A 115,343-nucleotide genomic window follows, 5' to 3' on the forward strand; every position below is an offset into this window, starting at 1 on the left:
GGCCTCCTCGACCGTCAGTTCCTCGCGCTCGCCGGTGCGGCGGTCCTTCAGTTCCACCACGCCGTCGGCCGCGCGCCGCCCGGCCACGAGGATCTGCGGCACGCCGATCAGCTCGGAGTCCGTGAACTTGACGCCCGGGGAGACGCCGGGGCGGTCGTCGACCAGGACGCGGACGCCGGCCGCGGCCAGCTTCTGGGAGATGTCCAGGGCCAGTTCGGTCTGCAGGGCCTTGCCGGCGGCGACCACGTGGACGTCGGCCGGGGCGACCTCGGCGGGCCAGCACAGGCCCTTGTCGTCGGCGCTCTGCTCGGCCAGGGCGGCCACCGCACGGGAGACGCCGATGCCGTACGAGCCCATGGTCACGCGGACCGGCTTGCCGTTCTGGCCGAGGACGTCGAGCTTGAGGGCGTCGGCGTACTTACGGCCCAGCTGGAAGATGTGGCCGATCTCGATGGCGCGGTCGAGGACGAGGCCCGTGCCGCACTTGGGGCAGGGGTCGCCCTCCTGCACGACGACGACGTCGACGTACTCCCCGACCTCGAAGTCACGGCCCGCTACGACGTTCTTGGTGTGGGTGCCGGCCTTGTTGGCGCCGGTGATCCAGGCCGTGCCGGGGGCGACGCGCGGGTCGGCGATGTAGGTGACCTTATCCAGGCCCCGCGGTCCGACGTAGCCGCGGACCAGGTCGGGGCGGGCCGCGAAGTCCGTCTCGGTGACCAGCTCGACGGCGGCCGGGGCGAAGTGCGCCTCGACCTTGTCCATGTCGACCTCGCGGTCCCCGGGGACGCCCACGGCGACGATCTCGCCGTCGACCTTCACGAGGAGGTTCTTCAGCGTGGCCGAGGCCGGGACGCCGAGGGAGGCCGCGAGGGTCTCGATGGTCGGGGTGTCGGGGGTCGGGATGTCCTCGGCGGCCGGCACGTCCGAGCCGTCGACGGGCTTCAGCTCGTACGAGATCGCCTCGGTGTTCGCGGCGAAGTCGCAGTTGGGGCAGTCCGCGAAGGTGTCCTCGCCCGCCTCGGCCGGGGCCAGGAACTCCTCGGACTTGGAGCCGCCCATCGCACCGGCCGTCGCGGCGCAGATGCGGTAGTCGAGGCCCAGGCGCGCGAAGATCTTCTGGTAGGCCTCGCGGTGCAGGGCGTAGGACTTGGCGAGGCCCTCGTCCTCGGTGTCGAAGGAGTAGGAGTCCTTCATCAGGAACTCGCGGCCGCGCAGGATACCGGCGCGGGGGCGGGCCTCGTCGCGGTACTTGTTCTGGATCTGGTAGAGGATGACCGGCAGGTCCTTGTAGGAGGACGCCTGGTCCTTCACCAGGAGGGTGAAGATCTCCTCGTGGGTGGGGCCGAGGAGGTAGTCGCCGCCCTTGCGGTCCTGGAGGCGGAACAGCTCGGGGCCGTACTCCTCCCAGCGGCCGGTGGCCTCGTAGGGCTCGCGCGGCAGGATCGCGGGGAGCAGGACCTCCTGGGCGCCGACGGCGTCCATCTCCTCACGGACGATGCGCTCGACGTTGGCCAGCACCTTCTTGCCGAGGGGCAGCCAGCTCCAGACGCCGGCGGCGGTGCGGCGCACGTAGCCGGCCCGGACGAGGAGCTTGTGGCTGAGGACCTCGGCGTCCGCCGGGTCGTCGCGCAACGTCTTCGCCAACAACTGGGACATGCGCTGGACCGGTGCGTTTGCCATGGTTCCTCTGCTCCTGCTGCTGGGGGTCCCCCGCTCGAGCGGAGCCGAGAGCGGGGGAAGGTGATGGCAGGAGGTTATCCGGGGGGTGCGGGGCGGTGGAAATCGGTTAAGGGCGGAGGAGCGGGAGCGGGGCTCCCATCACCGCGTACGGCTTCGGGGCGCTGGGGAAGAGGACCTGACGGGCCAGGTCCTGGTAGCCGAGGGAGCGGTAGAGGGCGCGGGCCGGGCTGTCGGTGTCGATCGCGGAGAGGATCGAGCGGGGTTCGTCGGCGCCGTCGGTGATCGTGGTGATCAGGGAGCGTCCGAGGCCGCGGTTCTGGTACGCCGGGTGGACGTGCAGTTCGGTGATCACGAAGGAGTCGTCGAGCCAGTGGTCGTTGCGCTGGGCGCGGAGGTAGGGCTCGACGACGGTGGACCACCAGTGGGTGCGGTCGTTGGGCATGCCGTAGACGAAGCCGACGAGGTTGCCGTCGGCTGTGGCGCCGAGGGCCCTCGCCCCCGGGTACGTCATGTGGCGGAGGACGATCTGGCGGCGGACGGCCACCTCGTCCGGGCCTAGGCCGAAGGCCACGGCCTGGACGGCCAGCGCCTCGTCTACGTGGGCGGAGAGGTCGAGTGGGCCGATCACCAGGTCCATGCGGGGAGCCTACAGGGGGGTTTCGGTTGTCACCCGGGTCCCGGTTGTCTTCGGCTGAGCGCCCACGCGGCGGAGCCGCACATGGACAAGCCCCCGCGCCCCCGAGGGGCACTTCAGAACAGGACGCTCATGAAAGCTCCCACTTCCTGGAAGCCCACCCTCTGGTAGGCCCTCCTGGCCGCGGTGTTGAAGTCGTTGACGTAGAGGCTGACCACGGGGGCGACGTCGGCCAGGGCGTAGCGCAGTACGGCCGCCATGCCGGGGGCCGCAAGGCCGGTGCCCCGGTACTCGGGGGCCACCCACACGCCCTGGATCTGGCAGGCGCGGTCCGTCGCGGCGCCGATCTCGGCCTTGAAGACGACCTTGCCGTCCGCGTCGAAGCGGGCGAAGGCGCGGCCGGAGCCGACGAGTTCGGCGACGCGGGCCTGGTAGAGCAGACCGCCGTCGCCGGCCAGCGGGGAGACGCCGACCTCTTCGGTGAACATGGCCACGCACGCCGGCATGATCGTCTCCATCTCGTCCTTGCGGACGCGACGGACGTAGGGGTCCGGGGTGATGTCGGCCGGGAGGCGGTCGGTGACCATGAGCGGCTGGTGGCGGCGGACGTCGCGGGCCGGGCCCCACTGGGGTTCCAGGAGCCGCCACAGGTCGGAGGTGGCGCCGGAGGGGCCGACGATAGAGGAGCAGCGGCGGCCGGCCCGGCGGGCGCGGTCCGCGAAGGCGCGGACGGCGCGCGGGCCCGCGCAGATCGGGACCAGGTTGGCACCGGCGTAGCAGAGGGAGGTGAGTATGCCGTCCTCGTACCAGCCCCACATCTCGCCGCCGAGCCGCCACGGGTCGAGTCCGGCGACCTGCACGCGGGACGTCACGAAGGCGTTCGCGACCGGCTCGCGGTCGAGGACGGCGAGCGCCGCGTCCAGGTCGCTCGGTTCGAGGACCCGTGAGGTGGTCTGCGTCAACACGTGCGGGCCTCACGAACTGGGGTTGCTGGTCTCCGCACTATAGCTGCGCTGCTTGGGCGGGGCGCCTGGGAGCCCGGGGCTTCCGGTTGCCGGGCGGGTGCGGGACGTCTGTGGCTTGTCGCGCAGTTCCCCGCGCCCCCGGAAAAGCGGGGCGCGGGTCCCATCGTCGTCGGGTGGTCAGCCCGCGACCGCCACCGACGGCTCGCCCGAGGTCACGCCGTCCTTCTCCATCTGCTCGGCCAGCTTCATGGCCTCTTCGATGAGGGTTTCCACGATCTTGGACTCGGGGACGGTCTTGATGACCTCGCCCTTGACGAAGATCTGGCCCTTGCCGTTGCCGGAGGCGACTCCGAGGTCGGCCTCGCGGGCCTCGCCGGGGCCGTTGACGACGCAGCCCATGACGGCGACGCGGAGCGGGACCTCCATGCCGGTGAGGCCGGCGGTGACCTCTTCGGCCAGCTTGTAGACGTCGACCTGGGCGCGGCCGCAGGAGGGGCAGGAGACGATCTCCAGGCCGCGCTCCTTGAGGTTCAGCGACTCCAGGATCTGGATGCCGACCTTGACCTCCTCGGCGGGGGGCGCCGAGAGCGAGACGCGGATCGTGTCGCCGATGCCCTGGGAGAGGAGCGCGCCGAAGGCGACGGCCGACTTGATGGTGCCCTGGAAGGCCGGGCCCGCTTCCGTGACGCCGAGGTGCAGCGGGTAGTCGCACTGGGCGGCGAGCTGCTTGTACGCCTCGATCATGACGACCGGGTCGTTGTGCTTGACGGAGATCTTGATGTCCCGGAAGTCGTGCTCCTCGAAGAGGGACGCCTCCCACAGGGCCGACTCGACGAGGGCCTCGGGGGTCGCCTTGCCGTACTTCTGCAGCAGGCGGCGGTCGAGGGAGCCCGCGTTGACGCCGATGCGGATCGGGGTGCCGTGGTCGCGGGCCGCCTTGGCGATCTCCTTGACCTTGTCGTCGAACTGCTTGATGTTGCCGGGGTTGACGCGGACCGCCGCGCAGCCGGCCTCGATGGCGGCGAAGACGTACTTCGGCTGGAAGTGGATGTCGGCGATGACCGGGATCTGCGACTTGCGGGCGATGGTCGCGAGGGCGTCGGCGTCGTCCTGGGTGGGGCAGGCGACGCGGACGATCTGGCAGCCGGAGGCGGTCAGTTCGGCGATCTGCTGGAGGGTGGCGCCGATGTCGGAGGTGCGGGTCGTGGTCATCGACTGCACCGAGACGGGGGCGTCTCCGCCGACGGCCACGGATCCGACCTGGATCTGGCGGCTCTTCCGGCGCTCGGCGAGCTTGGTCGGAACGGACGGCATGCCGAGAGAAATCGCAGTCATCTGCTGTGCAACCCCAAGTCGTGGATCAAGGTCCGGTCCCGTGAGCAGCGGGCTCCGAGCTTCGAGATTACGGCACATGCCTCGGGGCGGGCACATCCCACCCGCGTTGCCACCCGATGGGCGGCGGCCCGGCGGAAAGCATGCCGGGCCGCCGCGAACGCCGTATGATTAGGAGATTCTCACCGGGTTAACCACGTCGGCGATCAGGACCAGGATCGTGAAGCAGATGAAGATCCCGGCGACGACGTAGGCGACCGGCATGAGCTTCGCCACGTCGAAGGGGCCCGGGTCCGGCCGGCGCAGCAGTTTGGCCGTGTTGCGGCGCAGCGACTCCCACAGCGCGCCCGCGATGTGGCCGCCGTCGAGCGGCAGCAGCGGGAGCATGTTGAACAGGAACAGGGAGAGGTTGAAGCCGGCGACCAGCATGAGGGCCATGGCCAGCTGCTGGGTGGGCGGGATGTCGAGGGTGAAGATCTCGCCGCCGACGCGGGCCGCGCCGACCACGCCCATCGGGGAGTCGGCCTCGCGCTCGGCGCCGTCGAAGGCCGCGTTCCACAGGGCGGGGACCTTGCCCGGCAGGGCGGCGAGGGAGTCGACGGCCTCGCCGATGCGGTCGCCCATCCAGGTCACGGAGTCGCCGAAGTCCTGCTTGACCACGCCCGTGGCGGCGCTGAAGCCGAGGAAGCCGGCCTGGACGTACTGGCCCTCGACGATCTGGCCGGAGGCGTCCTTCTTGGCGACCTGGTTGGTGGCGATCTTCGCGTGCAGGGTGATGTCCTTGCCGTCCCGCTCGACGACGATCGGCACCTCCTTGCCGGGGGTGGCGCGGATGAGGTCGGACAGCTTGTTCCAGTCGTCGGTCTTCACCCCGTTGAAGGAGACGATCTTGTCGCCCGCCTTGAGGCCCGCCGCGGCGGCGGGGGCGGCCGGGTCGCCCTTCTCGCACTTGTCGCGGTTCTCGTTCTGCGCGATGACGCACTGGGAGACCGAGCTGACCGTGGTGGTCTGCTGGGTGATGCCGAAGCCCATCAGCACGGTGAGGAACAGCGCCACCGCCAGGACCAGGTTCATGAAGGGGCCCGCGAACATCACGATCACGCGCTTCCAGGGGGCGCGCGTGTAGAACATGCGGTTCTCGTCGCCCGGCTTGAGCTCCTCGTAGGCGGCGGTGCGGGCGTCCTCGATCATGCCGCGCCAGGGGGAGGTGGAGCGGGCTTCCATCCGGCCGTCGGGGCCGGGCGGGAACATGCCGATCATGCGGATGTAGCCGCCGAACGGGATGGCCTTGATGCCGTACTCCGTCTCGCCCTTGTTGCGCGAGAAGAGGGTGGGGCCGAAGCCGACCATGTACTGCGGCACGCGGATGCCGAAGAGCTTGGCGGTGGACAGGTGCCCCAGCTCGTGCCACGCGATCGAGAACAGCAGTCCGACCGCGAAGAGGAGTATGCCGAGGATGAACATCAGGGTCGTCATGCACGGGCCTCCGCCGTCTGTGCCGCCAGTTGCCGGGCCCGGGTCCGCGCCCAGGTCTCCGCTTCGAGGACGTCCGACACGGTGAGTGAGGTTCCCGTACGCGGGGTGCCGTGCTCCTCGACCACCCGGGTGACGGTGTCCATGATCCCGTCGAAGGGCAGCGCGCCCTGACGGAACGCCTCCACGCACTCCTCGTTGGCCGCGTTGAACACCGCCGGGGCGGTGCCCGCGAGCTCGCCGACGTGCCGGGCGAGGTTCACCGAGGGGAAGGCCTCGTTGTCGAGCGGGAAGAACTCCCAGGTCGAGGCCTTGCTCCAGTCGAAGGTGGGCGCCGCGTCGGGGACGCGCTCGGGCCAGCCGAGGCCGATGGCGATGGGCCCGCGCATGTCGGGCGGGGTCGCCTGGGCCAGTGTCGATCCATCCGTGAACTCAACCATCGAGTGGACATACGACTGGGGATGCACGACCACCTCAATGCGGTCGAAGGGAATGTCGTAGAGGAGGTGCGCCTCGATGACCTCCAGGCCCTTGTTGACGAGGGTCGCGGAGTTGATCGTGATGACCGGGCCCATGGCCCAGGTGGGGTGCGCGAGGGCGTCCTCGACGGTGACGCTCGCGAGCTCGGCCTTCGTACGGCCGCGGAACGGGCCGCCGGAGGCGGTGACGACCAGCTTGCGGACGTCGGCGCGGGTGCCCGCGGCCAGGGCCTGGAAGAGGGCGGCGTGCTCGGAGTCGACCGGGATGATCTGCCCGGGCTTGGCGAGGGCCTTGACCAGCGGGCCGCCGACGATGAGCGACTCCTTGTTGGCGAGCGCGAGGGTGCGGCCCGCCTCCAGGGCGGCGAGGGTCGGGGCGAGTCCGATGGAGCCGGTGATGCCGTTCAGGACGGTGTGGCAGTCGGAGGCCGCGACCTGGGACGCCGCGTCCGGGCCGGCGAGGATCTCCGGGAGCGGCTCGCTCGTGCCGTACTGCGCGGTGAGCGCCTCGCGCAGGGCCGGTACGACGTCCTCACGGGCCACGGCGACCGTCCGCACCCGCAGCCGGTAGGCCTGCTCGGCGAGGAGGGCGACCCGGCCGCCGTTGGCCGAGAGGCCGGTGACCCGGAACCGGCCGGGGTTGCGCAGCACGAGGTCGATGGCCTGGGTGCCGATGGACCCGGTGGAGCCGAGGATCACCACGTCCTTGGGGCCGTCTCCCGCTACGGGGTCGTAGACCAGGTGCGGATCGGCGAGGGGGGCTGGACTGTCGCTCATTGCTCCATTGTTGCCGTAAGGCCGGTGTGTGAGGACAGCGCATCCCCCTCACGGGGGCGCGCGCCATGGCTGAGCACGCCCCCATGAGGGCCGGGGCTACCTGATCGGCCGGTGGACGTTCTCCCGCTGCGACGGTCCCGGTGTCGCGTCCGCGATCCAGGGGCCCTCGCCCGACGGGTCGACGATGCCCTGCTCCAGCCATTCGTACGTGCCCGACAGGACACCCTTGACGACCTTGCGGTCGAGGTCGTCGGTGTTGGTCCACAGGCGGGTGAAGAGCTCTTCGATCCGGATGCGGGCCTGGCGGCAGAAGACGTCGGCCAGCTGGTAGGCCTCGCGGCCGTGGTCACCCTGGCTGCGCAGGAGCTCCGCCCGCACGCAGGACGCGCTCATGGCGAACAGTTCGGCGCCGATGTCGACGATCCGGCCGAGGAAGCCCTGCTTGGACTCCATCCGGCCCTGCCAGCGGGACATGGCGTAGAAGGTGGAGCGGGCGAGCTTGCGGGCGGTGCGCTCGACATAGCGCAGGTGCCCGGAGAGGTCCACCTCGCGCTTGAACTCCCCGTAGGAGGCCGGGAGCTGGCCGGGGCCTGCGACCAGTTTCGGCAGCCACTTGGCGTAGAAGACGCCCGCGTTCGCGCCGGCCCTGGCCTTGTCGCCCAGGGACTTCTCGGGGTCGATGAGGTCACCGGCGACCGAGAGGTGGGCGTCGACGGCCTCACGCGCGATCAGCAGGTGCATGATCTCGGTGGAGCCCTCGAAGATGCGGTTGATGCGCAGGTCGCGCAGCAGCTGCTCGGCCGGGACGCCGCGCTCGCCGCGGGCCCGCAGGGAGTCGGCCGTCTCGAAGCCGCGGCCGCCGCGGATCTGGACCAGCTCGTCGGCCATCGTCCAGGCCATCTCGGAGGCGTACAGCTTGGCGAGGGCGCCTTCGATGCGGATGTCGTTGCGGTCCTCGTCGGCCATCTGGGAGGCCAGGTCGGTCACGGCCTCCAGGGCGAAGGTGGTGGCCGCGATGAAGGAGATCTTGGAGCCGACCGCCTCGTGGTGCGCGACGGGTTTGCCCCACTGCTCGCGGGCCGCCGACCACTCCCGGGCGATCTTCAGGCACCACTTGCCGGCCGCGACACAGGAGGCCGGCAGCGACAGCCGCCCGGTGTTGAGCGTGGTCAGGGCGATCTTCAGGCCCTGGCCCTCCTCGCCGACGCGGTTGGCGGCGGGGACGCGGACCTGGTGGAAGCGGGTGACGCCGTTCTCGATGCCGCGCAGCCCCATGAAGGCGTTGCGGTTCTCGACGGTGACACCGGGCGAGTTCGTCTCGACGACGAAGGCCGTGATGCCGCCGCGGTGGCCCTCGGATTTCGGGACCCGGGCCATGACGACCAGCAGGTCGGCGACGACGCCGTTGGTGGTCCACAGTTTCACCCCGTCGAGGACGTAGTCGTCGCCGTCAGGGATCGCGGTGGTGGCGAGGCGGGCCGGGTCGGAGCCGACGTCGGGCTCGGTGAGCAGGAAGGCGCTGATGTCCGTGCGGGCACAGCGCGGCAGGAAGCGCTCCCGCTGCTCCTGGGTGCCGAACAGCTTCAGGGGCTGGGGCACGCCGATCGACTGGTGCGCGGAGAGCAGCACGCCGATCGCGGGGCTGGCGGAGCCGGCCAGGGAGAGCGCCTTGTTGTAGTACACCTGCCCGAGGCCGAGGCCGCCGTACTTGGTGTCGATCTTCATACCGAAGGCGCCGAGCTCTTTCAGCCCGTCGATCACCTCGTCGGGGATCTTGGCCTCGCGCTCGATGAGGCCCCCGTCGACCTTCGTCTCGACGAAGTCGCGGAGCTTGGCGAGGAACTCCTCGCCGCGCTGGGCCAGCTCTTCGTCCGGGAGGGGGTGGGGGTGGATGAGGTCGAGCCGGAAGCGGCCGAGGAACAGCTCCTTGGCGAAGCTGGGCTTGCGCCAGTGCTGTTCCCGGGCGGCCTCCGCCACCTCACGGGCCTCCCGCTCGGTGACGGCGGGACGGGAAGAAGGGGTGATGGAAGCGGACATGAGGGGCACCTCGCCGCAACTAGAAGATGGAGGACCGTTTCGTTACCGACCAGTGCTACTGGATCGTTGGTACCCGAATCCGGACGCTCCCACCAGTCTTCGCGCGTCCGTTCAGCCGAAGGGGGCGGAGCGTCCCCGGCACTTGTCGCGCGCCTGACGGCGGTGTTGCATCGCAGTGCCGTCCCGGTGGCGGCTCCGAGTCCGAGAGCGCTCCGGGGAAATCCGTATCGAAGCGCTTCGACAACCTATGGACACCCACCCCTGCTGGGGCTACTGTCGAACCACCCTCACCCACCCGTATCAGCTACGCGCATTGTCGAAGCGCTTCACAAGAGCTTGGAGAGCTGGATGGTCACCCTCGCCGAGGTCGCCCAGCACGCCGGAGTCTCGGCGAGCACGGTGAGCTATGTCCTCAGCGGCAAGCGGTCCATCTCCGCGAACACCCGGCAGCGGGTCGAGCGGAGCATCCGCGAGCTCGGGTACCACCCGAACGCCGGGGCCCGCGCCCTGGCCAGCAGCAAGTCGAACATCATCGCGCTCATGGTCCCGCTGCGCACGGACATGTACGTGCCCGTGATGATGGAGATCGCCATCGCCGTGGCGACCTCCGCCCGCGCCCACGGGTACGACGTGCTGCTGCTCACGGGCGAGGAGGGCCCCGACGCGGTGCGCCGCGTGGCCGGCAGCGGGCTCGCCGACGGGATGATCCTGATGGACGTCGAACTCGACGACGAGCGGCTGCCGTTGCTGCGGGAGACGGACCAGCCGTCCGTGCTGATCGGGCTGCCCTCCGACACCTCGGGCCTGACCTGCGTCGATCTGGACTTCCGGGCGACGGGCGCGCTGTGCGTGGAGCACCTGGCCAAGCAGGGGCACCAGGACATCGCCGTCATCGGGGAGGCCCCGGCCGTCTACGAGCGGCACACGGGCTTCGCCGAGCGCACGCTCGACGGGCTCAGGTCCCGTTCCCGCGAGCTGGGCGTCAGGCTGCTGCACCGGCCGTGCGAGGGCGGGTACGACGCGATGGCGGTCACCCTCGCCCGGATCCTCGACGAACGCCCCGACACCTCGGGACTGATCGTGCAGAACGAGTCGGCGGTCGAGCCGCTGCTCGCGCTGCTGCGGCAGCAGGGCCGGGCCGTGCCGGAGGACGTGTCGGTGGTCGCGATCTGCCCCGACCAGGTCGCGATGCAGGCCTCGGTGCGGCTCACGTCGGTGGCCATCCCCGCGCAGGAGATGGGCCGGCACGCCGTGGACCACCTGGTCGCCAAGCTGGACGGGCGCGGCAGCGACGAGGTCGTGCTGATCGCGCCCGAACTGACGGTACGGGGGAGCACGGGTCCGGCACCGAGCCGGTCGAGGCACCGTTAAGCACGACCGGGCACCACGGGCACCCTCGGCACGACGGTCGTGGGCACGACCGTCGTGAGCGCCCTTCCCTCCCACCCCCCGCGAACACCGCCCTCCTCTCAGGGCACCCCCATGTCCGCACTCCTCCAGGAGCACAGGAGCACGCGTGAATCAGCCTGCTGAAACCCAGCCCCAGGTGAGTCTGGCGCAGTCCTCCCCCACCGTCGGCACGTTCCGTGAGCGGGGCGGTGCGCTGGAGTGGAGCGGCCGCCAGGAGACCCTCCGGATCGAACCATGGGGTCCGGACGCGGTCCGGGTGCGTGCCCGGCTCGGCGGACCGGTCCTGGAAGGACTCCCGGGCGCCCTGCTCGACGAGGCTCCGGCCACGCCGGCCACGGTGAAGATCGAGGACGGCACCGGGCTGCTGACCGTCGGCGCGCTCACCGTCGAGGTGAGCGCCGAGGGCCTGATCCGCTTCCTGCGGACGGAGGACTCCGCCGAGATCCTCGCCGAGGACCGCGCCCACTTCTGGTGGCCGGGCTCGCGCCTCTACACGGCCGTCGGCAACGGCCACCACCGCCTGGAGCAGCGCTTCGCCGCCTACGACGACGAGCAGCTGTACGGCCTCGGCCAGCACCAGCACGGGCGCTTCGACCAGAAGGGCCTGGTGCTGGACCTGGTCCAGCGCAACGCCGAAGTCGGCATCCCGGTGCTGACCTCCAGCCGTGGCTACACCCTGCTGTGGAACAACCCGGCGATCGGCCGCGTGGAACTGGCGCACAACGGCACCCGGTGGGTCGCCGACTCGGCCCGGCAGATCGACTACTGGATCACCGCGGGCGACCCGGCCGCCGGTCAGCGCCGCTACAGCGCGGTGACCGGCCGCAGCCCGATGCTGCCGGAGTGGGCGGCGGGCTTCTGGCAGTGCAAGCTGCGCTACCGCACCCAGGACGAACTGATGGCGGTGGCCCGGGAGTACAAGCGGCGGGGGCTGCCCATCTCGGCGATCGTCTGCGACTTCTTCCACTGGACGCACCTCGGCGACTGGAAGTTCGACCCGAAGGAGTGGCCGGACCCGGCGGCGATGGTGCGCGAGCTGGAGGAACTCGGCATCAAGCTGGTGGTCAGCGTTTGGCCGTCGGTGTCGCCGCTGAGCGAGAACCACCCGGTCCTGGAGCAGCGCGGCTGGTTCATCGGCACCCAGTACGGGCCGATGGCGCACGCCGACTGGCCCGACAAGGAGGTCGCCTCCACGGTCCAGGTGGCCTTCTACGACGCCACCAACCCGGAGGCCCGGGAGTTCGTGTGGTCGAAGGTGAAGGAGAACTACCTCGACCCGTACGGCATCACGGCGTTCTGGCTGGACGCCTGCGAGCCGGAGCTGAAGCCCGGCTTCCAGGAGAACCTGCGCTACTGGGCGGGCCCGGGCCTGGAGGTCGGCAACGCCTACCCGGCCGAGAACGCCCGGACCTTCTACGAGGGCCTGCTCGCCACCGGCGAGGAGGAGATCGTCACCCTCAACCGCTCGGCGTGGGCGGGCAGTCAGCGCTACGGCGCCGCCCTGTGGTCCGGTGACATCGGCACGGACTTCCCGACCCTGCGCCGCCAGATCGCGGCCGGCCTCAACACGGCCCTGTCGGGCATCCCGTGGTGGAACACCGACATCGGCGGCTTCCACGGCGGCGACCCGGACGACCCGGCGTACCGGGAGGTGATGGTCCGCTGGTTCCAGTTCGGCGCGCTGTCCCCGCTGATGCGGCTGCACGGCTTCCGCGACCCGGGCATGCCGCTGGGCCCGGAGATGACGGGCGGGCCCAACGAGGTGTGGTCCTACGGCGAGGAGGCCGGGGCGATCCTGGAGCGGTACCTGCGGCTGCGCGAGCGGCTGAAGCCGTATGTGCTGGACGTCATGCGCGCCGCCCACGAGGAGGGGCTGCCGGTGATGCGGCCGCTGTTCCTGGAGTTCCCGGACGACCCGGCGGCCTGGTCGGTCGACGACGCCTATCTCTTCGGGGCGGATCTGCTGGTCGCGCCGGTTCTCACGGCGGGGGCGACGGTCCGGACGACGTATCTTCCCGCTGGGGCGAGCTGGACGGACGCGTGGACCGGTGAGTCGTACGCGGGCGGCACGACGGTGACCGTCGACGCCCCACTGGAGCGTATTCCGCTGTTCCTGCGGGACGGGGCGGAGTTGCCGATCGCGGAATGATCTCAGCTGTGCGGCCGGTCCCCGAGGGGGGAACCGGCCGCATTCTCACGAGCTCAACGGCAGACGGAGACCAGCGCGCGGACCAGGGCCCGGCTGTGCAGGGCGTCGAGGTGGTCCTCGTGGTGGACCTGGAGGCCGGCGAGTGCCAGTTCGGGGCGGCAGGTGAAGGCGCCGCGGTCCGCGGAGGTGTCGGCGAGGGCTTCGACGAGCGCACTGGTGACCTGGTTGATCTTCTGCCGTACGACGTTCAGGTCCGGCTTGGTCGTCGGTGCCTGGTCGGGGTGGTCGGTCCAGCGCTGGAACAGGCCGCGCTGGACGACCTTGTTCGCCTCGATCTGGTCGCGGAAGATCGCCCGGATCTCGCCCGGGTCGGCGCCGAGCTGCTGGGCCTGGGCGGCCACGTTGTCGAGGACCTGCTGTTCGCGGGCGGGGTCGTCGATGGGGCTGCCGGTGCCCCATTTGGCGGCGGCGACCAGGTCGGCGGTGGCCAGGCGTTCGGCGGCGAGCTCGACGACGGAGTGCAGGGGGGACAGGGAGAGGGCGGCGGCGCGGGGGGCCGTCGCGGTACCGGAGACCGGAACCGCGACCGCGGATCCCGTCGCCGTGAGGACGACGGCCGCGGTCGCGGTCACGGTGATCAGGGCACGTCGGAGGGGGGTGGCGGTACGCATGTCCCCATCAAACCCGACGTTTCCCCAAGATCAGGTCAACTGCTGCTCACGGTCAGGTTGTTGGTGGTGAAGTTCAGCCCGCCGGACGACGAGGTGACCTCGTAGCCGAACTGCACGTCACCGATGGTCTCGTTGCCCATCCACTTCTTGGTGTCCTTGATCCACTTCAGGATCGGCAGGATGTTCACCGTGCCGTAGCTGGAGTTGGAGGTGCGGATGAACGAGAACACCTCGTTGGAGCCGTTGGTGCCCTTGAAGACGTTCCAGGAGTGGCCGCCGAGGCTGACGGTGCCCTGCGAGGTGCCGAGCGGGCCGACGGGCCCGGTCTTGTTGACCCAGAGCATGATCTCGTAGTCGTGGTCGGTGTCCCAGATGTCGTACGACGTGTTGTACGCGCCGGACGACGGGACGCTGACGTTGTAGCTGCTGGAGAGCGAGCCCAGCGAGGTGATCGACTTGTTGATCGCCTTCGTCTGGTTCGGGTAGGACTTGATGCCGCCGGTGTTGGGGTGGTTGGCCCAGATTCCCCAGTTGGTGCCGGAGTTGGCCCAGATGCACTGGCTGCCGGCGCCGCCGCCCCAGATGTTGTTGTAGAGCGTGTAGCCGTTCAGATTGGTCTGGCCCCACTGGTCGCAGGTGTTCCAGACGGCGGCCGAGGCGGGGGCGGAGGCGAGGCCGATCGTGGCGCCGAGCGCCAGGGCGGGAGCCAGCAGGGCCTTGGTGACCCTGGTCAGCGTGCTTGATGCCATGGTGTCCCTTCCATGGGTGGGGGGGTGGGGGGAACTACCACGTCCTCAGGGTGAGGACGTGGTCTTCTCCGGCGACCAGGTGGAGGGATGCTGCGCCGGAGGAAGTCCGCAGTTCGACGCGGTGGGTACGGCCCGGTCTGATGACGGCGGTGGCGCCGTCCCGCGTCCAGGTGAGGTCGAGCTCGGCGCCGAAGCGGGTGCGCACCCCGCGCAGGGCGCCCTCGGGGTACGCCGCCGGCAGCGCGGGCAGCAGGACCAGCCGGTCGGGGGTCGACTGGACGAGCATCTCGATCAGCACGGCGGGCAGGGTGTGCGCGGCGTCGGCGTTGTAGACGTCGCGCTTCGGGTAGTGGGCGCTCATCAGGGAGGCGTGGAAGAAGTCGCCGTCCAGGACCTGGCCGAGGGCGTGGGCGACACGGCCCGCGTCCCTGAGCCGGGCCGCGATCAGGGCGTGGTGCAGATGGCCGTGCGCGGAGTCGTTCTCGGCGCCGCGCAGTTCGAGGGCGCGGTGGGCCGCGGCGGCGAGTTCGGGGCTGTCGTAGGGGGTGATCTCGTCGAGCGGCCACACGCCGTAGAGGTGGCTGAGGTGGCGGTGGTCGTAGGAGTCCGTGAGCCCGGGCCACGCCCATTCGGCCAGGGCTCCGTCCTCGTTGATCCGGTGCGGCGGGAGCCGGTCGGCGAGGGCGTGCCAGCGGGCGGCGTCCGGAGTGCCCGGGTGGTAGGCCGCCGCCGTGCGCAGGGCGTGGCGGGCCGCGGAGAGGTCCATGGCTGCGTTGACCGTGCCCCAGCTCGCGTTGGACGGGCGGTTCTCGGGTGAATAGGAGGGCACGACGACGAGGTGGCCGTTCTCGTCGGTCCTGGTGAGGAAGTCCTCGTAGAACAGGGCTACTTCGGCGAGGGCGGCGGCGGTGCGGGGGTCGCGGGTGCCGTGGGTCTCGTCGTGGTCGACGAGCGGCTTGAGCAGCCAGTCGGCGCCGGCGGTCCACAGGTGGAGCGGGTACTCGCGGCTGTAGTGGTAGGAGTGGCCGGACTCGCCGTCGGTGTGGGCGGGGGCGACGACGCCCCGGGTGCCGAAGACGGCGCGGGCGTTGTCGCGCCAGTCGGGGAGCAGGCGTTGGATCAGATGCGCGTGGGCCTCGGTGACCTCGGGGAGGGCTGCGGCGGCGGACGAGGCGGTCTGGAGGTTGAGGTTGGCGTCGTTGGTGAACGCGCCCGACCATGCGGTGTTCCAGTCGCCGGTCCACAGTCCGGTCAGGCGAGGCGGGAAGAGGCCGCTCGCCGAGAGCAGGTGGTAGCGCCCGGCGGCGAAGAGGCGCTCCGGCAGGGCGGCGCTGTGTGGCCGCTCGAGCAGCTCCGAGCCCGGCAGGGCGCGGTCGGCGGGGTCGGCTGCGAGGTCGAGGGTGACGCGCTCGTAGGCGGTGCGGTGCAGGGCGGCGTGGCGGTCGAGGAGCTCGTCGTGGTCGGCGGGCAGGTCGCGCAGGGCACGGCCCTCGGCGATCACGTCGAGTTCGCCGGTGTGCCGGTGCACCCGGGTGAGGAGCAGCACGGACCGGGCGCCCTCGATGTGCACGCCCGGGGGCACGAGGGTGGTCGTGCCCCCGGTGACGACGATCTGGGTGACGCCGGTGCAGGCCCGGTCGCTGTCCGGGTAGCGGGTGCGCAGGCTGAGCAGGGCACCCTCGGGGGTGAGGACCGCTCCGTGGCCGATGCCCAGTCGAGCGGGGGCGCCGGGCAGCCGGGGGTCGAGGTCGATGTCGAGGGTGAGACCGGGTCCGGCGACGTGCTGGACGACGACGTCGTCGGCGCGGGAGACGAAGACGCGGCTCGCCCGGCCGGCACAGGTCGTGCTGACCACTCCGGTGGTGAAGTCGACGTCCCGGCGGTAGTCGTGGCCGGCGTCCCGGGGGACGGCCAGCCGGACCTGGAAGGCCGGGTGGAAGGGCTGGACCCACTGGAGCGGGCGGCCGTCCGTGAAGTCCTCGGCAGCGGTCGTGTCGCCCGCCAGGAGGCGGTCCTGGAGCCCGGGCAGGTCCTCGGCGAGCTGCGGGGGCCGGGGGTCCCGGCCGCCCGGCCGCACCAGGGTGTGGTGCGTGACGACGACCCGCTCGGCGTGCGGAGGGCCGAACACCAGGGCGCCGTGCCGGCCGTTGCCGCTGAGGAAGCCGTCCTCCCAGCGGGCGGCCGGTTGCGGCTCCCAGGTGCCGTGGACGGGCGCGGAGGTGGTCATGACCGCAGCACCGCCGCCCCGTGGCGGCCGAGGGTGACCCGATCGGTGACGTCCGTACCGGTCAGCAGGTCGTGGTGGGTACCGGGCACCTCGACGGTCACCGGCTCGCGCCCGTGGTTGAGCACGAACAGCACCTCGCCCCGGCGTACGGCCTCGACCTGCTCGGGCAGGCCGTCGAGCACCGGCCGGACGCCCGCGCCGGCGGCGATCGAGGCCAGCAGGTCGCGCAGCGCCTCGGGCTCCGGGAGCGTGGAGACGTACCAGGCACGGCCCTTGCGCAGGACGGCGGGCATGCCGTCCAGTTCGCCGCCCTTGTAGCAGGTCGTGTCATCGGGGTCCGCGGGCTCGATCTCCTCGGACCACAGCGTGCCCCGGAAGCCCTCGCAGGCCACCGTCTCCCCCGCGTCCAGCGGCCACCACTCGTGCAGCGTGCGGATGCCGAACAGGGCGCGCAGCCGGGCGTCCATGCCGCCGGGGCGGACCCGGTCGTCCTCGTCGGCGACGCCGGTCTGGAACCCGCAGACGAGGGTGCCGCCCTGCCGTACGTAGGCGAGGAGGTTGTCGATCGCGGCGTCCGTGAGGGCGTACAACTGCGGTACGACGACGAGCGGATACCGCCTCAGGTCGTGCTCGGGGTGGGCGAAGTCGGTGGTGAGGTGCGCCTGCCACAGGGCCCGGTGCCAGGCGCGCAGCACGTCCGGGTGGTCCACCTGGCTGGAGGGGCGGCCGTCCTGGGCGCCGGCCCACCAGGAGTGCCAGTCGTGCAGGACGGCGACGCTCGCGGTGAGGTGCCGGCCGGTCACCTCGGGGGCGATGCGTCGCAGGTCGGCGCCGAGCCGTTTGACCTCCTGGTACGTCCGGCCCTCCTCCCCCGCGTGGCTGACCATGCCGGAGTGGAACTTCTCCGCGCCCTGCCGGGACTGCCGCCACTGGAAGTAGCAGACGGCGTCGGCGCCCCGGGCCACGGCCTGGAGGGACCACAGCCGGTTGAGGCCGCGTGGCTTGGGGTGGTTCACGCCCCGCCAGTTGACCGGCCCGGCCGCCTGCTCCATCAGCATCCAGGGCCCGCGGGCCTGGGAGCGGGTCATGTCCTGGACCAGGGCTCCGTGCTGAGCGCCGAGCGGATCACGCGGGTCGGGGTAGAGATCGACGGAGACGACGTCCTCCTCCTCGGCCCAGCGCCAGGCGTCCTGCCCGATCCACAGCGGCATGAAGTTGCTGGTGACCGGCAGGTGCGGGGTGTGCCGCCGGACGATGTCCCGCTCGGCGGTGTAACACTCCAGGAGCATGTCGGAGGTGAACCGGCGGAAGTCCAGGACCTGGCCGGGGTTGCGCATGTAGTGGGGCAGGCGGGGCGGCAGGATGCCGTCCCAGGTGTCGTAGCCCTGGCTCCAGAAGGCGGTGCCCCAGGCCTCGTTGAGGGCGTCGAGCGTGCGGTACTTCTCGCGCAGCCATCGTCGGAAGGCGGCAGCTGCCTCGCCGCCGTAGTCGAAGGTGCAGTACTCGTTGTTGATGTGCCACATGGTGAGGGCCGGGTGACGGCCGTAGCGGGCGGCCAGGTCCTCGGTGATGGCGGCGGCGTAGCGCCGGTAGGTGGCGCTGGAGTGCGAGAAGTGCTGCCGGCCGCCCCACCATTCGGTGCGGCCGTCCTCGGTGACGGGCAGGGTGTCGGGGTGCAGCCGGCCCATCCAGGGCGGGGGCGAGGAGGTGGGCGTGGCGAGGACGACGCCGATGCCGTTGTCGTGCATCAGGTCCATCAACGTGTCCAGCCGGCCGAACTCCCGTGCTCCCGGTTCCGGTTCGAGCGCCGACCAGGAGAACACCCCGAGGGTGACGGAGTTGACGCCGGCGTCCTTCATCAGCCGGACGTCCTCGTGCCAGGTCTCCTCGGGCCACTGCTCCGGGTTGTAGTCGCCGCCGAAGAGGAGCCGGCCCCGGGTGGCGTCGCTCAGCCCGGGCCGTTTCCCCTCGCTCATCGGACGGGTTCCCCGTACTGCACGCCCCGCCCGTTGGTGGCGATGTACACGCGGCCGTACACGCGCGGGTCACCGGTGACCGCGGCTCCGATCCAGCCCCACTGGTGCCGGTCGTCGTTGATCCGTGTCCAGGTCTTCGCCTCGTCGTCGGAGCGGTACACGGCGGTGACGCTCTCGGTGGAGCCGACCATGTAGAGCGCCGGGTAGGAGGCCCCCTCGGCGGCCTTGCCGAAACCGAGGGTGTACGACGCCCAGCAGCTGCTCACCTTGGTGAAGGTCGCGCCTCCGTCGGTCGAGCGGTACAGCCCGTTCCACTTGAGGCTCAGCCACAGGTCACCGGAGCGCCCCGGCGCCGCGACCAGCTGGAACTCGCTGTCGCCGGAGCTCAGGCCGGTGGCCCGCGCGGTGAAGGTCCGGCCGCTGTCGGTGCCGGCGAAGAGCGTGCCGGTCGTGGTGTCGAAGGCGTAGATGCGGGCCGGGTCGACGGGGTCCGCGACGGGCACCGCGCCCTTCGGGAAGGAGCCGACCTCGGACCAGGAGGCGCCGTTGTCCGCGGAGCGGTAACCCGGGTTGGCCGTGCCGAAGGACCACAGCAGCACGCTGCCGTCGGCGTTGGTGGCGATCGGGCCGGGCGCGGACCTGGCGACAGCGGGCTGGGCCGTGAAGGGAGCCCAGGTCCTGCCGCCGTCGTTCGAGAAGGCGCCGTTGCCGTTGTCCCCCCAGCCGGACCGGACCACGTACGACGGTCTGGCCGCGGCCATCGACAGGCCCGTCGCCGTGCCGAACACCGGGTTCGACGCCATGCCGCGCGAGGGCGAGGCCGTGAGCCGCTCGTGGTACATCACGCCGACGTCCCCGCACCCGCTGAGCAGGTGCGCCTTGCCCGCCGGGGGTGAGATCAGATGCCGTGCGGACGCCTCCTCCACTCCGCGGATCTGCGGGGCCCAGTGCCTGAGGTCACGGGTGCCGTAGAGGGTGGCGCCGGTGCCGTACACGACGTGCCGGGAATCGTACGGGTCGAGCCCGACGGCCTGGATCCACCAGCCGAACTTGGGCTTGTCGGCGCCGAAGGTGAGGTACGGCGTCTCGGAGACGTCGAGGACGGCCTTGTCCTTGAGGGACGTCCAGGTGCGGCCGCCGTCGGTGGTCCGGTACACGGTGTCCACCAGCGACCAGCGGTTGTTGGTGGAGACGACGACGGTGCCCGGGCGGCGGGCGTCCACGGCGACACCGCCGTAGGCGAAGGTGTCGGTCCCGCCGTCGCCCGTGGGCCCGCCGGGCTTCACCGGTGTGACCTCGGTCCATTTCCCGGTCGTCGTCCGCACCTTGTGCACGCTGCCGTCGGACTGGCCGTTGGGGCCGGGGGCGTCGCCGTAGGCCACGTACAGCTCGCGGGTGTGCCGGTCGTACGCGGCCCGGACCGGCACCTTGGCGGCGGTGCCGGCGGGCTGCCCGGGGACGGCCTGCCAGGTGGTGCCGTCGGACGTGCGGTACAGGTTGGGCTTCCCGGCGGTTCCGTCGGAATCGCCCCAGCCGGCGTAGACGCTGCGGCCGGCGGCGACCAGGAGGGTGATGCCCTGGCCGGTGGCGCTCGGGGCGGCCGGGAAGCTCACAGCCTGCCAACTGGCGCCCCGGTCGGTCGACTTGAGCAGTCCGTCATGGCGGGTACCCAGCCACAGGGTGTCGCTGTCCCGGGGATCGACGAGCAGCCGCTCCCCGCATCCACGCCCGTCCTCGTTGGCTCCGAGCTTCACGGTGAGGTCGGTGCGCTGCCAGGTCGCCCCCCGGTCCTCGGACCGCAGCACGGCTCCGTTGCCGGCCCAGGACTGCGTGTACGTGCCGAGGGCGAGGTAGACCCGGTTCGGGTGCACCGGGTCGACGGCCATGGCCTCCACGCCGAGCAGGTTCCAGTCGTCCCAGCCGATGTGGTCGGTTAGCGGGATCCACCGGTCGGCCCGGTCGTCCCAGCGGTAGGCGCCTCCGATGTCGGTGCGGAGGTAGGCGAGCCCCTCGACGGAGGGGTGGAACAGCACGCCCGTGATGAACCCCGTGCCGCCCTGGACGACGTTGCGCCAGCGGTATCCGCTCTGCGCGGGGGTGGCGGCGGCTTGGGCCCGCCCCTGGGTCAGCGGCAGGGAGACGGCAGCGGCAGCGACCGCGGTCCCGGCGAGGACGGCACGTCTGGAGAGGCTGGACGCATGCATGACACATACCTCGGCGTTCTGAAAGGGAGGGGGGAAGCGCCCCGGAAGGGCGCGGGGAACTACGCGACCGGCCACACGCTGCCCGCAGTCGCCGGACAACCGGAGCACCCCACCGGGTGGGCGACGATCAGCCCTTGACGGCCCCGGTGAGCATGCCCTTCTTGAAGTGCTTCTGGACGAAGGGGGAAAGCACGGCAACGGGCAGCAGAGCCATCACCATCACGGCCATCTGCACCGCCAGCCCCGACAGCTGCCCCGTCTTGATGGCCTGCCCCAGGCCCACCGGGGCCTCCTGCTTCTGCACGAGCTGGATCATGACGTTCTGCAGCGGCATCATGTCCTGATCGTTCAGGTACAGCGACGCGTTGAACCAGGCACTCCAGTACCCGACGGCGTAGAAGAGCGTGATCACCGCGATCACGGCCCGGGACAACGGCACGACGATCTGCCACAGGATCCTGAAGTCACCGGCGCCGTCGATCCGTGCGCTGTCCACGAGTTCCTGCGATATCCCCATGAAGAACCCGCGCAGCACGAGGATGTTGAACACGCTCACCGCACTGGGCAGGATGAGCGCCAGATAGGTGTCCGTCAGTCCGAGGGTCTGCACCAGCAGATACGTGGGGATGAGTCCGGCGCTGAAGAACATCGTCGCCAGCAGCGTCATCAGGATCCAGCGGTGCCCCAGGGACCCCGTCCGGGACAGTCCGTACGCGCACAGGACGGACACGGTCATCGAGAACAGGGTGCCGATCAGGGTCACGAGAAGGCTGATGATCGTGGCCCGGGTGACCTGGCCGCCGCTCAGCAGTTCCTGGTACGCGATGAAGGTGATCCCCTTGGGCACCATCACCAGCCCGCCGGCCTCGTCGATGGTCTTGCGCGACGACAGGCTCGTCACGACGACGATCCACAGCGGGAAGAGGATCGCGAGGCAGGCCAGCGCCAGTGCGAGGCCCTTGCCCGCGAGGCCGGCCCTGGACGGCTGCTCCTCCCAGGCCGGCCGGGGCGGGGCCTGCCACCGGCGCGGCTTGCTCACGGGTTTGTCGATGACGGCGGTCACTTCTTGTACACCCCCTGCTCGCCCATGAGATGGGCCACCTTGTTCGCGACGAGGACCAGTCCGAGGCTCACGACACCCTTGATCAGACCGGCCGCGGCCGCGTAGCTGAAGTCCTGGTTGCGTACGCCGTTCCACCACACGAAGGTGTCGAGCACCTCCCCCGCCCCGGGCCCGACGGCGTCGCGCTGCAGCAGGATCTGTTCGAAGCCGACGGTGAGGGCGTCACCGACGCGCAGCACCAGCAGCAGGGCGATCACCGGGCGCAGCGCGGGGAGGGTGACGTGCCACATCCGGCGCCAGCGGCTCGCGCCGTCCATGGCCGCGGCCTCGTAGAGGTCGGGGCTCACCGAGGCGAGCGCGGCGAGGAACACGATGATCCCCCAGCCGACGTCCTTCCAGATGCTCTCCGCGGTGATCAGCAGGGGGAAGGTGCCCGGGTTGGTCATGATGTCGAGACCGTCGTACCCGTTCTGCCGCAGCAGCTGGGAGAGGATTCCGGCGCCGCCGAAGAGCTGCTGGAAGACGGCTATGACCAGCACCCAGGAGAAGAAGTGCGGCAGGTAGAGCACGGCTTGCGCGACCGCCCGCACCCGGGGCCGGATGACGCTGTTGATGAGCAGCGCGAGCAGGATCGGGATCGGGAAGAACAGCACGATCTGGAGGAAGAACAGCACCAGGGTGTTCTCGACGGCGTTCCAGAAGGCCGAGTCCTCGAAGATCCGCTGGAAGTTCTCCAGGCCCACGAAGGGACTGTTCAGCATGGAGATGACGCCGTTGTCACTGATGTACGGGTCGTACTCCTGGAACGCGACGACGTTGCCGAGGATCGGTATGTAGTTGAAGAGCAGGATCAGAGCCAGGGCCGGAAGGGTCATCAGGAGCAGCAGCCGGTCGCGTCTGAACCTGACCCTGAGGCTCTGCTTGCCCGTCGGGCGCTTGCCCGTGGAGCCGGTGGCATCGTCGGAGGCCACCGGAGTCCCGGGGCGCGGAATCTTCGTGGTCGCCTCGGCACTGCTGCGAGGCACCGTGCTGTGGGACACGGCCTTCTCCTTGCCTCGAACCCCGGATCAGTTGGCCGCGCCGCCGTTCTCGTCGAGGATCTTCCGGTACCAGTCGCGCAGCTTGTCGCCGCCCTTGCTCTTCCAGTCGGAGACGAACTGCTGCATGTCGCTGATCTTCTTGCGGCCGCGGACGATGTCGTCCTCCAGCTGCTCCACGTCGTTGGTGAGGTTGGTGTAGCGGGCCGGCTCGGTGATCTGCATGCCCCAGAAGGAGGACTTCTTGGCGAAGGCGCCCATCCGCTGCTGCCACTCCACCTGGCCCTTGGCGACGTCGGGGAAGTCGGGGTGCGCGATGGTCGCGGCGGGGCCCGTGACCATGACGTAGGCGTTCATCACGTCGATGTTGCCCTGGTCGGTCTTGGTGGGCACGCCGTCTTTGACGGTGTAGTGGGTGCCTTCGACGCCGTAGTTGGTCATCATGTACTCCTTGGTGCCGTACGGCGCCGCGGTGACGTTGGCGACGGCCAGCACGTCGCGGATGACCGACTCGGAGGCCTTCTTGCTGACGAAGGCGAAGATGCCGGCGGGCTGGTCGGCCCACAGGGTGGGGTCGCCGCCGTCGTGGCCCCAGATGTCCATGCCCCAGATCTTGAAGTCCGGGTTCTGGGTGGCCTGTTCGGCGGTGCGGCCCCACCACTGGGAGATGTTGTTGGGGTAGATCAGGAACTCGCCCGCCGCGAACTTGGGGCCCGGGTCGGGGGCGTTCTTGCCCATCCTGGAGTCGGGGTGGACGACCCCGGCGGCGAAGAGCTTGCGGGACCACTCCAGCGCCTCGAGGAACTCCTCGGTCTCGATGCGGTTGACGAGCTTGCCGTCGACGAGATTCCAGCCGAGCGGCTTCTCGCTGCCCGAGAGCACGCCGAACGCCTGGAAGGCGGTCCACTTCATGTCCAGGCAGGCCCACCGCTTGGCCTTGGCGTTCGTGATCTCCTTGGCCAGGGACATGAACTCGTCGCAGGACTTGGGGACTTCGTAGCCCTCCTTCTCGAAGATGTCCTGCCGGTACAGAGGCACCATGGAGGGGGCGGACGGCGCCGGCATCGGCAGGCCGCGCAGCTTGCCGCCGAAGATGGAGCGCCGCCACGCGTCCGTCGGGATCGCGGCGAGGTTCGGGTACTCCTTGACCTTGTCGCCGGAGAGGTGGGGGCCGAGGTCGGCGAACTTGCTGATGATGGCGCTGGGTATCTTGCCGCCCATGTTCCAGCCGGGGACCACCACGACGTCCGGGACGTCGCTGGAGGCGAGGACCGCGCCGAGCTTCTGGTCGTAGGTGTTGCCGTCCTGGTTCTGCCAGACGACGTCGACACCGATCAGGTCGTTCATCGCCTTGTAGTAGGCGTTGTTCTGCTTCGGCGGCGAGCCCCAGAACGGCGCCATGATGGTGACCTTGCCGCCCTTGCCGAGCTTCTTCGACACCGACGTCTTCAGACCGGCGAGGTCGAGCTTGCCGGTGAAGCCGAGCGCGGAGCCGTTCTTGGACGGGATGTCCGGCGTCACCACGTTGCTGGCCACGTACGCCGGAAGGATCTTCTTGGCGTCCTTGCCCGACGTGGTGCCGTCCCGCGACCCGCCCTCCGACCCGCCGCACGCGGCGAGCAGCGGCATCCCGCCCGCCACGGCCGCGGTGGCGACCGCTGTGGAGGCGAGGAAACTTCTCCGGCTCGGTCCGGAGGAGGCGGAGGCGGCGTTCGGCGTCATTGCGTCAACCCTTCATGGCGCACCAGGACACCCGGCGGAAGGCCGTCGGCTGTGGTGTCTCGAGTGGAACTGGCTGAGCAGAAGCGGAACTTCGATCAGAGAAGCCTCTGTAGTCGAAGCGCTTCGATGTTGCTGTGAGGTTAAGTGAACACCCATAGGTGCACAAGGGTCGTCCCGAAACTTCCTCGCAGGTATCAGAAGGGACCATTCCTCATGCCCGGCTTGAAGTGACAGCACTCGTCTCTTGACACCCGACCGGTGGCCGACCAGCATCGAAGCGCTTCGAAAGCGCCTCGCCGATCCAGCGCAAGGGGATCCTCACGTGACCGCACACACGCCACTCACCGCACCGTTTCGCGATCCCCGGCTGCCGTTCGCGAAGCGCGTCGACGATCTGCTGGGGCGGCTCACCCTCGACGAGAAGATCTCCTTCCTGCACCAGTTCGCCCCCGCCGTCGACCGGCTCGGAGTCGCCGCCTTCCGCACCGGCCAGGAGGCCCTGCACGGCGTGGCGTGGATGGGCCCGGCGACGGTGTTCCCGCAGGCTGTCGGCCTGGGGGCGACCTGGAACCCGGAGCTGGTGCGGCGCGTCGGCGACGCGGTGTCCAAGGAGGTCCGCGCGATGCGCGCCAAGGACGACCGGGTCGGCCTGAACGTCTGGGCCCCGACGGTCAACCTGCTGCGCCACCCCCTGTGGGGCCGCAACGAGGAGGGCTACTCGGAGGACCCGAAACTCACCTCGGCGATCGCCACGGCCTACACGCACGGCCTGCGCGGCGACCATCCCACTCACTGGCGCACCGCGCCCGTGCTGAAGCACTGGCTGGCACACAACAACGAGACGGACCGCGCCACCACATCGAGCTCGGTGCGCCCGCGCGTGCTGCACGAGTACGACATGCGGGCCTTCCGCGAGACCGTCGAGGCGGGCGCCGTGGCCGGCGTGATGCCGGCGTACAACCTGGTCAACGGCCGCCCCAACCACGTGTCGCCGTACCTGCGCGAGCACTTGCGCGCCTGGACCGGCGAGGAGCTGCTGGTCTGCTCGGACGCGGGCGCGCCGACCAACCTCGTCGACGCCGAGCACTACTTCGACACCCACGAGGAGGCCACCGCCGCCTCCCTCGTCGCGGGTGTCGACAGCTTCACCGACCACGGCACGGACTCCTCGCAGATGACCGGGCGGCTGCGCGGCGCCCTGGAGCGCGGCCTGCTGACCGAGGCCGATCTGGACACGGCCGTCCGCCGTCAGCTCTCGGTGCGTTTCCGGCTCGGCGAGTTCGACCCGGAGCACGACCCGCACGGCGCCACCGGCGAGTTCGACACCCCGTCGCACCGGGCCCTCGCCCGGGAGGCGGCCGAGCAGGCGATCGTGCTGCTCAAGAACGACGGGATGCTGCCGCTCGCCCCGGACACCCGGATCGCGGTGGTCGGGCTGCTCGCCGACGAGTGCAAGCTCGACTGGTACAGCGGCACGCTCATCCACCGCTCGACCCCGCTGGAGGGCCTGTACGAGCGGTTCGGCGCACAGCGGGTGGAGTTCGCCGAGGGAGTGGACCGGGTCCGGCTGAAGACCTCCGCGGGCGCGTTCCTGCACGTGCCGGTGGCCGAGGGGGCCGCCGACGAGGTGCGCGGCGCCGAGGGCGCGCTCGACCCGGCGCTGCTCGCGGGCCGCACCGACCTGCCCTCGCTCACCACCGACGCGGCCGGCACCGAGCTGGCGCTGGTCGACTGGGGCGAGGGTGTACTGACCCTGCGCGCCCCCGACGGCCGCTATCTCTCGGTCGCCGAGGACGGCTACCTCCGCGCCTCCGCCGACCAGCCGGGCGGCTGGGTCGTGCAGGAGACGTTCCGCCTGGAACCGCACGGGGAGGGGCACCTCCTGAAGCACCTGGGGACGGGTCGCCACGTGTGTGTCTCCGCCGACGGCGTGAAGGTTGCCGACGAGGATCCCGAGGTCTTCGAGCTGGTCGTCGCCGAGCGCGGCGAGGAGGCGGTGGCGCGGGCCGCCGCGGCGGCCGACGTGGTCGTGGTGGTCGCGGGCAACGACCCGCACATCAACGGCCGCGAGACCGAGGACCGTACGACCCTGCGTCTGCCGGAACAGCAGGAGCGGCTGCTGCGGGCGGCCCGGGCCGCGAACCCGGCCACCGTGCTGGCGCTGGTCTCCGCCTACCCGTACGCCGTCGACCCGGCCGAGCTGCCGGCCGTGCTGTGGACCGCGCACGGCGGCCAGGCCGCGGGCACCGCCCTGGCCCGCGTCCTGGCCGGTGACGTCTCCCCCGCCGGGCGTCTGCCGCAGACCTGGTACGCCGACGACGCCGACCTGCCGGGCCTGCTCGACTACGACGTGATCGGCGCCCGCCAGACGTACCTGTACTTCGAGGGGACGCCCCTGTTCCCCTTCGGGCACGGCCTGTCGTACACGTCGTTCGCGTACGGCGGCCTGACGGCCCGGGCCGGGGACGGGGCGGTGCACGTCTCCTTCTCGGTCACCAACACCGGTGACGTCACCGCCGACGAGGTGGCCCAGCTCTACGGCCGGGCCGTCGACCCGTCGGTGCCGCGTCCGCGCCGCGAGCTGCTGGACCACCGCCGCGTCACCCTCGCGCCGGGGGCGACGGCCGAGCTGGGCTTCGACGTCCCGCTGAGCGCCTTCGCGTTCTGGGACGTCGCCCAGGACCGGTGGCGCGTGGAGCCGGGCGCGTACGAGCTGCTGGCCGGGGCGTCCAGCGAGGACGTCAGGCTGCGGACGACCGTCACGCTCGACGGTGAACCGACCCTGCCGCGCGCGGTCCTGGCGAAGGGCCTGGCCGCGGCCGGGTTCGACGAGCAGAGCGGCATCGAGATCGTCGACCGGACGAAGGTGGCGGGCGACGCCGCGACACCGGCTGGCACCGGGGTGGGCGAACTGCTCTACCGCGCCTGCGACTTCGGGCGGGGTGTCTCCGAGGTGACGGTGGAGGTGGCCGGCGGGGGCACGGTGGAGGTCTCCCTCGACGGCGGCCCTGTCCTCGCGGCGCTGTCGCCTCCCGCACCGACCTCGGGACCGTACGAGTACGTCTCCCTCAGCGCGTCCGTCGCCGCCGCGGGCGTCCACGACGTGCACCTCAGGCTGCGCGGCCCGCTGCGGCTCGCGCACGTCGGCTTCTCCGGTTGAGGGTCCGGAGCAGGCCGGCACGGAGAAGGGGCCCGGCACCGGAAGGCATCGGTGCCGGGCCTCTTCACAGAGACTATATGGAAATGGTTTCCATAAACCAGAGGGGTGTCAGAGATCGATGCCGGTGAGGACCAGCACCCGCTCGTACGTGTAGTCCTCCATGGCGAACCGCACGCCCTCGCGGCCCACGCCGGACTGCTTCACACCGCCGTACGGCATCTGGTCGGCCCGGTAGGACGGCACGTCGCCGATGACCACGCCGCCGACCTCCAGGGCCCGGTGGGCGCGGAAGGCTGTCTGCAGGTCGTGGGTGAACACGCCCGCCTGGAGACCGTACTTGGAGTCGTTGACGGCGGCGAAGGCCGCGGCCTCGCCGTCCGCCTTCTGCACGGTGAGGACCGGCCCGAAGACCTCCTCGCAGGAGATCGTCACGTCGGAGGGGACATCGGCCAGGACGGTCGGCGCGTAGGAGGCGCCGTCGCGCTTGCCACCGGTGAGCAGCTGCGCCCCGGCGTCCACGGCCTCCTGGACCCACGTCTCGACGCGCCGGGCGGCGTCCTCGCTGACCAGCGGGCCGACGTCCGTGGCGTCGTCGCCCGGGTCGCCGGTGACCTGGGCCTCGACGGCGGCGACGATGCGCGGCAGCAGCCGGTCGTAGACCGAGGCGTCGGCGATGACGCGCTGCACGGAGATGCAGGACTGGCCGCCCTGGTAGTTGGAGAAGGTGGCGATGCGGTTCGCCGCCCGGTCCAGGTCCTCGTCGCTCGCCCAGTCGGCGAGGACGACGGCCGCGCCGTTGCCGCCCAGCTCCAGGGTGCAGTGCTTGCGCGGCACCGAGTCCATGATCGCGTAGCCGACCTTCTCGGAACCGGTGAAGGAGATGACGGGCAGCCGCTCGTCCTGCACCAGGGCCGGCATCTTGTCGTTGGCGACCGGCAGGATGCTCCAGGAGCCGGCCGGCAGCTCGGTCTCGGCCAGCAGGTCGCCGATGATCAGACCGGACAGCGGGGTCGCCGGGGCCGGCTTCAGGATGATCGGGGCGCCGGCGGCGATGGCCGGGGCGATCTTGTGGGCGCAGAGGTTCAGCGGGAAGTTGAAGGGCGCGATGCCGAGCACGACGCCCTTGGGGAAGCGGCGGGTGAGGGCGAGCCGGCCCTGGCCGCCGAGGTCGGTGTCGAGCCGCTGGGCCTCGCCGCCGTTGAACCGACGGGCCTCCTCGGCAGCGAACCGGAACACGGACACGGCCCGGCCGACCTCGCCGCGCGCCCACTTCATCGGCTTGCCGTTCTCCGCGGAGATCAGCCGCGCGATCTCCTCGGTGCGCTCGGCCAGGCGCTTGCTGACGTGGTCGAGGGCGGCGGCCCGGACGTGGGCGGGGGTGGCGGCGAACTCGTCCAGCGCTGCGTGCGCGGCGGCCACGGCCTCCTCGACCTGCGCGTCCGTCGGCACGCTCACCTCGCCGACGAGGCGCCCGTCCCAGGGGGAGGTGACGTCGAAGGTTTCCTCGCCGGTGGCCTGGCGGCCGGCGAGCCAGAAGGCGTGGGTGGAGGTCATGTGGGTTCCGGCCCTTCGGCGTTGGGGGTGATCCTGTGCTGCGGGACCAACGGTAGGGGTGAGGGGGCCGAACGGCGTTTGTCCGAGCCGTAGCAGTGGAGGACGCGGATACTCCGGTTTGGCTACTCGGTGGAGGCCGCCTTGAGGGCGAGCCACAGCTCCATCCGGACGTCCGGGTCGTCCAGGGACCGGCCGAGGATCTCCTCGACACGGCGCATGCGGTAGCGCAGGGTGTGCCGGTGGACGCCGAGGTCCGCCGCCGCCGCGTCCCACTGGCCGTGCCTGGACAGCCAGGCGCGCAGGGAGGCCACGAGGTCGCCGCGGCCGGTGGCGTCGTGCTCGTACAGCGGCCGCAGCATGCCGTCGGCGAAGGCCCGTACGGCGTCGTCCGCCAGCAGCGGCAGCACCGATCCGGCCGCCATCCGCTCGTGCTCCACGAGGACCCGCCCGCGCCGCCTCGCCACCGACAGCGCCTGCTCGGCCTGCTTGTACGCGGCGGACGCGGCGATGGGCCCGGCCGGTGCCGACAGGCCGACGACGAGCTCGTCGTCCTCGCCGCCCGGCACCTTCTCGCGTATGCCGGCCCGGGCCACCTCCAGGGCGGCCGCGTACTCCCCGCAGGCCGCCGCGGCGGCGCCGCCGTCCGCGGCCAGCACCACCAGCCGCTCCCCCTCCGGCACCACGAGCACGGCCTCGCCGGCCCGGGCCGCGGCGGACTCCATCACGTCGGCGAGAACCGCGAGGGGATCGCCGCCGGTGTCGGCCGCGGCGAGCGCGGCGGCCGAGGACCGCTCGGCGGCCGGAGCCCCCTTGCGCGCCTCGGCGCGGGCCAGCGCGGCCGACGCCGACACCGGCACCCGCTCGGCGACCAGCATCCGGAACGGCGCGTCCAGCAGTTCGCCGTACAGGTCCCCGGCGACCGCGCGGGCGTGGTCCGGCTCACCGGCCAGCAGCATGCGCAGCACCGCCGCTCCGACGCGCTGCTCGGCCGCCTGGAGGGACCGGGAGCGTTCCGTGGTCAGGGTCAGCAGCGCGATGGCCGAGTGCACGGCGTAGCGCTCGGCGGTTCCCGGGGCGGCGGCCGTGCCCACGGCGAGAGCCGCGCGAGGGCGACGGCCGGTGCCTATGGTGTGCAGCTCGACCCGGTCCTCATTCTCCGGCCCCCCGGCCACGGAGGAGGCGGGTGCGGGGCGGTCCCGCAGCTTCTGCACGTCCCCGGTGAGCCGTGCGGCACGGCGCCCCGCCCACTCCGGTGCCGTGGCGACGACGGCGCCCGAGGCGTCGTACAGCGCGGCCCATCCGTCGACCTGCGCGGCCAGCGCGGCCAGCAGCCCCTCCGGCCCGCCGGTCTGGGCCTGCCGGGTCAGTTCGCGCTGGGCGGCGAACCCGGCGGTGACGGCCCGGTACTGGTCGGCGGCGATCGCGGCGGAGACGGCCTTGCTGATGGCGAGGAACGGCGTGCGGCGCGGCACCTCCAGGAGTGGCAGGCCCTCCTTCCCGGCCGCGTCGACGAGCGCTTGGGGGATCTCCTCGTAGTTGACGCCGACGGCGAAGCCCAGCCCGACCACTCCGGCCCCGGCCAGCCGCCGGACATAGCGGCGCATGGCCTCCGGGTCCTCGGCGTCCAGCTTCAGCGCGGTGATCAGCAGCAGTTCCCCGCCCTCCATGTAGGGCACGGGGTCGGCGAGCTCGCTGACGTGCGCCCAGCGGACCGGCACGTCGAGGCGGTCTTCGCCCGCCCGCACGGTCAGCTTCAGCGCGGAGTGGTGGACGAGCGAGGCGAGCGTCGGGGGCATGAGGCCTTCTGCGTCAGGACTGTGTGGTCTCTGTGGTCTTTTGGCCGCCACGTATGAACGACCTGTGACGATTCTGCCTCACCGTACGGTCCCCGCGTACCCGCGCAGGTGGGAAGGGGGGTCAGCCCCGCAGATCCACCAGCAGCGGAGGCGCGTGCTCGCCTTTGACGTCGGTCAGCGACAGCACCGCGTGCCCCGCCGGCACGGCGTGCGCCAGCTCGGAGGCGGACCAGCGCTCCCGCTCGACCTGCCGCACGGTCACCGCCCGCGCGGTCGGGGCCTTGCCGGTGATCACCCGGCGCAGCATGTGCACGGCCTTGCCCGCCGGGGTCTCCGCGATGATCTGCCGGTCGGTGACGTCCCGGGCCTCGGTCCACTCCTTGCCCCACACCTCGGCGAAGTCCTGCCCGTCCCAGGGCGTGAGCCCCGACAGGGCCATCCGGCATCCGGTGGCGCCGAGCAGCGGCCCGCGCAGCGGCCGGGCCACGTCGTCGAGCGTCCGCAGGGTGAGCACGACCCCGGCGTTGCCGGACCGCAGCCGCTGGATGCCGCGCACGGCCTCGGGCGTCACCACGCCGGTCGCGTCGTCCAGCAGCAGGCAGGAGAACAGCGACCGGTCCTCGCGTACGGCGACGCTCGCCGTGAACTGCGCGAGCACGAGGCGGGCCAGCATCTTGGAGGCGTCGGCGTGGCCGCGCTGGGGCAGGTCGATGCGGACCCGCACCGGGTGGTCGAGGGCCTTGAGCGTGAAGGGCCGGGACTGCCCGGAGGTGTCGAAGAACCCGGCGAAGGCGGGCCGGTCGAGCAGGGCGACGCGATCGCCCAGCACCCCGCCGACGTCACCGGGCTGCCCCATCTGCCGCTCCCGGGCGTCGAGCTCCCGCAGCAGCGACTCCTGCCCGGCCTCCTGGAGCCCCTGCCGCAGCGCGGCGAACGGCCCCGGTGCCCCGTCCAGCAGCTGCCGCAGCTCCGGTACGGAGGGGAAACGCCCGTGCACGGCCCGGAACGGCCCGAGCAGCTGAGCGAGGACGGTGGTGGACCGGCGGCTGTCACTGCCGGGGTGCGGATCGGCCAGGTCCCCGACGAGCGCCTCGGCGAGCACGGCCGCGGCCTCGTCCGGGTCGGTGCTGCCGCCGTAGAGATCGAGGTCGTACTCGGAATCCTGGTTCCCGATCCGCACGACCACGTCGTACGCGTCGGCCGGTCCGAGCCCCGCGCCGGCCGCCCCGACGACGACCACGGCGGCACGCCCGGCGAGGGCGTGCAGGCAGAGCGACTCGGCGAGGGGGCGGACGACGGTGCCGGTCTTGCCGGATCCGGCGGGGCCGACGGCGACGAGCGAGGTGCCGAGCAGGTCGGGGCCGAGGGCCAGACCCGTGCCGCGGTAGGCGTACGGGTTGCGGGCGTCGTCGACGGTGGTGCCGAGCCGCACCTGCCCGGTGACGAGGTCGTGCCGGGCGAGCCGGGCGGGCAGGTCACGCTCCCCGGAGGGGTGCAGGCACGCGGCGGCACCGTCCTTGAGCACGGCACCGCTGAACGTGGCGAGGCTGTGCCGTCCGGTGCGCACGCCCTGCCAGGCCCGGAGGATCCGGGCGTGGTCGACGTCCCGCATCAGCCCGGAGCGGGCCTCGGCGGCGAGCCGCTCGGCGGCGTCGGGGGCCCCGGCGGCACGCAGCTCGTTCCACTGGGCCGGGTCGTCCTCGGGCGTCGTACGGACCTCCTGGGCCTCCGGCCGGCGGAAGCGGGGGGTGACGAAGCGGCGCCACAGCTCGCCCCAGCGGCCGAGCCGGGCCGCCCCGACCATGATCGCCAGGGCGACGAGCAACTCGTAGCCCTGGTAGACGATGAACGTCCCGGTCTCGCCGAGATCGCTGTCGCCGCCGCGCCAGGCGTCGGGGACGATCAGGTCGAACGGCACCCACCACCAGGTGCCGAGGTAGCCGTTCTGCAGCAGCGACCAGATCAGCCATCCGACGAGGAAGGCGATCAGCGCCCCGCTCAGCAGCTGCCGGGTGGGGATCTCCTCGGGTTCCTCCGCGGGCCGCGGCCGGTGGCCGAACCGCCACACGCCCGGCGCGGCGTCGGGGCGCGGCGCGCGCAGCCAGGTGAGGAACGCCGACCCGTCCGGCGGTGGCGGAGTCCCCGGCGCCCGGGGTGGCAGGGGAGGCATCGCGGGCACCTCCGGAGGCCCCGCCGGGCGCGGCACGGGGCTCGCATGCGTACCCCGCGCGTCCTGCGTCCCGTCGCTGTCCATCGCCCTTGCCCCCTGACCAGCCGCTCCGTCCACCATCAGCGAGCCAATCTAACGCCCTCTCCTGGGGAGTTCACCGCTTACACGGCCGGGTCGTGGGCACCGGGTCCACGAGACTGCCATGTCCACCCCGGACAAGGCGCTCCCCCGACAACGCCCACATGGAGCATGCCCACCCCCCTTCCCCCGCCCTAGCCTGCGAGAAAAGAAGCCAAGCGTCCACTGAGACCATCCGCACCACCCCAGGAGCCCCGCATGACCGCACTTCCGCAGGAGCGCCGCGTCGTCACCGCCATTCCCGGTCCGAAGTCGCAGGAGCTGCAGGCCCGCCGTACCGCCGCGGTCGCGCAGGGCGTGGGGTCCGTGCTGCCCGTGTTCACGGCGCGCGCGGGCGGCGGGATCATCGAGGACGTCGACGGCAACCGGCTCATCGACTTCGGGTCGGGCATCGCCGTGACCTCCGTGGGCGCCTCCGCCGAGGCCGTCGTGCGGCGGGCGTCGGCGCAGCTGGCCGACTTCACCCACACCTGTTTCATGGTCACGCCCTACGAGGGGTACGTCGAGGTCGCCGAGGCGCTGGCCGAGCTGACCCCCGGTGACCACGCCAAGAAGAGCGCCCTGTTCAACTCCGGCGCCGAGGCCGTCGAGAACGCGGTCAAGATCGCGCGGGCGTACACCAAGCGCCAGGCCGTCGTGGTGTTCGACCACGGCTATCACGGCCGCACCAACCTCACCATGGCGCTGACCGCGAAGAACATGCCGTACAAGCACGGCTTCGGGCCGTTCGCGCCCGAGGTGTACCGGGTGCCGGTGGCGTACGGCTACCGCTGGCCGACCGGGCCCGAGAACGCCGGCCCCGAGGCCGCGGCGCAGGCCATCGACCAGATCAGCAAGCAGGTCGGCGCCGAGAACGTCGCCGCGGTCATCATCGAGCCGGTGCTCGGCGAGGGCGGCTTCATCGAGCCGGCCAAGGGCTTCCTGCCGGCGATCCGCAAGTTCACCGAGGACAACGGCATCGTCTTCGTCGCCGACGAGATCCAGTCCGGCTTCTGCCGCACGGGCCAGTGGTTCGCCTGCGAGGACGAGGGCATCGTCCCGGACCTCATCACGACGGCGAAGGGCATCGCCGGCGGTCTGCCGCTCGCGGCCGTCACCGGTCGGGCCGAGATCATGGACGCCGCGCACGCCGGCGGCCTGGGCGGCACCTACGGCGGCAACCCGGTCGCCTGCGCGGGCGCGCTCGGCTCGATCGAGACGATGAAGGAGCTCGACCTCAACGCCAAGGCGAAGAACATCGAGGCGATCATGAAGGCCCGCCTCGGCGCCATGGCCGAGAAGTTCGACATCATCGGCGACGTGCGCGGCCGCGGCGCGATGATCGCCATCGAGCTGGTCAAGGACCGCGCCACCAAGGAGCCGAACCCGGAGGCGACCGGCGCGCTCGCCAAGGCCTGCCACGCCGAGGGCCTGCTGGTCCTGACCTGTGGCACCTACGGCAACGTGCTCCGCTTCCTGCCTCCGCTGGTGATCGGCGAGGATCTGCTGAACGAGGGCCTCGACATCATCGAGCAGGCGTTCTCCCGTATCTGAACCGCCGACGCGCGCATCTGAGCCCCCGTCGGGGCAGGTGAGCCGCCCCGGTTCCGCTACCGGGGCGGCAGGGGGCTTCTGATGGATCTCCGTGGAAGAAGGAGCGGCGTTCGGTGCGTGCGATCGGCGTGCGCCGTGAACGGTCATGTGGCGGAGCCACCTGTCCGATCACGGCGTGCGGCGTGGGGGTCCCCCCGCTCGAGCGAAGCCGAGAGTGGGGGAGTGCGTGCCGGGCGTCGTGACGCCGCGGAGATCCATCAGAAGCCCCCTAGCGGCAGAGCGTGTGAAGAAGGTGTGCGAGGTGGATGACAGGGGGCCCTACGGCCTGTCCTGCGCCCCGGCCCTGTCGTAGGTTCTACCCAGATGAGAGATACACCCCGCCCACAGGGGACTGTGGGTGACATCAGGCCGGGGCCTCCCCAGCTTCGACCTGGTCGTGCCCTCGCGCACACAACCGGAGCCTGAGGCTCTGGATCTCCTCACCGATCGGACGGTCGCCCGCCCCAAACCCCCCGGGGCGCGCGACGTTCCGGTCCGGAACGGCCGCCCCGGAACTCCCCCCCTGTTCCGGGGCGGCCGACCTCTTTTCCTGTCCCTTGTGCGACACCGTGAGTCGCGGTCAGCCCTGTGTGAGGGGCGCGGGCTCCGGGCGGTGGATTCCCCGCGGGCGGTAGCCGAGCATGTCGGCCACGCCGAGCACGTCCGCGAGCAGCCAGGTGATCGCCAGCCACATCTCCGTGCCCTGGAGGCCCGGTTCACGGCCCGGCCCGGAGCCGTCGGAGGCGGGGCCGAAACCGAAACCCTGGCCTGTGTGCCATCGGCGCAGGGCGGCGGTGAGCTGGTTCGCCGCCCAGGAGCGGGTCTCCTCCGACCGGTGGGCGGTCTGCCGGGCGCAGAGCCACAGGGGGTGGATCACGTCCAGGACGTTGCAGGCGTTCTCCCGGCCGGGTGCGAAGTGGCGGGGGTCGCGGGCGTGGTCGAGGACGGTGTCGATCACCCGCTCCGGATACGGCACGGGCAGCCCGAACTGGGCGAAGGAACCGCGGGTGAGCCGGTAGTAGCCGTTGACCATCTGCAGGCGTCCGGCCTCCCGGGTGGGTGAACCCCACATGCCGGTCCACGGTTCGGCGTGGGTGTGCAGCCAGCCGAACAGCGCCTCCAGCGCGCCGGGTGCGGCCGCTTCGCCCCCTGCGCGGCGGTTCCAGTGCGCGGCGGTGGCCCAGGAGTCGACCCAGGCGCCGGCGTGCCAGGCACGGTCGGGCCAGGGCAGTGCGCCGAGGTGGCGTACCAGCCGGTCGGCCGTCGTGGTCCGCACCGCGTGGACCGGGTGGGCGAAGGAACTGCCGAGCAGGTCCAGCGCGTAGCCGACGCACAGCACGTGGTAGGCCGCGACGCCGTCGTTCTCCGGCAGCCCGGCCGGGCCGGGCGGCGGGGACGCCGCGCCGTACTCGGGGACCAGACCGGTGGCGGGGTCCTGCAACGCCCGGAGCCGCTCCACGTGTTCGGTGGCGGGCAGCTGCGGCGGTACGTCCCCGATCAGCAGGTCGGCGATCTCGATGGCGTCGCAGTGGGCCCGTATGGTCGGCGCGGCGCCTGGCCGGTCGACGTAGCGGCCGGTGTCCGGACGCCAGGACCGCTCCAGCAGGCCGGCCGCCTGAGCCCGGGCGGACTCGGCGAAGGCCGAGAGCGCTTCGGCGAGGGCGTCGGGCTCGGCGGACCGCCCCCCTCCCGCCGAAGCACCGACTCCGGCGGACCACCCCGCCCTTTCCGGAGCACCGACTCCGGCGGGCCACCCCGCCCTTGCCGGAGCACCGACTCCGGCGGGCCACCCCGTTACCGCATCGGCGCCGCCCGCCCGCCGCGTCCGGGCGGCTTCGCCGCCGGGCGACCGCTTCGCCCCGCGCGGCTCGCGCCGGTCCCTGATCCGGCGGGCCGGGTTGCCCGCGGCGACCGTCCACGCGGGCAGGTCCTTCGTCACGACCGCTCCCGCGCCGATGACGCAGTGGTCGCCGATCGTGACACCGTCCACCACGATGACGTGCGAGCCGATCCACACGTCGTCGCCCACCGTGATCCCCCGGCTGATGACCGGCTGCTGATGGACCGGCAGATCCGGCGCGGAGCCGTGGTTGAAGCCGAGCAGTGAGCTGTGGGCGCCGACGCGCACCCCGTCCCCGAGGGTCACGGTGCCGCGCACCACCGTGAAGGGGTTGATCGTGCAGTCGGCGCCCGTGCGTATGGCGTCGGTGACGTAGGCGTGGGCGGCGATGTACGAGCGGTCTCCCAGGTGCAGGACGTCCGGGTGCACGGCCGCCGTCCGGGCCACGAAACAGCCCTCGCCCAGACGCACCTCCCCGGGCCCCGCCAGCAGCCGCCGCTGCCGCTCCTCCTGTGCCGCTCGCTGCCCGTCGGAGGCCCGCTCGGCGAAGAGCCAGGGGCAGTGGTCGAAGAGGCTGTCGTCGTGGGACGGCTGGTTCACGTGATCCTCCGAAGGTGCCGCGAGGGGGCGTCTGCGCTCGTGCCAAGCTGTGCCCCATGCCGATCTCCGCGAACCAGGACCGTGCCGCTCCCCCGGGCTCCCTCACCCTCCTGCTCGCCCTTCCGGCCGTCCTCTTCGCGCTGATCACCTGGCAGGTCGTCGCGGACGGCCCGCTCGTCCGGCTCGACGAACGCCTCAGCCACGTCCTCGTGAACCCGGACCGCTGCTCCGAACTCCTCGCCGACCTGGGCAACGTCCCGGTCGCGGTCCCGGTCCTCGCCGTCGCGCTCGGGTACGCCGCCGTACGTCACCGGCGCACCGGCGCGGACCGCTGGTGGCTGCCCGTCGCCGCCGCGGCCCTGCTCATGGCCCTGGTCCCGGCGCTGGTCGTCCCGCTCAAGGAGCTCACCGACCGCCCGGGCACCCCGGCCGTCCCACCCGGAACCGGCTACTACCCCTCGGGCCACACCGCCACCGCCGCCGTCGCCTACGGCTGCGCGACCCTGCTCCTGCTCCCCTGGCTCCGCACCACCCTGGCCCGCCGCGCCCTGGTCGCCCTCTGCGTCGCCCTGGTCCTCGGCGCGAGCTACGGCCTGGTCCGCCGCGGCTACCACTGGCCTCTCGACGTGCTGGCCAGCTGGTGTCTGTGCACGGCGCTGCTGGCGGCGCTGTGGCTGTTCGTCCGGACCGCGGCGATGCCCGGGCGGTCTCAACCACCGGCGCCCTGACCGTCGTTCTCCGTCGCCAGGGCCGCCGCGGCCTCGTGCATCGCCAGTTCGAGCAGTGCCGGGTCCGTCAGCATGCCCGAGCCGTCCGGCGGGACCAGCCAGCGGACGCCGCCGGACGAGGAGCGCCCCGGGTACGGCACGACGATCCAGGTGCCGGCGCCCGCCGTGCGGATGCCCGTGCCGAGCCAGCGGGCCGCGGTGCCCGGGGGCACGAAGAAACCCATGCGCGCGTCACCGAAGTCGACGAGCACGGGCCCCTGCCGGTCGAGAACACGGCTCAGCACGTCGAGCGTGGCGTAGCCGAGTTCGCCGGGCAGGATGAGCACGTCCCAGGCGCTGCCGGCCGGCAGCAGCGCCACGCCGAGCGGGTTGCGCTCCCATTCCCAGCGGCACGCCTCGGGATCGGGTGCGACGGATGCGAGCCACTCGACCGCCGTCTTCGCACCGGTCATCGGAAAGACCCCCTTCTCTCTCGCGAACCTCACGGACGCTGGGCGTCCGGGGCATCACGAGGGAGAAGGGGGTGTCCCCCCGGCCATTACGCGGGTTCCGGTACCTCGTTGGAGTGAACCGGATCACACCCGGTCGATCAGCTGTCGAATCCCAGCCCCAACCGGTCCATCGTGCGCAGCCACAGGTTGCGGCGGCCGCCCTGGGCGTCCGCGCGGGCCAGTGACCACTTGGTGAGGGCGATACCGGTCCAGGCGAACGGCTCGGGCGGGAACGGCAGGGGCTTCTTGCGGACCATCTCCAGTTCCGTGCGTTCGGTGCGCTCCCCGCTCAGCAGGTCCAGCATCACATCGGCGCCGAAGCGGGTGGCGCCGACCCCGAGGCCGGTGTACCCGGCCGCGTAGGCCACTTTGCCCTGGTGGGCGGTGCCGAAGAACGCGGAGAAGCGGGAGCAGGTGTCGATCGCGCCGCCCCAGGCGTGGCTGAAGCGAACGCCCTCCAGCTGCGGGAAGCAGGTGAAGAAGTGCCCGGCGAGCTTGGCGTAGGTCTCGGGGCGGTCGTCGTACTCGGCACGCACCCGGCCGCCGTAGGGGTAGATCGCGTCGTAGCCGCCCCAGAGGATCCGGTTGTCGGCGGACAGCCGGAAGTAGTGGAACTGGTTGGCGCTGTCGCCGAGGCCCTGGCGGTTCTTCCAGCCGATCGAGTCGAGCTGCCCGGGCGTGAGCGGCTCGGTCATCAGGGCGTAGTCGTAGACCGGGACGGTGTACGAACGGACGCGTCTGACCAGGTTCGGGAAGATGTTCGTGCCGAGGGCGACCCGGCGGGCGCGGATCCGGCCGTAGGGGGTGCGGACGGCCATGCCGGGGCCGTACGGCTTCAGGGTCAGGGCGGGGGTGTTCTCGTAGACGCGCACGCCCAGCTCCCGGCAGGCCCGCTTCAGGCCCCAGGCGAGCTTCGCGGGGTTCAGCATGGCGACGCCCCTGCGGTCCCACAGGCCCGCCTGGAAAGTGGGTGAGTTCACCTGCTCCCGTACGGCGTCGGCGTCCAGGAACTCGACGCCCTCGGCCAGCCCCCGGCGGGCCGTCTCCTCGTGCCATGCGCGCAGTTCGCGTGCCTGGTACGGCTCGGTGGCGACGTCGATCTCGCCGGTGCGCTCGAAGTCGCAGTCGAGGGAGTGCCGGGCGACGGCGGCCTCGATCGCGTCGAGGTTGCGGGCGCCCAGCTCCTGGAGCTTGTGGATCTCGTCGGGCCAGCGGGCGAGGCCGTTGGGCAGGCCGTGGGTGAGGGAGGCGGCGCAGAATCCGCCGTTGCGGCCGGAGGCGGCCCAGCCCACCTCGCGGCCCTCCACCAGCACCACGTCCCGCTGCGGGTCGCGCTCCTTGGCGATCAGCGCCGTCCACAGTCCGCTGTACCCGCCGCCGACGACCAGCAGGTCGCAGGTCTCGGAGGTGGTGAGGGCGGGTTCGGGACGGGGCCGGCCGGGATCGTCCAGCCAGTACGGGACCGGCTGGGCGTCGGAAAGCGAACGGGTCCACTGGTTCATGGCACCAGGGGCCATGATGTCAACTCCCTACGGTTATGCCTTTTGCCTGTTGCGACGGTTTCCGGCGACCATGGAAACCAGGACGAACAGTACGGCGACGACGAACATGGTCGTGCCGATGACATTGATCTGAACGGGCGTTCCGCGCTGCGCCGAGCCCCAGACGAACATGGGGAACGTGACGGTCGAGCCGGCGTTGAAATTCGTGATGATGAAGTCGTCGAAGGAGAGCGCGAAAGCGAGCAGTGCGCCCGCCGCGATTCCCGGTGCCGCGATCGGCAGCGTGACCCGGACGAAGGTCTGGAACGGGCCCGCGTACAGGTCCCGTGCCGCCTCCTCCAGTTTCGGGTCCATCGACATCACACGCGCCTTGACGGCGGTGACCACGAAACTCAGGCAGAACATGATGTGGGCGATGAGAATCGTCCAGAAGCCCAGCTGGGCGCCCATGTTGAGGAACAGGGTGAGCAGCGAGGCGGCCATGACGACCTCGGGCATCGCCATCGGCAGGAAGATCAGCGAGTTCACGGCACCGCGGGCGCGGAACCGGTAGCGGACCAGGGCGAAGGCGATCAGGGTGCCCAGCAGCGTGGCGCCGAGGGTCGCCCAGAACGCTATCTGGAGGCTGAGGGACAGCGACCCGCACAGCCCGGAGACCCCGCACGGGTCCTTCCAGGCGTCCAGGGAGAACTGCTGCCATTCGTAATTGAAGCGCCCCTTCGGTTTGTTGAAGGAGAACACCGTCACGACGACGTTCGGCAGGAGCAGATAGCCGAGGGTCAGCAGTCCCGCGAGGACGACGAGATTTCTCTTGAGCCAGTTGACGAAGGACATTTAGACCAGATCCTCCGTCCCGGACCTGCGGATGTAGAGCGTGACCATGAGCAGGATGGCCGCCATGAGGATGAAGGAGAGCGCCGCGGCCGTCGGATAGTCGAGCACTCTCAGGAACTGTGTCTGGATGACGTTTCCGACCATGCGGGTGTCGGTGGAACCGAGCAGATCGGCGTTCACGTAGTCACCGGCCGCCGGAATGAAGGTCAGCAGCGTGCCGGAGACGACGCCCGGCATCGACAGCGGGAAGGTGACCTTGCGGAAGGTGGTCCAGGGGCGGGCGTACAGGTCTCCCGCCGCCTCGTGGAGCCGTCCGTCGATGCGCTCCAGCGAGGTGTACAGCGGCAGGATCATGAACGGCAGGAAGTTGTACGTCAGACCGCACACCACCGCGAGCGGTGTTGCCAGGACGCGGTCGCCGGCGGTCATGCCGAGCCAGTTGGTGACGTCCAGGACGTGCAGCGTGTTCAGCGCGCCGACGACCGGGCCGCCGTCCGCGAGGATCGTCTTCCAGGCGAGGGTGCGGATCAGGAAGCTGGTGAAGAACGGCGCGATCACCAGGATCATGATCAGGTTCTTCCAGCGGCCCGCGCGGAAGGCGATCAGATACGCCAGCGGGTAGCCGAGCAGCAGGCACAGGATCGTCGCCGTGCCCGCGTAGAGCACGGAGCGGACGAACTGCGGCCAGTACGCGGACAGGGCGTCCCAGTACGTGGCGAAGTGCCAGGTGACCTTGTAGCCCTGCTCCAGGGAACCCGTCTGCACGGACGTGGAGGCCTGGTAGATCATCGGCAGCGCGAAGAACACCAGCAGCCAGAGGATGCCGGGCAGCAGCAGCCAGTACGGCGTGAAGCGGCCTCTGCGTTTCGGCGGTTTCGGTTCGGGCGCCTCGGGCGCGAGGGGCGGTGGCGCCTCGGTGAGTGTGCTCATCAGGCCGCCTCTTCCACTCCGGCGTCGGCGTCCTGGGCCGCGTCCAGGCCGAAGGTGTGGGCCGGGTTCCAGTGCAGGACGACCTCGGCACCGGGCACCAGGCGGGGGTCGCGGTCGATGTTCTGGGCGTAGACCTCGAAGTCGGAGCAGACCGGGCTGTCGACGACGTACTGCGTGGAGACGCCGATGAAACTGGAGTCGGCGATCCGGCCGGTGATGCGGTTGCGGCCCTCGGGGATCTCGCCGGCGTCGTCCGCGTGGCTGAGGGAGATCTTCTCCGGGCGGACGCCGACCAGCACCTTGCCGCCGGTGGACGTGGGTGCCGAACATCGCGCCCCAGGCAGAACCAGCTTGCCGCCGCCCGCCTTCAGCACGATCTCGTCGCCGCTCTTGGAGTCGACCTCGGCCTCGATGAAGTTGGAGGTGCCGAGGAAGTTCGCGACGAACGTGGTGCGCGGGTTCTCGTAGAGGTCGGTGGGCGCGCCGAGTTGCTCGACGCGGCCGCCGTTCATCACGGCGACCGTGTCGGCCATGGTCATGGCCTCCTCCTGGTCGTGCGTGACGTGGATGAAGGTGATGCCGACCTCGGTCTGGATGCGCTTGAGCTCCAGCTGCATCTGGCGGCGCAGCTTCAGGTCGAGTGCGCCGAGCGGCTCGTCGAGCAGGAGCACCTTGGGGTGGTTGATCAGCGCGCGGGCCACGGCGACGCGCTGCTGCTGGCCTCCGGAGAGCTGGTGCGGCTTCTTGCGTGCCTGCTCGCCGAGCTGGACGAGGTCGAGCATCTCCTCGACCTGCTTCTTCACCGACTTCAGCCCGCGCCGGCGCAGGCCGAAGGCGACGTTCTCGAAGATGTCGAGGTGCGGGAAGAGGGCGTAGGACTGGAAGACCGTGTTCACCGGCCGCTTGTACGGCGGCAGCGCGGTCACGTCCTGGTCGCCCAGGAAGACGGTGCCGGCGGAAGGTTCCTCCAGGCCGGCGATCATGCGCAGGGTGGTGGTCTTGCCGCAGCCGGAGGCGCCGAGCAGGGCGAAGAAGGAGCCCTGCGGCACGGTCAGGTCGAGCGGGTGGACGGCGGTGAAGGCGCCGTAGGTCTTGGCTATGCCCGTGAGGCGGACGTCGCCGCTGGGGCCGGTCTTGTTCGTCATGGTGGTCACGCCCCCGTCAGCTTCGCGAACTTCGCTTCGAACTCGGTCTCTTCCTTCGAGCTCAGCGAGCGGAAGGCGTGCGACTTGGCGGCCATGGCCTTGTCGGGAATGATCAGCGGGTTGTTCGCCGCGTCCTTGTCGATCTTCTCCAGCTCGGCCTTCACGCCGTCGACCGGGCACACGTAGTTGATGTACGCGGCGAGTTCGGCGGCCGCCTTCGGCTCGTAGTAGAAGTCGATGAGCCGCTCGGCGTTGGTCTTGTGCCGGGCCTTGTTGGGGATCAGCAGGTTGTCGGTCGACGTCACGTAGCCGCTGTCCGGGATGAGGAAGTCGATGTCGGGGCTGTCCGCCTTGAGCTGGACGACGTCACCGGCCCAGGCGACACAGGCCGCGAAGTCGCCGCTGGTCAGGTCCGAGGTGTAGTCGTTGCCGGTGAAGCGGCGGATCTGGCCCTTGTCGACGGCCTTCTGCAGGCGGGCGATGGCCGCGTCGTAGTCGTCGGCGGTGAAGTCCGCCGGGTCCTTGCCCATGTCGAGCAGCGTCATGCCGATGCTGTCGCGCATCTCCGACAGGAAGCCCACCCGGCCCTTGAGCTTGGGGTTGTCGAGCAGGTCGGATATCGACGTCACCTCGACGCCGTCGAGGGCCTTCTTGTTGTACGCGATGACGGTGGAGATGCCCTGCCAGACGTACGAGTAGGCGCGGCCCGGGTCCCAGTCGGGGCTGCGGAACTGGGCCGACAGGTTGGCGTAGGCGTGCGGCAGGTTGCTCGGGTCGAGTTTCTGCGCCCAGCCGAGGCGGATGAGGCGGGCGGCCAGCCAGTCGGTGAGGACGATCAGGTCGCGGCCGGTGTCCTGGCCCGCCGCGAGCTGCGGCTTGATCTTGCCGAAGAACTCGTTGTTGTCGTTGATGTCCTCGGTGTACTTGACCTTGATGCCGGTGCGCCGGGCGAACTGGTCCAGCGTGGGGTGGTGCTTGCCGCTGGCGTCGACGTCCATGTACTCGGTCCAGTTGGAGAAGTTCACCGTCTTCTCCTTGGCCGAGTGGTCCTCGGCCGAGACGCCGCCCTGCGACTTGCCGGCCGCCGGGATGCCGCAGGCGCTCAGCGTCCCCAGTCCGCCGACCGCGAGCGCCCCGCCCGCGGAGGCGCGCAGCAGGGACCGCCGGGTGAGGGCGGCCCTGCCGTTGGTGAGACTGCGCCTCATGGCGGCCCTTTGGGCCGCGGACAGGCGGTCGGGCTCGTACTGCTCCATGCGCGTGGTGCCCTTTCGGAGGGTGGACGGCCGTTGGTCAGGCGGCCTGCATACGGCTATCGATCCCCGAACAGGGTGCGGTGCCAGTCCTTGGCGGCCACCGCGGTGTTGTCGAACATGACGTGCTTGATCTGGGTGTACTCCTCGAACGAGTACGCGGACATGTCCTTGCCGTAGCCGGAGGACTTGTAGCCGCCGTGCGGCATCTCGCTGATGATCGGGATGTGGTCGTTGATCCAGACGCAGCCGGCCTTGATCTCGCGGGTGGCCCGGTTGGCCCGGTACACGTCCCGGCTCCAGGCGGAGGCGGCGAGCCCGTACGGGGTGTCGTTGGCGAGCGCGAGGCCCTCGTCGTCCGTGTCGAACGGCAGCACGACCAGGACCGGCCCGAAGATCTCCGACTGGACGACCTCGCTGTCCTGGGCCGCGTCGGCGATCAGGGTGGGCCGGTAGTAGGCGCCCTTGACGAGCTCCCCCTCGGGTGCCTCGCCGCCCGTCACCACGCGCGCGTAGGCCCGCGCCCGGTCCACGAATCCGGCGACCCGGTCACGCTGCACGTGGGAGATCAGCGGGCCGAGGTCGGTGCCGGCGGCGAAGGGGTCGCCGAGCCGGACCGTTTCCATGAGCGCCGCGGTCCGCTCCACGAAGGCCTCGTACAGCGGTCGCTGCACATACGCGCGCGTGGCGGCCGTGCAGTCCTGCCCGGTGTTGATGAGCGAGCCCGCGACCGCGCCGTGAGCGGCGGCCTCCAGGTCGGCGTCGTCGAAGACCACGAAGGGCGCCTTGCCGCCGAGCTCCAGGTGGAGGCGCTTGACGGTGGCGGTGGCGACCTCGGCGACGCGCTTGCCGACGGCGGTGGAGCCGGTGAAGGAGGTCATGGCCACGTCGGGGTGGCCGACGAGGTGCTCCCCGGCCTCCCTGCCGGTGCCGGTGACGATGTTGATCACGCCGTCCGGGATCCCGGCGTCCGTGGCCGCCTGGGCGAAGAGCAGCGAGGTGAGCGGGGTGAGCTCGGCGGGCTTCAGAACGATGGTGTTGCCCGCCGCGATCGCCGGGAGGATCTTCCAGGCGGCCATCTGGAGGGGGTAGTTCCAGGGCGCGATCGACCCGACGACCCCGATGGGCTCGCGCCGGACGTACGAAGTGTGGTCGCCGGAGTACTCACCGGCGGACTGTCCCTGCAGCAGCCGTGCGGCACCGGCGAAGAAGGCGGCGTTGTCGATGGTCCCGGGGACGTCGAACTCGCGGGTCAGCTTCAACGGCTTGCCGCACTGGAGCGACTCGGCGCGGGCGAAGTCCTCCGCCCGGTCGGCGAGGACCACGGCGAACCGGTGCAGGGCGTCGGACCGCTCGCCGGGAGTGGTCCCCGCCCAGCCGGGGAAGGCCGCGCGGGCGGCGGCGACGGCCCGGTCGACGTCGGCCGTGCCCGCCAGCTCGTAGGTGAGGACCTCCTCGCCGGACGCCGGGTCGACGACCGCGTGCGTGCGGCCGGAGGTGCCCCTGGTCAGACGGCCCGCGATGTACTGCGCGCCCTCTGCGAAGCGCTCCTGTGCCGGGAATCGGTCCGGGGTGGCAGTGCCCGGGTTGTGCATGTCGCTCTCCTCCGTGTCCCCTGATGGGGCCGGCGTGGCTCAGGCTCGATTTGAGTGCCGATCCTGACAGAGGTATGGCATGCCAACAAGTGATTCCGTTGTTGAATTTTGGTTACGCGACGGAATCTGTCGACCAGGTGTCGAGTTCGCCGCGAAAAGGCAGGACGCTGTGTCAGTGGTGCGTGCCAGACTCGCGTGCATGGAGAAGATCACGGGGGCGGTCGGCTCGCAGGAGGCCCTGATCAGGGCGGTCCGTGCGGGGGCCAGGGTCAAGTACCTGCACTTCTGGGGGCACCGGCCGCGGCCGGACGGTCGGATCGGGGCGAGCTGTCTGAGCCAGTGGTGGCCGGCGCCGTTCACGGTGGACGGCGTGGTCCACGCGACGGCCGAGCACTGGATGATGGCGGAGAAGGCCCGGCTCTTCGAGGACGCTTCGGCGGAGCGTGCCGCGCTGGCCGCGGGGCATCCCGCCGAGGCGAAGAAGGCGGGGCGGCTGGTACGCGGCTTCGACGAGGCGGTCTGGGCGCGGGAGCGGTTCCGGATCGTCGTGGAGGGCAGCGTCCACAAGTTCGGCGCGCATCCCGAGCTCCAGGCGTATCTGCTGGGCACGGGCGACCGGGTGCTGGTGGAGGCGAGTCCCGTGGACCGGGTGTGGGGCATCGGGCTGGCCGCGGACGACGAGGCGGCGATGGATCCGGAGCGGTGGCGGGGGCCGAACCTGCTGGGCTTCGCGCTGATGGAGGCGCGGGAGCGGCTGCGGGCCGGGGCATGAGCAAGGGCCGGTCCCCGGGACCGGCCCCTCCTGAAGCTCCGTCGAGCCGCGTCAGGACGCGGCGCCGAGACCGCCCATGATGCTGGCGAACAACAGGAAGCCCAGCAGCGGCAGGATCACGGTGGCGATGATGCCGCAGACCAGGCCCGCGGTCGCCGCGCCCTTGTTCGTGGCCTCGCCGCGGGTGGCCCTGCCGCGGCCGATGGCGCCGAAGATGATCGCGAGAATGCCCAGGATCACGCCGAAGAACCACATGATGAACGTGACGCTGCACACCACGCCGATGATGCCCAGCACCAGTCCCGTGGTCCCCATGCCGTTGCTCGGCTGCGCGGGCATCCCGTAGCCGGGCGCCTGCGGGTAGCCCACCGGCGGCGCGGCCGGGTAGCCGGGACCGCCCTGGGGGTAGCCGTAGCCCGGGGCGGCGGGGGGCTGCTGCGGATAGCCGTAGCCGGGGGTGCCGGGGGACTGCTGCGGGGGCTGGGCCGGCGGGCCGAAACCACCGGGGGGTGGATTGGTGTTGGACATGGACGATCTCCCCTCCGTTGTCAGACCAGGGCATCGTAGTGGCCAACTCGGCCGCACAGAGCCTCTGTTTCAGCGGTGGGACGGGGCGGCGGCCACCGGGCCGAGGGTGCCGTAGTACGGGTCGTCGTCAGAGCTGTCGCTGTTGATCGCGGCCGTGATGCCGACGGCGATCAGGACGATCACGGTGATGCCGAGGATGATCCCTATGATGCCCATGATCAGACCGGCCTGGGCCTGACCGTGGTTGGTGGCCACCCCGGCCTCGGCGCGCTTGCGGCCCTTAATGCCGAAGACGACGGCGAGGATGCCGGTGACCAGGGACACCACGCCGTAGAGGCAGAAGAGGGCGCAGGAGACGATGCCGAGCACCATCGCGGCGATGCCCAGGCCGTTCTGCGGGGCCGGGGGCATTCCCGGCCAGCCGTAGCCGGACTGGGTGTATCCGGACTGCGGGTAGCCGGGGTAGCCGTAGCCGCCGGGCGCTCCGGGGCCGGTGGGAGCCACGGGCGGGGGCGGGACGGCACCGGCACCGGCACCGGCACCGGCACCGGACGGGTCGTACTGCGGCGTGCCGGCCGGCGGCGTGAATCCCGGCATGGAGGTGACCGTGGCCTGGTCGTGGACGGACGGCGGCTGCGGCGTCTGGTTCTTGTCGAGCGAGGGCGTGCTTTCCGGCGGCGCCCACGGGTCGTGGCTGCCTCCGTCGGGCTGCGTCGCGTCCGTCATCGTGCGGTCCCCCCTGGGTCGATCGTGTGGTCATGCTACGGGGCGGTTCGGTGCGTGCCACAGTGCGGGTGGGCGGGGATCGCTCGCGCCCACCCGGCACAGCCGCACACGGGCAGAGCCCCCCGCCCCTGAAAGTAGGGCGCTGGACCGCGGCATACGATGAAGCCGAGTCATCGATCAGCCGATCACCCGCGCCCGCCCGCCCCGCGCCGGCCGGAGCGCCGTTCCGGGGAGGAACCTTGACCCAGCATCTCGTCGACCCCCGCGCCCCGCGCGACCTCAGGGCGTTCATCGCCGAACTGCCCAAGGCCGAACTGCACGTGCACCACGTGGGATCCGCCTCCCCCCGGATCGTCTCCGAACTGGCCGCGCGCCACCCCGACTCGAAGGTGCCGACCGATCCCGAGGCCCTGGTCGACTACTTCACGTTCACCGACTTCGCGCACTTCATCGACGTGTACTTGTCGGTCGTCGACCTGATCCGCACCCCGGAGGACGTCCGGCTGCTGACGTACGAGGTGGCCCGGGACCTGGCGCGGCAGCGGGTGCGGTACGCCGAGCTGACCATCACCCCGTTCTCGTCCACCCGGCGCGGCATCGACGAGGGGGCCTTCATGGACGCGATCGAGGACGCCCGCAAGGCCGCCGAGTCCGAGTTCGGGACCGTGCTGCGCTGGTGCTTCGACATCCCGGGCGAGGCGGGCCTGGAGGCCGCCGAGGAGACGACCCGGCTCGCCACCGACGACCGGCTGCGCCCGGAGGGCCTGGTCTCCTTCGGTCTCGGCGGACCCGAGGTGGGCGTCGAACGGCCGCAGTTCAAGCCGTACTTCGACCGGGCGATCGCCGCCGGGCTGCACTCCGTACCGCACGCCGGTGAGACGACCGGCCCGCAGACGGTGTGGGACGCGCTGACCCACCTGCGGGCCGAGCGCATCGGGCACGGCACGAGTTCCGCGCAGGACCCGAAGCTGCTCGCCCACCTCGCCGAGCACCGGATCCCGCTGGAGGTGTGCCCGACCTCGAACATCGCCACGCGCGCGGTGCGCACCCTCGACGAGCACCCGATCAAGGAGTTCGTGCGCGCCGGGGTGGTCGTCACCGTCAACTCCGACGACCCGCCGATGTTCGGCACCGACCTCGACAACGAGTACGCGGTCGCCGCCCGGCTGCTGGAGCTCGACGAGCGGGGTCTGGCCGAGCTGGCGAAGAACGCCGTCGAGGCGTCCTTCCTGGACGCGGCGGGCAAGGCCCGGATCACCGGCGAGATCGACACGTACACCGCGCAGTGGCTCTCCCGGTGACGCCGGCCCCGGTCGCCGTGGCCCACCGGGGCGACCCCTACCGCGTCCGGGAGAACACCGTCGCCTCGCTGCGTTCCGCGCTGCGCCGGGGCGCGGACGCGGTGGAGATCGACGTACGGCTCACCCGGGACGGCGTGCCGGTGCTGCTGCACGACGCGACGCTGAAGCGGCTGTGGGAGCACGAACGGCCTCTGCGCGCGCTGTCGTCCGAGGAGGTGCGCGGGCTGACCGGCGGCGGGGTGCCCACCCTGGCCGAGGCCCTGCCCGCGACCGACGGGCACCGGGTGATGATCGACCTGCCCGGGTCGCCCGATGTGCGGGCGGTGCGCCGGATCATGGGCGTCGTGGCGGAGTCCGGTGCGACGGAGCGCGTCTACTACTGCGCGGGCGCCGACGCCATGCTCGCCGTGCGGGCGGCGGATCCGGACGCCGAGATCGCCCTCACGTGGACGACACTGGCCCCGCCCCGGCCCGTGCTGCTGGAGGCGATCCGCCCGCGCTGGCTCAACTACCGCTTCTCACTGGTGGACCGGCCCCTCGCCGAGCGCGTGCACCGCGACGGCTACCTGGTGTCCGTCTGGACCCCCGACACCCGCCGCTCCATGCGCCGGCTGCTGGAGGCGGGCGTGGACTCGATCACGACGAACCGCGTCGACGTGCTGTGCGCTACACGCGCGAACGCTGCGGCACCGTCGCCGGATCGGCCGGGGTCCCCCGCGTGACGTACTGCGGCACCGGCGCGCCGTCCGTGCCGGTGTCGCGGACGAGCCCGTAGCGGATGGCGCCCTGCGGCGGGCCCTGGTCGATGTCCTCGACCACGGCGTCCCGATTCGTCGGGAAGACGATGAGGCCGTAGTCGCAGCCCCGTTCGTTCTGGGTGAGGGTGACGGTGCCGTCGAGGTAGAAGTACTCGTTCTGCCACATCTGCTGGGTGCCGGGCGCAAGGACGGCGTAGCCGATGGCCGGGCCGCCCATACCGGTGGCGTAGCCGTTCGGGGCGCCGGGCAGCGGGTCGTCCATCCGCCGCGAGCCGCCGGACGCCACGTGGAACAGCCTGCCCTTCAGACCGGTCCAGGACGGCATGACCAGCGCGCCGGGCCGGGACCCGGGCGAGATCTGCCAGCGGACCAGGACGTAGCCCCGGCCGGTGAGGGTCACCCTGTCGCCGCGGTGCTGCATGACGGCCTTCAAACCGCCGGTGCTGGTGATGCCGGACTCGGGTCGGTGCGGCAGGGCGGCGGGCCGGGCGTTCGGGTCGGGGGCGCGGTCGACGGCGTCGACGACGGTGCCGTACGAGTCGGTCTTCTTCGTCGCCGACGGCGAGGGCTTGGAGGTGGGGGCAGGGGCGTGCGGTGCGGGGGTTCGCGGCGGTTCGGAGGTGGCCGTGGGGGCCGTGGGCGCGATGGCGGCCCGGGACGGAGGGGCGTCCGGCGGCTGGGTGACGACGTAGGCGCCGCCCGCGACGATCGTCGCGCCCGCCGTCACCGCGACGGCCGGCTTGGTGAGCGCGCCGAGCAGCTTGGCGGACCAGCCGGCGGAGGTGGCGGCCGCCGCGGTCTTGCCGCCGAAGGCGAGCGACAGGGTGAACCCGGCGGGCAGCGGGACGAGGGCGAGGCCGACCAGGAGGCGTTCGGCCGGGACGACGGCCTCGCGGGTGCCGCCGCAGTAGCCGCAGCCGCGGATGTGCCGGGCCAGCCGCTTGCGCCACACGGAGTCGGGCCGGCCGTCCCAGCGGCCGGTCATCTCACGCAGTTCGGGGCAGGCCCCGTCCAGGGCGCGGACGATGCCGCGCGAGGTCTCCAGGCGCTCCTTCATCCGCTGGACGCGCACGGCGGCGTGCTGCCGGGTGATGCCGACGGCGGCGGCCAGTTCGCGCCGGGTCAGTTCGCCCGCGACCTCCAGCCACCACAGCGACAGCAGCTGCCGGTCCTCGTCGTCGAGCCACCGCACCGCCTCGGCGACCTCGCGCCGCTGCCCTTCCAGCTGGAGCCGCAGCACGGTCAGGTCGGCGAAGTCGGAGGCCGGTGCCTCCTCGAGCCGGTCCGGGGTCTTCCGCCGGGCCCGGTCGCGGATCTGCCGCATGGCGATCGCCACCAGCCAGGACCGGAAACTGTCCGGGTCGCGCAGCGAACCCAGGTTGCCGACGGCGCGCAGCATGGTCTCCTGCACGACGTCGTCGACGTCGGCGTGGCCGTTCAGGGCCCGGCCCACGATGTTGTAGACCAGCGGCAGCCAGCCCGTGACCAGCTCGTCCAGCGCTCGCCGGTCACCGGCCTGGGCCGCCGTGATGACGGCACGCCAGTGCTGACTGTCCACGATGGCCTCTTCACGCCTGGTGTCACCGATGTTCCGCACGCACCCTCTCAGCCGGTCCCGGGGTCCTCGCCATGTCGGAGGTCACACACGGGGAGACGGCGTGAAGGTTCTCGGGATAACAGTTTTTCCTCAGACACCCGGCGCCGGGGCCGCCACCGGCGCGGTCAGCGCCTCCAGCCGCTTGATCCGCTGCCGTACGACGTACAGCGGGATCACCCCGAGCACTCCGAAGGCCATGTCGATCACCGACCACCAGAAGGGGATGCCGCGGATCGGCCCGCAGATCAGGGCGAGGGGGATGATGCCCGCGCAGGCGATCATCCCGAACTCGACGACCCAGATGTTGCGGACCGGGTCGCGGTAGGGCCCGTAGAAGGCGACCGCGATCACCAGATGCGCGAAGGCCAGCCAGTCCGTGCCATAGAGGAGGAAGGGGTGTTCGGCGTCGGCCTCGTCGAGCCCCGCCCGCACGCGCCCGATCCACTCCGTCAGCCCGGGCAGGTACTCACCCACGGACAGCCCGCGCAACAGGTCCTCGGTCCACCGCAGTTCGTGGACCAGGGGGAAGGCCGTCGCGCCGCTGAGCACCAGGCACACGACGAAGAAGACCAGCCACGCGCGAATGCCCTTGAGCAGGGCGGCTCTGTCACTCATGAGGCGCACTCTACGCCCACAATTGAACACGTTCAGAAACGAGGGCACTCCCTCTCCGGACACGCGAACGGCCCCGGACGGAGAGGAACCGTCCGGGGCCGTTCACGGCCTGCCCGGTCGACTAAGCGTCCAGCGACGTCATCACGTGCTTGATCCGCGTGTAGTCGTCGAAGCCGTAGCCCGAGAGGTCCTTGCCGTAGCCGGACTTCTTGAAGCCGCCGTGCGGCATCTCGGCGACCAGCGGGATGTGCGTGTTGATCCACACGCAGCCGAAGTCGAGCTTCTTGGACATCCGCATGGCACGGCCGTGGTCCTTGGTCCACACGGAGGAGGCCAGCGCGTACTCGACGCCGTTGGCCCACTCCACCGCCTGCTCCTCGTCCGTGAAGGACTGCACGGTGATGACCGGGCCGAAGACCTCCTTCTGGATGATCTCGTCGGTCTGCTTCAGGCCCGAGACGACGGTCGGCGCGTAGAAGTAGCCCTTGTCCCCGACCCGCTTGCCGCCGGCCTCCACCCGCGCGTGCGCGGGCAGCCGGTCGATGAAGCCCTCGACCTGCTTGAGCTGGTTGGGGTTGTTGAGCGGGCCGAACAGCACGTCCTCGTCGTCCGGCTGCCCGGTCTTCGTCTCGGACGCGGCCTTGGCCAGCGCGGAGACGAACTCGTCGTGGATGGACTCGTGGACGAGCACACGCGTGGCGGCGGTGCAGTCCTGGCCGGCGTTGAAGTAGCCCGCGACCGAGATGTCCTCGACGGCCTTGGCGATGTCGGTGTCCTCGAAGACCACGACCGGCGCCTTGCCGCCCAGCTCCAGGTGGACGCGCTTGACGTCCTTGGAGGCGGATTCGGCGACCTGGATGCCGGCGCGGACGGAGCCGGTGATGGAGGCCATCGCCGGGGTCTCGTGCTCGACCATCATGCGGCCGGTCTCGCGGTCGCCGCAGATGACGTTGAAGACGCCCTTGGGGACGATCGAGCCGATGATCTCGGCGATGAGGACCGTCGAGGCCGGGGTGGTGTCCGACGGCTTCAGCACGACGGTGTTGCCCGCCGCGATCGCCGGGGCGAACTTCCACACGGCCATCATCATCGGGTAGTTCCACGGCGCGACCTGCGCGCAGACCCCGACCGGCTCGCGGCGCACGATGGAGGTCAGGCCCTCCATGTACTCACCGGCCGAGCGGCCCTCCAGCATCCGCGCCGCGCCCGCGAAGAAGCGGATCTGGTCGACCATCGGAGGGATCTCCTCGGAGCGGGTCAGCCCGACCGGCTTGCCCGTGTTCTCCACCTCGGCCGCGATCAGTTCCTCGGCGCGCTCCTCGAAGGCGTCCGCGATCTTCAGCAGGGCCTTCTGGCGCTCGGCGGGCGTGGTGTCGCGCCAGCCGGGGAAGGCCTCGGCGGCCGCCGCCATCGCGGCGTCCACGTCCGCCTGCCCGGACAGCGGAGCGGTCGCGTACGCCTCGCCCGTCGCGGGATTGACCACCTCGGTGGTCCGTCCGTCGGCGGCGTCCTTGAACTCACCGCCGATGTAGTTGCGCAGACGACGCAGCTCGGTGCTCACTGCCGGCCCTCCAGTTCGGATGTCCAGTACTTGAGACACCCACCCTAGTCGGCCGACCCACGTTTTCAACACCCCCGCTCCCTTCGATCGTGCGGAATCCGCAGGAGTCGGGGACTCAAACAACGGATTTCATCGATCCAGGCTTGCGGAAGTGTCGAGACCTCGTGCACAGTGACCTCGTGGCCAGTCGAAGCGCAGAACAGAAGGGCTCGCGGGAGTCCCGCGAGCCCTCCCGCGAGTCCAGGAACGGCAGCTCGCCGCAGCTGGACGCCGTCTCCCTCGCCATCATCGAGCAGCTCCAGGAGGACGGCCGCCGGCCGTACGCCGCCATCGGCAAGGCCGTGGGCCTGTCGGAGGCGGCCGTGCGCCAGCGCGTCCAGAAGCTGCTCGACCAGGGCGTGATGCAGATCGTCGCCGTCACGGACCCGCTCACCGTGGGCTTCCGCAGACAGGCGATGGTCGGCGTCAACGTCGAGGGCGACGTGGAGGCGGTCGCGGACGCGCTGTCGGCGATGTCCGAGTGCGAGTACGTGGTGATGACCGCAGGCTCCTTCGACCTGATGGTGGAGATCGTCTGCGAGGACGACGACCACCTCTTGGAGGTCATCAACAAACGCATACGGGCGGTGCCCGGAGTGCGCTCCACCGAGAGCTTCGTCTACCTCAAGCTCAAGAAGCAGACCTACATGTGGGGAACCCGATAACCGTGAGGACCCGATAGCCGTGAGCAAGGACCTCTCCCAGTCCGCGTACGACCACCTGTGGATGCACTTCACGCGCATGTCGTCGTACGAGAAGGCCCCCGTCCCCACCATCGTCCGGGGCGAGGGCACGTACATCTACGACGACAAGGGCAAGCGCTACCTCGACGGCCTCGCCGGCCTCTTCGTGGTGCAGGCCGGGCACGGCCGGGTCGAGCTCGCCGAGACCGCCTTCAAGCAGGCGCAGAAGCTCGCGTTCTTCCCGGTGTGGTCCTACGCCCACCCCAAGGCCGTCGAGCTGGCCGAGCGCCTCGCCGGGCACGCCCCGGGCGACCTGAACAAGGTCTTCTTCACCACCGGCGGCGGTGAGGCGGTGGAGACCGCCTGGAAGCTCGCCAAGCAATACTTCAAGCTGACCGGCAAGCCCACCAAGCACAAGGTCATCTCCCGCGCGGTCGCCTACCACGGCACCCCGCAGGGCGCCCTGTCCATCACCGGCCTGCCGGCCCTGAAGGCCCCCTTCGAGCCCCTGGTCCCGGGCGCGCACAAGGTCCCGAACACCAACATCTACCGGGCCCCGATCCACGGCGACGACCCCGAGGCCTACGGCCGCTGGGCCGCCGACCAGATCGAGCAGCAGATCCTCTTCGAAGGCCCCGACACCGTCGCCGCGGTCTTCCTGGAGCCGGTGCAGAACGCGGGCGGCTGCTTCCCGCCCCCGCCCGGTTACTTCCAGCGCGTCCGCGAGATCTGCGACCAGTACGACGTGCTGCTCGTCTCCGACGAGGTCATCTGCGCCTTCGGCCGCCTGGGCACGTACTTCGCCTGCGACAAGTTCGACTACGTGCCGGACATGATCACCTGCGCCAAGGGCATGACCTCGGGCTACTCCCCGATCGGCGCGTGCATCATCTCCGACCGTCTGGCCGAGCCGTTCTACAAGGGCGACAACACCTTCCTGCACGGCTACACCTTCGGCGGCCACCCGGTCTCCGCGGCCGTGGGCCTGGCCAACCTCGACCTGTTCGAGCGCGAGAACCTCAACCAGCACGTCCTGGACAACGAGGGCAACTTCCGCGCCACCCTGGAGCGGCTCCACGACCTGCCGATCGTCGGCGACGTCCGCGGCAACGGCTTCTTCTACGGCATCGAGCTGGTGAAGGACAAGAACACCAAGGAGTCCTTCAACGACGAGGAGACCGAGCGCGTCCTGTACGGCTTCCTCTCCAAGGCGCTGTACGACAACGGCCTGTACTGCCGCGCCGACGACCGCGGCGACCCGGTCGTCCAGCTCGCCCCGCCGCTGATCTCCGACCAGTCGACGTTCGACGAGATCGAGCAGATCCTGCGCGCCACCCTCACAGAGGCGTGGACGAAGCTCTGACGCCCCGCGCTCCGATCGTCTGCCTGGATGATCAACACCGGCCCCGGTGCCGCCCGTTCGAGTGAGAAACGGCGGCCCGGGGCCGCGTGCTGTCCGGCGTCCCGCCGCCTTCTGCCTAGCGTGCCCAGTGACCGATCGGCCCTGCCTTCGTTCCCCCGCACGGGGGATGGCACGGGAACTACGGATCTGAACCGAGGTGTACGCGCATGGAGGCCCCGCCGGACAACGACGTGCTCTGGGCACGCGCCCTGCACTTCCAGCACGACGACGGCTCGCCCGCGCTCTGCGGCGTCTCGCTCGGTGTGCGTGAGGGCGAGATCCTCGCCGTGAGCGGCCCGCGCGGCAGCGGCAAGACGACCCTGCTGCGGTGTCTGTCCGGTCTGGTGCCCGTGCGGCGCGGCGAGGTCTGGTTCAACAGCGTGCCCGTGCACACCATGGGCCCCCTCACCCGCGAGCGGCTGCGCCGCGACCGCTTCGGCTGGATCGACCCGGCCCCCTCCCTCGTCCCGGAGCTCAACGCCTGGGAGAACACCGCCCTGCCGCTGATGCTGCGCGGCACCAGCCGGCGCCGCGCCAAGACCGCGGCCCTGGAGTGGCTGGAGCGCCTGGACATCGGCGACAGCGCCCGCAAGCGGCCGCACCAGCTGGTGCAGGCCGAGCGGCAGCGGGTCTGCATCGCCCGCGCCCTGGCCCCCGCGCCCTCGGTGCTGTTCGCCGACGAGCCCACGGCGCCCCTGCACCGCGCCGACCGCGTCCAGGTGCTGCGCACCCTCACCACCGCGGCCCGCTCCCACCGCATCACCGTCGTCCTGGCCACCCACGACGCGGACACCGCGGCCCTCGCCGACCGCACGGTGTCCCTGCTCGACGGCCGGCGCGTGCAGACGGTGCACCTCCCGCCGGTCGCCGAGACCAGCGAGCCGGAAGGCCGGGCCACGTGCTCGCTCTCCGTCTGACCCGCGGCGCCCACCCCGCCGTCCAGCTGCGCCGCCTCCTGGTGGCGGCCGCCTCGGCGGGCTCGGGCTTCCTGTTGCTCTGCGCCCTCGGCTACGCGCTGGGCCACCCCGGCTCCCCCGGTTCCGCCGCGCTGCGGCTGGCCTGGTGCGCGGCCCCGCTGGCCGCCACGGTGTACTTCGCCGTCGCGGTCGCCCGTACCGATCCCGGTACCAAGCCCCGCGCCGGTCTCTCGGCGATCGGCCTCGGCCCGGTGCGCATGATGGCCGTCTCGGCGACGACGACGGCGCTGTCCTGCACGCTCGGTTCGATGCTGGCCCTGCTCGTCTTCCTGCACCTGCGGGGCGACCTGACGGGCATGCCCTTCGACGGCGCCGCCGCCGAGTCCCTCGCCGCGGGCGTGCCCCTGCCGCTGCCGGCCGCCCTGACCCTGCTGTCGCTCGTGCCCGTCGGGGCGTCGGTGGCGGTGGCACTGGCCCTGCGGCCGCACGAGGCGGGGCCCACCGGGCCCCGGGCGGCCCGCGTGTACGGCCGCTTCGGCGCGTACCGGCGCACCCCCGCCCGCGAGACGTTCGGGGCGTACGGCCGGTTCGGCCGGCAGATCGTCCGGCCCACGGGCGGCCCTGCCGCCGGGCCCGCCGCGAAGAGCGGCCCGCCGGCAGCCCGGACGAGTGAGCCGGTCTCGGCGGCGGTCGCGGGCCCCGGCGGGACGGTGAACGCGGTCGCGGGCCCCGGCGGGACGGTGAACGCGGTCGTGGATCCCGGCGGGACGGTGAACGCGGTCGTGGACCCCGCCCTGCCGCAGGCGGTCCACCCGGGCGCCACGCACCCGGCCTCGTCACAAGACGCTGCCGCAGGTGCTGCCCCGGCCGGCTCGGCGCACCCGGGCGCCACCCACCCGGCCCCGCGGGAAGGCGCCGCGAGTACCACCCCGGCCGGCGATCCCGCCCAGTGGCTCAGCCCCCGCGCGGCGGAGCCGGACGCGGCAGGCGCCATCAGCCCCGCCGGGGCCCTGGCGCGGCACCAAGACCCGGCTGCCGCGGCCCCCGACACCCCCGGCGACTTCACCGCCCCGGACGCGGCCCTGCCGGACACCATCGCCGCCCCCTCCGGCCTCCCCTGGGGCATCACCGTGCTGGCCGCGGGCCTGGCCGTGGAGAGCTACACGAGCCGTACCGCCCCCACGCCCCCCGACCTGTCCTTCTCCGGTGCCTCCCCCGGCGTGATGGCGGGCTGGGCGCTGGCCGTCGTCGGCCTGGCCCTGGCCGGTCCGGGTCTGACGCACCTGTGCGGACGGCTGCTCCAGTCGGCCCGCCCCGGCGCCCGCCGGCTCCTGGCCGGCCGCATCCTCATGGCGGAGTCCGTCCGGATCGGGCGCCCCCTTGGCGTCGTCTGCGCGGTCCTGTCCGCCGCATGGGCCATGGCGCTGCTGCACGCCCCGGACGGACTCGCACTCGGTCCGCTCACCACCCTCGGCGTGCTCCTCGTGACCGGCTGCACCACGGCGACGCTCCTGACGGCCGCCGTCGAGGCCCGTCAGGCCCGCGCCGGCACCACCGCCGCGCTGCAGCGGCTCGGCGCCCCCGCCACGATGCTGCGCAGCGCCGCCGCCCTGCGCGCGAGCGCCCTGCTCGCCCTGTTCGGTCCCCTCACCCTGACGGTCGCTGAACTGGCGGCGCTGCCCCTGGCACGCTGAGCCCGCGGCCTCGTCGGAAAACCCGTACGAAAAAAAGTCCCGCACGGCGATGAGTTCCGGACCGGCCCCGGGTCTATCCCGCGTAACGACACGGACGTGATGGGAGAGACCTCGCATGTACCAGCAGATGATCTTCGTGAACCTGTGCACCGGCGACCTCGGCGCCTCGAAGAAGTTCTTCACGGAGCTGGGCTTCACGATCAACGAGCAGTTCAGCGACGACACGACCGCCTCGGTCGTGATCAGCGACACCATTGTGGTCATGGTGCACACCAAGGAGAAGTACCTCCAGTTCACCAAGAAGGAGATCGCCGACTCGACGAAGACCAGCGAGGTGCTGATCGCGCTGAGCGCCGAGAGCCGCGAGAAGGTCGACGAGCTGGTCGAGAAGGCGGTCGCGGCGGGCGGTTCCGTCTCGGGAGAGACCCAGGACCACGGCTTCATGTACGGCCGCGCCTTCGACGACGTGGACGGCCACACCTTCGAGGTCGTGTGGATGGACCCGGCGGCCGTCCAGGGCTGACGGCGTGCGGCCTAGCATGGGCGCGTGCAGACGATGCCCGCCCATGCGGCCCACCACGACGACCGTGAGATAGAGAGCCTCGAGGAGTTCGACGCGACCGTCTCGGCACGCGGGACCCTCGCCGGATACCGGGTTCAGGCCGTCGATCTGACGGACCGTACGCGCGAACTGCTCACCCACGACACGGCGGGCGCGGTCTTCCTCGGCTGCGCGATGCGCGAGGACGCGGCTGCGAAGATCCGCGGCGAGGGCGCCCTGGTCTTCCCTCCGGTCCCGGGCCTGCCGTTCGACCCGTACCGCGGCCTGGTCTACTCGCCGGACGAGCTCTTCGCGTCGCTGGCCGACGGTTACGAGGCCACACCCGACGCCCTCGCCTACGCCTGGTTCCAGCGCACGAAGGCGGATCGCGACATCCACGCGTCCATGCTGCGCTCGATCCACGACGACTCCGTGTCGGACGCGCTCGACGAACTCCTGTCCGGCGCCCGGGTCGTGGGTGTCATGGGCGGTCACGCCATGGCCCGCGGCACCGAGGAGTACGCGGGCGCCGCACGGCTCGGCCGGGAGCTGGCCCGGGCCGGCATCACGATCGCGACCGGCGGCGGCCCGGGCGCCATGGAGGCGGCGAACCTCGGCGCCTACGCCGCCCCCTTCGACGACACGATGCTCACCGAGTCGCTGGAACTCCTCGGCAAGGCACCGCACTTCACCCCGTCGATCACCCAGTGGGCCGCGGCCGCCTTCGAGATACGCGCCCGCTGGCCCCAGGGCGGCCGTTCGGTCGGCATCCCGACCTGGTTCTACGGCCACGAGCCGCCGAACGCCTTCGCCTCCCACATCGCCAAGTACTTCGCCAACGCCACCCGTGAGGACGGCCTGCTGGCCCGCTCGAACGCGGGTGTGGTGTTCCTGCCGGGCGCCGCCGGGACCGTACAGGAGATCTTCGACAACGCGACGCCCAACTACTACGAATCGCGCGGCGAACCCACGCCGATGGTGCTGGTGAACCGCGTGCACTGGACGGAGAGGCTGCCCGCGTGGCCGCTGCTCCGGTCGCTGGCGGGAGGGCGCTCGATGGAGGCGCGGATCGCGCTGGTGGAGCGGATCGAGGACGCGCCCGAGGCGTTGAAACGTATCGCCGGTTAATAAGAAGGCAAAGCAAGTGCTTGCCGACTGCATATGCGTTGACACTACTTATGCGGCGCTTATAGACCTGAGAGCCTCACGGTAGTGCTGATGCCCAGTCAACACTGCCTCAGCCCCCCGCATCAGCAATCCTGTAAAGGACAAACGTGGCAGTTCTGTCCGTATCCCGCCGCGCACGCGCCGTGCGCGTCCTCGGTGTCGTCTCCGCCTCGGCCGCGCTCGCGCTCGGCACCGCCGGCAACGCGCTCGCCTGCGACATCAGCGAGTTCTCCGCTGAGGCGAAGTGCGATGGCGACAAGGGCGTCATCACGGTCACCGACGTGGACCCCGCCGGCATCCCGGCGACGGTCACCGTCTACCTGCAGAACAACGGCGCCGACGCGAAGAAGGTCGGCGAGCAGGTCGTCAAGGGCTCGCGCGAAGGCACCACCATCACCTTCGCCGACGACTGGAAGGCGAACGCCGAGTACCGCATCCACGTCAAGGCCGCCTCGTACGTCGACGAGGACATCAAGCCGAACCTCGTCACCCCGGCCACGGCCTGCAAGAAGGAGGAGGAGCCCCCGGCTTCGACTCCCCCGGCGACTCCGACCCCGTCGGCGTCCCCGTCGACGCCCGCCGAGGAGAGCGAGAGCCCGGCTCCGGAGCCGTCGGAGAGCCAGAGCAGCTCGCCGGCGGGCAACGCGCCCGCCCCGGCCGGTGACTCCAACCTCGCCGAGACCGGCGCCAACTCCAACACCGGCGTCATCGCCGGCATCGCGGCGGCCCTGGTCGTCGTCGGTGGCGGTGCGGTGTTCTTCGGCATGCGCCGCCGCGGAGCCAAGAGCGACAGCTGACGCCCGCGCAGACCGTGACGTGGCCCGTCCCCGACCCGGGGGGCGGGCCACGTCCCGTCTCACCCGAACGTCGCCCGCTCCAGCCAGAACTCCAGCAACTCCCGCTCGCCCAGCACCTCCAACTCCGGTGTCTCCAGCGGAAGCCGACGGTAGAACGCGAGCAGGACGGAGGTGAGCGGCCCGCGCAGGGCCACGTCCGCCTTCCGGTGACCCCGGCGCCAGGCGATGCCGTCCTCGGTGAGCTCCACGAGCCACTCGGCGTTCAGCTCCGGCCCCGTGTCGGTGGCGTGGAGGTGGATGCTGCGGCCGGCGCCGCGCAGTTCCCTCGCCACGTCGTGCGGCACCGTCCGCTGGACGTACTCCACGATCTGCAGCCACTCGTCGATCGCGTCGGCGGCCACCTCGGGCGCGACGTCGTAGGGCAGCCCGGCGGCGAGGGCGGCGTCGGCGCGGTGCACGGTGATCTCGTGTGTCACCCGTCGGGCCCAGAACCCTGCGTTGAGGATCCCGGCCCAACCCCACACCTTCGTGTCCGGCCCGGCCTCCCGCAGTGCGGCGACGACCTGCTTCCCCGCCTCCGCCAGCCAGGCGTCCAGCGCGATGGCGTCCCCCCGCGCCTCGGGCCCGGCCGCACCCGGTACCCGCTCTTCCGGCACCTCCTCCTCGGCCCGGGTGCGCACCATGAGCTCCACCCAGCGCAGAGCGCCTCCCGTGTGCCGTACGAGGTCCTCCAGCGACCACTCCGGGCAGGTCGGCACCGTGGCGGACAGGTCGGCACCGGAGGTGACCACAGACCTCAACAGGCTTACCTGGTGGGCTATCTCGTCGCAGTAACGGTCGTGTGTGAGTGGCGTCATGCCCCGCACCCTAGGCAGGTACGTTCAGCCGAGCACCACGATTTCCGCCGCGTCGAACTCCACGCCCACCTCGCCCCCGACCTCCGGTGCCGCCCGCAGCGCGCACGCCGCCTCCAGGCGCGGGGCGTCCTGAGGCTGGAGGTGGAGGGCGACATGGGTGCCCTTGAAGGTGCGCGCGGTGACCGTGCAGCGCAGGCCCGAGTCGGCGGGCACCAGGCGCACCCCGGCGGGCCGCACCAGCAGGGTGCGTGCGCCCTGCGGGGCCTTCTCCGGCACCGGTACCTTGCCCCAGGGCGTGTCCGCGGCCTCCGTCCCGACCGTCGCCTCGACCACGTTCTCGAAGCCGAGGAAGCGGGCGACGAAGGCGTCGGCGGGCCGCTGCCACACCTCGAGGGGCGTACCGGACTGGGCGATCCGCCCGTCCCGCATCACCACGACCCGGTCGGCCAGCGCGAAGGCCTCCCCCTGATCGTGCGTCACGGCGAGCACGGTCGTGCCCAACCGGCCGAACAGTCCCTTCAGTTCGACGACCAGGCGCTCCCGCAGCGACCGGTCGAGCTGTCCCAGCGGCTCGTCGAGCATCAGCAGCCGTGGGTTGGGCGCGAGGGCCCGGGCCAGTGCCACCCGCTGCTGCTCCCCGCCGGACAGCGCGGCGACGGCCCGGCGGCCCGCGCCCGGCAGCCCCACGAGGTCCAGCAACTCGTCGACCCGCTCGGCCTGTTGCCGCTTCGTCTCGCCGTGCATCCGCAGCCCGAACGCCACGTTGCCGGCCACGTCCCGCTGCGGGAACAGCTGGTGGTCCTGGAACATCAGCCCGACACCCCGCCGGTGCGCGGGCACGCCCGCCTGGTTCCGGCCGTCGAGCACCACCCGCCCGGAGTCGAGGGGTTGCAGCCCGGCCACCGCCCGCAGCAGGGTCGACTTGCCGCTGCCGCTGGGCCCGAGCACACACACGATCTCGTGCTCGACGACCTCCAGATCGACGGCGTCCAGCACGGCACGCCCGCCGAAGCGGACCGTCGCGCCCTGCAGGGCCAGCAGCATCAGAACTCCCCCGTCCGGTCCGTACGGAGCCTCTCCAGCACCAGCAGGGCCACCGCGCACACCACCATCAGCATCGTCGAAAGGGCCATCGCCTGCCCGTAGTTGAGGTCGCCGGGCCGCCCGAGCAGCCGGGCCACGGCCACCGGCAGCGTCGGCCGGTCGGGCCGTGCGATGAACACCGTCGCGCCGAACTCCCCGAGGGACACGGCGAAGGCGAACCCGGCCGCGATCAGCAGCGCCCGCCGCACCATCGGCAGGTCGACCTCCCGCCACACCCGCCAGGGCGAGGCCCCGAGTACCGAGGCCGCCTCCCGCAGCCGTACGTCCACCGCGCGCAGCACGGGCAGCATGGTCCGCACCACGAACGGCACCCCGACGAGCGCCTGCGCGAGCGGCACCAGGACCCAGGAGGACCTGAGATCCAGTGGCGGCTCGTCGAGGGAGATCAGGAACCCGAAGCCGACGGTCACCGCGGACACCCCGAGCGGCAGCATCAGCAGGGCGTCGAAGCCGCGCACGAACCGCCCGGCGTCCCGGCGGGTGAGCGCGCCCGCGGCGAGACCGCCGATCACCACCGCGATGAGCGTGGCGGCGACGGCGTACGACAGGGAGTTGCCGATCGCCTCGATCGGCGGGACCAGGAACACCCCGCCGTCCTCGCGGGTCAGCGCCCGGTAGTAACCGAAGCCGGGCGCGCCGAGGGACCGCTGCACCAGCACGGCCAGCGGCAGCACGAGCAGCACGGCGACGGTGACGAGCACTCCGCCCAGCAGCGCCCACTCCCCCGCGCCGCGCGGTCGGCGCGCCGTCACGGAGGCGTCGACCAGCCGCAGCGCGGTCTCCCGCCGCCGCACGGTCCAGGCGTGCAGGGCGAGGATCGCGCCCACCGCGACGAACTGGATGAGGGTCAGCACGGCCGCCGTGGACAGGTCGAAGATCTCGGAGGTCTGCCGGTAGATCTCCACCTCCAGGGTGGAGAAGGTGGGGCCGCCGAGGATCTGCACGACACCGAAGGAGGTGAAGGTGAACAGGAAGACCATCAGCGCGGCGGCGGCCACGGCCGGGGCGAGCGCGGGCAGCGTGACCTGGCGCCAGGCCCTCAGCGGCGACGCCCCGAGCATCCGCGCGGCCTCTGCCTGCCGCGGGTCGAGCTGCGCCCAGAGCCCGCCGACCGTCCGGACGACGACCGCGTAGTTGAAGAAGACGTGCGCGAGCAGGATCGCCCACACGGTGGTGTCCAGTCGTACGCCGCCCAGCTCGTCGAGCAGCCCGCCCCGCCCGACGAGCGCCAGGAACGCCGTACCGACGACGACCGTCGGCAGCACGAACGGGACGGTCACGACCGCCCGCAGGATCTGTTTGCCGGGGAAGTCGAAGCGGGCGAAGACGTACGCGCCGGGAAGTGCGACGAGCAGCGTGAGCACGGTGGAGACCACCGCCTGCCAGGTGGTGAACCACAGCACGTGCCGGACGTCGGGCTGTGCCAGCACCTCCCCGATCCGCCCGAGGTGCCAGGTCCCGCCGGTCTTGAGGCCGCGCGCCACGATCGCGGCGACGGGGTAGGCGAAGAAGACCGCGAAGAACGCGACGGGCACGGCCAGCAGACCGAACCGCGCCGCCGCGCCCCGCCGCCGGGCGGCTACTTCAGTACGAGTGAGGTCCACGACTTGACCCACTGGTCACGGTGGTCGGCGATCTTCGCCGGGTCCATGGTCTCCGGGTCCTTCGCCTGCGGCCCGTACTTCACGAACTCCGGCGGCACCTGGGCGCCCTCCGTCACGGGGTACACGAACATGTTGAGCGGCATGTCCTCCTGGAACTTCTTGCTGATGAGGAAGTCGAGGAGGGCCTTGCCGCCCTTGGTGTTCTCGGCGTTGGCGAGCAGTCCGGCGTACTCGACCTGCCGGAAGCAGGTGCCCTCGGCGACGCCGGTCGGCGCCGTGCTCGGCTTGGGGTCGGCGAAGACGACCTCGGCGGGCGGCGAGGAGGCGTACGACACGACGAGCGGCCGGTCGCCCTTGGCCTTCTTGCCGCCGGCGGAGCCGGAGAACTCCTCGTTGTAGGCCTGCTCCCAGCCGTCGACGACCTTGACGCCGTTGGCCTTGAGCTTCTTCCAGTAGCCCTCCCAGCCCCCGTCGCCGTACGCGGCGGCGGTGCCGAGCAGGAAGCCGAGGCCGGGCGAGGAGGCGGAGGCGTTCTCGGTCACGAGCAGGTTCTTGTACTGCGGCTTGACGAGGTCGTCGAAGCTCCGCGGCGGCCGCAGCTTGTGGTCGGCGAAGTACTTCTTGTCGTAGTTGACGCAGATGTCGCCGGTGTCGATGGGCGTGACCCGGTGCTTGTCCTGGTCGACCCGGTACTCGGCCTTGATCTGCTCGGACCCCTTCGCCTCGTACGACTGGAACAGGCCGTTGTCGAGGGCGCGGGACAGCAGGGTGTTGTCGACGCCGAAGAAGACGTCGCCCTGCGGGTTGTCCTTGGTCAGGATGGCCTTGTTCACGGCCTGCCCGGCGTCGCCGTCCTTCAGGACGTCTACCTTGTAGCCGGACTGCTTCTCGAAGGCCGCGATGACGTCCTTGGACGCGGCCCACGAGTCGTGGCTGACCAGCGTCACTGTCTTGGAGTCGCCGGACCCCTGACCGCCGTCGGACGACCCGCACGCGGCCAGCGTGCCGGCCATGCCGAGCCCGACGACGACGGCCGTCAGTCGCTTCTTGTTGTTGCTCACTGGATTCCTCCTGGGGTGACCAGGAGAAGACGCGGCCCTGCCCGGGACTTTCGGGGGTCCCGGGCAGGGCGCAACAGCTCGAGTGGTGACCGATCTCCCTACCCAGAATGACCTGGGCCAGGTTCGGAGGGTCTGCGGCCGTGTGCCGCACTCTCAGCGCTGTGGCGCTCCCCTGTCGGAATATGCAGGTGTGGATGTGAAGGTGCCGTTTATGAAGATGTACTGACGACGGTCAGACTACCGTTCGGTCGCGGCGAGCTGACCACACGCCCCGTCGATCTCCTGACCACGGGTGTCCCGGATCGTCACCGGCACACCATGGGCGGCGATGGCCTCCACGAAGGCCTTCTCGTCCTCGGGCCGCGAGGCGGTCCACTTCGACCCGGGCGTCGGGTTCAGCGGAATCAGGTTCACGTGCACGGGCTTGCCCTTGAGCAGCCGCCCGAGCCGGTCACCGCGCCAGGCCTGGTCGTTGATGTCCCGGATCAGCGCGTACTCGATGGACAGCCGGCGCCCGGACTTGGCGCTGTACTCGAAGCCCGCGTCGAGCACCTCGCGCACCTTCCAGCGCGTGTTCACGGGGACGAGGGTGTCGCGCAGCTCGTCGTCGGGCGCGTGCAGCGAGATGGCGAGGCGGCACTTGAAGCCCTCGTCGGCGAACCGGTGGATGGCGGGGACGAGGCCGACGGTGGAGACGGTGATGCCGCGCTGGGACAGGCCGAGACCGTCGGGCTCGGGGTCGGTGAGCCGCCGGATGGACCCGATGACCCGGTTGTAGTTGGCGAGCGGCTCGCCCATGCCCATGAAGACGATGTTGCTGAGCCGCGCGGGACCGCCGGGGACCTCGCCGTCCCGCAGCGCCCGCATGCCGTCGACGATCTGGTGCACGATCTCGGCGGTGGACAGATTCCGGTCGAGACCCGCCTGCCCGGTGGCACAGAACGGGCAGTTCATCCCGCACCCGGCCTGGGAGCTGATGCACATGGTCACCCGGTCGGGGTAGCGCATCAGCACGGACTCGACGAGCGTCCCGTCGAACAGCCGCCACAGGGTCTTGCGGGTGGTGCCCTGGTCGGTCGACAGATGCCGCACGACGGTCATCAGCTCGGGCAGCAGGGCTTCCTGCAGCCGGCCCCGGGAACCGGCCGGAATGTCCGTCCACTGCTCCGGATCATGCGCGTACCGCGCGAAGTAGTGCTGCGAGAGCTGCTTGGCACGAAACGGCTTCTCCCCGACCGCGGCAACGGCCTCCTTGCGCTCGGCAGGAGTGAGATCGGCAAGATGCCGCGGCGGCTTCTTGGCTCCGCGGGGGGCGACGAAAGTGAGTTCTCCGGGTGCAGGCATAACCCTCCCAGTGTCGCAGATCAACTCGGGGAGCCCAGGCCGGAGTGGGGTGGGGGTGGTCACCTGTGGGTGCCGACTGTCAGCGTTGGTCGGCCTCGGACGGCCCAGGGACGGCCCGAGGGCTGGGCTGCTACAAGCACTGCTTCGCGAACGGCCGTCCCACCTTGCGGTCCGAACCAGTGGGGTTACGCATCTCTGCTGGCCTACCGCCACTCCCTTGATCGGCATGCATGAATCTCGATTTTGTGCTGCCCTAGAAATAGGTAGGGCACACATACCGCCCCTAGGCGGAAGCTCCCGCTCACTACGGGAGAAGGGACAACCTGCACGGCACGGCCGCAGCGGGCCATCTCCCCTTGCTTGGGATGCGATTCCAGTGAATGTCCGAAATGCTTTGACCACATGCAGCCCATTGATGATGGCTGCAGCAATTGGACTGAGCACCGCCCCTGCAGGACCATCACAGGCAGCCACAGCAGCCAGCGCATTCCCCGAGGCTGGCGCATACGCAACCCAGGGCGACAGTAACATCATTTCAGATGATGGGGAGTTGCAAGTCTCCTGGATAGGCAGCCAAGTGCTTCCTTGGGAGGATGGCGTACCGACCCGCTGGCAAGTGAACGTCATTTACTACAACATGTCGGACCATATCCTCTATCTGTCATGCCAGGATTGGGGTGCCGAAAAGACGAAAGAAAACATATCTCGACAAGGGAGGGATATCGGTCAGGTGAAAGCCGAGTATAACCTCTGCAGCGAGCACCCAGAATGGGAAGCCAACCTCAGCCCGAATCACAGAATTCTTATGTCGTGGGCCGTGTTTCATAACGTTCCCAGAGTCGGCGATCGCGTTTCGCTGCAGTGGGGCGACTATGGAACCTCTAAGGCCCTTGACCCCTTCGGCCACTGAAGTCTAGTACGCGGCGTTGCCATGTGAGCTGCGCAGCGGCAAGTGGAGACGGCAATGACCAAGAATCATGACGAGCCTTGGAGAACGGGAGGGGAGCATCAGGCCCCTGCCAGACCTCGGCAATGGGAGCAGCAACCCGAACACCCTCACTCAACGCCGCCGGGACTTGAACCACGGTCAACGCCGTCAGTAACACCGGCGACATTGAAACCATTGGTCGAATGCCCCACTTGCGGCAAAGCCGCTGGCGACGAACTGTCCTGCCAGTTCTGCAACCAAGTACTGTTCCTGCCGCGAGGAATCACGCTCTCGACTGCTGGACTTCGCTTCGGTGGGTACATACTCGAGGGTGTACTCATTATTTGCACGTTGGTGATTGGCTGGGCCATCTGGGCGCTAATAGTCTTCCAGTATGGCCAAACGCCCGCCAAACAGCTACTTCACATGAGAGTCATCTACATTCCGCAGGCTCGAACCGCTAGATGGCTGAGAATGGCCTTCCGGGAAATAATCGCGAAGACGATTATCGGATTCCTTGCCGCCGTCACCTTTTTGATTCCATACTTCTGGCTCCTATGGGATCGAAATCGGCAGGAACTGTGGGACAAAATGTCCACTACCCTAGTTGTCAGCGACCGAGAAGATCAGCTTCAGCCGCAACCTTCGGACAGTCAAGCTGGAACACCGCAGGCGTAATTGGCCAGAAGCGACTCGGAGTCGCTCGGCCTCTTAGAGGCTCGCCCCGAAGTGGCTGCCTAACGCCGTGGAGCCGACCGCCCCAGCCACCGAGGGTGTACCCCCTTCATGCCCGCAGCCGCCGAGCGCGCCGCCGGGCGCGGCCAGCCGGGGCGAAGACAGGATGCAGGACGCGCCGTGGGCGGGCCTTGATGGACGTGGGGAAACTCTTACCCGCAATGCGGCCGAGGGTACTCAGCTCGCGCGGCTGCCTTGAGGCGCGGGTGGCGTAGGCCTGCCGGGCCCCCGCCCCAGGGGGCGTTGGATGACGTGCCGACCGCGCCCGCGGGCCTGGCTGCGCAGCCGTGTGCTGGAGAGCGACTGAAAGCAAGGGCTGCCTGACAGAATGGGGCGGACCATCACAAGAAGCGGGGGTCGAGCATGCTCGTGCTCATACTGTCCGTCGTCGTCCTGCTCGTCATCGGCGGCAGCGTCTGCGTGTTCTGGGCCGCCCGGGCGACGCCCCGCGGTGGGCACGGGGCGTGGCCAGGGCGACGCTGCTCGGCAGTGAACTGGCCCGCAGTGCGAGCCGCAGTTCCCGCTCGCGGCAGAGCGGCGGTGACGACTAGACGTCCCGCCCCGCCGACTCACACGGCCAGGGCGAGGGCCGGGCCCCGGCCGGCGGAATCACGAGTCCCCCGCAAGGGACAGGGCACTGCGGCAGAACGGCTGGAAGTTCCCCCGGCGGCGCTGAGCCGGGCCGCCGGAGGAAGGGCGCCCCTACTCGGCCGTGTGCTCCAACCGGTCCTTGAGGAGCTGCTCGTTGCGTGGGAGTTCCTTGCGGGCCTGGGGGCGTACGACGAGGGGGACCAGGACCTTGCCCATGCCGTGGCCCTCGAAGTCGATGTCGATCGTGACGTGGGAGCGCCGGCCCTCGTCGTACGGCTCGACCTCGCCATGCACCTGCGCCCGGACGGGCCCGTCCACGCCGCGCATGCCCCAGCTGTGCGGCGGGTCGTACTCGGTGACCTCCATGGTCATCGGCATGACGCGACGGCCGACGTGCCGGGTCACGCGGACCTTGGTGCCGATGCCGACGGGCCCCTCGTCCAGGCGCTCCGCGGAGACGGCGCTCAGCTGCCATTCCGGCATGCGCCCGGTGTCCATGACGTAGTCGTAGACCTCCTCGGGACGGCGCTCGACGTCGATGCTCTCTCGGATGATGGCCATGACGGCCTCCTTAGGGAGGTACATCTGAATCGTCTGGGAGGTACACCTGAATCGTCCCACTTCAGGCCCCCGGACGTCTCCCCGAGACGGCAGCGAGCCCCCGACCGGAAGGACGGGGGCTCGCTGACAGGAGTCGGCTCAGCCGGACCCGACGAACAGCACGAGCAGCAGCCACACCACCGGAGCCGTGGGCAGCAGCGAGTCGAGCCGGTCCATGATGCCGCCGTGCCCCGGCAACAGTGTGCCCATGTCCTTGATGCCGAGGTCCCGCTTGATCATGGACTCGCCGAGGTCGCCCAGCGTGGCGGTGACCGCGACCGCGAGGCCCAGCACCAGGCCCTGCCACCAGGCACCGTCGTCGATGAGGAACTGCATGCACAGCGCCCCCGCGACCATGGCGAAGGAGACCGCGCCGAGCAGGCCCTCGCGGGTCTTGCCGGGGCTGATGCGCGGGGCGAGCTTGTGCCGGCCGAACCGCCAGCCGACGGCGTAGGCCCCGGTGTCGCTGACGACCGTGAGCAGCAGGAAGGTGAGCACCCGCTGCGGCCCGTCGTCCGCGGTCAGCATCATCGCGACGAAGGTCGCCAGGAACGGCACGTAGAACGCCGCGAAGACGCCCGCGGTGACGTCCCGCAGATAGCCCTCGGGCGGTTCGGTCATGCGCCAGACCAGGACGGCCAGCGCCGTGAGCGCCATCGCCACCCACGCGCCCTCGGCACCCCGGACGTACCCGGCGACGACCATCGCGGCACCGCCGAGCGCGAGCGGTACGAGGGGCGCCCGGATGCCCTTGCGCTCCTCCAGCCGCTTGGTCAGCTCCCACAGGCCCACCACCACGGCCACCGCGACGACACCGACGAACACGGCCTTGACGACGAACAGCGAGGCGACGATCACCACACCGAGCCCGACGCCGACCCCTATCGCGGCACTCAGGTCGCGACCCGCGCTCTTCTTCGGCGGCTTGGGTGCCGGCTGCGAGGCGTCGGGCATGGGCTCCGGATTCGTGTCGTTTCGGACCGGGGCGCCGCTCAGCCGAGCAGCCCCCCGGTCGTCATCCTGGTTTCCGCCGAAGTCGGTCACGTCGGGCACGATGGGCATGGGGCGAGTCTGAGGCGCTTCATACGCATCGTATGCGGGACCCGCCGGAGCGGCCCCTTGGACGTGCCCGTGGCCCGGACCCTGGACGTGCCCGTGACCATGCCCTTGGTCGGTGGGCCCCCAGTACCCGGCCTGTGGCGGCGCCCCCCAGGAAGAGTCGTTCATCAGACCTCGAGCAGCTCCGCTTCCTTGTGCTTCAGGAGCTCGTCCACCTGCGCGACGTACTTCGCGGTGGTGTCGTCGAGCTCCTTCTCCGCACGGCGGCCCTCGTCCTCGCCGACCTCGCCGTCCTTGATCAGCTTGTCGATGGCTTCCTTGGCCTTGCGGCGCACGGAGCGGATCGAGATCTTCGCGTCCTCGCCCTTGCTCTTGGCGACCTTGATGTACTCGCGGCGGCGCTCCTCGGTCAGCTCGGGGAACACCACACGGATGATGTTGCCGTCGTTGCTCGGGTTGACGCCCAGGTCGGAGTCGCGGATCGCCTGCTCGATGTTGCGCAGCGCGCTCTTGTCGAACGGGGTCACCACGGCCATGCGCGGCTCGGGCACGGAGAACGAGGCCAGCTGGTTGATCGGCGTCGGTGCGCCGTAGTAGTCGGCCACGATCTTGTTGAACATCGCCGGGTGCGCACGGCCGGTGCGGATCGCGGCGAAGTCCTCCTTGGCGACCACGACGGCCTTCTCCATCTTCTCCTCGGCCTCGAGGAGGGTCTCTTCGATCACCACTTGCTCCTGCGTGTCTTGAGTAGGCCCGGCTGCGGTTCCATGTGGGGCGGCGGCCGGCTGCGTCGCGTCTTCTTCTGCACGGTTCCCGACCGGCGGGACATTGTCCATCCCCCGGCCCGGCTCCGTCCCGTCCGTCCCCCGGACGGGGTTGTACCCGGGGTGTCAGTCCCGGCTGCCGGGGTCCCCCACCAGCGTGCCGATCTTCTCACCCTTGACGGCACGTCCGATGTTGCCCTCCGCCAGCAGCTCGAAGACCACGATCGGAAGCTTGTTGTCGCGGCACAGCGTCACGGCCGTGGCGTCGGCGACCTTCAGATCGCGCGTGATGACCTCGCCGTAGCCGAGGTGATCGAACTTCACCGCGTCCGGGTTGGTCTTGGGGTCGGAGTCGTAGACCCCGTCCACGCCGTTCTTGCCCATCAGCAGCGCCTCGGCGTCGATCTCCAGGGCGCGCTGCGCGGCGGTGGTGTCGGTGGAGAAGTACGGCATGCCCATACCGGCGCCGAAGATGACCACACGGCCCTTCTCCAGGTGCCGTACGGCGCGCAGCGGGATGTACGGCTCGGCGACCTGCCCCATGGTGATGGCGGACTGCACCCGGCATTCCACGCCCACCTTCTCCAGGAAGTCCTGGAGGGCGAGGCAGTTCATGACCGTGCCGAGCATGCCCATGTAGTCGGAGCGGGCCCGGTCCATGCCGCGCTGCTGGAGTTCGGCACCGCGGAAGAAGTTGCCGCCGCCGATCACGACCGCGATCTGGGCGCCGTCGCGCACGACGGCCGCGATCTCGCGGGCGATCTTGTGCACCACGTCGGGGTCGACGCCCAGGCCGCCGCCACCGGAGAAGGCCTCTCCGGACAGCTTCAGCAGAAACCGGCCGCTCACTTTGCCGTCGTCGCTCTTCTGGGCCTTGGTGGTCATGGGGGATCCCGCCTCTTTCACGTGTTGCACATACCAAGAAGGCCATTGCCGGTGGGGCGTGTTTCGCATCCCATACGGCAATGGCCTCCTTGTCAGATCTGCTGTCGTCCGCCACTCATGTGACGGCGTACGCGGACGACTGCTGTCGACCCTATAGGGGCCGGGCGTCGAGCGCGGTACGGACTCAGATGCCGACCTTGATGCGCGTGAAGCGCTTCAGGGTGACACCGGCCTCGTCCAGAACCTTCTGGACCGACTTCTTGTTGTCGAGCGCGTACGGCTGGCCGAGCAGCGTGGCGTCCTTGAAGAAGCCGTTGAGGCGACCCTCGACGATCTTCGGCAGGGCGGCCTCGGGCTTGCCCTCGGCGCGGGTGGTCTCCTCGGCGACGCGGCGCTCGGACTCGACGACCTCGGCCGGGACGTCCTCCTTGGAGAGGTACTTCGGCGCGAAGGCGGCGATGTGCTGGGCGACGCCCTTGGCGATCTCCGCGTTCGGCTTGTCCAGCTCGACGAGGACACCGATCTGCGGGGGCAGGTCGGGCATCGTGCGGTGCATGTACGCCGTCACGTAGCCGTCGGCGAACTGCGCGAAGCGGTCCAGGACGATCTTCTCGCCCAGGTTGGCGTTGGCCTCGTCGACGAACGCCTGGACGGTCTTGCCGGCCTCGATCTCGGAGGCGAGCAGGGCCTCCAGGTCGGCCGGGGAGGTCTTGGCGACGTGCTCGGCGATGGTGTTGGCCACGGCCTGGAACTTGTCACCCTTGGCGACGAAGTCCGTCTCGCACTTCAGCTCGACGATGACACCGGAGGAGTTGTCGTCGGCGATGATCGAGACGACGGCACCGTTCTCGGCGGAACGGCCCTCGCGCTTGGCGACGCCCTTCTGGCCCTTGATGCGGAGCGCCTCGACGGCCTTCTCGACGTTGCCCTCGGCCTCGTCCAGCGCCTTCTTGCAGTCCATCATGCCGGCGCCCGTGAGCTCACGGAGCTTCTTGACGTCGGCGGCGGTGTAGTTCGCCATGAGTCTGTGAATCTCTCTCGAAGTCTGGAAGATCGAAGATCTGCGGAATCTGCGGTTGCGCCCCCATGGAGCAGCAGCGCGCTGTCCTTCCGCTGACCTACGGGTGAACGGCGGGAGCGGACTTCACCGCGCCGAGGGCGCTGGTGTCTGCAGTACCGCTCCCGCCGTCACCACGGGACTGACGGGGTCAGGCCTGCTCGGCCTCGGCCGGCTTGTCGCCCTCGGCCGGCTTCTCGGCCTCGGCGGCGGGGGCCTCATCGGCCGGAGCAGCCTCAGTGGCCTCGGCGGGGGCGGCCTCAGCGGCGGGGGCGGCCTCGTCGGCCTTCTTCTCGCCCTCGAGCAGGTCGCGCTCCCACTCGGCGAGCGGCTCGCCCGCGGCCTTCTCGCCCTTGCCCTCGGTGGCGACACCGCTGCGGGAGATGAGGCCCTCGGCGACGGCGTCGGCGATGACGCGGGTGAGCAGGGTGACGGAGCGGATCGCGTCGTCGTTGCCCGGGATCTTGTAGTCGACCTCGTCGGGGTCGCAGTTGGTGTCGAGGATCGCGACGACCGGGATGTTCAGCTTCCGGGCCTCACCAACGGCGATGTGCTCCTTCTTGGTGTCCACGATCCAGACGGCGCTGGGCACCTTCTGCATCTCGCGGATACCGCCGAGGGTCTTCTCCAGCTTGGCCTTCTCGCGCGAGAGCACGAGAAGCTCCTTCTTGGTCAGACCGGACGCGGCGACGTCCTCGAAGTCGATCTGCTCGAGCTCCTTGAGGCGCTGCAGACGCTTGTAGACGGTCGAGAAGTTGGTGAGCATGCCGCCCAGCCAGCGCTGGTTGACGTAGGGCATGCCGACGCGGGTGGCCTGCTCGGCGATGGCCTCCTGCGCCTGCTTCTTCGTGCCGACGAACATGACCGTGCCGCCGTGGGCGACGGTCTCCTTGACGAACTCGTAGGCGCGGTCGATGTACGACAGCGACTGGAGCAGGTCGATGATGTAGATGCCGTTGCGCTCCGTGAAGATGAAGCGCTTCATCTTCGGGTTCCAACGACGGGTCTGGTGACCGAAGTGGACGCCGCTCTCCAGCAGCTCCCGCATCGTGACGACGGCCATGGCCGTATCTCCTTGATTTTCTCGGTTGTGCCGCGGATGCCGGACGGCTTCCGCGCCTGACGCCCACTGCGCGCCGTTCCACGAGGGACCGAGGGGCGCTGACACGGGCCCGTTGCCGGGGTTCGTGTCGGGGCGTGCGAAGTCGACCCGATGGCTCGGGTCGCCACCAGAAGTGTACGGGACCCACGGGGTGCCGGGTGACGCCGTTGTCCACAACCGGCGCATGATCCACAGCCGCGGGCCGCCAGGCGGAAGGGTCCGGGACGCTTTGCCCATGCGAGTGAACCGGTGTGTCCGCGTGTGTACGCGTCTGATCCTGCTGCTGCTCCTCACGGCGTGGGCCCTGTTGGCCCCGCCGCCGCGGCTGCTCGCGGCGGGCTCTGTCCTCGGGGACCCCGCCGTGCCGGCGGTCGGCCGCGCATGGCCCGTGGGCCTGCGTCCTCCGGTCCTGCGCGGGTGGGAACCCCCGGCGACGGTCTACGGCCGGGGCCACCGGGGCGTGGACCTGGCGGCGGCCCCGGGAACGCCGGTGCGGGCGGTGGCGGCCGGCACCGTCTCGTTCGCGGGACGGGTGGCCGGAAAGGGAGTGGTCGCGGTGGAACTCACGGGCACCGGCGACCCACCCCTGCGCACCACCTACGAACCGGTGACTGCGTCGGTCGAGAAGGGCGACGAGGTGGCACCGGGCGAGGTGATCGGCACGGTGGACGCGACCGGCTCGCACTGCACGGCCGCGTGCGTGCACTGGGGTCTGCGCAGGGGCGAGACGTACCTGAACCCACTGGACCTGTTGCCGCCGTGGCTACTGCATCGAGGCCCGTCCCGGCTCCTGCCGGTGTGGCCGTAACGCACACCGGGCGGGGCGCGCCTGCGGGGCGACACGGGGAGCCGCCCCGGCGCGGACGCGGCTCAGCCCCGTACGCCCCGCAACGCCATGGACACCGCCGCGTCCGCGATGGTCGCCGGATCCTCCGCCGCCCCCAGCTCGATCCTCCGCACGGCCGCGTCCACGACGCCCTGCAGCAGCATCGCCGCCAGCCTGGGCTGCTCGTGCCCCAGCTCGCCCAGCGCCTCGACGATCATCGTGACCAGCCCGCCGTGCGCCGCCCGGATCTTCTCCCGCGCCCCCGCGTCGAGTTCGCTCGCGGAGATCGCGACGACGGCCCGGTGCCGCCGGTCCCCGACCAGCTCCAACTGCTGCCGTACATACGCCTCGACCTTGGCCTCGGCCGTCTGCGCCCGCTCCATCGCCGCCGACACGTCCGCCGCCCAGACCGGGAAGTCGACCTCGCACAGCTCCTCGACCACGGCCGCCCGTGACCGGAAGTACTCGTAGACGGACGAGCGCGCGAGGCCCGTCCGCTCGGCGAGGGCCGGGAAGGTCAGCGCCTCCGTACCGCCCTCGGACAACAAGGAACGAGCCGCGTCCAGCAGGGCGGCTCGCTGCATCGACCGGTGCTCGGCCACGGAGGCCGCTCGAATCCTTGGCACGTCAACACTCTACGGACGCGCCCCGCCGCACGGGAGTGGTTGACGCGGATCGGAGAGCATCAGGCCAGGTCAGCGGCCGAAGCTCGCCAGCTTCGCTCTCAGCTGCAGCACCGACTTGGTGTGGATCTGACTGACCCGGCTCTCGGTCACACCCAGCACGTTCCCGATCTCGGCCAGGGTGAGGCCCTCGTAGTAGTACAGCGTGACCACGGTCTTCTCCCGGTCGGGCAGCGTGTTGATCGCCCGTGCCAGGAACCTCCTCAGTTCCCGGTCCTCGGCGACCTCGACGGGGTTGTCGGCGGCGGTGTCCTCGAGCGTGTCCATGACGCTGAGCCCGTCGCCGCCCTCACCGCCCCCGTGCAGCAGCTCCTCCAGGGCCACCACGTTGGCCAGCGACAACTGACTGAACACCGCATGGAGTTCCTCGACGGCGATGCCCATCTCGCAGGCCACCTCGCCCTCGGTCGGGGTCCGCCGCAACCGCGCCTCCAGCGTGGCGTACGCCCGCTCCACGTTGCGCGCCTTCTGCCGCACCGAGCGGGGGATCCAGTCCAGCGCCCGCAGCTCGTCGATCATCGCGCCGCGGATCCGGGTGATGGCGTAGGTCTCGAACTTGATCTCCCGGTCGATGTCGAACTTCTCGATCGCGTCGATCAGCCCGAACACGCCGGACGAGACGAAGTCCGCCTGCTCCACGTTGGACGGCAGGCCCACGCTGACCCGCCCGGCGACGTACTTCACCAGCGGCGAGTAGTGCAGGATCAGCTGCTCCCGCAGCCGCTCGTCCCCCGTCGCCTTGTACGACCGCCACAACTCGTCGAGCGTCGAGGGAGCGGGCGGCCGCACGCTGCCACCGTCACGGGCGGCTGGGGGGATCGCCGCCCGGTCGGACCCGGAGGTGTGCTGGGGCATTCGTCGCCTTGTGCCGTTCTGCTGCGGAGTGGTGCTGCCGGGGTGAGCTGTCTGTCTGATGTCGAGTTGCCTGTCCGTGTCGGGATCCTCGCGAGCGTAGCGTGACTGCGGCGTCGCGGTGCGCGAAGGGCGGAGGCCAGGGCGGGCGCAGATACGTTCCTGAGGACGCCCCCTCGGGGTGGCGAGGTCGCTCGCTGTGATCACCGGAGGGCCCCAACTGGGCGCATTTCCAAGGGGTGTAGGGGTTCCCCCGGACGGCCGAACACAGGCCGTCAGCACGGCCCGTGAGCGCCGCGGACCGACATCACCGCCTGGCGTGTCAACTTCCAGCCGTCGCCGTGTCGTTCGACGTAACCGAGTGCGCGGAGTTCGTACAGTCTCGCGATCGCGTCGTCCGGTGCGGTCTGTGCGGAGCGCGCGATCTCGGCCGGCCGGGCCGCCCCACGTCCCGGCAGCGCGTCGAGCACCTGCCGGGCGGCCGGATCCAGCAGGTCCCGGGGCAGGACGGGGCCTCGCCGGTCGGGCGCCAGCTCTCCCATGCCACCGACCAGTTCCACGACGTCCGCGACATCGGTGACCAGGACGGCCTCCCCGCGCAGCAGATCGTGCACCCCGGCGGAGAGGGCGCTGGTGGCCGGGCCCGGCACGCCCATCGTGTGCCGGCCGAGGCGTTGTGCCGCCCGCGCGGTGACCAGGGATCCACTGCGGTGGGCCGCCTCGACGACCACCGTGCCGCGAGTGAGCGCGGCGATCACTCTGTTCCGCAGGATGAACCGGCTCGGTGTGGGGTGGTCCCCGGGCGGCAGCTCGCCGATCACCAGCCCCTGTTCGGCGATTCTGCCGATCAGCTGGGTGTGGCCGCGAGGGTAGGGCCGGTCGACGCCGCAGGCGAGGACGGCGACGGTGGCACCGCCGGCTCCCAGGGCTCCGCGATGGGCGGCGCCGTCGACTCCGTAGGCGCCGCCCGAGACCACGACCCAGCCCCGCTCCGCGAGCCCGGCGGCGAGGGTGGCGGCCATGTGGGCTCCGTACTCGGTGCAGGCCCTGGCACCGACCACGGCGACCGACTTCAGCGCCCACATCCGCAGACCGGCCCGCCCGCGCACCCACAGCCCCAGGGGCCGGGCGTCCCCGAGATCATCGAGCTGTCCCGGCCACTCCGCGTCCCCTGGGGAAACGAACCGCACCCCGGCGTCCCGGGCGGCCGCCAGATCCCGGCGTGGCCGGGCGGCCTCGGCCCTGGCCACCAGCCCGGCCCACCGCTTTCCGCTCGCGCCCGGCAGAGCGGCCCCGCCCTCCTTCAGCCGCCGCGCCACTTCCCCGACCCCGAACTCCCGCACCCACCGCCCGCCGACCTCGTCCCCCGGCTCGATGACACGGGTGAGAAGGACCCGGCAGAGCAGGTCGTCGTCCGATGCACCGACTACGCTCACGTCAGCGCCCCGATCGCCATGGGAACGCCTCGCGGCACGCCCGTGCGCAACTGGAGCGCGAGGGCGACGTCCGTGGCGTCGGGCCGGTCGTGGCCGACGAGGTCTGCGACGCTCCAGGCCACGCGCAGTACGCGGTCGAGGCCGCGGGCGGTCAGGACACCCCGCTCCAGATTCCGCTCGGCCTCGTCCATAGCGCCGGGCTCGGCGTACCAGCGGCTGCGCAGCTCACGGCCGGGCACCTCGCTGTTCGTGCGCCACTGGGTGCCCGCAAGGCGCTCGGCAGCCCGTTCCCGAGCCGCCCTCACCCGGTCCGCGACCGTCGCGGTCGATTCGCCCCTGGCGCCGACGGCTGTCAGCTCGGTGCGGGTGATGCGGTCCACCTCGACACGCAGATCGACCCGGTCCAGCAGCGGACCGGAAAGTCTGGCCTGGTAGCGGCGGATGGCCGAGGGCGGGCACTCGCACAGGTCGTCCCGCTGCGAGAACCGGCCGCAGGGGCAGGGGTTGGCCGCGAGCACCATGAGGAACTTCGCGGGGAAGCGCACGACTCCTGCACTGCGCGCGATCACGACGTGCCCGGCCTCCAGCGGCTGGCGCAGGGCGTCCAGGGCCTGGCTGCTGAACTCCGGCGTTTCGTCCAGGAACAACACGCCGCGATGGGACAGCGACACCGCCCCGGGCCGAGCGATGCCGTGGCCGCCGCCGACGAGGGCCTGCATCGTGGCCGAGTGGTGCGGGGCGCAGTAGGGGGCGACGTCTACCAGCGGCTTGCCCGGGGGCAGCAGGCCAGCCACCGAGTGAACCGCTGTGACCTCCAGCGACTCCTGCCGACCGAGCCGGGGCAGGATGGCCGGCAGTCGTTCGGCGAGCATCGTCTTGCCGGCGCCGGGCGGCCCCTCGAGGAAGAGGTGGTGCCCGCCCGCCGCAGCCACCTCCACGGCCGTGCGCGCCGAGGTCTGCCCGACGACGTCCGCCAGGTCATGGCCGTGATCGAGCTGTGAGGCGCCGGCGCTGTGCATGCCTGTGGCCGCGCCGGTCCCCGGCATGCGCAGCCCGGCGAGGAGCGGGTCCGGGCGGCCCCGCTCGTCCGGTTCCTCGTCGGGCACGGGTTCGTCGGCCAGGATGGCGATCAGCTGCCGAAGGCTCCGCACTCCCAGCACCGAAACCCCAGGCACCAGCGACGCCTCCGGCACCGCACACTCCGGCACCACCACCTGCTCATACCCCGCCTCGGCCGCCGCCAGCACCGCCGGCAACACCCCCCGCACCGGCCGCACACGCCCGTCCAGCCCCAGTTCGCCGATCATCACGATGTCGGCCAGAACCCTCGGGTCGATGCGCTCCGCGGCGCCGAGGACCGCCGACGCGACGGCCAGGTCGAAGCCGCTGCCGGATTTCGGTACCGAGGCCGGACTCAGGCCGACGGTGAGTTTCTTCTGGGGCCAGGCCGTGCCCGAGTTGACGACCGCGGCCCGCACCCGGTCCTTGCTCTCCGTGAGGCTCTTGTCGGGCAGCCCCACCAGCGTGAACGCTGCGACGCCGGGTTCGAGGTCGGCCTGGACCTCGACGACCACTCCCTCGACGCCGACCAGTGCCACCGAACACGTACGGGCGAATGCCATTCAGGCCACCCCCCGCACATGCTCGACCACGGCGGCTCCGCGTGCGGGCAGCAGCACGCCGATCAGGTCGATGCGGACCCCGCCGGGCGGTGCGCCCCCGTGTGTCTGGATCCACCGCTCGGCCAGGCCACGCAGCCGCTCCGCCTTCTGTGGTGTCACGGCCGCCATCGGATGCTGGAAGGGGCCCTCCCTGCGGGTCTTCACCTCGCAGACGACCAGGACGTCCCCGTCCCTGGCCACGATGTCGATCTCGCCGGTCCGGCCCGAGCGCCAGTTGCGCTCCAGGACCGTCAGACCGGCCTCCACCAGCCGCCGTGCGGCCAGATTCTCGCCGTACTTGCCCATGGCACTGCGTGCCAGATGTGCGGTCATGTCGGCACCACCTCCGGCGCCAACGATCACGCACCCGCCCCCACGAAGTGGATCTTGGTGGACGGCTCAGCGACTGTGGACAACCTCGTCACCCACCCGGGCGATCAAGGCCTCCACCCGCACCTCACCCGCTCGGCAGCTCCAGATCGCTCTTGTTCAGCTCCTCGATGTTCACATCCTTGAACGTGAGGACCCGCACCTGCTTCACGAACCTCGCCGGCCGGTACATGTCCCAGACCCACGCATCCGCCATGGAGACCTCGAAGAACACCTCACCCTGGACCGAGTGCACCTGCATCTCGTAGTCGTTGGTCAGGTAGAAGCGTCGTTCGGTCTCGATCACGTATTTGAACAGACCGACGACATCGCGGTACTCCCGGTAGAGCTTCAGCTCCATCTCGGTCTCGTACTTCTCGAGGTCCTCGGCGCTCATGGCATGTTCCCCTTCAGCCGTGCGATCCCCCCATTGTGCGCCAGTCCTGTGAGCCCCTAGACGATTTCCGGGTCAAGGATCACTGGCCTGGCCGGGGGACCTTCGTCGAGCAGCGTGCGCAGCAGCCCGGCGAGTCTGGTCGGATACACCGTCTCATGTGCCCGGCTCAGTTCCGGACACGTCCACCAGCGCGCTCCGGCGACACTGCGCCGTTCCAGCTCGGTGAGCCCGGTGGCGGCCACTGTCGTGCGGTCCGTACGCGCCAGGTAGTACCACTCGTCCTGGTCCCAGCGGCGGCCCGCGAACGGGAAGGAGCACCTGCGCCGCCACAGCACCGGGCCGAGCTCGACCTCGGTGATGCCCGTCTCCTCGGCGAGTTCCCGCAGCGCGGCCTGTTCACGGGTCTCCTCGCCCTCCACACCGCCACCGGGGGTGAACCACCAGTCGTCGGCCGGGTCGTCCGGCTCGTGCCCGTGCAGCAGCAGGATGCGGTCCTGCGGGTCGAGCAGTACGACCCGGGCGACCTTGCGCAGCCCGCCCTCGTAGGTGTCCTGGCCCGCTCCCGCGGCCTCAGCGGGCACCTGCGGTCTCCGCGGCGCTCTCCCGCCGGGCCCGGGCGGCACCCGCGCGCTTGGCGATGGGCCCGTAGGCGCCTCCGCCCAGGACGAGCACGGCGCCGGCGATCACCAGGAAGGTGATCGTCCGCAGCGGGCCGGGCGAGGAGAGGGTGCTGAGCGCCTCGAAGCCGGTGGGGCGCTCCAGCATGCCCTTCATGGGCCAGACGACGGCGTCGACGCGGGCGTCCACGGCGGAACGCGCCACCGTGCCGCTGGCGGCGTCGGTCAGGTGGGCCGTGGAGTCCACGGAATTGCCGCGCTCGTCACCGAGCAGGAAGAGCCGGCCCTTGGGGACGGTGACGGTCGGGAAGTTGCCCATCTCGGCCGGCGTGCCCTGGGGCAGGTACGTTTCGTCGATCTCCTTGCCGTTGACCTTCAGCTTGCCGTCCTGGCAGCAGGAGACGGTGTCGCCGCCGACGGCGACCACGCGCTTGACCATCGGCGCGTTGGCCCACGTCGCGTCCTTGAAGACGACGACGTCACCGCGGCGCACCTCGCCGCCGTCGACGCGCTGCGCCAGGATCCGGTCGCCCGCGTCGATCGTCGGGGTCATCGAACTGGTGGGGACGGTGTACGGCCGGTAGACCACCGCTCCCCAGGCGAACCCGCCGAGAAACAGCACAAGGCCCAGTGCGACGGCCAGCCCGGACAACCGCTGTCCGGTCCGGCCGCCCACCGGGCCCGTTCCTGAGCCGCCGCTGCGCGGGGCCGTGTGCGTCATGCTCTCGCCACCCATGGGTCCGCACCCTACCCGGGGGTACCGGCCGGGGTCAGCCCATGGTCGGGATCACTGCTTGCGGCGACGCCAGAGCACCACCGGCACCACGCCGAGGAGCGCGATCCCCTGCGGTGCGACCGGCAGACCCGCCACGTTCGGCTGGGCGTTCAGGCCGGACTGGTCGAAGGTGTCCGGGACCGGCAGGGTGTCCCAGCGGTTGATCGGCCAGGCGACGACGACGGCACGTCCGACGACGTCCTTCACCGGGACCATGCCGTGATTCTTGTCGGCCTGGTTGTAGCGGGAGTCCCGCGAGTTCTGCCGGTGGTCGCCCATGACCCAGATGTAGCCCTTGGGCACCTTGACCTTGAACTGGCCGCCCTGGTCGTCGACGCTGCACGGCGTGTTGCCGGCGTAGACGTAGTCCTGCTCGTTCAGCGCCTTGCCGTTGACCGTGAGCGGGCCGGTGTTCTTGCACTCGATCGTGTCGCCGCCGACGCCGATGACGCGCTTGATGAGGTCCTTCTCCTCCGCGGACGGCATGAGGCCGATCCAGCTGAGGAAGGTCTGCAGGGCGTTCGGGTCCGTGGTCGGCTCGCCCGCCAGCCAGTTGTCCGGGTCGTGGAAGACGACGACCTCGCCGCGCTCGGGCTCGGAGCCGAACCAGGGCGTGAGTTTGTCGACCAGGACGCGGTCACCCTGCTGGAGGGTGTTCTGCATCGAGTCGGAGGGGATGGAGAACGCCTGCACCAGGAAGGTCTTGATCAGCAGCGCCAGCACCAGCGCGATACCGATCAGGATGGGCAGCTCCTTCCAGAAGGAGCGCGGCTTCTTGGGTGTCCTGGCCGTACCGCCCGGTCCCTGGCCCTCGGCTGTCGTGTGCTCGCCCGTCACCCTGCCGTCCTCGGCTGCCCCGGAGTCACTCCCGGAGGTCACGGCGCTGTCCGCGGCCGGGACGGCGGATTCCGCGGGGCGTCCGCGGTGCTCCTCGCCGTCGTGTCCGGACCGTGCGCCAACCGCCACATCCCCCACGCCAACTCCTCACTCTGTGCCGCCGCCTGCCCCATACGCGGCGCAGGCCCACCACTCCCATAACGAGCGGGAGTTCCGCAGGGGTCGGGAGCTGGATCGTTCCGTTCGGATCGTAGGAGGCAACCCTATGCGACAGTTCGGGAGCGGCGGTCGACCCGGTGGCCGAGTCGGACACGGTGGCGTACGTATTCGGCTCCTCCAGCATGTTCCAGTGCCCGAAGGGCCAGGCGATGACCATGGCGCGGCCCACCACCTCGTCCTCGGAGACCGTGCCCCCGTAGTCGGTGTCCTGGTGGGCGCGGGAGTCCGCGGAGTTGTTCCGGTGGTCGCCCATCACCCACAGCCGCCCCTGAGGGACCGTGATGTCGAACGGCGTGTCGGACGGGGCGGCGCCGGGGTACAGGTAGTCCTCGTTCAGCGGGACGCCGTTGACGGTCACCCGCCCTTGTGTGTCGCAGCACTTGACGCGGTCGCCGCCGACGCCGACGACCCGCTTGATGAGGTCCTTCTCGTTCTCGGACGGCAGCAGGCCGATGAAGGTGAGCCCTTCCTTCACCTGCTTGATGACGACGGGGTCGGACTTCTGCGTGGTGGGCTTCTCGTCCTTGAGCCAGCCGCCGGGGTCCTTGAAGACGACGACGTCCCCGCGCTGCGGCTCCGAGCCGAACCATGGGGTGAGCTTGTCGACCAGGACGCGGTCGCCGATCTGGATCGTCTGCTCCATGGAGCCGGACGGGATGACGAAAGCCTGGACGAGGAACGTCTTCAGCACGAGGGCTATCAGGACCGCCACGCCGACGAGAAGCGGTATCTCCTTCACGGCACCACGCCTGCGGCGCCGCTTGACCTTGCGCTGGAGCTTGCGGCGCTCGGCCCGCGTGCGGCCGCTGCCGGGCGGACCGGCGGCGCGCCGGGCGCCGGTGGGCAGCAGGTTCTCCGCGGGGCCCGCAGGGACGCCGCGCGGTTTGCCGCGGTTACCCATGGGCGCCCGCCCTGCCGGCGTCGGGCACGCGCGCGTAGGCGTCGGGTCGGTCCAGCCGGGTGGCGTGACCGAACGGCCAGATGATCCAGTCGGCGCGGCCGATCACGTCGTCGACGGGGATCATGCCGCCGCCCGGCGAGCCGAGGTGGTCGCGGGAGTCGCTGGAGTCGCTGCGGTGGTCGCCGAGGACGAACAGGGTGCCGCCGGGGACTACGACGCCGAAGGGCACCGCGGACGGGCTGTCGCCGGGATGCAGGAAACCCGACTCGTCGACCGGCCGGCCGTTCACCTGGATCCTCCCCTCCCTGTCGCAGCAGACCACGCGGTCTCCCCCCACACCGACAACGCGTTTGATGTAGTCCGCGTGCCCGAAGTACCCGGTCCCGTCGAACACGACGATGTCTCCCCGCTGCGGCACGGCACCGAAACGGTACGCCAACTTATTTACGAGAACCCGGTCCCCGATCCTCAATCCCGGCTCCATCGATCCGCTGGGGATCTGGAACGGCCGCAGCACGAACGTGCTGAGCAACAGCAGGAACACCAGGCAGACCAGCAGGGTGAGGGTGATCCGGCCGCCCGGGACCAAGGAGCTGACACGCGCCACCAACGCGAAACGCGACCGGTCCTCCGGCCCTGCGGGTCCCGAGGTGGTCGTCTCGGAGCCGGAAGGGCGGGAGGAGCGGTCGCGCTCCGTGGGCTGTGCTTCGGTGTCCATCGGAGCCAGATGGTATCCGGCCCCGACGCGAACCCCGGAGAGCGCTCAGCTCTCGCGCTTCTCCTTGATCTTCGCGGCCTTGCCGCGCAGCTCGCGCAGGTAGTACAGCTTGGCGCGGCGGACGTCACCCTTGGTGACGAGCTCGATCTTCTCGACGATCGGGGTGTGCACCGGGAAGGTGCGCTCGACGCCGACGGAGAAGGAGACCTTGCGGACCGTGAAGGTCTCGCGCACGCCGGAGCCCTGGCGGCGGATCACGACGCCCTTGAACTGCTGCACACGGGAGCGGTTGCCCTCGATGACGCGGACGTGGACGTTGACCGTGTCGCCCGGGCGGAAGGCGGGGACGTCGCTGCGCAGCGACGCGGAGTCGACGGTGTCGAGCAGGTGAGACATGAGTCTGCTTTCCTCGCTGATGCCACAGGTCATCAACGGAAACTAGGTGTTTCGGATCAGGGGTGTGCGGGTCGGGGCGGACGTCGTCTCCCCCTGTGGCAGGGGCGCACGCCGGACGGACGCACAACAGCTGGCTATTCTTCCACGCCGTCGGTCCTGCGCCAAAATCGGCCGTACGGCTCCCCCGCCGGGTCGGGTGCCCAGCCCAGGATGGAGAGCATCTCGCGGTCCTTCTTGTCGAAGGCCTTGGGGTCGCAGCGCTCGATGAGGTCGGGCCGGTGGGCGGTGGTGCGCTTGAGGGCCTCGTCGCGGCGCCAGCGGGCGATCTTCCCGTGGTGGCCGCTGAGCAGCACGTCGGGGATGTCACGGCCGCGCCACTCGGGGGGCTTGGTGTAGACGGGCCCTTCGAGCAGGTTCGCCATGGCGCCGGGCGCGAAGGAGTCGTCCCGGTGGGATTCGGCGTTGCCCAGGACGCCGGGCAGCAGTCTCGCCACGGCTTCTGTGACGACGAGGACGGCCGCCTCGCCGCCGGCCAGGACGTAGTCGCCGATGGACACCTCGTACACCGGCATCCGGGTCGCGTACTCGTCGACGACGCGGCGGTCGATGCCCTCGTAGCGGGCCGGGGTGAAGATCAGCCAGGGGCGCTCGGAGAGGTGGACGGCGAGTTCCTGGGTGAAGGGCCGGCCGCTGGGCGTGGGAACGATGAGGGCGGGTGCCCGGGAGCCCGTCTCGTAGCCGTCGGCGAGGACGGAGTCCAGTGCGTCTCCCCACGGCTCGGTCTTCATGACCATGCCCGGGCCGCCGCCGTACGGGGTGTCGTCGACCGTGTTGTGCCGGTCGTAGGTCCAGGAACGCAGGTCGTGGACGTGCACATCGAGCTGTCCACGCGCGCGCGCCTTGCCGACGAGGGAGACGTTCAGCGGTTCCAGGTACTCGGGGAAGATCGTGACGACGTCGAGGCGCATTACGACTCTTCCTGGCCGGAGGCGTCGTCCCGGCTGGACGCGATCTCGGCACGGTCGTCGATCAGGCCCGGCGGCGGGGTGATGACGGCCTTCTGCTCCTCGAGGTCGATCTCGGCGACGATCTCCTCGACGAAGGGGATCATCACCTCGCTGCCGTCGGGGCGCTCCACGATGAACAGGTCCTGGGTGGGCAGGTGCGAGATCTCCGTGATCCTGCCGACCTCGGTGCCGTCCGCCGTGACCACATCGAGGTCGATGAGCTGATGGTCGTAGTACTCGTCCTCGCCCTCGGGCAGTTCCTCCGGGTCGATCTCGGCGATCAGGAGGGTGTTGCGCAGGGCCTCGGCGCCGGTTCGGTCGCTGACGCCCTCGAAGCGCAGCAGGAGGCGGCCGCTGTGGACGCGGCCCGTCTCGATGGTGAGCGGTCCCGCGGATGCGGGATCGGTGGTGAGTACGGCACCGGGGCCGAGCCTCAGTTCCGGCTCGTCGGTCCGCACCTCGACGGTGACCTCACCCTTGATGCCATGGGCACGGCCGATCCGTGCGACTACCAGCTGCACGTGTCCATTCTCCTGTCATACGACTACGGGCCGGGGACGGCCCTGTGGCCCTCCCCGGCCCGAGCCGGTGCTGCTGCGAAAGCTTCAGCGGACGTGGTCCACGTCGACGAGGTCGACACGGACGCCTCGACCGCCGATGGCGCCCACGACGGTACGCAGGGCGCGTGCGGTGCGGCCGTTGCGGCCGATCACCTTGCCGAGGTCGTCCGGGTGGACCCGGACCTCGAGCACGCGACCGCGACGCAGGTCGCGCGAGGCGACCTGCACATCGTCGGGGTTGTCGACGATGCCCTTCACGAGGTGCTCGAGAGCCTCCTCGAGCATGCTCAGGCCTCGGTCGAAGCGGACTCGGCGGCCTCGTCCTTCTTCTCAGCCTTCTTCTTCTGGGTGATCGCCTCACCCTTGCCCTCGTCGTCGCCGCCGATGGCCTCGAACGACGGGCGCGCGGCCTTCTCGGGCTGCGTCAGCAGCGGAGCCGGGGCGGGCTCGCCCTTGAACTTCTGCCAGTCGCCGGTCTTCTTGAGGATGGCCATCACGGGCTCGGTCGGCTGGGCGCCGACACCGAGCCAGTACGCCACGCGCTCGGCGTCGACCTCGATCACCGACGGGTTGTACGTCGGGTGGTACTTGCCGATCTCCTCGATGGCCCGGCCGTCACGGCGGGTACGGGAGTCGGCGACGACGATGCGGTAGTGAGGCGAACGGATCTTGCCCAGACGCTTCAGCTTGATCTTGACTGCCACGGGAGTGGGTTCTCCTGGATTTGACGTGGTTGGGCACGGCGAGAATGCCGCGTGGGGTTGCGGTACCCGAGTGCCCGATGGACGCGTCAGCCGGAGGCGAGAGGGTTCCTGTGCGGCTGTCGAGTACAGCTAGCCATTGTGCCACACCCGGCGGGTCGCTCCGGGCCGGGGGCAGGATCCGCTGCGCGGGCATGCCGACGGCGCACCCGGCGTGGGAGGTGCGGCACGTCCGGGTGCGCCATGGCCCGAGCTTTACGCCGAAGACCGGCAGCCACGAGATGCCGGTGCGGGGCGTCAGCTCGCTACCGCTCCGACGATGTCCGGGATCCGGAACGGCTTGCCGCAGCCGCCGCAGACGATCGGGGCCTGGGCGAGGACGGACGGGACGACCCGGACGTTGCGACCGCAGTCGCATACCGCCTTGACGCGGACACCGCCGCCGGAGGAGCCGTGCCGGGCGGCCGGACCCCGGAAGGTGCGGGACGTGTCGGAGGAGGTCGCGGCGGTGTGCGCCTTCAGGGCGCGCTGCAGACGCTCCATCGTCGGGCGGTAGCGGCGCTTCGCCTCAGGGGTGAGCGTGACCAGGGAGAAACCGCTGCTGGGATGCGGTTCCTCGGGGTGGTCCAGGCCCATCTCCTCGGCGATCGCGAGGAATCTGCGGTTGTGGTAGCGGCCGGCACGGGAGGTGTCGCGGACGCCGCGCGAGGCGGCGATGCCATGGACTGCCTCATGGAGCAGTCGCTCGAAGGAGAGCTCGTGACCGCACGCGGACGACGACTCCCCGATCAGGGACTCTGGCGCGGCAAGGTCGGGCAGCTCGGGGTGGTACCGCTGAATATCGGCCCACGCCTGTGCCAGCTCTGCGGCGAGTACAGGTGGTGTCTGTGTCGTGCTCACGTAATGACAACGAGCTGGGGTGCCCCAGTGTTCCGATTCCGGGCCATCCCAAATAATTTGCACGTACCCGTCAGTTGCCTCTGATGCGTCCCGACGAGGGCGGGTGCGCAGATCTGCGGATAAGCCTCGCAGCTCACCACAAGATGGTGCGTAGTCCCGCGTACGCCCCGGCGCGTAGAGCGCATCCGCGCGCCGAGGCGACAGAGGTGCGTGGATCCGCAAGAGACGTTTCGGTCGCTTGTGCCTCACTCAGTAAGCGCGTGCGACGACCGCGACGTTACCGGGTGCGTCGTCGGCGTCCGGCACCGACCCGTCCTCGGCGACCAGACACCGTACGGTCACCGCGTGATCGGCGAGCCCGGCCTCGCCCTGGGGGCCGAGCGCGGCCCACGGAATGCGCGCCCAGCCTCCCGCCGTGGCGGCCTCGACGGCCTCCGCCGGGGTCGAGACCTCGGTGGTCCGGGACTCTCGGCGCTCGCGGGACTGCCGGAGCAGCAGGGCTTGGTCCTCCTCGAGGATCTTCGGGAGCAGTTCGGCGAGGTCGTCCAGCGGCACCGGCTCCTTGCCGCCGGGGATGCGGCGGGCCAGCATCGCGGTGCCGTTCTCCAGGTCGCGCGGGCCGATCTCGATCCGGACCGGCACGCCCTTGAGCTCCCAGTCGACCGCGCGACGGCCGAAGGGGATGTCGGTGCGGTCGTCGACGTGAACGCGGACACCGGCCGCCTTCAGCCGGTCACCGAGCTCACGGACCCTGGCCAGAACCGCCTCGTCCCCCTTGATCGCGAGCACGACGGCCTGGATCTGCGCCAGCCGGGGCGGGACGCGCAGGCCGTTGTCGTCGCCGTGCATCATCACCAGGGCGCCGATCATGCGGGTCGTGGAACCCCAGGAGGTCTGCCAGACCAGCTCCTGCCGGCCGTCCTTGGACAGGTACCGGGTGTTGAAGGCCTTCGCGAAGTTCTGGCCCAGTTCGTGGCTCGTTGCCATCTGCAGAGCCTTGCCGTCGCCCATCATGCCTTCGAGGGTGAGGGTGTTGATCGCGCCGGCGAACCGCTCCCTGACGGTCTTGCGGCCGGGGACGACGTCCATCGCCAGGACGTTCAGCATGAAGTCCTCGTAGACCCGCCGGTGAATATGCGCGGCGAAGTCGCGCGCCTCGTCGTACGTGGCGTGCGCGGTGTGGCCCTCCTGCCAGAGGAACTCGGAGGTCCGCAGGAACAGGCGGGGCCGCAGTTCCCAGCGCACGACGTTCGCCCACTGGTTGATGAGCAGCGGCAGATCGCGGTAGCTCTGCACCCACTTCGAGAAGTACTCGTTGATGATCATCTCGGAGGTGGGCCGGACGACGGCGGGCTCTTCGAGCTCTTTGCCGCCGCCGTGGGTGACCACGGCGAGCTCGGGCGCGAAGCCCTCGACGTGGTCCGCCTCCCGGGCGAGGTAGGACTCGGGGATCAGCAGGGGGAAGTACGCGTTCTGGGTGCCCGTCTCCTTGATGCGGGCGTCCATCTCCGCCTGCATCCGCTCCCACAGCCCGTATCCGTACGGTCGGATGACCATGGTGCCGCGCACCGGCCCGTTGTCGGCGAGCTCCGCTTTGGTGATCAAGTCCTGGTACCAGCGCGGGAAATCGTCCGCCCGGGGGGTGAGAACAGGTGCCTTCGCCATGGCGAGATGGTACGGGCCCACGTTGCCGGAATGTGAAATCTCGCCATAGGCACATGACAACTCACAAGCCCTGCCGCATTCCACTGGACGACGGGTCGAGGGGGGAGTTTCCTGGCATACGGGGGTAGTGCGAGCGCACTGTCACGGGGGCCATGGAATCGGGCAAGAGGCAACTCTCGGCGGATTGGGGCGCTTACTTATGACACCTACGCTCGTGCGGCAGCACCTGCCTCACGCGGGGACCGCACCCCGCGTGGACCTGCGTGCACGCGCGCGTGACTGGTCCGAGATCCAGGAGCGGATGCTCGTACCGCTCTACGAGGCCGTCTACGAGCGACTGGACGTGGGACCCGCGACGCGGCTGCTCGGCCTCGGCTGCGGTTCCGGGCTCTCCCTGCTGATGGCCGCCGCCCGGGGAGCGGCGGTCACCGGTGTCGACGCTTCCCCCGAAAGAATGGCCCTGGCGCGGGAGCGGCTGCTCCCCGAGGCGGCGTCGGGGACGCATGCGCGTCCGGACGCGCGCCTGGTCGACGGCTCGCCCCGGGACACCGCGGAGCCGGGCGCTCCCGGCTACAGCCTGGTGACCGCCTTCGAGCCGATCGGGTGCCTGGCGGGCGACTCGGAGGGGCTGGCGGGAGCACTCGCGGAGGCGACGCCGCTCGCCCGGCGCGGCGCGGCCGTGGTGCTGGCGGGCTGGGGCCCGCCGGAGCGCTGCGCCACGGCGTCCGTGATGCGGGTGGCCACGAAGCTGGCGGAGCCGCAGCGCACCTCGGGCAGCTGGCGCCCCGCCCGCCGCGACGACCTGGAGGACGTCGCCCACCGGGCCGGGCTCAGGCCGGACGGGTCGGGGCGGGTGGCGTGCCCCTTCGGGTACGCCGACGTGGACAGCGCGGTACGCGGCCTGAAATCGACGGGTCTGTTCGACGCGGCGATGACGGCGACGGACCAGGCGCAGGTCGACAAGGAGCTGACCGAGGCCCTGCATCCGCACCGGCGACAGGACGGGACGGTGTGGATGCCGAACGTGTTCCGGTACCTGATCGCCCGGACACCCTGACCACAGCGCTCCCGATGCAGGTGTGAATGGTGTGAAGAAAACACCAAGGTGAGTTCTTGGTTCCACCAAGTGGATCATGAACGCTTCATGTGATCCACCGCTCGGGGGACCTACACATCTGCATACAGGAGTTGCTGTGCCGCACCACCAGACCGCGCTGCGCCTCATCGCGCCCGTCGCCGTCCTCGCCCTGACGCTCACCGCCTGCGGGGGCGGCGACGACACCGCCGACGCGAAGAGCACGGGCACCGCCCAGGCCAAGGCCTCGCCGTCGCCGGAGCCCGCCTCCGGCGGCGAGATGGAGGCCGGCGAGAGCGCCACGGGCAAGGTCGCCGAGGACCCGGGCGCGGTCACCTACGAGGTCCTGGCGCAGAAGGTCGAGGTGGGCACCGAGGCCGAGGCGGCCAAGGCCGTCTCCGAGCCGGACAAGGTCAAGGGCAAGGCGCTGGCCGTGGCGTACGTGAAGTACACGCACAAGAGCGGGCCCGCCCTCACCGAGGGCTCCGACGTGCACGACGGCACGACGGTCTTCGCCGACGGACAGCGCGGCTCGGTCCTCATCGGCGCGTCCGAGGACGCCGCCGGCTGCGAGGACCCGTACGACGTCGAGAGCTGGAAGCAGGGCGAGAGCCATGTCTTCTGCGAGACGTACGTGGTCCCGGCGAACGCCAAGAGCGTCGAGGTCCGCTGGTCCGAGGAGGACGGCGAGCCGTACGTCTGGAAGTTCCCGAACGGCTGACCGGCCAAGCACCGGCACACCACTGAGGGCGCCCCCTCCTAAGAGAAGGGGGCGCCCTCAGTGCCGTTCGGACGGGCCGTCAGCCCATGAACTTCTTGAACTCATCGGGCAGTTCGAAGTCCTTGCCGCCCTGCTGCGGCAGCCCGAAGGCGCTGCCGCCCTCGGCCGCGGCGGCCCGGCGGGCGGCCTCCTCCTGCTCCTGCTGCTTGCGCTTCATCGGGTTGCCGGAGCGCTGCTTGCCCTTGGCCTGCTTCTGCTTCTTCTTCGTCCGGCCGGGGCCGCCGCCCATGCCGGGCATCCCCGGCATCCCGGGCATGCCGCCGCCCTGGGCCATGCGGGACATCATCTTGCGCGCCTCGAAGAACCGCTCGACGAGGTTCTTGACCGCGCTGACCTCGACGCCGGAGCCCTTGGCGATGCGTGCGCGGCGCGAGCCGTTGATGATCGTCGGCTCCTGGCGCTCGGCCGGGGTCATCGACTTGATGATGGCGGCCGTGCGGTCGACGTCCCGCTCGTCGAGGTTGTTGATCTGGTCCTTCATCTGGCCCATGCCAGGCAGCATGCCGAGCAGCTTGGAGATGGAGCCCATCTTGCGGACCTGCTCCATCTGGGCCAGGAAGTCGTCCAGGGTGAAGTCCTGGCCCTTCTTGGACGCCAGCTTGGAGGCCATCTTCTCGGCCTCTTCCTGGCTGAACGTCTTCTCCGCCTGCTCGATCAGGGTGAGCAGGTCACCCATGTCGAGGATGCGGGAGGCCATCCGGTCAGGGTGGAACGCGTCGAAGTCGTCGAGCTTCTCGCCGTTCGAGGCGAACATGATCGGCTTGCCGGTGATCTGCCGGATCGACAGGGCCGCGCCACCGCGGGCGTCACCGTCCAGCTTGGAGAGCACCACGCCGTCGAAGCCCACACCGTCGCGGAAGGCCTCGGCGGTGTTGACGGCGTCCTGGCCGATCATCGCGTCGACGACGAACAGGATCTCGTCCGGGGAGACCGCGTCGCGGATGTCCGCGGCCTGCTGCATCATCTCCTGGTCGATGCCGAGGCGGCCGGCGGTGTCCACGATCACGATGTCGTGGACCTTCGACTTGGCGTGCTCGATGGAGTCCTTGGCGACCTTGACCGGGTCACCGACGCCGTTGCCCGGCTCGGGGGCGTAGACCGAGACACCGGCGCGCTCGGCGACGACGCTGAGCTGGTTCACGGCGTTGGGGCGCTGGAGGTCACAGGCGACCAGCAGCGGCGAGTGGCCCTGCTCCTTCAGCCAGCGGCCGAGCTTGCCCGCGAGGGTGGTCTTACCGGCACCCTGCAGACCCGCCAGCATGATCACGGTGGGCGGCTGCTTGGCGAAGCGCAGACGCCGGGTCTCGCCGCCGAGGATGGTGACCAGTTCCTCGTTGACGATCTTGAGGACCTGCTGGGCGGGATTCAGCGCCTTGCTGACCTCGGCGCCGAGGGCGCGCTCCTTGACGTTCTTGATGAACGCCCGGACGACAGGAAGCGCCACGTCCGCCTCGAGCAGCGCGATCCGGATCTCGCGCGCCGTGGCGTCGATGTCCGCCTCGGAGAGCCGTCCCTTGCCGCGCAGGTTCTTGAAGGTCGCTGAGAGGCGATCGGAAAGAGTATCGAACACGGCGCTCGCGGTCCTCGGGGTCGGTGGCTACAGGGAATCGCCCTCCAGGGTATCCCGGCGTGACAAGTCGCCGGGTCGGCCTCACCCCCGCAGTGTCTCCTCCAGCTTCCGCGCCACCGCCGCCGCCTCGTCCCCGGGCAGCGGCGCGCCTTCCGGACCGGTCACGTAGAAGGCGTCGACGGCGTTGGCGCCCAGCGTCGAGACGTGGGCGCTGCGGACCTGCACGTTCGCGTCCTCCAGGGCGCGGCCGATGCGGAACAGCAGGCCCGGGGCGTCCTGGGAGCGGACCTCGATGACCGTGGCCAGCCGGGAGGCGGCCGGGTGGACCGACACCCGGGCCGCGGGGGCGATCACGCCCCGGCGGCGCGGATAGGCCGCGTCCCGTTCGGCGAGGCGGCCGGCGATGTCCAGTGAGCCGTCCAGGGCCCTGACGAGGTCCGAGCGCAGCCGGGCGGCCTGCGGCAGCGAGCCGTACTCGGCCGCGACGCGCCAGTCCAGCAGCAGGACGGAACCGTCCACGCCGTCCGGGAGGTGCAGGGAGCGCAGCTCCGCGGTGCGCACGGTCAGCCGGTGCATGGCGAGGACACCGGCCACCGCGGGCAGCACCCCGGGCTGGTCGGGTACGGCGATGAGCAGCTCCACGCCGAGCGGCTCGGGGTCGCCGGACGGCTCCTGCCCGGCGGGCGGCTCGGTCTGGGCCCGCAGCGACAGCACCGGGCTGCCCGTCGCCGCCGCCTCCAGGGCGAGCCGCTCCTGCTCGGCGGTCGGCGCGGCCTCCTCGGGGTCGTCCGGGGCGTCGCCGGCGAGCACCGCCGAGACCCGTTTGACCAGGTCGGCGACGAGCGAGCCGCGCCAGGACGACCAGGCGGCCGGGCCGGTGGCGAGGGCGTCCGCCTCGGTGAGCGCGTGCAGCAGCTCCAGGGTGCCCTCGGAGCCGACGGCCTCGGCGACGGAGCGCACGGTGGCCGGGTCCTCCAGGTCGCGCCGGGTCGCGGTGTCGATGAGTGTGAGGTGGTGCCGTACGAGGGTGGCGATGACGGTCACGTCGTGGCGGTCGAAGCCGATACGGGTGGCCACGTCCTTGGCGATGATCTCGCCCGCCACGGAGTGGTCGCCGGGCCAGCCCTTGCCGATGTCGTGCAGCAGCGCGGCGACCAGCAGCAGGTCGGGGCGGCTGACCCGGCGGGTGAACTCGGAGGCGCGCACCGCGGTCTCGATGAGGTGCCGGTCGACGGTCCACAGGTGCACGGCGTTGCGCTGCGGGCGGCAGCGGACCCGCTCCCAGTCGGGCAGCAGCCGGGTGATCAGCCCTTCCGCCTCCAGCGCCTCCCAGACGTCGATGGTGGGGCGGCCGGAGCCGAGCAGGGTGACGAGCTGCTCACGGGCCTCGGCGGGCCAGGGCGTGGGCAGCGGGCGCACGGTGGCCGCCAGTCGCCGTACGGCGTGCAGGGAGAGCGGGAGTCCGGCCTGCGCGGCGGCGGCCGCGGCACGCAACGGCAGCACGGGGTCGCGCTCGGGGCGCGCGGCACGGGCGAGCACCACCTCGCCGTCCTGCTCCACCACTCCCTCGGCCAGCGGAGAGCGCTCGGCCGTCGGTTTCCCGCCGCCCAGGGCGCGCCCGCCGCCCAGCATGGCGCGCAGCCGGGGCCGCACGGCGCGCGACCGCAGGACGCGCCCCACCTCGCGCCAGGTGACATCACTGGCGTACGAGACGACCCGGGCCGCCTCGTACACCTGCCGCAGCAGGGTGTCCGCGTCGAGCAGGCCCAGCTCGGCGGCCACCTGGTCCTGCTCCTGGAGGGCGAGCCGGTCGGTGGCCCGCCCGGTGGCCAGGTGCAGGGCGTCCCGGACGTCCAGGAGCCGGCGCCGGGCGTCGGCCAAGCCTTCGCGCGGGGCGTCGGCGAGCCAGGAGGCGGCGACGGCGCGCAGCGCGGTGGCGTCGCGCAGTCCGCCGCGGGCCTCCTTCAGGTCGGGTTCCAGCAGGTACTGCAGCTCGCCCTGGCGCTCGGCGCGTTCGGCGCACAGTTCCTGGAGTTCGGGGAGGCGTTTGGGGGCCTGGTTGCGCCAGTCGGCCAGGACCGCCGTGCGCAGCGATGAGGTGAGGCCGAGGTCGCCGGCGATGTGCCGGGCGTCGAGCAGTCCGAGCTGGACCTTGAGGTCCTCGCCGGCGGTCTTGCGGGCCTCGGCCGGTGTGCGGACGGAGTGGTCGAGGTCCAGGCCCAGGTCCCAGACGGGGTACCAGAGCCGGTCGGCGAGGGCGGCGACGGCCTTGGCGTCACTGCCGTCGTGCAGCAGGAGGAGGTCGAGGTCGCTGCGCGGGGACAGCTCGCCGCGCCCGTAGCCGCCGACGGCGACCAGGGAAGCGCCGCGCAGCCCCTCGGCGCCCGCCGCGAACAGGCCGGTGAGCCAGTCGTCCGTGAGGTCGGCCAGGGCCGCACGGCGCGGCGGCCCGGACCGCGCCTCCTCGGTGAGGAGACGCAGCCGGGCCGCCGCGTAGCCGCTGGGTCCCGAGTCCTCTGCTTCCTTCTGCACGTCCGTACCCGTCACCCAGCGACTCCTGTTCCGTTGCCTGCCTCGAGGGTCTTCAGAGCGCGTCGGGGCCGCGCTCGCCGGTCCGGACCCGTACGGCCGTGTCGACCGGGATCGACCAGACCTTGCCGTCACCGATCTTGCCGGTGCGGGCCGCCTTGACCACGACGTCGATCAGCTGCTCGGCGTCGTCGTCCTCGACCAGGACCTCGATGCGGATCTTGGGGACCAGGTCGACGGTGTACTCGGCGCCCCGGTAGACCTCGGTGTGGCCCCTCTGACGACCGTAGCCGCTGGCCTCGGTGACCGTCAGACCGTGTACGCCGAAGGCCTGCAGGGCCTCCTTGATCTCGTCGAGCCGGTGCGGCTTCACGACGGCGGTGATGAGCTTCATGCGTCCACCTTCTTGCTCGCGGCTGCGGCGACGGGGGCCGTGACGGCCGTCTTGGCGGCGCCGCCACCGGCGCCGCTGAAGTCGTATGCGGTCTCGGCGTGCTCGGCCTGGTCGATGCCGGCCACCTCGTCGTCCTCGGTGACCCGCATGCCCATGGTCTTGTCGAGGATGAAGGCGAGGACCGCGGAGACGATCAGGGAGTAGGCGAGCACCGCGAAGACACCGGCGCACTGCTTCCAGAACTGGGTCAGGCCGCCGCCGTAGAAGAGGCCCTCGACGGTGGACTGGCCCTTGCCGCTGGCGAAGAGGCCGATCAGCAGGGAGCCGAGGACACCGCCGACCAGGTGGACGCCGACGACGTCCAGGGAGTCGTCGTAGCCGAACTTGTACTTCAGGCCGACGGCCATGGCGCACAGCACACCGGCGATCGCACCGACGGCGATGGCGCCGAGCGGGGTGACCGCGCCACCGGCCGGGGTGATGGCGACCAGGCCGGCGACCGCGCCGGAGGCGGCGCCCAGCGTGGTGAACGCGCCGTGGCGGATCTTCTCGTAGATGAGCCAGGCCAGCATGGCGGCGGCGGTGGCGACCTGCGTGTTGACGAACATCAGCGCGCCCACGCCGTCGTCGTTGCCGAGCCAGGAGCCGGCGTTGAAGCCGAACCAGCCGAACCACAGCAGACCGGCGCCGAGCATGACCAGCGGCAGGCTGTGCGGGCGCATCGGGTCCTTCTTGAAGCCGACGCGCTTGCCGATGACGAGGATCACGCCGAGCGCCGCGGCACCCGCGTTGATGTGCACCGCCGTACCACCGGCGAAGTCGATGACGCCCAGCTCGAAGGCCCAGCCGCCGGCGCCCCAGACCCAGTGCGCGACCGGGAAGTAGACGACCGTGGCCCACAGGGCGATGAACAGCGCCCAGGCGCTGAACTTCACGCGGTCCGCGAGGGCACCGCTGATCAGGGCGGGGGTGATGATCGCGAACATCAGCTGGAAGACCAGGAACACGAACACCGGGATGGTGTAGCCGGGCCACAGCTCCGTCAGGCCGATGTTGCCGAGGCCGACCCAGTCGGAGTTCCAGCCGATGAGGCTGCCGGAGTCGGTGCCGAACGCCATGGAGAAGCCGTACAGCACCCACAGGATGGTGACGATCCCGAGGCTGATGAAGCTCATCATCAGCATGTTCAGGGTGCTCTTGACGCGGACCATGCCTCCGTAGAAGAAGGCCAGGCCCGGCGTCATGAGCATCACCAGGGCGGAACAGATGAGCATGAACCCTGTGTTCGCGGCAGACAGCTTGGGCGCTTCTGCGGCAAGGGTGATGGCTGGTGCCATCGGCGTCTCCTCGTCATTGGTACGGCCCCGTGCGGGCGAAGCCTCGAGCGGAATGAGGGGTGGGCCGGTTATGCGCCACGAGATTGGCGCAGCGCGGTTTCGGTCGAAGCCCCTCGTTGTTTCGCGACCGTGACGAAGGCGCGTTCTGTGTTACGCGTCGATGAACTGCCCGCCTGCGGGCGAGCCGATCGTTATCGTGGCGCAACCTTCGGCTTTCAGGGAGCCGTGGGCGCACAGACCGGCCGCGGTCGGCCTTCCGATGACCTGGCATGGGGGAGCCGAGTCGGGCAGTTCGGGAGGGCCGGCCGCGGCCGGGGTTCAGGAGGTCGGACGGCTTCTCAGACCGCCTCGGCGGTCTCGGGCAGTTCCGCCGCGAGCCGCTCGGTGAGGTCGACGACCGCGCCGAGGTCGCCGAATTCACGGGCGGCGGTGTCGACCGTCTTCCGGATGCGGGTGTTGACGCGCTCGGAGCGGACCTTCTTGGCGACCTGCATGGCCTCGGTGGCGAATACCGTGCTCCGCTCGGGCTCGCCCTGGAGGAGGTGCACCGTGGCCATGCCGATCAGGTTCAGTGCGTACGAACGCTGGTGCTCGCCGTCCTCGGCGAAGAGCTTCACCGCCCGGTTCATCAGCGGCTCGGCCAGCGAGGCGTACGTGGGACTGCGGCCGGCGACGTAGGCCAGGTCGCGGTAGGAGTGGGAGTTCTCGCCGTGCAGCTCGGCCTCGGAGAAGAAGCGGATCCAGTCGGGGTCCGGCTCGTCCCACTCGTCGGCCTCGGAGAAGGTGTCCTCGGCCATCCGCACCGCCCGCTTGCACTTGCCGGGCTGCCCCATGTTGGCGTAGGCGCGGGCCTCCATCGCATACAGCATCGACTGGGTGCGCGGGCTGGCGCAGTCGCGGCTTCCGTACTGCGCGAGGTGGATCAGCTCCAGCGCGTCGTCGGGCCGGCCGAGGTGGATCATCTGGCGGCTCATGCTGGACAGCACGTACGAGCCGAGCGGCCGGTCGCCCGCCTCCTTGGCGGCGTGCAGCGCGAGGACGAAGTACTTCTGCGCGGTCGGCTGGAGCCCGATGTCGTACGACATCCAGCCGGCCAGCTCGGCGAGTTCGGCGGCGACCTTGAACAGGCGGCGGGTGGTGGACTCCGGCTGGGGCTCCTGGAGGAGGTCGGTCACCTCGTGCAGCTGGCCGACGACCGCCTTGCGGCGCAGGCCGCCGCCGCACTGGGCGTCCCACTGCCGGAACATCACCGTCGTGGACTCCAGGAGGTCCAGCTCGGGCCGGGAGAGCCGGCCGCGGGCGCGACCGGCGCCGCCCGCGGGCTCGGGCTCGGAGCGCGGTGCCGGCGGCGAGGGGACGAGCCAGCGCTGCATGGGCTCGATGAGGGCCGGGCCCGCGGAGAGGGCCAGCGAGCTCCCGAGGAAGCCGCGCCGCGCCAGCATGAGGTCGCTGCGCGAGAACTCGCTGAGCAGGGCCACGGTCTGCGGGCCCGTCCAGGGCAGGTCGACGCCGGTGGCGGAGGGCGACTGGCGCGCGGTGCGCAGACCCAGGTCCTCGACGGAGACGACGACGCCGAAGCGCTCGGAGAACAGCTCGGACAGGATCCTGGGGATCGGCTCGCGGGGGTTCTCGCCGTCGAGCCAGCGGCGCACCCGCGAGGTGTCCGTGGAGATGTGGTTGGCGCCCAGCTGCCGTGCCCTGCGGTTGACCTGGCGGGCGAGCTCGCCCTTGGACCAGCCGCTGCGCACGAACCAGGAGGTGAGCAGCTCGTTGGGGCGCTTGTCAGCGTGCGTCGCGCTCGCAGCGTTCGTCCCGCTTCCGCCGTTGCCGCTCACTGGAACGCCCCCATCCCTGAGACCACTTGTCGCCGAGTGCGCCAAGCCCTATCAGCATGCCGGTTCGTACGGCCGTCCGTCCGGCCCTTGTCACCCTTCGAACGGAATGACGACTTGCCTCCGGCATACCCACGAGCGCAAGCACCCCCAGGGCTCGTGCACACAGAGTAATCCTACGATCACCCGCCCAGCCACGGCCCACACGGAAACGCCACCATTCGCCACCCCTTCGAATGAACTCACGTACGCCTGGGCGCGATTCACTTGACACAACACAACCAGTAGTGGGTGCAGCGATGCACTTGGGGGCGCGCGTCGCTGGGCACGCCACCCCGGGCGCATCCGGGCGCCGAGTGGGCGGGCCGCCATCGGGAAGGCGGAAACAGAGAGTCACACACTGCGTCCGCTGCGTAACCACCGGGCGCCGGACCCGTTGGAGGGGGCATGGGCTTCACGATCGGCATCAACCGTGGCATGCGCGACATCCGGTCCGGCTCACGCCGCCGCCGCACGTCGGACGGCACGGCCGTGGCCGAGTACACCGGACTGTGGGGCTGGGACGTGGTGCCGGGCGCCCGGGCCTCGGCGGGCGCCTGCTCCTGCGGCCGCAGCGACTGCCCCGCGCCGGGCGCGCACCCGCTCGATTTCGCGCCGCTGCTCGCGGCCGGCGCGACGCTGGACGCCGTGACCGAGACATGGGGCGAGTTCCCCGGCGCCTCGGTGATGCTGCCGGTCGGCCGGGCCTTCGACGTCATCGAGGTGGCCGAGCCCGCCGGCTGCCGCGCGCTGGCCCGGCTGGAGCGCATGGGCCTGCCCGTCGGCCCGGTCGCCGCGACCCCGGACGGCCGCGCGCACTTCTTCGTCGCCCCCGGCGCCGCCGCCGATCTCCCCGGCCTGCTGTACCGCATGGGCTGGGACGACCCGGACTCCCTCGACCTGCGGGGCCTCGGCCCGGGCGCGTACATCACGGCACCGCCCTCCGACCGCGGCGGCCTGGGCCCGGTGCGCTGGCTGCGCTCCCCCGCCCTGGACTCGGCGTCCCGGCCGCCGGAGGCCCGCCTGGTGCTCGGCACGCTGGCGTACGTGGCACACCGGTCGCGGGCGTAGGCGCGGGCGAGGCCACAGAGCGAAGCGCCCGGCCCCGACTGCACCTCGGGGGCGGGCGCTTCTCGCGCAGGTACGGTTCTTCGCAGGTCGTGCCGCGGCTGGTGCCGAGCTCACTCCCCGATAAGGGCGTCAACGAACGCCTCCGGCTCGAACGGCGCCAGGTCGTCCGCGCCCTCGCCCAGCCCGACGAGCTTGACGGGGACGCCCAGCTCGCGCTGGACCGCGACCACGATGCCGCCCTTGGCCGTGCCGTCGAGCTTGGTGAGCACGATGCCGGTGATGTCGACGACCTCGGAGAAGACCCGGGCCTGCACCAGGCCGTTCTGGCCGGTGGTGGCGTCCAGGACGAGCAGCACCTCGTCGACCGGGGCCTGCTTCTCCACGACCCGCTTGACCTTGCCGAGCTCGTCCATGAGTCCGGTCTTGGTGTGCAGACGGCCGGCGGTGTCGATGAGCACGACGTTCGCACCCATCTCCTTGCCCTCCTTGACCGCGTCGAAGGCCACGGAGGCCGGGTCGCCGCCCTCCGGCCCGCGCACCGTGTGTGCGCCGACGCGCTCGCCCCAGGTCTGGAGCTGATCGGCGGCGGCGGCGCGGAAGGTGTCGGCGGCGCCGAGCACGACGCTCTGGCCGTCGGCCACCAGGACGCGGGCGAGCTTGCCGGTGGTGGTGGTCTTTCCGGTGCCGTTGACGCCGACGACCATGACGATGCCCGGCTTGCGGTCCTCCGGCTCGGTCTTGACCACGCGGTCCATGTCGCGGCCGACCAGCGTGACCAGTTCCTCGCGGAGCAGGGTGCGCAGTTCCTCGGGGGTGCGGGTGCCGAGCACCTTCACACGTTCACGCAGCCGGTCGACCAGTTCCTGGGTGGGCTGCACGCCGACGTCCGCGGTGAGCAGCGTGTCCTCGATCTCCTCCCAGGTGTCCTCGTCGAGGTGCTCGCGCGACAGCAGGGTGAGCAGCCCCTTGCCGAGGGCGTTCTGCGAGCGGGAGAGCCGGGTCCGCAGCCGGACCAGGCGGCCGGCGGTGGGTTCCGGGATCTCGATCTCGGGAGCTTCGGCGGGCGGCTCCTCGACTACGACCGGAGCCGAGCCGTCCGGGAGATCCACCTCCTCGATGGTGCGCCGCGGTTCGTCCTGCGGCGTTTCGGCCTCGTCGCCGACGTGCGGCTCGGCCGGTGGGGCGGTGATGTCGGGCGCTGCGGGCGGGGGCGGGGGCAGCTGCTTCTTGCGCCGGCTGCCGACGATGAGCCCGCCGAGCGCGCCGAGCACGACCACGGCGATGACTACAGCAAGGATGACGATGTCCATAACGGGTCCAGTATCAGTCATGGGGCCCCGGGTCACCCCGCTCGCACCGCCCCGCCGGGCCGGGCGCCGCCGGATCTCCACACCCCTGGATGTCTGACGCTGCGTCAGCTAACGTCCCCCCGGACACCCGCCCGGCGGAGGGAGACGCCCCATGCCCGTCACGGTCGCACGCTTCAACCTCGTCGCTCCCGGGGCGACGCCCGCCGAGCTCGGTGCCCGCTACCGGGCGGCCCTGGAGATGGCCGCGTACGCCGACGACCGGGGTGTGAGCACCGTGCAGACCGAGGAACACCACGGGGCGGACAACAACTGGCTGCCGTCGCCGTTCGCCTTCGCTGGGGCCGTCTTCGGTGCGACCCGGCGTGTCGCGGTGACCGTGTCGGCGATCATCGGCCCGTTGCACGACCCGCTGCGGCTGGCCGAGGAGATCGCCGTGCTGGACCTGCTGAGCGGCGGGCGGCTGGTGACGGTCGCCGGAATCGGGTACCGGCCCGAGGAGTACGAGCAGTTCGGGGTGGACTTCGCCCGGCGCGGGAGACTCCAGGACGAGCTGCTGGAGACCCTGCCGGCGGCCTGGACGGGCGAGCCCTTCTCCTACCGGGGCCGCACGGTCCGTGTCACCCCGCGTCCCTGCACCGAACCGCACCCGCTGCTCCTGGTCGGCGGCTCGTCCCGGGCAGCGGCCCGCCGCGCCGCCCGGCTCGGACTGCCGTTCTTCCCCAGCGCGCATCTGCCGGAGCTGGAGACGTACTACAAGGAGCTGCTCGTCGAGTACGGCACCGAGGGCTGGGTGATGATGCCCGCCGCCGAGACGCCCCTGCTGCACGTGGCGGAGGATCCGGACCGGGCCTGGGCGCAGTACGGGCGGCACTTTCTGCACGAGGCCCGGACGTACGCCTCCTGGCAGCCGGGCGGGATGCGCTCGGCGGTGAAATCGGCCGCGGCGACGGTCGAGGAGCTGCGCGCGGAGGGCGTGTACCGGATTCTCACCCCGGAGGCGTGCGTGGCGCTGGGGCTGCAGTCCTACGTCCTGCATCCGCTGGCGGGCGGGATGCCGGTGGAGGAGGGGTGGCGGAGCCTGCAGCTGTTCTGCGAGCGGGTGCTGCCGCGGCTGGGGAGCTGACGAGCGCGGACAACCGGTGGTCGGACGCGGCTTCGGGGTGATCCGCTGACGACGACCTGGAGATCGAGGCCCTCGTCCGGTGAACGACGGACCGCCGCCCCGGCTCGGGCAGTGGCCGAACCGGGGCGGCGGCGGGTTACGGGGAGAGGGGCAGCGGGGACTTGGCCCCTTCTCCCCGAGTCGGGGGCGGGGCTAGCCCATCTCCTCCAGGGCCTTGCCCTTCGTCTCCTTGACGAACTTCAGGACGAACGGGATCGAGAGCGCGGCGAACGCGGTGTAGATCACGTAGGTCGCGGAGAGGTTCCAGTCGGCCAGCGACGGGAAGCTCGCGGTGATGGCCCAGTTGGCGATCCACTGCGCGGCGGCGGCCACACCCAGGGCGGCGGCGCGGATCCGGTTCGGGAACATCTCGCCGAGCATGACCCAGACGACCACACCCCAGGACAGGGCGAAGAAGAGGACGAAGACGTGCGCGGCGATCAGGGCGATCCAGCCCTGCGTGGCCGGCAGCTTGCCGTCGACGAGGTGGTAGGAGAACGCCCAGGCCTCCAGCGCCAGGCCGACGACCATGCCGACCGAGCCGATGATCGCGAGCGGCCGGCGGCCGATGCGGTCGACGAAGATCATCGCGATGACGGTGCCGACGATGTTGATGATCGACGTGGTGAAGGAGTAGAAGAACGAGTCGGCGGGGTCGACGCCGACCGACTGCCACAGCGTCGCGGAGTAGTAGAACGCGACGTTGATGCCGACGAACTGCTGGAAGACCGACAGGCCGATGCCGATCCAGACGATCGGCTTGAAGAAGAAGCCGCCGCCGAGCAGGTCCTTGAAGCTCGCCTTGTGCTCGCTCTTCATGGCGCCCTCGATCTCGGCGACACGGGCGTTCAGGTCGACGTCCTTGCCCTCGACCTCGGCGAGGATCTCCCGGGCGCGCTCGTGCTTGCCGACGGAGATGAGGAAGCGCGGGGACTCGGGGATGGCGAAGGAGAGCAGGCCGTAGAGAACGGCCGGGACGACCATGACGCCGAGCATGACCTGCCAGGCCTCAAGCCCCATCAGCTTGCCGCGCTGGTCACCGTCGGCGGCGTTCAGCAGACCCCAGTTGACCAGCTGCGACACGGCGATGCCGATGACGATCGCGGCCTGCTGGAAGGAGCCGAGCCGGCCGCGGTAGGCGGGCGGGGCGACCTCGGCGATGTAGGCCGGGCCGATCACGGAGGCCATGCCGATGGCGAAGCCGCCGACGACACGCCAGAAGGCGAGGTCCCACAGCGCGAAGGGCAGCGCGGAGCCGACGGCGCTGACGGTGAAGAGGGCCGCGGCGATCTGCATGCACCGGATGCGGCCGATGCGGTCGGCTATGCGGCCGGCGGTCGCGGCGCCCACGGCGCAGCCGATGAGGGCGATGGCGATGACCTGGGCGAGGGCCGCGGAGCCTACGTCGTAGCGGTCACGGATGGCCTCGACGGCGCCGTTGATCACGGAACTGTCATAGCCGAAGAGGAAACCGCCCATCGCTGCTGCCGCCGCGATGAAGATGACGTGCCCGAGATGATCGGGGTGAGCCGTCCGGGCTCCTGACTTGGGTGCCTGCGCTGTGCTGGTCACGTGTACTCCTCGGGCCACCGGCAACGCTGCCGGAGGGGATCAGCCCTTCGAGGTGCCACCTGAAGGTACCTGAAGGTAAAAGGAACGTTGCCGAGACTATGCCTTCAAGTTTCGAAGTCAATAGGTGAGCGACTGTGAACCTGAGGCAGGCGTGTGGGGGCAATGTGTTCAAGTGTTGAAGTCATGAAGAGGCGCAGGTAGGGCCGGTGTAGCGTGCACGCATTCAGCGGAGGCGCTGGCTGATGACCTTCGACACACCGTCGCCCTGCATGGAGACGCCGTACAGCGCGTCGGCGACCTCCATCGTGCGCTTCTGGTGGGTGATCACGATCAGCTGGGAGGCTTCCTGGAGCTCCTGCATGATCCGGATGAGCCGCTGGAGGTTGGTGTCGTCGAGCGCGGCCTCGACCTCGTCCATGACGTAGAACGGGCTCGGCCGTGCCTTGAAGATCGACACGAGCATCGCGACCGCGGTCAGCGACCGCTCCCCGCCCGAGAGCAGCGACAGCCTCTTGACCTTCTTGCCCGGCGGACGCGCCTCGACATCCACGCCCGTGGTGAGCATGTTGTCGGGGTCGGTCAGGATCAGCCGCCCCTCACCCCCCGGGAACAGACGGGAGAACACGCCCTCGAACTCCCGGGCGGTGTCCCGGTAGGCCTCGGTGAAGACCTGCTCGACCCGCTCATCGACCTCCTTCACCACCTGCAGGAGGTCGGCCCGCGTCTTCTTCAGGTCCTCGAGCTGCTCGCTGAGGAACTGGTGGCGTTCCTCCAGCGCCGCGAACTCCTCCAGCGCGAGCGGGTTCACCTTGCCGAGCTGCTGGTAGGCCCGCTCGGCGGCCTTGAGGCGCTTCTCCTGCTCGGCCCGGAGATACGGCCTGGGCCGGTTGCGCGGGTGCTCCGGGTCCTCCGGCAGCTCCTCGCCCTCGGCGGGGGGCGAGGGCGGCACGAGCTGGTGCGGTCCGTACTCCGCCACCAGTCCGGCCGGTTCGACACCCAGCTCCTCCAGCGCCTTGGTCTCCAGCTGCTCGATGCGCAGCCGCTTCTCGGCGCCGAGTACCTCGCCACGGTGGACCGAATCCGTCAACTTGTCGAGCTCGCCCTTGAGATCACGCCCCTCGGTGCGGGCACGGGCGAGTTCCTGCTCGCGCCGCGCCTTCGCGGCCTCGGCGGCGGTGCGCTCCTCGTCGGCGCGGGCCAGGGAGACCTCGACGTACGCGAGCAGCTGCCGGGCACCGGCGCCGACGGCCTCGGCGACGGCCGCCTCGTGCCGCAGCCGGGCCCGCCGCTGCTCGGCACGCGCGCGTGCCTCGCGCTCCGCGCGGGCGGCCCGGTCCAGGGAGTCGGCCCGCCCGGCCAGTCCCTTGACCCGTTCCTCGTGCGTACGGGCCTGGAGCCGGGCCTCCATCTCGGTCTGGCGCGCGTTGGCACCGTCGGCGGCGAGCCGGTCCCGTGCGGAGGTGTCGGGCTCCTCCTCGATCGGCATCTCCTCGGCGACGGCGAGCCGCTCGGCGAGTTCCTCGACCTCCTGGAGCGCCTTGTCCAGGGCGTCCTGCGCCCGGGCCGCCGCGGCGGCGGACCGCTCGGCCTCCCCCGCCGCGCCTCGCGCCTGCCCCGCGAGGCGGCCGAGCTGCTGGGCGACGGCCGACTTCTCCCGGTCGCCGGCCCGGCGCCGCTCCCCCAGCTCCTCGACCAGGGCGGCACATTCTTTGCGCCGCGCCACGGCCGAGTCCTGCGCCTCGGTGAGTTCCTCGCAGCGGACGGCCAGCTCCTCCAGCTCGGCGGCGGCCTCGTCGACGGATGCCTGGACTTCGAGGAGGCTGGGTGCGCCGGCGGAGCCGCCGTGGGCGAAGTGGGCGCCCAACAGGTCGCCCTCGGCGGTGACCGCGGTGAGGCGGGGGTGGCTGTATACGAGGTCTTCGGCGTCTTCGAGGGTGCTGACGACGACGATGCCGTGGAGCAGCCGGCGGACGGCCGGCATGAGGTCGGTGGGGCCGCGCACCAGGTCTGCGGCGTAGGTGTGACGGGGGTCTGCGGCGTCGTTGTGGCTGGTCGCGCCGTTGCCCGCCCCCCTGAGGGCGTCGTCTCCTGCCAGGAGCAAGGTGGCCCTGCCCCCGTCCTGTTTGCGGAGGAGTCGGATCGCGTCGGCCGCGGATGCCGGGGACGTGACGGCGATGGCGTCCGCCGCCACCCCGAACGCCGCGGCCAGCGCGACCTCGTGGCCCGGGGTCACCGTCAGGAGTTCGGCCGCCGGTCCGAGCAGGCCGGAGAGGCGGTCCTTCGCCGCGAGCAGTGCCCCGGTGCCGTCCTTGCGGCGCAGGCCGAGTGCCAGGGCCTCGTGGCGGGCCTGGGTGGCGGCGCGTTTCCGCTCCGCCGCCGTGGCCTCCTCGCGGGCCGCCGTGAGGGCGGCCTCGGCCTCGGCCAGCTGCTGCTTCGCCTCCTCGTGCCGCTCGGAGAGTTCCGCGTCGCCGGCGTCCAGGCCGTCGACCTCGGCCTTGAGGGTCTCGTACTCCTCCTGGGCGGCGGCGGCACGTTCCTGCGCCTCGTCGCGGGCGGCGGCCAGGCGTTCGATCTCGGCCTGGGCGGAGGCCGCTCGGGAGCGGGCGGCGTTGACCTGGCCGCTGAGGCGGGCCAGGCCCTCACGCCGGTCGGCGATGGCACGGGCGACGTCCTTCAGGCGCCGTTCCTCCTCGGTGAGCGCGCGCTCCAGCTCGGCGCGGTGGGCGACCGTGTCCTCCAAGGCGCGTTCGGCCGCCTCCAGGGCCGCCTCCAGCTCGGCCTCCTGCTCACGGATCCGGGCGGCCTCACGCTCCATGTCCTCCGGGTCGCGGCCGCGCCGCTCCTCGGGAGGCGCCGAGGTGGCGCTCTTCACGCGGGCGTCGGCCAGTGAGATCGTGCCGCGCACGCGCTCGGCGAGCTGGGAGAGCTCGTACCAGGTCTGCTGGGCGCGCTGGAGGCGCGGCGTGAGCCGGCGGACCTCGTCCTCGAGGAGGGCCTCACGCTGGAGCGCCTTGCGCAGCTCCTGCTCGGCGGACTCCTTGCGTTCCTTCAGCGCGGCCTCGTCGGCGACCTCGGCCTCGAGAGCCTCCCGGAGCCGCACGAGGTCGTCGGCCAGGAGGCGCAGGCGGGCGTCGCGCAGGTCGGCCTGGATGACGGCGGCCCGTCGTGCCACCGCCGCCTGGCGGCCCAGCGGCTTCAGCTGCCGGCGCAGTTCGTCCGTCAGGTCCTGTACGCGCGCGAGGTTGGCCTGCATCGCGTCCAGCTTGCGCAGCGCCTTCTCCTTGCGCTTGCGGTGCTTGAGGACGCCTGCGGCCTCTTCGATGAAGGCGCGTCGGCCCATGGGGTCGGCGTGCAGCACGGAGTCGAGCTGGCCCTGCCCGACGATCACGTGCATCTCGCGGCCGATGCCGGAGTCCGAGAGGAGTTCCTGGATGTCGAGGAGGCGGCAGGTGTCGCCGTTGATCTGGTATTCGCTGCCGCCGTTGCGGAACATGATCCGCGTGATGGTGACCTCGGCGTACTCGATGGGCAGGGCCCCGTCGGAGTTGTCGATGGTCAGGGACACCTCGGCGCGGCCCAGCGGGGGGCGGCCGGTGGTGCCGGCGAAGATGACGTCCTCCATCTTGCCGCCGCGTAGCGACTTGGCGCCCTGCTCGCCCATGACCCAGCTGAGCGCGTCGACGACGTTGGACTTGCCCGAGCCGTTCGGTCCGACGACGCACGTGATCCCCGGCTCGAACCGAAGGGTGGTCGCCGAGGCGAACGACTTGAACCCGCGGAGGGTCAGGGCCTTGAGGTGCACGCCGCCGGACTCTACCGCCCGGGTGTGTCTCACTCCATGAACCCGCGGTTTCGCCGCTGAACGCGCAGGGCACATCAGACGTTAAAGACGGTGAAAGGATGCGGGGGAAAGAAAGAAGGGACGCCGACAGGGCGTCCCTTGCACTTCTGACAACCAGGCGGTTGTGACGGGCGGCCCAACCACTGCTGTGCTGTTGTGGAGCGGTGCAGTGATCAGGTGAGCGCAGGCTCCGCCTGGTGTGCGTCAACGCTCTCCATGATCCTGTCGTGAGAAGCGGCAGCCGTCAGCGCCTCGTTCTCCGCCTGGATTCGTCCGAGCTCGGATTCCAGGTCCTGGACGCGCTGCTGGAGCCGTCGCATCTCGGCGAGGAGTCGCGGGTCGGAGCCGCCGACGTAACCGAGAAGCGCCTTTGCCATGATGGATGGTCCTCCACAATGCGTGACCGACCGCTGCGGTGTGGGTCGTGAGGGATTCGCACCCGCAGTCTTGGCAGGGCCTGGAGTTGTACTGCCGTTCAGCCATGCCAAACAGCTAAGGTGCGCGGGGCTTTCAGCGTCTCACCAAAAAGTTTGACGGTCAACACGATCACGCCCCGTATTGGGGGGCGGCCCGGGCACGCGCGGCCTGGAACGGCCGTACTACGGCTTCTGCGGGGCCCTCAGGGCGTGTCGATCATCCTTGCGCGCGGAGCGCGGCAAGGCAAGCGGTTCTGGCAATCACCAGCAAGTTTCCTTTCCGGACGGCTCTCGGCACGCCGCCCGGAGGCCGCCTCGAGAGCCGCCCTGCGGGCGTGATCAACGGATGGCGAAGCCGTCGTAGCCGCCGCGCGGTGTGTCCCAGATCTCGGTGACGCCGTCCACGCGGCCGGGCGTGTCGTCACCCTGGAGCCACTCCAGCAGCCCCTCGCAACACTCACGTCCGCCCTCGGCGACCACCTGGACGCGTCCGTCGCCCAAATTGAGAGCAAAGCCACTCAGGCCGCCGATCTCCAATGCCTTGGCCCGCGTGAACCAGCGGAAACCCACACCTTGGACGCGTCCACGCACCCAGGCGACCAGTCGCACATCCTCGCTCATGACTGCAACCTAACCGTCCAAACTCTCTCCGGGCACTTCCTCCACTTGCGCCATGCGGTACCGTCCCCCCTCAACGAATCTCATATGAAACTCACACGATCGGGTGAGTTTGGTGTTGATCTCGAGGACGAGTCGACCGCCAGGACGAGGAAGGCCAGGACATGGGACGCCACCGACGCTCCGACGCCGGCCGCGCCGCCACGGGCCGCGCCACGGGCATCACCCACGCCGACGGCTTCGCGGAGGGCCACGATCCGCTGTACCCCACCGCGGACGACGCTCCGACGATGGGCATCGCGCCCTATCTGAACCCGGAGGCGTACGCCGGCAGCTACGCGAAGACCGAGGCCTACCTGTTCGGGGATGAGGCGTCCGCCGCGGCAGGCCGCTACGACGACACGGCTGTCTTCGCGAGCGACGGATTCGCGAGCGACGGTTTCGCGAGCGACGGCTTCACGCCCGACGGCGGCGTCCGGCGCGCCGGTTCGCACCGCCGCCGCAAGAAGGCCGCCCGGCCGATGCGCACCGGGCTGCTCGGCGTCTCCGCCGCCGTCGCCCTCGGCACGGTCGCGGTCGCCACGGGTGCGGTGCCGGGCCTCGACAACTACAAGCTCGGCGGGGGCGGCGGGGCCGACAAGGTCCAGGCCGGGGACACGCCGACGAACACCCCGGTCGAGCAGGGCGGCACCGCCGGCACCGCCGACAGCCGGGACGAGACGTCCACCAGCCGGGACGCCGAGCGCTCCGGCACACCGTCGCCGTCCGCCTCGAAGACCTCGGCCGCGCCGACGAAGACGCCGGAGAAGCCCGAGAAGACGCCGGAGAAGACGCCGGAGAAGAAGAAGCCGGCGGCCACTCCGAGCGAGAAGCCGGACACCACGCCCTCCCGTACGGCCACGAAGGCTCCGAGGACGCCCAGCGCCTCCGCCGCCCTGTCCCGTGAGTCCGCCGCCGCGGCCCAGGTGCTCAGCCTCGTGAACGAGGAGCGGGCCAAGGTGGGCTGCCGCCCGGTCGCCGCCAACAGCGCTCTCACGGACCTGGCCCAGAGCTACAGCGAGGACATGGCGGCGCGCGGCTTCTTCGACCACACCGACCCGGACGGCCGCACCCCCTGGGACCGGGCCGAGAAGGCCGGGATATCCAACCTCGGCGGCGAGAACATCGCCCGCGGCCAGGCGGACGCCGCGGCCGTGATGGACGCCTGGATGAACAGCCCCGGCCACCGCGCCAACATACTGAACTGCGACTTCAAGACGCTGGGCGTAGGGGTCGAGCTCGGCTCCGGCGGCCCCTGGTGGACGCAGAACTTCGGTTACTGAGCCCGGCTGACGACGCTCAGGCGGCGGCCAGGCCCTTGAGGAACACCCTGGCCGTCTCCGCCACGCGGCGGCCCAGCTGTTCGGCCGTGGCGATGTCGGCCTTGTGGACGGCGTCCGGACCCTCGTCGGCGTTGGTCTGAGCGGCCGCGCCCAGGAAGACGCCGAGACGGTTCAGGTCGTGCTCGGAGCCGGTGCTGCTGTTCCAGCCCGGGAGCAGACCGAGACTGACCCAGTGCATGCCGAGCTGCGCGGCGAGGATCTGGAAGTACTGCAGGGTGTGCAGCTTGTCGCCACTCTTGGACGCGGAGTTGGTGAAGCCCGCGGCCAGCTTGTCCTTCCAGGCCTGGGTGGCCCAGCGCTTCGAGGTGGCCTCCGCGAAGACGTGGAAGGCGCCGGACGCGGTGCCCATGTAGGTCGGCGAGCCGAACACGATGGCGTCCGAGCGGTCGAGGACCGCCCACTGCTCCTCGGTGATCTCGTCGACCTTGATCAGATGCACCTCGGCCCCGGCCTCGACGGCACCGGCACGGACGGCCTCCGCGATCACGGCGGTGTGGCCGTAGCCGGAGTGGTAGGCCAGGGAGACGACAGGGGTGGTCACGTGAGAACTCCTCGAAGCAGGCAGGTCGCTGATGATGACCAAAGGAAAGCACTAACTTTCGGTTAGTGCAACCTGTTGGTTAGCGCTGCGCTGGCGTACGCTGGGCGTATGACCACCACCGAGGGGCTCACGGAGGGCCTCGAAGACCTCCCGTTCAACGTGTTCGCCAAGGCCTGCCCGTCACGCGGCACGCTGGAGCACGTCACGGGCCGCTGGGGCGGCCTCGCGCTCGGCGCCCTGTACGAGGGTTCGCTGCGCTTCAACGAGCTGCGCCGCCGCGTCGACGGGGTCAGCGAGAAGATGCTGTCCCAGACGCTGCACGCCCTGGAACGCGACGGCCTGGTCCACCGCGAGGCCCAGCCGACCAATCCGCCCCGCGTGGACTACGAACTGACGCCGCTCGGGCGGGAAGTGGCCGAGCGGCTTCTCGCCCTGATCCACTTCGTGGAGGGGAGCATGGGGCAGGTGCTCGCCGCGCGCGAGCGGTACGACTCCGCTAGGGCGTGATCCTGGGCGGCCGCTGGCACTTCGGGCAGTAGTAGCTCGACCGGTTCATCCAGGGCCGCCGCCGCATGGGGGTGGCGCAGCGCCGGCAGGGCAGCCCCTCACGGCCGTACGCGTCGAGCGACCGGTCGAAGTAGCCCGACTCGCCGTTGACGTTGACGTACAGGCTGTCGAAGCTGGTGCCGCCCACCGCGAGGGCCGCATTCATCACGTCCCTCACATGCCCCAGCAGCATGAGGGTGCGGGGGCGGGTGAAGGTCGCGGTCGGGCGTTCGTAGTGGATGCGGGCGCGCCAGAGGGCCTCGTCCGCGTAGATGTTGCCGACCCCGCTGATCAGTGACTGATCGAGCAGGGCCCGCTTGATCGTGGACCGCTTGCGGCGCAGCGCCCGGTGGAAGGCCTCGTCGTCGAAGAGCTCGTCGAGCGGGTCGCGGGCGATGTGCGCGATGACGTCCGGCAGGCCGTCGGGGGTGTTGTCGTGCAGCGAGAGGCCACCGAAGGTGCGCTGGTCGACGAAGCGGAGTTCGGTGTCCAGGGCGTCGGTGAAGCGGACGCGGATGCGCAGGTGCTTCTCGTCCGGCGCGGTGTGCGGCTGTACCAGGAGCTGGCCGCTCATGCCGAGGTGGGCCAGGATCGACTGGTCCGTGTCCTCCAGGGGCAGCCAGAGGTACTTGCCGCGCCGGCTGGGGACGCCGATGCGGTGGCCCTTCAGACGGTGTGCGAAGTCGTCGGCGCCCGCGAGATGCCGGCGTACCGCGCGCGGGTGCAGCACTTCGGCCTCGGCGACGGTCCGGTGGGCGACCCACCGCTCGAGACCGCGCCGGACGACCTCGACCTCGGGCAACTCGGGCATGGGCTCCCCCGTCACGGACCTGTGGATGACGCGAGCGCCCGCCCCGGGCAGGGGCGGGCGCTCGGGTGCGCTGTGCGTGCCGCCCGGCGAGGGCGGCGGCGGTCAGCCGCCGACGCTGCCGTCGGTGACCGTCTGGGCGGCCTGAGCAGCTGCCGTCTGCGTCGCCTCGGCGTCCTTCGCCGCCTTGGCGCGCTCGTCCGCCGCGGCCCGGATGGACCGCCACGCGGACTCGGCGGCCTGCTGCTCCGCCTCCTTCTTGCTGCGGCCGGTGCCGGTGCCGTACGAGACGCCTCCGACGCGGGCGGCAGCAGTGAAGGTCTTCTCGTGGTCGGGGCCGGTCTCCGTGACCAGGTACTCGGGGACACCGAGCCCCTCGGTCGCGGTGAGCTCCTGGAGACTGGTCTTCCAGTCCAGGCCGGCTCCGAGGTTCGAGGACTTCTCGATCAGGGGGTCGAACAGGCGGTGCACGAGCTCCGCCGCCGAGTCCAGTCCCTGGTCCAGGTAGACCGCGCCGATCACCGCTTCGAGGGTGTCGGCGAGGATGGACGCCTTGTCCCGGCCGCCCGTGCCCTCTTCACCCCGGCCGAGCCGGATGAAGGAGCCCAGGTCGAGCCCGCGGCCCACCTCGGCGAGCGCACGCGAGTTCACCACCGCGGCCCGCAGCTTGGCCAGTTGGCCTTCTGGCAGGTCGGGGTGGGTGCGGTACAGCGTGTCCGTGACCACGAGGCCGAGGACGGAGTCCCCGAGGAACTCCAGGCGCTCGTTGGTCGGCAGACCGCCGTTCTCGTATGCGTACGACCGGTGGGTCAGTGCGCGCACCAGAAGGGCGGACTCGAGCTTGTACCCGAGCCGCCCTTCCAGAAGCGTGTGGGACGAGGCCTGGTTGTCCGCCGGAGCACTCCCGCTCACACGGGAAGACTTGTTCTTGGGCGTGGACACAGTGCCTCTCACCAGCCGCTCAGACCTCGAGGACCTGGCGCTTGTTGTAGGTGCCGCACGACGGGCACGCGATGTGCTGCTGCTTGGGCTCGTGGCAGCGCTCGCACGCAACCAGGGTGGGGACCGCAGCCTTCCACTGCGACCGGCGGTGGCGCGTGTTGCTGCGCGACATCTTCCGCTTCGGAACAGCCACGGCTACTTCTCCTGCTTCTCGTCGACGCCCGCTTCCGCGTCAGCGCCGCTCATCTCGTCCTTCTCGCCGTCCTTCATGGTGCCGGCGAGTCCCTGCAATGCCGCCCAACGGATGTCGACGGCGTCATGGTGGTGGTCCGGGTCGTCCGCCAGCCGCGCGCCGCACTCGGCGCACAGCCCGGGGCAGTCTTCCCGGCACACCGGCTGCATCGGCAGTGCGAGCACCACCGCATCACGCAGCACGGGCTCGAGGTCGAACAAGCCGTCCTCGAGGAAGAGCCTGTCCTCGTCGTCCTCGGCGTCGTCGCCCGGTTCCGCGATCACGCGGCCCCGGTCGTCGGCGTCAGGGTACGAGAACATCTCCTGGAACTCCGCTTCGAGTTCTTGCTCGAGCGGCTCCAGACACCTTACGCACTCCCCTTCGGCCGCGGCACGGGCGGTGCCTGTGACGAGCACCCCTTCCATGACCGACTCCAGGCGGAGTTCGAGCTCCACCGGGGCGCCTTCCGGCACTCCGATGACTCCCTTGATACCGAGGTCCTTGGGAGCGTCGACCGAGCGGGTCAGGCGCTGCAGCGCACCAGGCCGCCGGCCCAGCTCGTGCGTGTCGAACACGAGGGGGTTGCGGTGGTCGAGGCGGGCGTTCAGGGCCATTCCAACTTTCGGTCTGCTGAGCTAAGGGGCGCTGCCCCTTGTTGTTCCCGGGCAGCGTTGATCGCGGACGTACGCGCGACCGAAGAGCCAGGATACTGGACCTTTCGCTCTCGTCCCAATCCGGGGCTCAGCCCTGGCCGCGGCCCTGCTCGTAGGCCCGCAACTGCTCGGCGCTGATCATGCCGGTGTCGAAGAGACTCGTCTCGTCGAGGGCGTAATCCTGCTGGGCGTGGTGGCCCTGCTGCGGCTGCTGCTGGACCTGGTTCGGGTCGTAGGCGGCCTGCTGGGGGTCGTAGCCCTGGAAGGGGGCACCTCCCGCCGGAGCGTAGCCGGGGGTGGGGGCATAGGGATCGGCGTGCTGGTAGCCGTAGGGGTCCTGCTGGGCGGCGTAGGCCTGCTGCGGGTAGCCGCCGTACGGATCGGGCTGCTGTGCGGGGTCGCCTCCCGCGGGGGCGTAGCCGGGGGCGGGGGCGTACGCCGGCTGCGGCTGTCCGTAGTCCCGCTGCTGGGCGGACTGCCCGGCCGCGGGCTT

Annotated in this window: 100 protein-coding genes, 1 pseudogene and 1 riboswitch (2 of these 102 cut by a window edge); of the genes and pseudogenes, 25 read left to right on the forward strand and 76 right to left on the reverse strand. The window is 70.9% G+C overall.

The features are described from left to right. The 7 genes from ACFY5B_RS26800 to ACFY5B_RS26830 form a co-directional block, all read right to left on the reverse strand. Positions 1–1,680, reverse strand: the 5' portion of a protein-coding gene (locus tag ACFY5B_RS26800) for a proline--tRNA ligase (protein ID WP_389973596.1). It extends 21 nt beyond the left edge of the window; the window shows 1,680 of its 1,701 coding nt (coding positions 1–1,680); it begins with the start codon at positions 1,678–1,680; its stop codon lies off the left edge, out of view. A 106-nt stretch (positions 1,681–1,786) separates the two neighbouring features. Then, on the reverse strand, positions 1,787–2,317 hold the full coding sequence (locus tag ACFY5B_RS26805; RefSeq protein ID WP_389973599.1) for a GNAT family N-acetyltransferase: 531 nt from the start codon (positions 2,315–2,317) through the stop codon (positions 1,787–1,789). A 113-nt stretch (positions 2,318–2,430) separates the two neighbouring features. After that, positions 2,431–3,279, reverse strand: coding sequence for a GNAT family N-acetyltransferase (locus ACFY5B_RS26810; RefSeq protein WP_344459086.1), 849 nt, complete (start codon positions 3,277–3,279; stop codon positions 2,431–2,433). 177 nt (positions 3,280–3,456) lie between these two features. Beyond that, positions 3,457–4,614 (reverse strand): flavodoxin-dependent (E)-4-hydroxy-3-methylbut-2-enyl-diphosphate synthase, encoded by a 1,158-nt coding sequence (gene ispG / locus ACFY5B_RS26815; protein WP_030853172.1) that lies wholly within the window; start codon positions 4,612–4,614, stop codon positions 3,457–3,459. A gap of 168 nt (positions 4,615–4,782) precedes the next feature. After that, positions 4,783–6,075: a M50 family metallopeptidase gene (locus ACFY5B_RS26820; protein ID WP_389974045.1), complete on the reverse strand. Its 1,293-nt coding sequence runs from the start codon at positions 6,073–6,075 to the stop codon at positions 4,783–4,785. A gap of 8 nt (positions 6,076–6,083) precedes the next feature. Beyond that, positions 6,084–7,340 (reverse strand): 1-deoxy-D-xylulose-5-phosphate reductoisomerase, encoded by a 1,257-nt coding sequence (gene dxr / locus ACFY5B_RS26825; protein ID WP_389973603.1) that lies wholly within the window; start codon positions 7,338–7,340, stop codon positions 6,084–6,086. Positions 7,341–7,436: 96 nt separating this feature from the next. After that, the gene (locus ACFY5B_RS26830) at positions 7,437–9,377 is read right to left on the reverse strand and encodes an acyl-CoA dehydrogenase family protein (protein ID WP_389973606.1); all 1,941 of its coding nucleotides are present in this window, start codon (positions 9,375–9,377) and stop codon (positions 7,437–7,439) included. 348 nt (positions 9,378–9,725) lie between these two features. Here ACFY5B_RS26830 and ACFY5B_RS26835 point away from each other — a divergent pair, with 348 nt between their 5' ends. Further along, positions 9,726–10,748, forward strand: a complete 1,023-nt coding sequence (locus ACFY5B_RS26835; RefSeq protein ID WP_344459083.1) for a LacI family DNA-binding transcriptional regulator — start codon at positions 9,726–9,728, stop codon at positions 10,746–10,748. Between the two features lie 145 nt (positions 10,749–10,893). After that, positions 10,894–12,936, forward strand: a complete 2,043-nt coding sequence (locus ACFY5B_RS26840) for a TIM-barrel domain-containing protein (protein WP_389973609.1) — start codon at positions 10,894–10,896, stop codon at positions 12,934–12,936. Between the two features lie 53 nt (positions 12,937–12,989). Here the strand turns inward: ACFY5B_RS26840 and ACFY5B_RS26845 are convergent, their stop codons facing one another. The 8 genes from ACFY5B_RS26845 to ACFY5B_RS26880 form a co-directional block, all read right to left on the reverse strand. Beyond that, positions 12,990–13,607, reverse strand: a complete 618-nt coding sequence (locus ACFY5B_RS26845) for a chorismate mutase (RefSeq protein WP_389973611.1) — start codon at positions 13,605–13,607, stop codon at positions 12,990–12,992. A 35-nt stretch (positions 13,608–13,642) separates the two neighbouring features. After that, the gene (locus ACFY5B_RS26850; RefSeq protein ID WP_389973614.1) at positions 13,643–14,356 is read right to left on the reverse strand and encodes a hypothetical protein; all 714 of its coding nucleotides are present in this window, start codon (positions 14,354–14,356) and stop codon (positions 13,643–13,645) included. A gap of 34 nt (positions 14,357–14,390) precedes the next feature. Continuing rightward, complete coding sequence (locus tag ACFY5B_RS26855; protein WP_389973617.1) at positions 14,391–16,583, reverse strand: glycoside hydrolase N-terminal domain-containing protein; 2,193 nt, start codon at positions 16,581–16,583, stop codon at positions 14,391–14,393. Further along, on the reverse strand, positions 16,580–18,559 hold the full coding sequence (locus tag ACFY5B_RS26860) for a beta-galactosidase (protein ID WP_389973620.1): 1,980 nt from the start codon (positions 18,557–18,559) through the stop codon (positions 16,580–16,582). The genes ACFY5B_RS26855 and ACFY5B_RS26860 overlap by 4 nt, the downstream gene beginning before the upstream one ends. Next, positions 18,556–20,763 (reverse strand): WD40/YVTN/BNR-like repeat-containing protein, encoded by a 2,208-nt coding sequence (locus ACFY5B_RS26865; protein ID WP_389973623.1) that lies wholly within the window; start codon positions 20,761–20,763, stop codon positions 18,556–18,558. Before ACFY5B_RS26865 ends, ACFY5B_RS26860 begins: the two co-directional genes overlap by 4 nt. 127 nt (positions 20,764–20,890) lie before the next feature. Beyond that, complete coding sequence (locus ACFY5B_RS26870; RefSeq protein ID WP_389973626.1) at positions 20,891–21,826, reverse strand: carbohydrate ABC transporter permease; 936 nt, start codon at positions 21,824–21,826, stop codon at positions 20,891–20,893. Continuing rightward, complete coding sequence (locus ACFY5B_RS26875) at positions 21,823–22,866, reverse strand: ABC transporter permease (RefSeq protein WP_389973629.1); 1,044 nt, start codon at positions 22,864–22,866, stop codon at positions 21,823–21,825. Before ACFY5B_RS26875 ends, ACFY5B_RS26870 begins: the two co-directional genes overlap by 4 nt. Positions 22,867–22,893: 27 nt before the next feature. Further along, positions 22,894–24,585 carry an extracellular solute-binding protein gene (locus tag ACFY5B_RS26880; RefSeq protein WP_389973632.1) on the reverse strand — a complete coding sequence of 564 codons (1,692 nt, stop codon included), beginning with the start codon at positions 24,583–24,585 and terminating at the stop codon, positions 22,894–22,896. Positions 24,586–24,907: 322 nt separating this feature from the next. Here ACFY5B_RS26880 and ACFY5B_RS26885 point away from each other — a divergent pair, with 322 nt between their 5' ends. Then, a complete protein-coding gene (locus tag ACFY5B_RS26885; RefSeq protein WP_389973635.1) occupies positions 24,908–27,745 on the forward strand; it encodes a glycoside hydrolase family 3 C-terminal domain-containing protein in 2,838 nt (945 codons plus the stop codon). A gap of 108 nt (positions 27,746–27,853) precedes the next feature. On the opposite strand, the gene ACFY5B_RS26890 is transcribed toward ACFY5B_RS26885, so the two are convergent. From ACFY5B_RS26890 to ACFY5B_RS26900, 3 genes are all read right to left on the reverse strand, one after another. Further along, entirely contained in the window at positions 27,854–29,299 is a 1,446-nt protein-coding gene (locus ACFY5B_RS26890; protein WP_389973638.1) for an aldehyde dehydrogenase family protein, read from the reverse strand. Positions 29,300–29,421: 122 nt separating this feature from the next. Beyond that, positions 29,422–31,095: a PucR family transcriptional regulator gene (locus tag ACFY5B_RS26895; RefSeq protein ID WP_389973641.1), complete on the reverse strand. Its 1,674-nt coding sequence runs from the start codon at positions 31,093–31,095 to the stop codon at positions 29,422–29,424. 121 nt (positions 31,096–31,216) lie between these two features. Further along, complete coding sequence (locus ACFY5B_RS26900; RefSeq protein ID WP_389973644.1) at positions 31,217–33,349, reverse strand: ATP-binding protein; 2,133 nt, start codon at positions 33,347–33,349, stop codon at positions 31,217–31,219. Positions 33,350–33,601: 252 nt separating this feature from the next. On the opposite strand from ACFY5B_RS26900, the gene gabT reads away from it, so the two are divergent. Continuing rightward, positions 33,602–34,936: a 4-aminobutyrate--2-oxoglutarate transaminase gene (gene gabT, locus ACFY5B_RS26905; RefSeq protein ID WP_389973647.1), complete on the forward strand. Its 1,335-nt coding sequence runs from the start codon at positions 33,602–33,604 to the stop codon at positions 34,934–34,936. A gap of 363 nt (positions 34,937–35,299) precedes the next feature. Next, a pseudogene (locus tag ACFY5B_RS26910) lies at positions 35,300–35,515 on the forward strand (phosphoesterase); the annotation flags it as partial. 40 nt (positions 35,516–35,555) lie between these two features. On the opposite strand, the gene ACFY5B_RS26915 reads toward ACFY5B_RS26910, so the two are convergent. Continuing rightward, positions 35,556–37,415 (reverse strand): acyltransferase, encoded by a 1,860-nt coding sequence (locus ACFY5B_RS26915; protein ID WP_389973650.1) that lies wholly within the window; start codon positions 37,413–37,415, stop codon positions 35,556–35,558. A gap of 56 nt (positions 37,416–37,471) precedes the next feature. Here ACFY5B_RS26915 and ACFY5B_RS26920 point away from each other — a divergent pair, with 56 nt between their 5' ends. Continuing rightward, complete coding sequence (locus tag ACFY5B_RS26920; protein ID WP_389973653.1) at positions 37,472–38,143, forward strand: phosphatase PAP2 family protein; 672 nt, start codon at positions 37,472–37,474, stop codon at positions 38,141–38,143. Here the strand turns inward: ACFY5B_RS26920 and ACFY5B_RS26925 are convergent. The 7 genes from ACFY5B_RS26925 to ACFY5B_RS26955 all read right to left on the reverse strand — a co-directional run bounded on the left by ACFY5B_RS26925 (position 38,125) and on the right by ACFY5B_RS26955 (position 45,890). After that, a complete protein-coding gene (locus tag ACFY5B_RS26925) occupies positions 38,125–38,595 on the reverse strand; it encodes a hypothetical protein (RefSeq protein ID WP_389973656.1) in 471 nt (156 codons plus the stop codon). The two genes, ACFY5B_RS26920 and ACFY5B_RS26925, sit on opposite strands and share 19 nt — an antisense overlap. A 137-nt stretch (positions 38,596–38,732) precedes the next feature. Next, positions 38,733–40,151: an NAD(P)/FAD-dependent oxidoreductase gene (locus ACFY5B_RS26930; RefSeq protein ID WP_389973659.1), complete on the reverse strand. Its 1,419-nt coding sequence runs from the start codon at positions 40,149–40,151 to the stop codon at positions 38,733–38,735. A gap of 18 nt (positions 40,152–40,169) precedes the next feature. Further along, positions 40,170–40,970 carry an ABC transporter permease gene (locus ACFY5B_RS26935; protein ID WP_389973662.1) on the reverse strand — a complete coding sequence of 267 codons (801 nt, stop codon included), beginning with the start codon at positions 40,968–40,970 and terminating at the stop codon, positions 40,170–40,172. Then, positions 40,971–41,900, reverse strand: a complete 930-nt coding sequence (locus ACFY5B_RS26940) for an ABC transporter permease (RefSeq protein ID WP_389973665.1) — start codon at positions 41,898–41,900, stop codon at positions 40,971–40,973. Then, a complete protein-coding gene (locus ACFY5B_RS26945) occupies positions 41,900–43,045 on the reverse strand; it encodes an ABC transporter ATP-binding protein (RefSeq protein ID WP_389974048.1) in 1,146 nt (381 codons plus the stop codon). Before ACFY5B_RS26945 ends, ACFY5B_RS26940 begins: the two co-directional genes overlap by 1 nt. A 5-nt stretch (positions 43,046–43,050) precedes the next feature. Beyond that, complete coding sequence (locus tag ACFY5B_RS26950) at positions 43,051–44,298, reverse strand: spermidine/putrescine ABC transporter substrate-binding protein (RefSeq protein ID WP_389973668.1); 1,248 nt, start codon at positions 44,296–44,298, stop codon at positions 43,051–43,053. Between the two features lie 56 nt (positions 44,299–44,354). Beyond that, positions 44,355–45,890 (reverse strand): gamma-aminobutyraldehyde dehydrogenase, encoded by a 1,536-nt coding sequence (locus ACFY5B_RS26955; protein WP_389973671.1) that lies wholly within the window; start codon positions 45,888–45,890, stop codon positions 44,355–44,357. Between the two features lie 199 nt (positions 45,891–46,089). On the opposite strand from ACFY5B_RS26955, the gene ACFY5B_RS26960 reads away from it, so the two are divergent. After that, positions 46,090–46,662, forward strand: coding sequence for an NADAR family protein (locus ACFY5B_RS26960; protein ID WP_389973674.1), 573 nt, complete (start codon positions 46,090–46,092; stop codon positions 46,660–46,662). Positions 46,663–46,713: 51 nt separating this feature from the next. On the opposite strand, the gene ACFY5B_RS26965 is transcribed toward ACFY5B_RS26960, so the two are convergent. Beyond that, positions 46,714–47,190 (reverse strand): DUF4190 domain-containing protein, encoded by a 477-nt coding sequence (locus ACFY5B_RS26965; RefSeq protein WP_389973677.1) that lies wholly within the window; start codon positions 47,188–47,190, stop codon positions 46,714–46,716. Between the two features lie 69 nt (positions 47,191–47,259). Next, positions 47,260–47,916, reverse strand: coding sequence for a DUF4190 domain-containing protein (locus tag ACFY5B_RS26970; protein WP_389973680.1), 657 nt, complete (start codon positions 47,914–47,916; stop codon positions 47,260–47,262). Positions 47,917–48,155: 239 nt separating this feature from the next. Between ACFY5B_RS26970 and ACFY5B_RS26975 the strand changes: the two genes are divergently transcribed. After that, positions 48,156–49,217: an adenosine deaminase gene (locus ACFY5B_RS26975; RefSeq protein WP_389973683.1), complete on the forward strand. Its 1,062-nt coding sequence runs from the start codon at positions 48,156–48,158 to the stop codon at positions 49,215–49,217. Beyond that, entirely contained in the window at positions 49,214–49,939 is a 726-nt protein-coding gene (locus ACFY5B_RS26980; RefSeq protein WP_389973686.1) for a glycerophosphodiester phosphodiesterase, read from the forward strand. The genes ACFY5B_RS26975 and ACFY5B_RS26980 overlap by 4 nt, the downstream gene beginning before the upstream one ends. Here ACFY5B_RS26980 and ACFY5B_RS26985 read toward each other — a convergent pair. The 3 genes from ACFY5B_RS26985 to ACFY5B_RS26995 all read right to left on the reverse strand — a co-directional run bounded on the left by ACFY5B_RS26985 (position 49,884) and on the right by ACFY5B_RS26995 (position 53,748). Then, complete coding sequence (locus ACFY5B_RS26985) at positions 49,884–51,533, reverse strand: sigma-70 family RNA polymerase sigma factor (protein WP_389973688.1); 1,650 nt, start codon at positions 51,531–51,533, stop codon at positions 49,884–49,886. The two genes, ACFY5B_RS26980 and ACFY5B_RS26985, sit on opposite strands and share 56 nt — an antisense overlap. A 129-nt stretch (positions 51,534–51,662) precedes the next feature. Next, the gene (locus ACFY5B_RS26990) at positions 51,663–52,187 is read right to left on the reverse strand and encodes a hypothetical protein (protein WP_389973691.1); all 525 of its coding nucleotides are present in this window, start codon (positions 52,185–52,187) and stop codon (positions 51,663–51,665) included. Between the two features lie 121 nt (positions 52,188–52,308). Beyond that, complete coding sequence (locus tag ACFY5B_RS26995; protein ID WP_389973694.1) at positions 52,309–53,748, reverse strand: gamma-aminobutyraldehyde dehydrogenase; 1,440 nt, start codon at positions 53,746–53,748, stop codon at positions 52,309–52,311. 164 nt (positions 53,749–53,912) lie between these two features. Here ACFY5B_RS26995 and ACFY5B_RS27000 point away from each other — a divergent pair, with 164 nt between their 5' ends. The 7 genes from ACFY5B_RS27000 (at position 53,913) to ACFY5B_RS27030 (ending at position 60,988) form a co-directional block, all read left to right on the forward strand. Then, complete coding sequence (locus ACFY5B_RS27000) at positions 53,913–54,452, forward strand: Lrp/AsnC family transcriptional regulator (protein WP_184850483.1); 540 nt, start codon at positions 53,913–53,915, stop codon at positions 54,450–54,452. 19 nt (positions 54,453–54,471) lie between these two features. Then, a complete protein-coding gene (locus tag ACFY5B_RS27005; protein ID WP_389973697.1) occupies positions 54,472–55,833 on the forward strand; it encodes an aspartate aminotransferase family protein in 1,362 nt (453 codons plus the stop codon). Positions 55,834–56,039: 206 nt separating this feature from the next. After that, on the forward strand, positions 56,040–56,789 hold the full coding sequence (locus tag ACFY5B_RS27010) for an ABC transporter ATP-binding protein (RefSeq protein WP_389973700.1): 750 nt from the start codon (positions 56,040–56,042) through the stop codon (positions 56,787–56,789). Further along, the gene (locus tag ACFY5B_RS27015; protein ID WP_389973703.1) at positions 56,771–58,483 is read left to right on the forward strand and encodes a hypothetical protein; all 1,713 of its coding nucleotides are present in this window, start codon (positions 56,771–56,773) and stop codon (positions 58,481–58,483) included. The genes ACFY5B_RS27010 and ACFY5B_RS27015 overlap by 19 nt, the downstream gene beginning before the upstream one ends. 115 nt (positions 58,484–58,598) lie before the next feature. Next, on the forward strand, positions 58,599–59,006 hold the full coding sequence (locus tag ACFY5B_RS27020) for a VOC family protein (protein ID WP_361946536.1): 408 nt from the start codon (positions 58,599–58,601) through the stop codon (positions 59,004–59,006). Positions 59,007–59,030: 24 nt separating this feature from the next. Next, on the forward strand, positions 59,031–60,152 hold the full coding sequence (locus ACFY5B_RS27025; RefSeq protein WP_389973706.1) for an LOG family protein: 1,122 nt from the start codon (positions 59,031–59,033) through the stop codon (positions 60,150–60,152). Between the two features lie 146 nt (positions 60,153–60,298). Then, positions 60,299–60,988 carry an LAETG motif-containing sortase-dependent surface protein gene (locus tag ACFY5B_RS27030; RefSeq protein WP_389973709.1) on the forward strand — a complete coding sequence of 230 codons (690 nt, stop codon included), beginning with the start codon at positions 60,299–60,301 and terminating at the stop codon, positions 60,986–60,988. Between the two features lie 59 nt (positions 60,989–61,047). On the opposite strand, the gene ACFY5B_RS27035 is transcribed toward ACFY5B_RS27030, so the two are convergent. From ACFY5B_RS27035 to rlmN, 5 genes are all read right to left on the reverse strand, one after another. After that, entirely contained in the window at positions 61,048–61,845 is a 798-nt protein-coding gene (locus ACFY5B_RS27035; protein WP_389973713.1) for a maleylpyruvate isomerase family mycothiol-dependent enzyme, read from the reverse strand. Positions 61,846–61,869: 24 nt separating this feature from the next. Further along, entirely contained in the window at positions 61,870–62,889 is a 1,020-nt protein-coding gene (locus ACFY5B_RS27040) for an ABC transporter ATP-binding protein (protein WP_389973716.1), read from the reverse strand. After that, on the reverse strand, positions 62,889–64,553 hold the full coding sequence (locus ACFY5B_RS27045; protein WP_389973719.1) for an ABC transporter permease: 1,665 nt from the start codon (positions 64,551–64,553) through the stop codon (positions 62,889–62,891). Before ACFY5B_RS27045 ends, ACFY5B_RS27040 begins: the two co-directional genes overlap by 1 nt. Beyond that, a complete protein-coding gene (locus ACFY5B_RS27050) occupies positions 64,529–65,566 on the reverse strand; it encodes a thiamine ABC transporter substrate binding subunit (protein WP_389974051.1) in 1,038 nt (345 codons plus the stop codon). Before ACFY5B_RS27050 ends, ACFY5B_RS27045 begins: the two co-directional genes overlap by 25 nt. 125 nt (positions 65,567–65,691) lie before the next feature. Continuing rightward, positions 65,692–65,798: riboswitch (TPP riboswitch) on the reverse strand. Positions 65,799–65,851: 53 nt separating this feature from the next. After that, positions 65,852–66,958: a 23S rRNA (adenine(2503)-C(2))-methyltransferase RlmN gene (gene rlmN / locus ACFY5B_RS27055; protein ID WP_362045079.1), complete on the reverse strand. Its 1,107-nt coding sequence runs from the start codon at positions 66,956–66,958 to the stop codon at positions 65,852–65,854. Between the two features lie 415 nt (positions 66,959–67,373). On the opposite strand from rlmN, the gene ACFY5B_RS27060 reads away from it, so the two are divergent. Further along, positions 67,374–67,868, forward strand: coding sequence for a hypothetical protein (locus tag ACFY5B_RS27060; protein ID WP_389973722.1), 495 nt, complete (start codon positions 67,374–67,376; stop codon positions 67,866–67,868). 54 nt (positions 67,869–67,922) lie between these two features. After that, positions 67,923–68,564, forward strand: coding sequence for an RDD family protein (locus tag ACFY5B_RS27065; RefSeq protein WP_389973725.1), 642 nt, complete (start codon positions 67,923–67,925; stop codon positions 68,562–68,564). 759 nt (positions 68,565–69,323) lie between these two features. Here the strand turns inward: ACFY5B_RS27065 and ACFY5B_RS27070 are convergent. From ACFY5B_RS27070 to rpsB, 6 genes are all read right to left on the reverse strand, one after another. Then, positions 69,324–69,773, reverse strand: coding sequence for an SRPBCC family protein (locus ACFY5B_RS27070; protein ID WP_389973728.1), 450 nt, complete (start codon positions 69,771–69,773; stop codon positions 69,324–69,326). Between the two features lie 138 nt (positions 69,774–69,911). Next, positions 69,912–71,039, reverse strand: a complete 1,128-nt coding sequence (locus ACFY5B_RS27075) for a phosphatidate cytidylyltransferase (RefSeq protein WP_389973731.1) — start codon at positions 71,037–71,039, stop codon at positions 69,912–69,914. Next, positions 71,039–71,596 (reverse strand): ribosome recycling factor, encoded by a 558-nt coding sequence (gene frr / locus ACFY5B_RS27080; protein ID WP_344459041.1) that lies wholly within the window; start codon positions 71,594–71,596, stop codon positions 71,039–71,041. The genes ACFY5B_RS27075 and frr overlap by 1 nt, the downstream gene beginning before the upstream one ends. Before the next feature lie 165 nt (positions 71,597–71,761). After that, positions 71,762–72,520, reverse strand: coding sequence for a UMP kinase (gene pyrH, locus ACFY5B_RS27085; RefSeq protein WP_344459040.1), 759 nt, complete (start codon positions 72,518–72,520; stop codon positions 71,762–71,764). A 184-nt stretch (positions 72,521–72,704) separates the two neighbouring features. Next, positions 72,705–73,541, reverse strand: a complete 837-nt coding sequence (tsf, locus tag ACFY5B_RS27090) for a translation elongation factor Ts (RefSeq protein ID WP_384168919.1) — start codon at positions 73,539–73,541, stop codon at positions 72,705–72,707. Positions 73,542–73,728: 187 nt separating this feature from the next. Then, on the reverse strand, positions 73,729–74,640 hold the full coding sequence (gene rpsB / locus ACFY5B_RS27095) for a 30S ribosomal protein S2 (protein WP_389973736.1): 912 nt from the start codon (positions 74,638–74,640) through the stop codon (positions 73,729–73,731). A gap of 274 nt (positions 74,641–74,914) precedes the next feature. Between rpsB and ACFY5B_RS27100 the strand changes: the two genes are divergently transcribed. Then, positions 74,915–75,487 (forward strand): M23 family metallopeptidase, encoded by a 573-nt coding sequence (locus ACFY5B_RS27100; protein ID WP_389973739.1) that lies wholly within the window; start codon positions 74,915–74,917, stop codon positions 75,485–75,487. A 62-nt stretch (positions 75,488–75,549) separates the two neighbouring features. Here ACFY5B_RS27100 and ACFY5B_RS27105 read toward each other — a convergent pair whose 3' ends face one another. The 18 genes from ACFY5B_RS27105 to proS form a co-directional block, all read right to left on the reverse strand. Next, positions 75,550–76,107 (reverse strand): TetR/AcrR family transcriptional regulator, encoded by a 558-nt coding sequence (locus tag ACFY5B_RS27105; RefSeq protein WP_389974054.1) that lies wholly within the window; start codon positions 76,105–76,107, stop codon positions 75,550–75,552. A gap of 93 nt (positions 76,108–76,200) precedes the next feature. Next, complete coding sequence (gene whiG / locus ACFY5B_RS27110) at positions 76,201–77,043, reverse strand: RNA polymerase sigma factor WhiG (protein WP_351631608.1); 843 nt, start codon at positions 77,041–77,043, stop codon at positions 76,201–76,203. 272 nt (positions 77,044–77,315) lie between these two features. Further along, positions 77,316–78,476: a DNA-processing protein DprA gene (gene dprA, locus ACFY5B_RS27115; RefSeq protein WP_389973742.1), complete on the reverse strand. Its 1,161-nt coding sequence runs from the start codon at positions 78,474–78,476 to the stop codon at positions 77,316–77,318. Next, on the reverse strand, positions 78,473–80,098 hold the full coding sequence (locus ACFY5B_RS27120) for a YifB family Mg chelatase-like AAA ATPase (RefSeq protein WP_389973745.1): 1,626 nt from the start codon (positions 80,096–80,098) through the stop codon (positions 78,473–78,475). The genes dprA and ACFY5B_RS27120 overlap by 4 nt, the downstream gene beginning before the upstream one ends. Beyond that, the gene (locus ACFY5B_RS27125; protein ID WP_389973748.1) at positions 80,099–80,500 is read right to left on the reverse strand and encodes a YraN family protein; all 402 of its coding nucleotides are present in this window, start codon (positions 80,498–80,500) and stop codon (positions 80,099–80,101) included. Between the two features lie 94 nt (positions 80,501–80,594). Further along, entirely contained in the window at positions 80,595–80,903 is a 309-nt protein-coding gene (locus ACFY5B_RS27130; protein WP_003993268.1) for a DUF2469 domain-containing protein, read from the reverse strand. A 56-nt stretch (positions 80,904–80,959) separates the two neighbouring features. Next, positions 80,960–81,484 carry an NUDIX hydrolase gene (locus ACFY5B_RS27135; protein WP_389973751.1) on the reverse strand — a complete coding sequence of 175 codons (525 nt, stop codon included), beginning with the start codon at positions 81,482–81,484 and terminating at the stop codon, positions 80,960–80,962. Further along, positions 81,474–82,256, reverse strand: a complete 783-nt coding sequence (gene lepB, locus ACFY5B_RS27140) for a signal peptidase I (protein ID WP_389973754.1) — start codon at positions 82,254–82,256, stop codon at positions 81,474–81,476. The genes ACFY5B_RS27135 and lepB (ACFY5B_RS27140) overlap by 11 nt, the downstream gene beginning before the upstream one ends. A 51-nt stretch (positions 82,257–82,307) precedes the next feature. Further along, on the reverse strand, positions 82,308–83,270 hold the full coding sequence (lepB, locus tag ACFY5B_RS27145; protein ID WP_389973757.1) for a signal peptidase I: 963 nt from the start codon (positions 83,268–83,270) through the stop codon (positions 82,308–82,310). Next, on the reverse strand, positions 83,158–84,252 hold the full coding sequence (lepB, locus tag ACFY5B_RS27150; RefSeq protein ID WP_389973760.1) for a signal peptidase I: 1,095 nt from the start codon (positions 84,250–84,252) through the stop codon (positions 83,158–83,160). The genes lepB (ACFY5B_RS27145) and lepB (ACFY5B_RS27150) overlap by 113 nt, the downstream gene beginning before the upstream one ends. Beyond that, the gene (gene lepB / locus ACFY5B_RS27155; RefSeq protein WP_389973763.1) at positions 84,245–84,970 is read right to left on the reverse strand and encodes a signal peptidase I; all 726 of its coding nucleotides are present in this window, start codon (positions 84,968–84,970) and stop codon (positions 84,245–84,247) included. The genes lepB (ACFY5B_RS27150) and lepB (ACFY5B_RS27155) overlap by 8 nt, the downstream gene beginning before the upstream one ends. Positions 84,971–85,015: 45 nt before the next feature. Then, a complete protein-coding gene (rplS, locus tag ACFY5B_RS27160; RefSeq protein WP_003993262.1) occupies positions 85,016–85,366 on the reverse strand; it encodes a 50S ribosomal protein L19 in 351 nt (116 codons plus the stop codon). A gap of 134 nt (positions 85,367–85,500) precedes the next feature. After that, entirely contained in the window at positions 85,501–86,334 is an 834-nt protein-coding gene (trmD, locus tag ACFY5B_RS27165) for a tRNA (guanosine(37)-N1)-methyltransferase TrmD (RefSeq protein WP_389973766.1), read from the reverse strand. After that, positions 86,334–86,894 (reverse strand): ribosome maturation factor RimM, encoded by a 561-nt coding sequence (gene rimM / locus ACFY5B_RS27170; RefSeq protein WP_389973769.1) that lies wholly within the window; start codon positions 86,892–86,894, stop codon positions 86,334–86,336. The genes trmD and rimM overlap by 1 nt, the downstream gene beginning before the upstream one ends. A gap of 84 nt (positions 86,895–86,978) precedes the next feature. Further along, positions 86,979–87,218 (reverse strand): RNA-binding protein, encoded by a 240-nt coding sequence (locus ACFY5B_RS27175; RefSeq protein WP_005479813.1) that lies wholly within the window; start codon positions 87,216–87,218, stop codon positions 86,979–86,981. 2 nt (positions 87,219–87,220) lie between these two features. Beyond that, complete coding sequence (gene rpsP, locus ACFY5B_RS27180; RefSeq protein ID WP_030852064.1) at positions 87,221–87,637, reverse strand: 30S ribosomal protein S16; 417 nt, start codon at positions 87,635–87,637, stop codon at positions 87,221–87,223. Between the two features lie 294 nt (positions 87,638–87,931). Then, a complete protein-coding gene (locus tag ACFY5B_RS27185) occupies positions 87,932–88,534 on the reverse strand; it encodes a hypothetical protein (RefSeq protein WP_053668740.1) in 603 nt (200 codons plus the stop codon). Between the two features lie 249 nt (positions 88,535–88,783). Beyond that, the gene (gene proS, locus ACFY5B_RS27190; RefSeq protein WP_389973773.1) at positions 88,784–90,199 is read right to left on the reverse strand and encodes a proline--tRNA ligase; all 1,416 of its coding nucleotides are present in this window, start codon (positions 90,197–90,199) and stop codon (positions 88,784–88,786) included. 199 nt (positions 90,200–90,398) lie between these two features. Between proS and ACFY5B_RS27195 the strand changes: the two genes are divergently transcribed. Together ACFY5B_RS27195 and ACFY5B_RS27200 are read left to right on the forward strand one after the other, a co-directional pair. After that, positions 90,399–91,256 (forward strand): class I SAM-dependent methyltransferase, encoded by an 858-nt coding sequence (locus ACFY5B_RS27195; RefSeq protein WP_389973776.1) that lies wholly within the window; start codon positions 90,399–90,401, stop codon positions 91,254–91,256. 136 nt (positions 91,257–91,392) lie between these two features. Beyond that, positions 91,393–91,995 (forward strand): hypothetical protein, encoded by a 603-nt coding sequence (locus tag ACFY5B_RS27200; RefSeq protein WP_389973779.1) that lies wholly within the window; start codon positions 91,393–91,395, stop codon positions 91,993–91,995. Positions 91,996–92,074: 79 nt separating this feature from the next. Here the strand turns inward: ACFY5B_RS27200 and ffh are convergent, their stop codons facing one another. The 5 genes from ffh to ACFY5B_RS27225 all read right to left on the reverse strand — a co-directional run bounded on the left by ffh (position 92,075) and on the right by ACFY5B_RS27225 (position 99,720). Further along, positions 92,075–93,625, reverse strand: coding sequence for a signal recognition particle protein (gene ffh / locus ACFY5B_RS27205; RefSeq protein ID WP_389973782.1), 1,551 nt, complete (start codon positions 93,623–93,625; stop codon positions 92,075–92,077). Positions 93,626–93,706: 81 nt separating this feature from the next. Beyond that, entirely contained in the window at positions 93,707–96,172 is a 2,466-nt protein-coding gene (locus ACFY5B_RS27210) for a [protein-PII] uridylyltransferase (RefSeq protein WP_389973785.1), read from the reverse strand. A gap of 37 nt (positions 96,173–96,209) precedes the next feature. Then, positions 96,210–96,548, reverse strand: a complete 339-nt coding sequence (locus ACFY5B_RS27215; protein ID WP_003993253.1) for a P-II family nitrogen regulator — start codon at positions 96,546–96,548, stop codon at positions 96,210–96,212. Continuing rightward, positions 96,545–97,885, reverse strand: a complete 1,341-nt coding sequence (locus ACFY5B_RS27220; protein ID WP_389973788.1) for an ammonium transporter — start codon at positions 97,883–97,885, stop codon at positions 96,545–96,547. Before ACFY5B_RS27220 ends, ACFY5B_RS27215 begins: the two co-directional genes overlap by 4 nt. Positions 97,886–98,223: 338 nt before the next feature. Beyond that, entirely contained in the window at positions 98,224–99,720 is a 1,497-nt protein-coding gene (locus ACFY5B_RS27225; RefSeq protein WP_389973791.1) for a hypothetical protein, read from the reverse strand. A gap of 444 nt (positions 99,721–100,164) precedes the next feature. Between ACFY5B_RS27225 and ACFY5B_RS27230 the strand changes: the two genes are divergently transcribed. Beyond that, complete coding sequence (locus ACFY5B_RS27230) at positions 100,165–100,827, forward strand: bifunctional DNA primase/polymerase (protein ID WP_389973794.1); 663 nt, start codon at positions 100,165–100,167, stop codon at positions 100,825–100,827. Between the two features lie 110 nt (positions 100,828–100,937). Here ACFY5B_RS27230 and ftsY read toward each other — a convergent pair whose 3' ends face one another. Continuing rightward, the gene (gene ftsY / locus ACFY5B_RS27235) at positions 100,938–102,137 is read right to left on the reverse strand and encodes a signal recognition particle-docking protein FtsY (protein ID WP_389974057.1); all 1,200 of its coding nucleotides are present in this window, start codon (positions 102,135–102,137) and stop codon (positions 100,938–100,940) included. A gap of 151 nt (positions 102,138–102,288) precedes the next feature. On the opposite strand from ftsY, the gene ACFY5B_RS27240 reads away from it, so the two are divergent. Beyond that, positions 102,289–103,260 carry an LLM class flavin-dependent oxidoreductase gene (locus tag ACFY5B_RS27240; protein WP_389973797.1) on the forward strand — a complete coding sequence of 324 codons (972 nt, stop codon included), beginning with the start codon at positions 102,289–102,291 and terminating at the stop codon, positions 103,258–103,260. A 192-nt stretch (positions 103,261–103,452) separates the two neighbouring features. On the opposite strand, the gene ACFY5B_RS27245 is transcribed toward ACFY5B_RS27240, so the two are convergent. From ACFY5B_RS27245 to ACFY5B_RS27260, 4 genes are all read right to left on the reverse strand, one after another. Further along, positions 103,453–104,871: a sugar porter family MFS transporter gene (locus ACFY5B_RS27245; RefSeq protein ID WP_389973799.1), complete on the reverse strand. Its 1,419-nt coding sequence runs from the start codon at positions 104,869–104,871 to the stop codon at positions 103,453–103,455. 223 nt (positions 104,872–105,094) lie between these two features. Next, entirely contained in the window at positions 105,095–108,673 is a 3,579-nt protein-coding gene (gene smc / locus ACFY5B_RS27250; protein WP_389973802.1) for a chromosome segregation protein SMC, read from the reverse strand. 212 nt (positions 108,674–108,885) lie between these two features. Next, on the reverse strand, positions 108,886–109,089 hold the full coding sequence (locus ACFY5B_RS27255; RefSeq protein ID WP_030852030.1) for a hypothetical protein: 204 nt from the start codon (positions 109,087–109,089) through the stop codon (positions 108,886–108,888). 378 nt (positions 109,090–109,467) lie between these two features. Next, positions 109,468–109,749: an acylphosphatase gene (locus ACFY5B_RS27260; RefSeq protein WP_389973806.1), complete on the reverse strand. Its 282-nt coding sequence runs from the start codon at positions 109,747–109,749 to the stop codon at positions 109,468–109,470. A gap of 161 nt (positions 109,750–109,910) precedes the next feature. On the opposite strand from ACFY5B_RS27260, the gene ACFY5B_RS27265 reads away from it, so the two are divergent. Continuing rightward, positions 109,911–111,068: a CAP domain-containing protein gene (locus ACFY5B_RS27265; RefSeq protein ID WP_389973809.1), complete on the forward strand. Its 1,158-nt coding sequence runs from the start codon at positions 109,911–109,913 to the stop codon at positions 111,066–111,068. Positions 111,069–111,084: 16 nt separating this feature from the next. Here ACFY5B_RS27265 and ACFY5B_RS27270 read toward each other — a convergent pair whose 3' ends face one another. After that, positions 111,085–111,669 carry a flavodoxin family protein gene (locus ACFY5B_RS27270; protein WP_389973812.1) on the reverse strand — a complete coding sequence of 195 codons (585 nt, stop codon included), beginning with the start codon at positions 111,667–111,669 and terminating at the stop codon, positions 111,085–111,087. A 108-nt stretch (positions 111,670–111,777) separates the two neighbouring features. Here ACFY5B_RS27270 and ACFY5B_RS27275 point away from each other — a divergent pair, with 108 nt between their 5' ends. Next, entirely contained in the window at positions 111,778–112,176 is a 399-nt protein-coding gene (locus ACFY5B_RS27275; protein ID WP_389973815.1) for a winged helix-turn-helix transcriptional regulator, read from the forward strand. Here ACFY5B_RS27275 and mutM read toward each other — a convergent pair. The 5 genes from mutM to ACFY5B_RS27300 all read right to left on the reverse strand — a co-directional run. Continuing rightward, positions 112,166–113,026, reverse strand: a complete 861-nt coding sequence (gene mutM, locus ACFY5B_RS27280) for a bifunctional DNA-formamidopyrimidine glycosylase/DNA-(apurinic or apyrimidinic site) lyase (RefSeq protein WP_389973818.1) — start codon at positions 113,024–113,026, stop codon at positions 112,166–112,168. The genes ACFY5B_RS27275 and mutM overlap by 11 nt on opposite strands. Positions 113,027–113,128: 102 nt before the next feature. Further along, positions 113,129–113,977 (reverse strand): ribonuclease III, encoded by an 849-nt coding sequence (rnc, locus tag ACFY5B_RS27285; protein ID WP_389973821.1) that lies wholly within the window; start codon positions 113,975–113,977, stop codon positions 113,129–113,131. 7 nt (positions 113,978–113,984) lie between these two features. Then, positions 113,985–114,158: a 50S ribosomal protein L32 gene (rpmF, locus tag ACFY5B_RS27290; RefSeq protein WP_003951102.1), complete on the reverse strand. Its 174-nt coding sequence runs from the start codon at positions 114,156–114,158 to the stop codon at positions 113,985–113,987. Positions 114,159–114,160: 2 nt separating this feature from the next. After that, positions 114,161–114,811 carry a YceD family protein gene (locus ACFY5B_RS27295; RefSeq protein WP_351639385.1) on the reverse strand — a complete coding sequence of 217 codons (651 nt, stop codon included), beginning with the start codon at positions 114,809–114,811 and terminating at the stop codon, positions 114,161–114,163. A gap of 127 nt (positions 114,812–114,938) precedes the next feature. Further along, on the reverse strand, positions 114,939–115,343 hold the final stretch of the coding sequence (locus tag ACFY5B_RS27300; RefSeq protein ID WP_389973826.1) for a cell division initiation protein. Its footprint extends 723 nt past the window's final position; 405 of the gene's 1,128 nt are visible here — the last part of the coding sequence; the start codon falls outside the window, past its right edge; it ends in the stop codon at positions 114,939–114,941.

It is taken from the genome of Streptomyces sp. NPDC013187 (assembly GCF_042899705.1).
GTDB classification, from domain to species: Bacteria; Actinomycetota; Actinomycetes; order Streptomycetales; family Streptomycetaceae; genus Streptomyces; species Streptomyces hawaiiensis_A.

Bases quoted from the DNA above. Each gene is read 5' to 3' on its own strand.
- ACFY5B_RS26945 (WP_389974048.1), bottom strand. From the start codon at position 43,045: ATGACGAACAAGACCGGCCCCAGCGGCGACGTCCGCCTCACGGGCATA.
- mutM (WP_389973818.1), bottom strand. From the start codon at position 113,026: ATGCCCGAGTTGCCCGAGGTCGAGGTCGTCCGGCGCGGTCTCGAGCGG.
- ACFY5B_RS27240 (WP_389973797.1), top strand. From the start codon at position 102,289: ATGCCCGTCACGGTCGCACGCTTCAACCTCGTCGCTCCCGGGGCGACG.
- ftsY (WP_389974057.1), bottom strand. From the start codon at position 102,137: ATGGACATCGTCATCCTTGCTGTAGTCATCGCCGTGGTCGTGCTCGGC.
- ACFY5B_RS27070 (WP_389973728.1), bottom strand. From the start codon at position 69,773: ATGGCCATCATCCGAGAGAGCATCGACGTCGAGCGCCGTCCCGAGGAG.
- ACFY5B_RS26950 (WP_389973668.1), bottom strand. From the start codon at position 44,298: ATGGAGCAGTACGAGCCCGACCGCCTGTCCGCGGCCCAAAGGGCCGCC.
- rlmN (WP_362045079.1), bottom strand. From the start codon at position 66,958: ATGCCTGCACCCGGAGAACTCACTTTCGTCGCCCCCCGCGGAGCCAAG.
- trmD (WP_389973766.1), bottom strand. From the start codon at position 86,334: ATGCGCCTCGACGTCGTCACGATCTTCCCCGAGTACCTGGAACCGCTG.
- ACFY5B_RS27265 (WP_389973809.1), top strand. From the start codon at position 109,911: ATGGGACGCCACCGACGCTCCGACGCCGGCCGCGCCGCCACGGGCCGC.
- ACFY5B_RS27020 (WP_361946536.1), top strand. From the start codon at position 58,599: ATGTACCAGCAGATGATCTTCGTGAACCTGTGCACCGGCGACCTCGGC.
- ACFY5B_RS27260 (WP_389973806.1), bottom strand. From the start codon at position 109,749: ATGAGCGAGGATGTGCGACTGGTCGCCTGGGTGCGTGGACGCGTCCAA.
- tsf (WP_384168919.1), bottom strand. From the start codon at position 73,541: ATGGCGAACTACACCGCCGCCGACGTCAAGAAGCTCCGTGAGCTCACG.
- ACFY5B_RS26805 (WP_389973599.1), bottom strand. From the start codon at position 2,317: ATGGACCTGGTGATCGGCCCACTCGACCTCTCCGCCCACGTAGACGAG.
- ACFY5B_RS27275 (WP_389973815.1), top strand. From the start codon at position 111,778: ATGACCACCACCGAGGGGCTCACGGAGGGCCTCGAAGACCTCCCGTTC.
- lepB (WP_389973754.1), bottom strand. From the start codon at position 82,256: ATGGGTGGCGAGAGCATGACGCACACGGCCCCGCGCAGCGGCGGCTCA.
- ACFY5B_RS27130 (WP_003993268.1), bottom strand. From the start codon at position 80,903: ATGAGCGCCGAGGACCTCGAGAAGTACGAGACCGAGATGGAGCTGAAG.
- ACFY5B_RS26835 (WP_344459083.1), top strand. From the start codon at position 9,726: ATGGTCACCCTCGCCGAGGTCGCCCAGCACGCCGGAGTCTCGGCGAGC.
- ACFY5B_RS26900 (WP_389973644.1), bottom strand. From the start codon at position 33,349: ATGGACAGCGACGGGACGCAGGACGCGCGGGGTACGCATGCGAGCCCC.
- ACFY5B_RS26955 (WP_389973671.1), bottom strand. From the start codon at position 45,890: ATGCACAACCCGGGCACTGCCACCCCGGACCGATTCCCGGCACAGGAG.
- rplS (WP_003993262.1), bottom strand. From the start codon at position 85,366: ATGTCTCACCTGCTCGACACCGTCGACTCCGCGTCGCTGCGCAGCGAC.
- ACFY5B_RS26965 (WP_389973677.1), bottom strand. From the start codon at position 47,190: ATGTCCAACACCAATCCACCCCCCGGTGGTTTCGGCCCGCCGGCCCAG.
- ACFY5B_RS26890 (WP_389973638.1), bottom strand. From the start codon at position 29,299: ATGACCTCCACCCACGCCTTCTGGCTCGCCGGCCGCCAGGCCACCGGC.
- ACFY5B_RS27010 (WP_389973700.1), top strand. From the start codon at position 56,040: ATGGAGGCCCCGCCGGACAACGACGTGCTCTGGGCACGCGCCCTGCAC.
- ACFY5B_RS26990 (WP_389973691.1), bottom strand. From the start codon at position 52,187: ATGAGTGACAGAGCCGCCCTGCTCAAGGGCATTCGCGCGTGGCTGGTC.
- ACFY5B_RS27040 (WP_389973716.1), bottom strand. From the start codon at position 62,889: ATGCTGCTGGCCCTGCAGGGCGCGACGGTCCGCTTCGGCGGGCGTGCC.
- ACFY5B_RS26930 (WP_389973659.1), bottom strand. From the start codon at position 40,151: ATGGCCCCTGGTGCCATGAACCAGTGGACCCGTTCGCTTTCCGACGCC.
- ACFY5B_RS26935 (WP_389973662.1), bottom strand. From the start codon at position 40,970: ATGTCCTTCGTCAACTGGCTCAAGAGAAATCTCGTCGTCCTCGCGGGA.
- gabT (WP_389973647.1), top strand. From the start codon at position 33,602: ATGACCGCACTTCCGCAGGAGCGCCGCGTCGTCACCGCCATTCCCGGT.
- ACFY5B_RS26970 (WP_389973680.1), bottom strand. From the start codon at position 47,916: ATGACGGACGCGACGCAGCCCGACGGAGGCAGCCACGACCCGTGGGCG.
- pyrH (WP_344459040.1), bottom strand. From the start codon at position 72,520: ATGACCACCAAGGCCCAGAAGAGCGACGACGGCAAAGTGAGCGGCCGG.
- ACFY5B_RS26855 (WP_389973617.1), bottom strand. From the start codon at position 16,583: ATGACCACCTCCGCGCCCGTCCACGGCACCTGGGAGCCGCAACCGGCC.
- lepB (WP_389973763.1), bottom strand. From the start codon at position 84,970: ATGGACACCGAAGCACAGCCCACGGAGCGCGACCGCTCCTCCCGCCCT.
- ACFY5B_RS26940 (WP_389973665.1), bottom strand. From the start codon at position 41,900: ATGAGCACACTCACCGAGGCGCCACCGCCCCTCGCGCCCGAGGCGCCC.
- ACFY5B_RS27120 (WP_389973745.1), bottom strand. From the start codon at position 80,098: ATGGCATTCGCCCGTACGTGTTCGGTGGCACTGGTCGGCGTCGAGGGA.
- ACFY5B_RS27035 (WP_389973713.1), bottom strand. From the start codon at position 61,845: ATGACGCCACTCACACACGACCGTTACTGCGACGAGATAGCCCACCAG.
- ACFY5B_RS26820 (WP_389974045.1), bottom strand. From the start codon at position 6,075: ATGTTCATCCTCGGCATACTCCTCTTCGCGGTCGGACTGCTGTTCTCG.
- ACFY5B_RS26925 (WP_389973656.1), bottom strand. From the start codon at position 38,595: ATGACCGGTGCGAAGACGGCGGTCGAGTGGCTCGCATCCGTCGCACCC.
- ACFY5B_RS26845 (WP_389973611.1), bottom strand. From the start codon at position 13,607: ATGCGTACCGCCACCCCCCTCCGACGTGCCCTGATCACCGTGACCGCG.
- lepB (WP_389973760.1), bottom strand. From the start codon at position 84,252: ATGGGTAACCGCGGCAAACCGCGCGGCGTCCCTGCGGGCCCCGCGGAG.
- ACFY5B_RS27195 (WP_389973776.1), top strand. From the start codon at position 90,399: ATGACACCTACGCTCGTGCGGCAGCACCTGCCTCACGCGGGGACCGCA.
- ACFY5B_RS27065 (WP_389973725.1), top strand. From the start codon at position 67,923: ATGACCAAGAATCATGACGAGCCTTGGAGAACGGGAGGGGAGCATCAG.
- dxr (WP_389973603.1), bottom strand. From the start codon at position 7,340: ATGAGCGACAGTCCAGCCCCCCTCGCCGATCCGCACCTGGTCTACGAC.
- ACFY5B_RS26865 (WP_389973623.1), bottom strand. From the start codon at position 20,763: ATGCATGCGTCCAGCCTCTCCAGACGTGCCGTCCTCGCCGGGACCGCG.
- ACFY5B_RS27075 (WP_389973731.1), bottom strand. From the start codon at position 71,039: ATGAACGACTCTTCCTGGGGGGCGCCGCCACAGGCCGGGTACTGGGGG.
- whiG (WP_351631608.1), bottom strand. From the start codon at position 77,043: ATGCCCCAGCACACCTCCGGGTCCGACCGGGCGGCGATCCCCCCAGCC.
- ACFY5B_RS27230 (WP_389973794.1), top strand. From the start codon at position 100,165: ATGGGCTTCACGATCGGCATCAACCGTGGCATGCGCGACATCCGGTCC.
- ACFY5B_RS26960 (WP_389973674.1), top strand. From the start codon at position 46,090: ATGGAGAAGATCACGGGGGCGGTCGGCTCGCAGGAGGCCCTGATCAGG.
- proS (WP_389973773.1), bottom strand. From the start codon at position 90,199: ATGGCGAAGGCACCTGTTCTCACCCCCCGGGCGGACGATTTCCCGCGC.
- ACFY5B_RS26850 (WP_389973614.1), bottom strand. From the start codon at position 14,356: ATGGCATCAAGCACGCTGACCAGGGTCACCAAGGCCCTGCTGGCTCCC.
- ACFY5B_RS27100 (WP_389973739.1), top strand. From the start codon at position 74,915: ATGCGAGTGAACCGGTGTGTCCGCGTGTGTACGCGTCTGATCCTGCTG.
- ispG (WP_030853172.1), bottom strand. From the start codon at position 4,614: ATGACTGCGATTTCTCTCGGCATGCCGTCCGTTCCGACCAAGCTCGCC.
- ACFY5B_RS26830 (WP_389973606.1), bottom strand. From the start codon at position 9,377: ATGTCCGCTTCCATCACCCCTTCTTCCCGTCCCGCCGTCACCGAGCGG.
- ACFY5B_RS27050 (WP_389974051.1), bottom strand. From the start codon at position 65,566: ATGGCCGGCACGCTGGCCGCGTGCGGGTCGTCCGACGGCGGTCAGGGG.
- ACFY5B_RS27255 (WP_030852030.1), bottom strand. From the start codon at position 109,089: ATGGCAAAGGCGCTTCTCGGTTACGTCGGCGGCTCCGACCCGCGACTC.
- ACFY5B_RS27215 (WP_003993253.1), bottom strand. From the start codon at position 96,548: ATGAAGCTCATCACCGCCGTCGTGAAGCCGCACCGGCTCGACGAGATC.
- ACFY5B_RS27295 (WP_351639385.1), bottom strand. From the start codon at position 114,811: ATGGCCCTGAACGCCCGCCTCGACCACCGCAACCCCCTCGTGTTCGAC.
- ACFY5B_RS27060 (WP_389973722.1), top strand. From the start codon at position 67,374: ATGATGGCTGCAGCAATTGGACTGAGCACCGCCCCTGCAGGACCATCA.
- ACFY5B_RS27220 (WP_389973788.1), bottom strand. From the start codon at position 97,885: ATGGCACCAGCCATCACCCTTGCCGCAGAAGCGCCCAAGCTGTCTGCC.
- ACFY5B_RS27175 (WP_005479813.1), bottom strand. From the start codon at position 87,218: ATGCTCGAGGAGGCTCTCGAGCACCTCGTGAAGGGCATCGTCGACAAC.
- rpsB (WP_389973736.1), bottom strand. From the start codon at position 74,640: ATGGCCGTCGTCACGATGCGGGAGCTGCTGGAGAGCGGCGTCCACTTC.
- ACFY5B_RS26895 (WP_389973641.1), bottom strand. From the start codon at position 31,095: ATGCCCCCGACGCTCGCCTCGCTCGTCCACCACTCCGCGCTGAAGCTG.
- ACFY5B_RS26860 (WP_389973620.1), bottom strand. From the start codon at position 18,559: ATGAGCGAGGGGAAACGGCCCGGGCTGAGCGACGCCACCCGGGGCCGG.
- ACFY5B_RS26920 (WP_389973653.1), top strand. From the start codon at position 37,472: ATGCCGATCTCCGCGAACCAGGACCGTGCCGCTCCCCCGGGCTCCCTC.
- ACFY5B_RS26880 (WP_389973632.1), bottom strand. From the start codon at position 24,585: ATGACGCCGAACGCCGCCTCCGCCTCCTCCGGACCGAGCCGGAGAAGT.